This window comes from Sphingomonas sp. ATCC 31555, from assembly GCF_000282895.1.
In the GTDB taxonomy this organism is placed as follows: domain Bacteria; phylum Pseudomonadota; class Alphaproteobacteria; order Sphingomonadales; family Sphingomonadaceae; genus Sphingomonas.
In genome coordinates this window covers 283,763-394,432 of the sequence record NZ_ALBQ01000011.1, presented here as the reverse complement: position 1 = coordinate 394,432, position 110,670 = coordinate 283,763, and the positions used below count along the sequence as shown (strand labels likewise).

Annotated in this window: 122 protein-coding genes, 1 tRNA gene, 2 other RNA genes and 1 pseudogene (2 of these 126 only partly in view); 44 read left to right on the top strand and 82 right to left on the bottom strand. The window is 65.8% G+C overall.

Features of this window, described 5'->3' with window-relative positions:
* Window positions 1-404: the 3' portion of an alpha/beta hydrolase gene (locus tag B215_RS0106295; RefSeq protein ID WP_201785382.1), read on the top strand. The gene continues 571 nt to the left of window position 1, outside the view; only the last 404 of its 975 coding nucleotides appear in the window; its start codon lies beyond the left edge, outside the window; its stop codon occupies window positions 402-404.
* Window positions 405-640: 236 nt separating this feature from the next.
* Window positions 641-1,174 (top strand): annotated as a pseudogene (locus B215_RS22125) (TonB-dependent receptor plug domain-containing protein); the annotation flags it as partial.
* Window positions 1,175-1,302: 128 nt separating this feature from the next.
* Here the strand turns inward: B215_RS22125 and B215_RS0106285 are convergent.
* A tRNA-Ser gene (locus B215_RS0106285) sits at window positions 1,303-1,392 on the bottom strand.
* 133 nt (window positions 1,393-1,525) lie between these two features.
* Between B215_RS0106285 and hspQ the strand changes: the two genes are divergently transcribed.
* The 5 genes from hspQ (at window position 1,526) to B215_RS0106260 (ending at window position 4,072) form a co-directional block, all read left to right on the top strand.
* Window positions 1,526-1,906: a heat shock protein HspQ gene (gene hspQ / locus B215_RS0106280; RefSeq protein WP_026009014.1), complete on the top strand. Its 381-nt coding sequence runs from the start codon at window positions 1,526-1,528 to the stop codon at window positions 1,904-1,906.
* 135 nt (window positions 1,907-2,041) lie between these two features.
* Complete coding sequence (rplU, locus tag B215_RS0106275) at window positions 2,042-2,347, top strand: 50S ribosomal protein L21 (RefSeq protein ID WP_019368790.1); 306 nt, start codon at window positions 2,042-2,044, stop codon at window positions 2,345-2,347.
* A gap of 28 nt (window positions 2,348-2,375) precedes the next feature.
* Window positions 2,376-2,645: a 50S ribosomal protein L27 gene (gene rpmA, locus B215_RS0106270; protein ID WP_026009013.1), complete on the top strand. Its 270-nt coding sequence runs from the start codon at window positions 2,376-2,378 to the stop codon at window positions 2,643-2,645.
* Window positions 2,646-2,818: 173 nt separating this feature from the next.
* Window positions 2,819-3,370 (top strand): GNAT family N-acetyltransferase, encoded by a 552-nt coding sequence (locus tag B215_RS0106265; protein WP_037513195.1) that lies wholly within the window; start codon window positions 2,819-2,821, stop codon window positions 3,368-3,370.
* A 123-nt stretch (window positions 3,371-3,493) separates the two neighbouring features.
* Window positions 3,494-4,072, top strand: a complete 579-nt coding sequence (locus tag B215_RS0106260; protein WP_019368787.1) for a TetR/AcrR family transcriptional regulator — start codon at window positions 3,494-3,496, stop codon at window positions 4,070-4,072.
* 40 nt (window positions 4,073-4,112) lie between these two features.
* Here the strand turns inward: B215_RS0106260 and B215_RS0106255 are convergent, their stop codons facing one another.
* The 8 genes from B215_RS0106255 to obgE form a co-directional block, all read right to left on the bottom strand.
* The gene (locus B215_RS0106255; protein ID WP_019368786.1) at window positions 4,113-6,077 is read right to left on the bottom strand and encodes an ATP-binding protein; all 1,965 of its coding nucleotides are present in this window, start codon (window positions 6,075-6,077) and stop codon (window positions 4,113-4,115) included.
* Between the two features lie 43 nt (window positions 6,078-6,120).
* A complete protein-coding gene (spt, locus tag B215_RS0106250; RefSeq protein ID WP_019368785.1) occupies window positions 6,121-7,323 on the bottom strand; it encodes a serine palmitoyltransferase in 1,203 nt (400 codons plus the stop codon).
* Window positions 7,324-7,328: 5 nt separating this feature from the next.
* Window positions 7,329-7,571 carry an acyl carrier protein gene (locus B215_RS0106245; protein ID WP_019368784.1) on the bottom strand — a complete coding sequence of 81 codons (243 nt, stop codon included), beginning with the start codon at window positions 7,569-7,571 and terminating at the stop codon, window positions 7,329-7,331.
* A gap of 83 nt (window positions 7,572-7,654) precedes the next feature.
* Window positions 7,655-9,202, bottom strand: coding sequence for a hypothetical protein (locus B215_RS0106240; RefSeq protein WP_019368783.1), 1,548 nt, complete (start codon window positions 9,200-9,202; stop codon window positions 7,655-7,657).
* Window positions 9,203-9,240: 38 nt separating this feature from the next.
* On the bottom strand, window positions 9,241-10,146 hold the full coding sequence (locus B215_RS0106235; protein WP_019368782.1) for an NAD-dependent epimerase/dehydratase family protein: 906 nt from the start codon (window positions 10,144-10,146) through the stop codon (window positions 9,241-9,243).
* A complete protein-coding gene (gene proB / locus B215_RS0106230; RefSeq protein WP_037513118.1) occupies window positions 10,143-11,288 on the bottom strand; it encodes a glutamate 5-kinase in 1,146 nt (381 codons plus the stop codon). The genes B215_RS0106235 and proB overlap by 4 nt, the downstream gene beginning before the upstream one ends.
* A 42-nt stretch (window positions 11,289-11,330) precedes the next feature.
* Window positions 11,331-12,065, bottom strand: coding sequence for a suppressor of fused domain protein (locus B215_RS0106225; RefSeq protein ID WP_019368780.1), 735 nt, complete (start codon window positions 12,063-12,065; stop codon window positions 11,331-11,333).
* A gap of 50 nt (window positions 12,066-12,115) precedes the next feature.
* Window positions 12,116-13,171 (bottom strand): GTPase ObgE, encoded by a 1,056-nt coding sequence (gene obgE, locus B215_RS0106220; protein ID WP_026009010.1) that lies wholly within the window; start codon window positions 13,169-13,171, stop codon window positions 12,116-12,118.
* A 188-nt stretch (window positions 13,172-13,359) separates the two neighbouring features.
* Between obgE and lptF the strand changes: the two genes are divergently transcribed.
* From lptF to B215_RS0106205, 3 genes are all read left to right on the top strand, one after another.
* Window positions 13,360-14,571 (top strand): LPS export ABC transporter permease LptF, encoded by a 1,212-nt coding sequence (lptF, locus tag B215_RS0106215; RefSeq protein WP_019368778.1) that lies wholly within the window; start codon window positions 13,360-13,362, stop codon window positions 14,569-14,571.
* The gene (lptG, locus tag B215_RS0106210) at window positions 14,568-15,665 is read left to right on the top strand and encodes an LPS export ABC transporter permease LptG (RefSeq protein ID WP_026009009.1); all 1,098 of its coding nucleotides are present in this window, start codon (window positions 14,568-14,570) and stop codon (window positions 15,663-15,665) included. The genes lptF and lptG overlap by 4 nt, the downstream gene beginning before the upstream one ends.
* 111 nt (window positions 15,666-15,776) lie before the next feature.
* Window positions 15,777-16,355: a PEP-CTERM sorting domain-containing protein gene (locus tag B215_RS0106205; RefSeq protein ID WP_019368776.1), complete on the top strand. Its 579-nt coding sequence runs from the start codon at window positions 15,777-15,779 to the stop codon at window positions 16,353-16,355.
* A 36-nt stretch (window positions 16,356-16,391) separates the two neighbouring features.
* Here B215_RS0106205 and B215_RS0106200 read toward each other — a convergent pair whose 3' ends face one another.
* Together B215_RS0106200 and B215_RS0106195 are read right to left on the bottom strand one after the other, a co-directional pair.
* Window positions 16,392-17,186, bottom strand: coding sequence for a polysaccharide deacetylase family protein (locus tag B215_RS0106200; RefSeq protein WP_019368775.1), 795 nt, complete (start codon window positions 17,184-17,186; stop codon window positions 16,392-16,394).
* A gap of 119 nt (window positions 17,187-17,305) precedes the next feature.
* Window positions 17,306-18,403, bottom strand: coding sequence for a fatty acid desaturase family protein (locus B215_RS0106195; protein ID WP_019368774.1), 1,098 nt, complete (start codon window positions 18,401-18,403; stop codon window positions 17,306-17,308).
* Between the two features lie 152 nt (window positions 18,404-18,555).
* On the opposite strand from B215_RS0106195, the gene B215_RS0106190 reads away from it, so the two are divergent.
* Entirely contained in the window at window positions 18,556-19,713 is a 1,158-nt protein-coding gene (locus tag B215_RS0106190; RefSeq protein WP_019368773.1) for a hypothetical protein, read from the top strand.
* Window positions 19,714-19,779: 66 nt separating this feature from the next.
* Here the strand turns inward: B215_RS0106190 and B215_RS0106185 are convergent, their stop codons facing one another.
* The 7 genes from B215_RS0106185 to B215_RS0106155 all read right to left on the bottom strand — a co-directional run bounded on the left by B215_RS0106185 (window position 19,780) and on the right by B215_RS0106155 (window position 26,743).
* On the bottom strand, window positions 19,780-20,067 hold the full coding sequence (locus tag B215_RS0106185; RefSeq protein WP_152997752.1) for a hypothetical protein: 288 nt from the start codon (window positions 20,065-20,067) through the stop codon (window positions 19,780-19,782).
* 244 nt (window positions 20,068-20,311) lie between these two features.
* Window positions 20,312-21,082 carry an exodeoxyribonuclease III gene (xth, locus tag B215_RS0106180; protein WP_019368771.1) on the bottom strand — a complete coding sequence of 257 codons (771 nt, stop codon included), beginning with the start codon at window positions 21,080-21,082 and terminating at the stop codon, window positions 20,312-20,314.
* 10 nt (window positions 21,083-21,092) lie between these two features.
* Window positions 21,093-21,437 carry an iron-sulfur cluster insertion protein ErpA gene (gene erpA, locus B215_RS0106175; RefSeq protein WP_019368770.1) on the bottom strand — a complete coding sequence of 115 codons (345 nt, stop codon included), beginning with the start codon at window positions 21,435-21,437 and terminating at the stop codon, window positions 21,093-21,095.
* A 48-nt stretch (window positions 21,438-21,485) separates the two neighbouring features.
* Window positions 21,486-22,661, bottom strand: coding sequence for a M23 family metallopeptidase (locus tag B215_RS0106170; protein WP_019368769.1), 1,176 nt, complete (start codon window positions 22,659-22,661; stop codon window positions 21,486-21,488).
* Window positions 22,662-22,783: 122 nt separating this feature from the next.
* A complete protein-coding gene (locus tag B215_RS0106165) occupies window positions 22,784-23,587 on the bottom strand; it encodes a ferritin-like domain-containing protein (protein ID WP_019368768.1) in 804 nt (267 codons plus the stop codon).
* Window positions 23,584-24,057, bottom strand: coding sequence for a peroxiredoxin (locus tag B215_RS0106160; RefSeq protein WP_019368767.1), 474 nt, complete (start codon window positions 24,055-24,057; stop codon window positions 23,584-23,586). Before B215_RS0106160 ends, B215_RS0106165 begins: the two co-directional genes overlap by 4 nt.
* Window positions 24,058-24,067: 10 nt before the next feature.
* Window positions 24,068-26,743 carry a bifunctional [glutamine synthetase] adenylyltransferase/[glutamine synthetase]-adenylyl-L-tyrosine phosphorylase gene (locus B215_RS0106155; RefSeq protein ID WP_019368766.1) on the bottom strand — a complete coding sequence of 892 codons (2,676 nt, stop codon included), beginning with the start codon at window positions 26,741-26,743 and terminating at the stop codon, window positions 24,068-24,070.
* Window positions 26,744-26,871: 128 nt separating this feature from the next.
* On the opposite strand from B215_RS0106155, the gene B215_RS21265 reads away from it, so the two are divergent.
* Window positions 26,872-27,021, top strand: a complete 150-nt coding sequence (locus tag B215_RS21265; protein ID WP_156804358.1) for a hypothetical protein — start codon at window positions 26,872-26,874, stop codon at window positions 27,019-27,021.
* 19 nt (window positions 27,022-27,040) lie between these two features.
* Here the strand turns inward: B215_RS21265 and B215_RS0106145 are convergent, their stop codons facing one another.
* From B215_RS0106145 to B215_RS0106135, 3 genes are read right to left on the bottom strand one after another with little or no spacing between them, the layout of a single operon-like run.
* The gene (locus tag B215_RS0106145) at window positions 27,041-27,373 is read right to left on the bottom strand and encodes a 2Fe-2S iron-sulfur cluster-binding protein (RefSeq protein WP_019368764.1); all 333 of its coding nucleotides are present in this window, start codon (window positions 27,371-27,373) and stop codon (window positions 27,041-27,043) included.
* Entirely contained in the window at window positions 27,370-28,464 is a 1,095-nt protein-coding gene (locus tag B215_RS0106140) for a cysteine desulfurase family protein (protein WP_026009006.1), read from the bottom strand. The genes B215_RS0106145 and B215_RS0106140 overlap by 4 nt, the downstream gene beginning before the upstream one ends.
* Window positions 28,461-29,537: a cysteine desulfurase family protein gene (locus B215_RS0106135; protein WP_019368762.1), complete on the bottom strand. Its 1,077-nt coding sequence runs from the start codon at window positions 29,535-29,537 to the stop codon at window positions 28,461-28,463. Before B215_RS0106135 ends, B215_RS0106140 begins: the two co-directional genes overlap by 4 nt.
* Before the next feature lie 91 nt (window positions 29,538-29,628).
* Here B215_RS0106135 and B215_RS0106130 point away from each other — a divergent pair, with 91 nt between their 5' ends.
* Window positions 29,629-30,285, top strand: a complete 657-nt coding sequence (locus tag B215_RS0106130) for an alpha/beta hydrolase (RefSeq protein WP_019368761.1) — start codon at window positions 29,629-29,631, stop codon at window positions 30,283-30,285.
* A 12-nt stretch (window positions 30,286-30,297) separates the two neighbouring features.
* On the opposite strand, the gene B215_RS0106125 is transcribed toward B215_RS0106130, so the two are convergent.
* The 4 genes from B215_RS0106125 to B215_RS0106110 form a co-directional block, all read right to left on the bottom strand.
* Window positions 30,298-31,158 (bottom strand): alpha/beta hydrolase, encoded by an 861-nt coding sequence (locus tag B215_RS0106125; RefSeq protein ID WP_019368760.1) that lies wholly within the window; start codon window positions 31,156-31,158, stop codon window positions 30,298-30,300.
* Window positions 31,159-31,240: 82 nt separating this feature from the next.
* Window positions 31,241-31,429, bottom strand: a complete 189-nt coding sequence (locus tag B215_RS0106120; RefSeq protein ID WP_019368759.1) for a hypothetical protein — start codon at window positions 31,427-31,429, stop codon at window positions 31,241-31,243.
* Window positions 31,411-31,617 (bottom strand): hypothetical protein, encoded by a 207-nt coding sequence (locus B215_RS0106115; RefSeq protein WP_019368758.1) that lies wholly within the window; start codon window positions 31,615-31,617, stop codon window positions 31,411-31,413. The genes B215_RS0106120 and B215_RS0106115 overlap by 19 nt, the downstream gene beginning before the upstream one ends.
* A complete protein-coding gene (locus B215_RS0106110; RefSeq protein WP_019368757.1) occupies window positions 31,589-32,557 on the bottom strand; it encodes a threonine ammonia-lyase in 969 nt (322 codons plus the stop codon). The genes B215_RS0106115 and B215_RS0106110 overlap by 29 nt, the downstream gene beginning before the upstream one ends.
* A gap of 154 nt (window positions 32,558-32,711) precedes the next feature.
* Here B215_RS0106110 and B215_RS0106105 point away from each other — a divergent pair, with 154 nt between their 5' ends.
* Together B215_RS0106105 and B215_RS0106100 are read left to right on the top strand one after the other, a co-directional pair.
* Window positions 32,712-33,938 (top strand): type III PLP-dependent enzyme, encoded by a 1,227-nt coding sequence (locus B215_RS0106105; protein ID WP_019368756.1) that lies wholly within the window; start codon window positions 32,712-32,714, stop codon window positions 33,936-33,938.
* Between the two features lie 201 nt (window positions 33,939-34,139).
* Window positions 34,140-35,219, top strand: coding sequence for a 1,9-bis(guanidino)-5-aza-nonane synthase (locus B215_RS0106100; protein ID WP_019368755.1), 1,080 nt, complete (start codon window positions 34,140-34,142; stop codon window positions 35,217-35,219).
* A 122-nt stretch (window positions 35,220-35,341) separates the two neighbouring features.
* Here the strand turns inward: B215_RS0106100 and B215_RS0106095 are convergent, their stop codons facing one another.
* Window positions 35,342-36,103 (bottom strand): SDR family oxidoreductase, encoded by a 762-nt coding sequence (locus tag B215_RS0106095; RefSeq protein ID WP_026009005.1) that lies wholly within the window; start codon window positions 36,101-36,103, stop codon window positions 35,342-35,344.
* A gap of 102 nt (window positions 36,104-36,205) precedes the next feature.
* Here B215_RS0106095 and B215_RS0106090 point away from each other — a divergent pair, with 102 nt between their 5' ends.
* Window positions 36,206-36,628, top strand: a complete 423-nt coding sequence (locus B215_RS0106090; RefSeq protein WP_019368753.1) for a winged helix-turn-helix transcriptional regulator — start codon at window positions 36,206-36,208, stop codon at window positions 36,626-36,628.
* 3 nt (window positions 36,629-36,631) lie between these two features.
* Here B215_RS0106090 and B215_RS0106085 read toward each other — a convergent pair whose 3' ends face one another.
* The 3 genes from B215_RS0106085 to B215_RS21260 form a co-directional block, all read right to left on the bottom strand.
* Window positions 36,632-37,615 (bottom strand): extracellular catalytic domain type 2 short-chain-length polyhydroxyalkanoate depolymerase, encoded by a 984-nt coding sequence (locus tag B215_RS0106085; RefSeq protein ID WP_019368752.1) that lies wholly within the window; start codon window positions 37,613-37,615, stop codon window positions 36,632-36,634.
* A gap of 234 nt (window positions 37,616-37,849) precedes the next feature.
* Window positions 37,850-38,890: a phage shock protein operon transcriptional activator gene (gene pspF, locus B215_RS0106080; protein ID WP_019368751.1), complete on the bottom strand. Its 1,041-nt coding sequence runs from the start codon at window positions 38,888-38,890 to the stop codon at window positions 37,850-37,852.
* A gap of 6 nt (window positions 38,891-38,896) precedes the next feature.
* Window positions 38,897-39,067, bottom strand: a complete 171-nt coding sequence (locus tag B215_RS21260) for a hypothetical protein (protein WP_156804357.1) — start codon at window positions 39,065-39,067, stop codon at window positions 38,897-38,899.
* 222 nt (window positions 39,068-39,289) lie between these two features.
* Here B215_RS21260 and pspA point away from each other — a divergent pair, with 222 nt between their 5' ends.
* The 9 genes from pspA (at window position 39,290) to B215_RS0106030 (ending at window position 42,858) form a co-directional block, all read left to right on the top strand.
* Window positions 39,290-39,958, top strand: coding sequence for a phage shock protein PspA (gene pspA, locus B215_RS0106070; RefSeq protein WP_019368749.1), 669 nt, complete (start codon window positions 39,290-39,292; stop codon window positions 39,956-39,958).
* Between the two features lie 3 nt (window positions 39,959-39,961).
* A complete protein-coding gene (gene pspB / locus B215_RS0106065; RefSeq protein ID WP_019368748.1) occupies window positions 39,962-40,234 on the top strand; it encodes an envelope stress response membrane protein PspB in 273 nt (90 codons plus the stop codon).
* Window position 40,235: 1 nt separating this feature from the next.
* Entirely contained in the window at window positions 40,236-40,607 is a 372-nt protein-coding gene (gene pspC / locus B215_RS0106060; RefSeq protein ID WP_026009003.1) for an envelope stress response membrane protein PspC, read from the top strand.
* A 30-nt stretch (window positions 40,608-40,637) separates the two neighbouring features.
* A complete protein-coding gene (locus B215_RS0106055; RefSeq protein ID WP_019368746.1) occupies window positions 40,638-40,931 on the top strand; it encodes a hypothetical protein in 294 nt (97 codons plus the stop codon).
* A gap of 17 nt (window positions 40,932-40,948) precedes the next feature.
* Window positions 40,949-41,278 carry a hypothetical protein gene (locus tag B215_RS0106050; RefSeq protein WP_019368745.1) on the top strand — a complete coding sequence of 110 codons (330 nt, stop codon included), beginning with the start codon at window positions 40,949-40,951 and terminating at the stop codon, window positions 41,276-41,278.
* 14 nt (window positions 41,279-41,292) lie between these two features.
* Window positions 41,293-41,559: a hypothetical protein gene (locus B215_RS0106045; RefSeq protein ID WP_019368744.1), complete on the top strand. Its 267-nt coding sequence runs from the start codon at window positions 41,293-41,295 to the stop codon at window positions 41,557-41,559.
* Window positions 41,560-41,755: 196 nt separating this feature from the next.
* Window positions 41,756-42,031 (top strand): hypothetical protein, encoded by a 276-nt coding sequence (locus B215_RS0106040; RefSeq protein ID WP_019368743.1) that lies wholly within the window; start codon window positions 41,756-41,758, stop codon window positions 42,029-42,031.
* Between the two features lie 24 nt (window positions 42,032-42,055).
* Complete coding sequence (locus B215_RS0106035; RefSeq protein WP_019368742.1) at window positions 42,056-42,304, top strand: hypothetical protein; 249 nt, start codon at window positions 42,056-42,058, stop codon at window positions 42,302-42,304.
* A gap of 149 nt (window positions 42,305-42,453) precedes the next feature.
* Window positions 42,454-42,858: a SufE family protein gene (locus tag B215_RS0106030; protein ID WP_019368741.1), complete on the top strand. Its 405-nt coding sequence runs from the start codon at window positions 42,454-42,456 to the stop codon at window positions 42,856-42,858.
* Window positions 42,859-43,027: 169 nt separating this feature from the next.
* Here B215_RS0106030 and B215_RS0106025 read toward each other — a convergent pair whose 3' ends face one another.
* From B215_RS0106025 to B215_RS21250, 12 genes are all read right to left on the bottom strand, one after another.
* Window positions 43,028-43,339 (bottom strand): hypothetical protein, encoded by a 312-nt coding sequence (locus B215_RS0106025; protein WP_019368740.1) that lies wholly within the window; start codon window positions 43,337-43,339, stop codon window positions 43,028-43,030.
* A complete protein-coding gene (locus tag B215_RS0106020) occupies window positions 43,324-43,860 on the bottom strand; it encodes a J domain-containing protein (protein WP_019368739.1) in 537 nt (178 codons plus the stop codon). The genes B215_RS0106025 and B215_RS0106020 overlap by 16 nt, the downstream gene beginning before the upstream one ends.
* A gap of 67 nt (window positions 43,861-43,927) precedes the next feature.
* Window positions 43,928-44,310: RNase P RNA component class A (gene rnpB, locus B215_RS20555), an RNA gene on the bottom strand.
* 40 nt (window positions 44,311-44,350) lie between these two features.
* The gene (locus B215_RS21510) at window positions 44,351-44,896 is read right to left on the bottom strand and encodes a hypothetical protein (protein WP_192813033.1); all 546 of its coding nucleotides are present in this window, start codon (window positions 44,894-44,896) and stop codon (window positions 44,351-44,353) included.
* 79 nt (window positions 44,897-44,975) lie between these two features.
* A complete protein-coding gene (locus tag B215_RS0106010; RefSeq protein WP_019368737.1) occupies window positions 44,976-45,677 on the bottom strand; it encodes an N-acetylmuramoyl-L-alanine amidase in 702 nt (233 codons plus the stop codon).
* 25 nt (window positions 45,678-45,702) lie between these two features.
* On the bottom strand, window positions 45,703-46,521 hold the full coding sequence (locus B215_RS0106005; protein WP_026009001.1) for a CheR family methyltransferase: 819 nt from the start codon (window positions 46,519-46,521) through the stop codon (window positions 45,703-45,705).
* A gap of 29 nt (window positions 46,522-46,550) precedes the next feature.
* Window positions 46,551-47,648, bottom strand: coding sequence for a chemotaxis-specific protein-glutamate methyltransferase CheB (gene cheB / locus B215_RS0106000; RefSeq protein WP_082664504.1), 1,098 nt, complete (start codon window positions 47,646-47,648; stop codon window positions 46,551-46,553).
* Window positions 47,649-47,666: 18 nt separating this feature from the next.
* A complete protein-coding gene (locus B215_RS0105995; protein ID WP_019368734.1) occupies window positions 47,667-48,032 on the bottom strand; it encodes a response regulator in 366 nt (121 codons plus the stop codon).
* A gap of 67 nt (window positions 48,033-48,099) precedes the next feature.
* Window positions 48,100-48,534 carry a chemotaxis protein CheW gene (locus tag B215_RS0105990; protein WP_019368733.1) on the bottom strand — a complete coding sequence of 145 codons (435 nt, stop codon included), beginning with the start codon at window positions 48,532-48,534 and terminating at the stop codon, window positions 48,100-48,102.
* Window positions 48,534-50,846, bottom strand: a complete 2,313-nt coding sequence (locus tag B215_RS0105985; protein WP_019368732.1) for a chemotaxis protein CheA — start codon at window positions 50,844-50,846, stop codon at window positions 48,534-48,536. The genes B215_RS0105990 and B215_RS0105985 overlap by 1 nt, the downstream gene beginning before the upstream one ends.
* A gap of 87 nt (window positions 50,847-50,933) precedes the next feature.
* Window positions 50,934-51,578: a histidine phosphotransferase family protein gene (locus B215_RS0105980; protein WP_026008999.1), complete on the bottom strand. Its 645-nt coding sequence runs from the start codon at window positions 51,576-51,578 to the stop codon at window positions 50,934-50,936.
* 197 nt (window positions 51,579-51,775) lie between these two features.
* Window positions 51,776-51,919, bottom strand: coding sequence for a lmo0937 family membrane protein (locus B215_RS21250; RefSeq protein WP_019368730.1), 144 nt, complete (start codon window positions 51,917-51,919; stop codon window positions 51,776-51,778).
* Between the two features lie 369 nt (window positions 51,920-52,288).
* On the opposite strand from B215_RS21250, the gene B215_RS20550 reads away from it, so the two are divergent.
* Window positions 52,289-53,416 carry an acyltransferase family protein gene (locus tag B215_RS20550; protein WP_050990137.1) on the top strand — a complete coding sequence of 376 codons (1,128 nt, stop codon included), beginning with the start codon at window positions 52,289-52,291 and terminating at the stop codon, window positions 53,414-53,416.
* Between the two features lie 11 nt (window positions 53,417-53,427).
* Here B215_RS20550 and B215_RS0105965 read toward each other — a convergent pair whose 3' ends face one another.
* Window positions 53,428-53,829, bottom strand: coding sequence for a Mov34/MPN/PAD-1 family protein (locus B215_RS0105965; protein ID WP_026008998.1), 402 nt, complete (start codon window positions 53,827-53,829; stop codon window positions 53,428-53,430).
* 18 nt (window positions 53,830-53,847) lie between these two features.
* On the opposite strand from B215_RS0105965, the gene B215_RS0105960 reads away from it, so the two are divergent.
* From B215_RS0105960 to mtgA, 3 genes are read left to right on the top strand one after another with little or no spacing between them, the layout of a single operon-like run.
* Window positions 53,848-54,804 carry an RluA family pseudouridine synthase gene (locus tag B215_RS0105960; protein WP_019368727.1) on the top strand — a complete coding sequence of 319 codons (957 nt, stop codon included), beginning with the start codon at window positions 53,848-53,850 and terminating at the stop codon, window positions 54,802-54,804.
* Window positions 54,805-54,861: 57 nt separating this feature from the next.
* Entirely contained in the window at window positions 54,862-55,767 is a 906-nt protein-coding gene (gene rpoH / locus B215_RS0105955) for an RNA polymerase sigma factor RpoH (RefSeq protein WP_019368726.1), read from the top strand.
* 59 nt (window positions 55,768-55,826) lie between these two features.
* Window positions 55,827-56,570, top strand: a complete 744-nt coding sequence (gene mtgA, locus B215_RS0105950; protein ID WP_019368725.1) for a monofunctional biosynthetic peptidoglycan transglycosylase — start codon at window positions 55,827-55,829, stop codon at window positions 56,568-56,570.
* 57 nt (window positions 56,571-56,627) lie between these two features.
* Here mtgA and B215_RS0105945 read toward each other — a convergent pair whose 3' ends face one another.
* The 9 genes from B215_RS0105945 to B215_RS0105910 form a co-directional block, all read right to left on the bottom strand.
* Entirely contained in the window at window positions 56,628-56,888 is a 261-nt protein-coding gene (locus B215_RS0105945) for a hypothetical protein (RefSeq protein WP_019368724.1), read from the bottom strand.
* A 71-nt stretch (window positions 56,889-56,959) separates the two neighbouring features.
* Window positions 56,960-57,283 carry a YbaB/EbfC family nucleoid-associated protein gene (locus B215_RS0105940; protein WP_019368723.1) on the bottom strand — a complete coding sequence of 108 codons (324 nt, stop codon included), beginning with the start codon at window positions 57,281-57,283 and terminating at the stop codon, window positions 56,960-56,962.
* Window positions 57,280-58,938 carry a DNA polymerase III subunit gamma/tau gene (locus B215_RS0105935; RefSeq protein WP_019368722.1) on the bottom strand — a complete coding sequence of 553 codons (1,659 nt, stop codon included), beginning with the start codon at window positions 58,936-58,938 and terminating at the stop codon, window positions 57,280-57,282. The genes B215_RS0105940 and B215_RS0105935 overlap by 4 nt, the downstream gene beginning before the upstream one ends.
* Window positions 58,939-58,948: 10 nt before the next feature.
* A complete protein-coding gene (locus tag B215_RS0105930) occupies window positions 58,949-59,782 on the bottom strand; it encodes a CPBP family intramembrane glutamic endopeptidase (protein WP_019368721.1) in 834 nt (277 codons plus the stop codon).
* An 89-nt stretch (window positions 59,783-59,871) separates the two neighbouring features.
* An RNA gene (gene ffs / locus B215_RS20825) (signal recognition particle sRNA small type) lies at window positions 59,872-59,969 on the bottom strand.
* 50 nt (window positions 59,970-60,019) lie between these two features.
* A complete protein-coding gene (locus B215_RS21965) occupies window positions 60,020-60,148 on the bottom strand; it encodes a hypothetical protein (protein ID WP_019368720.1) in 129 nt (42 codons plus the stop codon).
* Window positions 60,149-60,235: 87 nt separating this feature from the next.
* Window positions 60,236-60,886, bottom strand: coding sequence for a sigma-70 family RNA polymerase sigma factor (locus B215_RS0105920; protein WP_019368719.1), 651 nt, complete (start codon window positions 60,884-60,886; stop codon window positions 60,236-60,238).
* A gap of 95 nt (window positions 60,887-60,981) precedes the next feature.
* Complete coding sequence (locus tag B215_RS21505) at window positions 60,982-61,119, bottom strand: hypothetical protein (RefSeq protein WP_019368718.1); 138 nt, start codon at window positions 61,117-61,119, stop codon at window positions 60,982-60,984.
* A gap of 67 nt (window positions 61,120-61,186) precedes the next feature.
* Window positions 61,187-61,984, bottom strand: a complete 798-nt coding sequence (locus B215_RS0105910) for a response regulator (RefSeq protein WP_019368717.1) — start codon at window positions 61,982-61,984, stop codon at window positions 61,187-61,189.
* On the opposite strand from B215_RS0105910, the gene B215_RS21760 reads away from it, so the two are divergent.
* From B215_RS21760 to B215_RS0105895, 3 genes are all read left to right on the top strand, one after another.
* Window positions 61,955-62,425: a NepR family anti-sigma factor gene (locus B215_RS21760; protein ID WP_152997931.1), complete on the top strand. Its 471-nt coding sequence runs from the start codon at window positions 61,955-61,957 to the stop codon at window positions 62,423-62,425. The genes B215_RS0105910 and B215_RS21760 overlap by 30 nt on opposite strands.
* A gap of 68 nt (window positions 62,426-62,493) precedes the next feature.
* Window positions 62,494-64,008 carry a sensor histidine kinase gene (locus B215_RS0105900; protein ID WP_019368715.1) on the top strand — a complete coding sequence of 505 codons (1,515 nt, stop codon included), beginning with the start codon at window positions 62,494-62,496 and terminating at the stop codon, window positions 64,006-64,008.
* A 270-nt stretch (window positions 64,009-64,278) separates the two neighbouring features.
* Window positions 64,279-64,413 (top strand): entericidin A/B family lipoprotein, encoded by a 135-nt coding sequence (locus tag B215_RS0105895; RefSeq protein ID WP_019368714.1) that lies wholly within the window; start codon window positions 64,279-64,281, stop codon window positions 64,411-64,413.
* A gap of 57 nt (window positions 64,414-64,470) precedes the next feature.
* On the opposite strand, the gene tatC is transcribed toward B215_RS0105895, so the two are convergent.
* From tatC to argS, 8 genes are all read right to left on the bottom strand, one after another.
* On the bottom strand, window positions 64,471-65,259 hold the full coding sequence (gene tatC, locus B215_RS0105890) for a twin-arginine translocase subunit TatC (protein ID WP_019368713.1): 789 nt from the start codon (window positions 65,257-65,259) through the stop codon (window positions 64,471-64,473).
* Window positions 65,256-65,684, bottom strand: coding sequence for a Sec-independent protein translocase protein TatB (gene tatB, locus B215_RS0105885; protein WP_019368712.1), 429 nt, complete (start codon window positions 65,682-65,684; stop codon window positions 65,256-65,258). Before tatB ends, tatC begins: the two co-directional genes overlap by 4 nt.
* 97 nt (window positions 65,685-65,781) lie before the next feature.
* Window positions 65,782-66,015, bottom strand: a complete 234-nt coding sequence (locus B215_RS0105880; RefSeq protein WP_019368711.1) for a twin-arginine translocase TatA/TatE family subunit — start codon at window positions 66,013-66,015, stop codon at window positions 65,782-65,784.
* Between the two features lie 105 nt (window positions 66,016-66,120).
* Entirely contained in the window at window positions 66,121-66,720 is a 600-nt protein-coding gene (gene scpB / locus B215_RS0105875; protein ID WP_019368710.1) for an SMC-Scp complex subunit ScpB, read from the bottom strand.
* Entirely contained in the window at window positions 66,717-67,451 is a 735-nt protein-coding gene (locus tag B215_RS0105870) for a segregation and condensation protein A (RefSeq protein ID WP_019368709.1), read from the bottom strand. The genes scpB and B215_RS0105870 overlap by 4 nt, the downstream gene beginning before the upstream one ends.
* 156 nt (window positions 67,452-67,607) lie before the next feature.
* Window positions 67,608-68,609: a beta-N-acetylhexosaminidase gene (gene nagZ, locus B215_RS0105865; RefSeq protein WP_019368708.1), complete on the bottom strand. Its 1,002-nt coding sequence runs from the start codon at window positions 68,607-68,609 to the stop codon at window positions 67,608-67,610.
* 40 nt (window positions 68,610-68,649) lie between these two features.
* A complete protein-coding gene (locus tag B215_RS0105860) occupies window positions 68,650-69,366 on the bottom strand; it encodes an SPOR domain-containing protein (protein ID WP_019368707.1) in 717 nt (238 codons plus the stop codon).
* Between the two features lie 5 nt (window positions 69,367-69,371).
* Window positions 69,372-71,096 carry an arginine--tRNA ligase gene (gene argS / locus B215_RS0105855; protein ID WP_019368706.1) on the bottom strand — a complete coding sequence of 575 codons (1,725 nt, stop codon included), beginning with the start codon at window positions 71,094-71,096 and terminating at the stop codon, window positions 69,372-69,374.
* A gap of 339 nt (window positions 71,097-71,435) precedes the next feature.
* Here argS and B215_RS0105850 point away from each other — a divergent pair, with 339 nt between their 5' ends.
* Window positions 71,436-72,302 (top strand): abortive infection family protein, encoded by an 867-nt coding sequence (locus B215_RS0105850; protein WP_026008997.1) that lies wholly within the window; start codon window positions 71,436-71,438, stop codon window positions 72,300-72,302.
* A 58-nt stretch (window positions 72,303-72,360) separates the two neighbouring features.
* On the opposite strand, the gene B215_RS0105845 is transcribed toward B215_RS0105850, so the two are convergent.
* A complete protein-coding gene (locus B215_RS0105845; RefSeq protein WP_019368704.1) occupies window positions 72,361-73,515 on the bottom strand; it encodes a DUF1501 domain-containing protein in 1,155 nt (384 codons plus the stop codon).
* 4 nt (window positions 73,516-73,519) lie between these two features.
* A complete protein-coding gene (locus B215_RS0105840) occupies window positions 73,520-75,004 on the bottom strand; it encodes a DUF1800 domain-containing protein (protein WP_019368703.1) in 1,485 nt (494 codons plus the stop codon).
* Between the two features lie 233 nt (window positions 75,005-75,237).
* Between B215_RS0105840 and B215_RS0105835 the strand changes: the two genes are divergently transcribed.
* Together B215_RS0105835 and B215_RS0105830 are read left to right on the top strand one after the other, a co-directional pair.
* Window positions 75,238-75,519 carry a hypothetical protein gene (locus B215_RS0105835; protein WP_019368702.1) on the top strand — a complete coding sequence of 94 codons (282 nt, stop codon included), beginning with the start codon at window positions 75,238-75,240 and terminating at the stop codon, window positions 75,517-75,519.
* A gap of 439 nt (window positions 75,520-75,958) precedes the next feature.
* Complete coding sequence (locus tag B215_RS0105830) at window positions 75,959-76,774, top strand: TorF family putative porin (protein ID WP_019368701.1); 816 nt, start codon at window positions 75,959-75,961, stop codon at window positions 76,772-76,774.
* A gap of 51 nt (window positions 76,775-76,825) precedes the next feature.
* Here the strand turns inward: B215_RS0105830 and B215_RS0105825 are convergent, their stop codons facing one another.
* The 21 genes from B215_RS0105825 to B215_RS0105725 form a co-directional block, all read right to left on the bottom strand.
* Complete coding sequence (locus tag B215_RS0105825; RefSeq protein WP_082664505.1) at window positions 76,826-77,992, bottom strand: deoxyguanosinetriphosphate triphosphohydrolase; 1,167 nt, start codon at window positions 77,990-77,992, stop codon at window positions 76,826-76,828.
* A 40-nt stretch (window positions 77,993-78,032) separates the two neighbouring features.
* Window positions 78,033-79,664 (bottom strand): SPOR domain-containing protein, encoded by a 1,632-nt coding sequence (locus B215_RS0105820; RefSeq protein ID WP_019368699.1) that lies wholly within the window; start codon window positions 79,662-79,664, stop codon window positions 78,033-78,035.
* Window positions 79,665-79,751: 87 nt separating this feature from the next.
* A complete protein-coding gene (gene ftsZ, locus B215_RS0105815; RefSeq protein WP_019368698.1) occupies window positions 79,752-81,218 on the bottom strand; it encodes a cell division protein FtsZ in 1,467 nt (488 codons plus the stop codon).
* 109 nt (window positions 81,219-81,327) lie between these two features.
* Window positions 81,328-82,590 (bottom strand): cell division protein FtsA, encoded by a 1,263-nt coding sequence (gene ftsA, locus B215_RS0105810; RefSeq protein ID WP_019368697.1) that lies wholly within the window; start codon window positions 82,588-82,590, stop codon window positions 81,328-81,330.
* Entirely contained in the window at window positions 82,590-83,552 is a 963-nt protein-coding gene (locus B215_RS0105805) for a cell division protein FtsQ/DivIB (protein WP_019368696.1), read from the bottom strand. The genes ftsA and B215_RS0105805 overlap by 1 nt, the downstream gene beginning before the upstream one ends.
* Window positions 83,549-84,469, bottom strand: coding sequence for a D-alanine--D-alanine ligase (locus B215_RS0105800; RefSeq protein WP_019368695.1), 921 nt, complete (start codon window positions 84,467-84,469; stop codon window positions 83,549-83,551). The genes B215_RS0105805 and B215_RS0105800 overlap by 4 nt, the downstream gene beginning before the upstream one ends.
* Complete coding sequence (gene murB, locus B215_RS0105795; protein ID WP_019368694.1) at window positions 84,466-85,359, bottom strand: UDP-N-acetylmuramate dehydrogenase; 894 nt, start codon at window positions 85,357-85,359, stop codon at window positions 84,466-84,468. The genes B215_RS0105800 and murB overlap by 4 nt, the downstream gene beginning before the upstream one ends.
* Before the next feature lie 196 nt (window positions 85,360-85,555).
* On the bottom strand, window positions 85,556-86,968 hold the full coding sequence (gene murC, locus B215_RS0105790; protein ID WP_019368693.1) for a UDP-N-acetylmuramate--L-alanine ligase: 1,413 nt from the start codon (window positions 86,966-86,968) through the stop codon (window positions 85,556-85,558).
* Window positions 86,965-88,119 (bottom strand): undecaprenyldiphospho-muramoylpentapeptide beta-N-acetylglucosaminyltransferase, encoded by a 1,155-nt coding sequence (gene murG / locus B215_RS0105785; protein WP_026008996.1) that lies wholly within the window; start codon window positions 88,117-88,119, stop codon window positions 86,965-86,967. The genes murC and murG overlap by 4 nt, the downstream gene beginning before the upstream one ends.
* Window positions 88,116-89,252, bottom strand: a complete 1,137-nt coding sequence (locus B215_RS0105780) for an FtsW/RodA/SpoVE family cell cycle protein (protein ID WP_019368691.1) — start codon at window positions 89,250-89,252, stop codon at window positions 88,116-88,118. The genes murG and B215_RS0105780 overlap by 4 nt, the downstream gene beginning before the upstream one ends.
* An 89-nt stretch (window positions 89,253-89,341) precedes the next feature.
* Window positions 89,342-90,670, bottom strand: a complete 1,329-nt coding sequence (murD, locus tag B215_RS0105775; protein ID WP_019368690.1) for a UDP-N-acetylmuramoyl-L-alanine--D-glutamate ligase — start codon at window positions 90,668-90,670, stop codon at window positions 89,342-89,344.
* Window positions 90,667-91,740: a phospho-N-acetylmuramoyl-pentapeptide-transferase gene (gene mraY / locus B215_RS0105770; RefSeq protein WP_019368689.1), complete on the bottom strand. Its 1,074-nt coding sequence runs from the start codon at window positions 91,738-91,740 to the stop codon at window positions 90,667-90,669. Before mraY ends, murD begins: the two co-directional genes overlap by 4 nt.
* Window positions 91,728-93,113, bottom strand: a complete 1,386-nt coding sequence (locus B215_RS0105765) for a UDP-N-acetylmuramoyl-tripeptide--D-alanyl-D-alanine ligase (protein WP_019368688.1) — start codon at window positions 93,111-93,113, stop codon at window positions 91,728-91,730. Before B215_RS0105765 ends, mraY begins: the two co-directional genes overlap by 13 nt.
* A 123-nt stretch (window positions 93,114-93,236) precedes the next feature.
* Window positions 93,237-94,652 (bottom strand): UDP-N-acetylmuramoyl-L-alanyl-D-glutamate--2,6-diaminopimelate ligase, encoded by a 1,416-nt coding sequence (locus B215_RS0105760; RefSeq protein WP_026008994.1) that lies wholly within the window; start codon window positions 94,650-94,652, stop codon window positions 93,237-93,239.
* Complete coding sequence (locus B215_RS0105755) at window positions 94,649-96,352, bottom strand: peptidoglycan D,D-transpeptidase FtsI family protein (RefSeq protein WP_019368686.1); 1,704 nt, start codon at window positions 96,350-96,352, stop codon at window positions 94,649-94,651. Before B215_RS0105755 ends, B215_RS0105760 begins: the two co-directional genes overlap by 4 nt.
* Window positions 96,349-96,960 carry a hypothetical protein gene (locus tag B215_RS0105750; protein ID WP_037513100.1) on the bottom strand — a complete coding sequence of 204 codons (612 nt, stop codon included), beginning with the start codon at window positions 96,958-96,960 and terminating at the stop codon, window positions 96,349-96,351. The genes B215_RS0105755 and B215_RS0105750 overlap by 4 nt, the downstream gene beginning before the upstream one ends.
* Complete coding sequence (rsmH, locus tag B215_RS0105745) at window positions 96,960-97,907, bottom strand: 16S rRNA (cytosine(1402)-N(4))-methyltransferase RsmH (protein ID WP_019368684.1); 948 nt, start codon at window positions 97,905-97,907, stop codon at window positions 96,960-96,962. The genes B215_RS0105750 and rsmH overlap by 1 nt, the downstream gene beginning before the upstream one ends.
* Window positions 97,904-98,383: a division/cell wall cluster transcriptional repressor MraZ gene (locus B215_RS0105740; RefSeq protein ID WP_236704537.1), complete on the bottom strand. Its 480-nt coding sequence runs from the start codon at window positions 98,381-98,383 to the stop codon at window positions 97,904-97,906. Before B215_RS0105740 ends, rsmH begins: the two co-directional genes overlap by 4 nt.
* A gap of 490 nt (window positions 98,384-98,873) precedes the next feature.
* Window positions 98,874-99,143, bottom strand: a complete 270-nt coding sequence (locus B215_RS0105735) for a hypothetical protein (protein ID WP_236704538.1) — start codon at window positions 99,141-99,143, stop codon at window positions 98,874-98,876.
* 106 nt (window positions 99,144-99,249) lie between these two features.
* Complete coding sequence (locus B215_RS0105730) at window positions 99,250-100,242, bottom strand: cysteine synthase A (RefSeq protein ID WP_019368681.1); 993 nt, start codon at window positions 100,240-100,242, stop codon at window positions 99,250-99,252.
* Window positions 100,243-100,326: 84 nt separating this feature from the next.
* Window positions 100,327-101,223 carry a LysR family transcriptional regulator gene (locus tag B215_RS0105725; RefSeq protein ID WP_019368680.1) on the bottom strand — a complete coding sequence of 299 codons (897 nt, stop codon included), beginning with the start codon at window positions 101,221-101,223 and terminating at the stop codon, window positions 100,327-100,329.
* 166 nt (window positions 101,224-101,389) lie between these two features.
* Between B215_RS0105725 and B215_RS0105720 the strand changes: the two genes are divergently transcribed.
* The 9 genes in view from B215_RS0105720 to B215_RS0105680 are tightly spaced (at most 28 nt apart) and all read left to right on the top strand, a layout consistent with a single transcriptional unit that may run on beyond the window.
* Complete coding sequence (locus B215_RS0105720; RefSeq protein ID WP_019368678.1) at window positions 101,390-103,771, top strand: TonB-dependent receptor; 2,382 nt, start codon at window positions 101,390-101,392, stop codon at window positions 103,769-103,771.
* Window positions 103,772-103,780: 9 nt separating this feature from the next.
* Window positions 103,781-104,755, top strand: a complete 975-nt coding sequence (locus B215_RS0105715) for an MBL fold metallo-hydrolase (protein WP_019368677.1) — start codon at window positions 103,781-103,783, stop codon at window positions 104,753-104,755.
* Between the two features lie 3 nt (window positions 104,756-104,758).
* On the top strand, window positions 104,759-105,874 hold the full coding sequence (locus B215_RS0105710; RefSeq protein WP_019368676.1) for an FAD-dependent oxidoreductase: 1,116 nt from the start codon (window positions 104,759-104,761) through the stop codon (window positions 105,872-105,874).
* Between the two features lie 19 nt (window positions 105,875-105,893).
* Entirely contained in the window at window positions 105,894-106,796 is a 903-nt protein-coding gene (locus B215_RS0105705; RefSeq protein WP_019368675.1) for a VOC family protein, read from the top strand.
* 4 nt (window positions 106,797-106,800) lie between these two features.
* Window positions 106,801-107,958: an alpha/beta hydrolase family protein gene (locus B215_RS0105700; RefSeq protein ID WP_019368674.1), complete on the top strand. Its 1,158-nt coding sequence runs from the start codon at window positions 106,801-106,803 to the stop codon at window positions 107,956-107,958.
* Entirely contained in the window at window positions 107,955-109,139 is a 1,185-nt protein-coding gene (locus B215_RS0105695) for an MFS transporter (RefSeq protein ID WP_019368673.1), read from the top strand. Before B215_RS0105700 ends, B215_RS0105695 begins: the two co-directional genes overlap by 4 nt.
* Window positions 109,140-109,151: 12 nt before the next feature.
* The gene (locus B215_RS0105690) at window positions 109,152-109,715 is read left to right on the top strand and encodes a cupin domain-containing protein (RefSeq protein WP_019368672.1); all 564 of its coding nucleotides are present in this window, start codon (window positions 109,152-109,154) and stop codon (window positions 109,713-109,715) included.
* A gap of 2 nt (window positions 109,716-109,717) precedes the next feature.
* The gene (locus B215_RS0105685; RefSeq protein WP_019368671.1) at window positions 109,718-110,608 is read left to right on the top strand and encodes an NAD-dependent epimerase/dehydratase family protein; all 891 of its coding nucleotides are present in this window, start codon (window positions 109,718-109,720) and stop codon (window positions 110,606-110,608) included.
* 28 nt (window positions 110,609-110,636) lie between these two features.
* On the top strand, window positions 110,637-110,670 hold the 5' end (the start) of the coding sequence (locus B215_RS0105680) for a fumarylacetoacetate hydrolase family protein (protein ID WP_019368670.1). The gene runs 929 nt beyond the window's last position; 34 of the gene's 963 nt are visible here — the first part of the coding sequence; its start codon is at window positions 110,637-110,639; its stop codon lies beyond the right edge, outside the window.

The window sequence follows — 110,670 nt, the reverse complement described above, 5'->3', positions numbered from 1 at the left end:
TCAGCTTCATCGGCAGCTACACGTCGATTGGCCTGAACTTCGCGCCCGATGGCAGCCCGCTGACCTATGGCGGCGACATCTATCCCGGCCTGATCCGAAAGAGCGCCATCCGGCCGCTGCGCGTCTTCCTCCAGGACGGGCGCGAAGATCTGGACAATGAACATGGCAACTGGTTCCTGGCGAACCAGCAGATGCTGAAAAGCCTGCAATGGGCCAACGCCCATGCCGACGCCGAAAAGAGGCCAGGCCCGCGCTACGATGTGCGCTATGCCTGGACGGGCGGAGGCCACTCCGATGCCGAAGGCGGCGCGATCCTGCCGGAGGTATTGCGCTGGATCTGGCGCGATCAGCCGGCAGGCCCTGCCTCAACGCGGCCAGACGGTGCCCCCCCAAACTCTCCGTAAGGCCGGGTTCTGATCGCCGACTCCGCTACCTTTGCGACGCGACAAAAGGTGACGTTTCTGTCCGCGTTTCAAGCGGCGCTTCGCACCTGCCGCGCCTTCATCTACATACCGTTCAGTACTGCACCTCTCGCAACTACATAAACCGTGTTTATGGAAGTGCATCAATCTGTTTGCAGTAGTCAGTCATACCACAAGGTGAGAGTGGTAAGGCCAATAAGCAGATACAGGAGAGGTTGATGCGCGCGATTGCGTTGCTGGCGGGCGCCAGCATGTTGGCATATGCAACACCCACTTGGGCTCAGCAGGGCACGGAGAGTGGCGCCATCATCACCCCGGGAGCAGCGACGGAGCCGCAGCGAACCGATTCCTCTCCAGCCGACGCTCAAGCCAGTGACATCATCGTCACGGCATCGCGAATTGATCGAAGCGGCTTCGTCGCGCCCAGCCCCACGCTCGTGATCGGCGCGGATACGCTGAAAACGCGTGCCGCGGTGAACGTCGCCGACGTGATCAACGAGCTTCCCGCCTTCCGGCGGACGCAATCGCCTGAAGGGGGCGGCATCGCTAATTCCGGCGCGAACAACATCGACCTTCGCGGCCTCAACCCCGTGCGGACCCTGGTGCTGTTGGATCGCTTGCGGCTCCCCGCAGTCAACCTCCCGGGCGCGACGGTGGCGGGCACTACTGACCTCAACCTCATCCCCGCGGCTTTGATCAGCCGTGTCGACGTCGTCACCGGCGGCGCGTCCGCGGCCTATGGCTCGGATGTCGTAGCGGGCGTGGTCAACCTGCAGCTGGATACGAAGCTCAAGGGCTTCAAGGCGAACATTCAATGGGGCCAGACCCGCTATCGCGACGCGACCCCGCCGCTATCAATTCACGCTGATCAGGAAGGAAGTGGCGGAGAGGGAGGGATTCGAACCCTCGGTACGGTTACCCGCACAACGGTTTTCGAGACCGCCCCGATCGACCACTCCGGCACCTCTCCGCTGAGGGGTGGTACGCAATCGGAAAGCTCCGAAAGCCGCGTACCGGTCGCTGTGAGGCGCGGCCATTAGCGCAACCTTTCGACCGGTGCAAGCAGTGCTTGTGCAAGAAATTACACGCACTACGTTAACCCCATGTCTCAACCCGCAACGACGCCGGCTCGCCTCGAATCCGGCACCCCCATGCCTGCCGTTGCCGTCGCCCGCTTCGCCATTGGCGATGTCGTGCGCCATCGGCTCCTCGATTTCCGCGGCGTGATCTTCGACGTCGATCCCGTCTTCGCCAATACCGACGAATGGTATGATTCGATTCCGGAGGCAGCGCGCCCGCGCAAGGACCAGCCCTTCTACCATCTGCTCGCCGAGAATGCCGAATCGAGCTATATCGCCTATGTCAGCCAGCAGAACCTGGTCGCCGACGACAGCGACGAGCCGATCGACCATCCCGGCATCAGCGGCCTGTTCGAAGGCTATGCCGCTGGGCGCTACCGCCTGCGGCCCCACCACCGCCACTAAGGCGCACGGCACGAAAATCACCCGGCGGCGCCGCGAAACGGTTGACATCGGCACCTCCATCGCATAGCTGCGCCCTTCCTCCTGCCGGGGTACACCCCTGGCGGGCACATGCATTTTGAAGCAGAGAAGAGACCGATGTTCGCTATCGTGCGCACGGGCGGCAAGCAGTATCGCGTTGCCGCAGGAGACAAGATCGTCGTCGAGAAGCTCGACGGCGAAGCCGGTTCGTCGGTGACGCTGGGCGACGTCCTGCTGGCCGGCGAAGGCGGCGAGCTGAAGGCGACCGACGGCCTGACCGTCTCTGCCGAAATCATCGCGCAGGCGAAGGGCGAGAAGGTCATCGTCTTCAAGAAGCGCCGTCGCCACAATTATCGCCGCAAGAACGGCCACCGCCAGCAGCACACGATCCTGAAGATCACTGCGATCGGCGCGGCCAAGTAAGCGACACGAGACTCGAGGAGTATAGACAATGGCACATAAGAAGGCAGGCGGCTCGTCCCGCAACGGTCGCGACTCTGCTGGCCGTCGTCTTGGCGTGAAGAAGTTCGGTGGTGAAGCCGTCATCGCCGGCAACATCCTCGTGCGTCAGCGCGGCACCAAATTTTACCCGGGCGTGAACGTGGGCATGGGCAAGGACCATACCCTCTTCGCGCTCACCGACGGCCGCGTGTCGTTCAAGGAAGGCAAGCTTGGTCGCAAGTTCTGCTCCGTAGACATGATTGCCGAGGCGGCCGAATAACATCGGGCGACCGCACGGGTTGCCCACCAGGGCGACCCGGGTTCGACGAACCAACGCGAAAAGGGAGACGGGTCGCCCCGGTCTCCCTTTTTTCATGCTCCCTGCAATCGCGGCGCAACACCCATGTCGTACAGACATGATGTGGGGTGCAGCAGGACCGAGGAGTGATGGTCATGTTCGTGCGGACCCAAAGATTGACGTTACGTCCCGGCTGGCCCGAGGATGCTCCCGCCCTGGCCCGGGCGATCGACCATGAAGCCGTCGTGCGCAACCTGTCGCGCGTGCCCTGGCCCTATGGGATCGAAGCGGCTGAAACATTTCTCGCGCATTGGACCGAGACGCGCTTCCTGGTGTTCGAACATCAGGCGGGCGCCGTGTCGCTGGTCGGCTGCGTCGGGATCGATGCAGTGGGCAGCGAGGCGCAGGAGTTGGGCTATTGGTTCACGCCCTCTGCCTGGGGCAAGGGCTATGCCACCGAAGCAGCTCGCGGCGTGCTCGCGGCCGCTCGCGCCGCCGGTGTCCGCCGCGTTACCTCCGGTCACTTTGTCGACAACCCGGCGTCCGGCCGCGTGCTGCACAAGCTGGGATTCCGTCCCACCGGCCGGATAGACCCTGTCTGGTCAAAGGGACGCGGCTGCGAAGTCGCGTGCGCCCGATTCGAGCGGACGCTCGATTCGGACGCGTGTTCGCCGCGACCCCAGCCGGAGTCGCGCCTTGCGGCGTGACTTCGTCTCTCGCAGATCCTCGCCGCGGACCGGCCCCTCTCCTACGCCATCCCTCCTGCTTCCCCCCGCGCCGAAGCTCGCCTAAGCCGGTGGGGAAACAGGAAGGTTGACCCATTGACGACGATGGCGGCGCGCCGGCGCCTCTCTCCCGAAGAATCCCGCGATGCTGCGCTGGAGGCGGCGCGCGCGCTGTTGATCGAAGACGGCCCGCAAGCGGTGACGCTGAAGGCGGTGGCCGCGCGCATCGGGCGCACGCACGCCAATCTGCTGCACCATTTCGGCTCGGCGGCAGGGCTGCAAAAGGCGCTTGCGGCGAGCATGGCCGATACGGTGACGGCCCAGATCGGCGAGGCAGTGCTCCGCGCGCGAAGCGGCGACCAAAATTTGCGCGAAGTCGTCGACATGGCGTTCGACGCCTTCGATCGCGGCGGTGCAGGCGCGCTGGCGAGCTGGATGATCCTCACCGGCAACGAAGACGCGCTCGATCCGATTCTGGAGGCGATTCACCGGCTGGTCGATCGGATCAGCGAAGGCGAGGATGCGCGTGCGCCCCTACGCGAGGAAACGCTGCAATTGACGCTGATGGCACTGGGGGACGCGCTGCTCGGCGCCCCGATGGCGCGTGCGCTCGGGCTGCCGCGGGACAAGGCGCGCGATCTGGCGGCGTTGATGCTTCGCGAGCGGATCGAAATCACCGACTAGCCTGCGCGGCGCCGCAACGCAGACGTCCGCTCGCGACGCGCTACTCCGCCGCGGCGGACACACGCTGCGCTTCGCCCGCCACCGCTTCGCGCACGGCGCGGGACAGCGCGGCGACGGTGAACGGCTTGCGCAGCACCGGTCGGTCGCGGAGCTGTTCGGCGCTTGCCTCGCCGGTGAAGCCGGTGACGAACAGCACCGCCGCCCCCCGCAGCCTCCCCTCTAGGCTCGACACCATTTCCGGCCCGGTCTGGCCGGGCATCAGCACGTCGGTCATCACCAGATCCAGCACCGGCATGCGTTCGATCGCCGCGGCAGCACGCAGCGGATCGGCGCAGCCGACGGCGCGATGGCCCAGCTCGCGCAGCGCTGCCAGCGTCGCGGCAAGGACGCGGGGATCGTCTTCGACCACGAGAATATCGTAGGCGGGCCCTGCACTGTCCTCCGTCGGCTCCGCTCGCACGGGCGCCCGCGCCGCTCCCAGGTCGGCGCCCTTGTGACGCGGCAGGTACAGCGTGACGGTCGTGCCCTCGCCCGGCCGAGTTTCGATCGCGATGCCGCCCCCCGACTGCCGGACGAAACCGAAGATCTGGCTGAGGCCAAGGCCCGTGCCCTTGCCCACCGGCTTGGTTGTGAAGAAGGGCTCAAACACCCGTTCGAGCACGTCTGGCGTCATTCCGCAGCCATCGTCCTGGACGGCGACGGACACATAATCGCCGGCCGCGCAGTGCCCGACTTCATTGACCGCCAGCCGCGATTCGCCGGTGGTGATCACCAGCGTGCCGCGCCCGTTCATCGCGTCGCGCGCGTTGACCGCGAGGTTGAGCACGGCGTTTTCCAACTGGTGCCGATCCACCCAAATGCGCCAGCCGGTGCCCTGGTTGCGGGCCTTGACCTGGATGGTATCGCCCAGCGTCCGATCGAGCAGATCGCGCATCCCGCGGATCAGCATGCCCGCATCCACGGCCTCCGGAGCCAGCGATTCGGATCGGGAAAAGGCGAGCAGCTGACGCGTAAGTGCGGCGGCGCGGTGCGCGCCTTCCATCGCATTGTCGAGATGGCGCGACGCTTCGCGCGGATCGCTTTCGATCTGCCGACGCGCCAGCTCCACTCCACCCAGCACCACCGCCAGCATGTTGTTGAAGTCGTGCGCGATGCCGCCGGTCAGCTGGCCCACCGCGTCCATCTTCTGCGCCTGGCGCAGCTTGGCTTCGGCTTGTTCGCGCTCGCGCGCTTCGGCGCGCAGCTGCGCGGTAGCGGCGGCCACTGCCTCCCGCAGCTGCCCGGTACGCTCGCGCTCCCAGGCCGCATCGGCGTCCGCCAGCGCCCGATCGCCCGTCGCTTCGACCGCCAGCCAGCCGAGCACGACCGCGCCCAATGCAATCAGCATCCCGAACCCGGTCAATACGCGCGAGGCATAGCTGGATTTCTCGATCTGCTGGTCCGCTGCCAGCGTGCGATCGCGCAGCACGCCGCGCTCGTGCGCAACGATCTGGTCGAGCATGACTTCCAGCTGCTTGCGCGCCGGACTTTCCCGCACCTGATAATAGGATCCCCAGGCGTCGCGATGGCGCTTGTAGGTGGAATAAAGCGCGGTGGCGTTCAGCTCTTCGCCGCGCTCGGTGAACACACGCTGGAGCTGTGCAATTTCCCGCTGCTGCGCCCGGTTGTCGCCGGTCAGCTGACGCAGCCGCTGGAGCTGCTCCCCCGCTTTGCTCCATTGATCGGTATATTGCTGCCCCAGATTGCGATCGGCGCTGACCACATAGCGCCCGAGCGCCGCCTCTGCGGCGGAAATCGCGCCGGAGAGCTGGTTGGCGCGAAGGATCACTTCGAAGCTGTGCTGCTGGAGCGCGATGGCGCGATCGCGCTCCGCATCGGTGCGCTGCTGAATCAGGATCAGCGCACCCAGAACGACAACGCCCAGGATCGCCAATGCGCCGAGCAGAAGCAAGCGCCAGTTCTTTGCGCGAACCGAACGCTCCAGGGACGGAAGTGCGTCGCTCATTCCGCCTGTGTCTAGGCGCTCCCGGCGGGCGTGAAAAGCGGGTTTAGCCGATTACCCCGACAGCTTGGCCCGCCGCGCGGAACATGCCGAGCACGCGCTCGATCTGGTCGGGCCGATGCTCGGCGCACAGCGAACAGCGCAGCAGGAAGGTGCCGGCCGGAGTCGCCGGCGGGCGCGCCATGTTGACGTACAGGCCGTTCTCCAGCAGCGCCTGCCACATCACCACCGCCTGTTCCTGGTCCTCCAGGATCACCGCGACGATCGCGCTCTCGGGCTTCGCCGTGCCGAGCTTGAAGCCCATTTCGGTGAGGCCGCCGTGCAGCGCGCGGGCATTCTCCCACAGCCGCGCGCGCTTCTCGTGCGCGGTCATCAGCTTGCGGATCGAGGTCGCGGCGGTCGCCACCACGCTCGGCGGCAGCGAGGCGGTGAAGATGTACGGGCGGCAGGCCAGCCGGATTGCCTCGAACTTGGGATGGTTCGAGATGCAGAAGCCGCCGACGGTCCCGACCGACTTGGAGAAGGTGCCGACGACGAAGTCGACGTCCGCTTCCAGCCCCTGGTCCTCGTACACGCCGCGGCCGTTGGGGCCGAAAAAGCCCATCGAATGCGCCTCGTCGACCAGCACCATCGCGCCGTGCTTCTTGGCGACGGCGACCATTTCCTTGAGCGGCGCGATGTCGCCGAGCATCGAATAGACGCCTTCCAGCACCACCAGCTTGCCGGCTTCGGCGGGCAGGCGGCCGAGGCGCTTGTCCAGGTCCGTCACGTCGTTGTGGCGGAAGCGGACGATCTCGGCATTGCCCTGCTTGCAGCCATCATAGATCGAGGCGTGGCTGTCGGCGTCGAGGATGATGTACTCACCCTTGCCCGCCAGCGTCGAGATCATGCCCAGATTGGCCATGTAGCCGGTGGAGAAGACGATCGCGCCCGACACGCCGTAGAAGTCGCGCAGCGCCTGCTCGACTTCCATGTGATCGCGGAAGGTGCCGTTGAGCATGCGGCTGCCGTTGGTGCCCGAACCGAACTGGTCGAGCGCGTCCTTGCCGGCCCGGATCACGTCCGGATCGAACGTCATGCCCATATAGTTGTAGGTGCCGAGCAGGATCGTGTCCTTGCCCTTGATCACCGCCTCGGTCGGCGACTTGACCTGCTCCATCACGATCGCGAACGGATCGATCACGCCGCTGTCGAGCAGCTTCTGGCGCTCGGCGATCAGGCCGTCGAACTTGCTCATCAGGTCGGTCATGCGGTTCAGCCCTTGAGCTTCTGCACAGCGTCGACCAGCTGGCCGACATTCTCGATCTCGGCCTGCATGTTCATGGTGATGACGATGTCGAACTCGTCCTCGATCGCGGCGACGAAATCCATCACCGTCAGGCTGTCCCATTCGAGATCGCCGGCGAAGGTGGTGGTTTCGGTGAGCGCGACGCCCTTCTTGTTGAAGGGTTCGATCTGCGCGGCGACGATGTCGAAGATTTCTGCACGGTCAGTCATGCGGCCGGTCCTTAGTGGTATCGGCTGCAGGTGCCAAGCGAATGCGGCGAAAGCGGGCCCGTGGCGGGGCAGTGCCCCAAAGGTCAGGCCGCGGCTTGCTCGGCACCGGCGGCGAGCAGCTGATGGACCCACAGGTCCATCTGTCCGCCGATCTTCTGCAGCAGCGCTGGATGATAATGCGTCACGTCCGCCATCTCGTCCGGGCTATCGATCACGTGCGCGACTTCCAGGAGGAACAGATGCTCCGGATTCTCCCGCGCCATCCGGCGCCACACCGCGTTGAAAATCCGGCAGCGTTCCGGCGAGTGGTTGAGGCCGAGGCGATACTTCTCGATCGGTGCGTCTTCGGGCGGCAGCACCACCAGCATCCGCAGGCCGTTCTCGATCAGGTGGATGCACAGGCGCAGCACGCATTTCTCGTACAGGCCAATTTCCAGCAGATGCCATTTCTTCGGCCAACGATTGTCGAGATAGTCGACGGTCGCCCCATAGACGAGGAAGGGCGGGAACGCCTGTTCCTTGTAGCTGCCATCGTCCATCATCCGGAGCGCGAACAGCCGCGGATTGTTGTCGAATTCGACCGCGGCGCGGAAGCGACTATAATGCGCGATGCCGCCGGACTGGCAATCGAACATAATGCGGATCGCCGGCTCGATAGCCGGTTCGGCGCGCAATTCGGCGCGGATGGCGGCGCGGACCTCGGGTTCGTCGAAGCCATGGTCCTGGATCCAGTCGGGCCGCACCCGGCTGAACCGACCGTCCAGCGCGCTGAAATCCGCATCCGGCCAGTTCACCCGGATCTTGCCCAGCGCAAATTCCTCCAACCCCATATGCATCGCGCGGCACGAGAAGGTGAAGTGCACCAGCCGCTGATCGACATGGTCGTACATCACGAAGCCGACCAAGCCGTAGCGACCATATTTGTCCCAGGCAAAGATCGACCAGCTGTGGTTTCGGGTGACGTTGATGATATCGCGTTCGAGTGCGGCGGGGTCGACGCGCGACTGGGTATAGTTGAGCTGGTTGGCGCGGTTGATCAGCTCGGCGATACGCGGCACGAACTCCAGATTGTCCATGAGGAAGGGCGCGCAGGCGCACAGGCCGGACGCGCGCAGGAAATCGTCGTTCGACTGGCCGGGCACCACGGCGCGATCGCGCTTCTTCGCTTCGAGCAGCCGATAGTCTTGCACGCGACTGCGCTTCCCGGTCTGCATCGCGAGCAGCCCGGTGAGTTGGTCGTCGGCATCGGGCGCGGTGGGGTCGAGCGTCTGGATGTCCGGCAGCGCGTGGCGCACCTCGCCCAGATTATGGGGATTGTCGTCGATGAACAGCACGTTGGCGGGGCGCAGCTGCATGTCGGCGATGATCCCGCGGATCGCCTCCGGCTTGGGCGTGAAGGCGATATGCGGGAAAACGAATTCGTCCCACAGGCCGAACGCCTCCAGTTGCGCCCGCCCCGCCGCCTCATCATTCTTCGAGCAGATCGAGGACACCACGCCGCGCGCGTTGAACGCCCGGATCAGGTCCGCCCGGCGCTCGAACAGCGTTACCGCATCGCCCTCGGCGAGGGTGCCCCGCCACAGCGTGTCGTCGAGATCCCAGAGGATCAGCTTGATCGGGGCAGTCCACATCACCTGCCCATTATAGGTTGGTTAAGGGCGAATCGGGCTCACAACAGCCCCTTGTCGCGATACCAGCGCGCCGTCTCCGCCAAGCCCGATTCGGTTGGCACCTGCGGCGTCCACAGATTGGCCGGCGCTCGGTGCGCGGGATCGGCCACCCAATCGGGATGGCAGAAATAGGAGACGCGATCCGGCGTCAGCTTCGCCCGCCTGCCGCGCACCAGCCGATCGACGCGCGCGCCGGCCATCAGCACGGCTTTGGGGAGCGACAGGGCGAGCACGCGCCGGCCCACCGCCGCGCCGATCGCGTGGGCGAAGGCGGGATGACTCCAGCCTCCTTCCCGCCCGTCATCGGGATCGATCTCTCCGGGAAAGCGCTCCGTCGCGGCGAGCGCGAGCAGCAGCCGGCCCAGGTCGCTCACCTCGATCACCGAGATGCGTCCGCCCGGCGGCAGCAGCGCAAGCCCGAAGCGGGCAACGCGGAACAGCTCCAGCATTTCGAGATCGCCGGGGCCATAGATCGCCGGTGGTCGCACGATCGTCCAGTCGAGCCCGGAAGCGCGCACCAGCCTGTCCGCTTCGCCCTTCGACCAGCCATAGGCCGACAGCTGCGGCTCGCGGCTGGCGAGCGAGGAGACATGGACGAAGCGCCGCACGCCAGCGCTGGTCGCCGCGGCAAGCATGTTCGCAGTGCCGGTGATGTTGCCGCGCGCGAAGCCGTCCTGATCGGGTGCATTCACCACGCCCGCGACATGGATCACCGCGTCGGCACCCTGGCAAAGCTGCGCCAGCGCCTCGAGCGCGTCGAGATCGCCGCGGATCCAGGTCAGGCCTGCTTGCGCGGGCTGTTCGCGGCGCGTGAGCGCCCGCACCTCGTGCCCCGCAGCCAGCGCCAGCGCGATCAGCCGCGAACCGACAAAGCCGGTGCCGCCGGTGATGGCAAGGACGCTCACAGCAGCGCCATATGGCTGCGATGGACGAGCGCGCTGCGCGGGGCATAGCCCAAGATCGCGCCGACTTCCTCGCTGCGCCGCCCCACGATGCGGGAAGCATCGACATGGCCATATTCGGCGAGCCCGCGGGCGAGATGCTTGCCGTCTGGGCCCACCACCACGATCAGGTCGCCGCGCGCGAACCGCCCTTCGACGCGCGTCGCCCCGGCCGAAAGCAGGCTGCGCCCGTCGCGCAGCGCCTGCGCGGCGCCGGCGTCGATATGGATCGCGCCCTTCGCCGTCAGGCCGCCGCGCAGCCACGCCTTGCGTGCGGCCGCGCCCTTCTGCGCGAGGAACAGCGTGCCCCTGCCCTCTTCCGCCAGCCGCGCCAACGGGTGCGCCACGCGCCCGTCGGTGATCGCGAGATGGGCGCCGGCGCTGGTGGCGATCCGCGCCGCCTCGATCTTCGACACCATCCCGCCCGAACCCATGCCCGAGGCCGAGCCGCGATCCGCCATCGATTCGATCCGCTCGTCGATCACCGTCACCACCGGGATCAGCGTCGCATCGGGGTTGGTGTTGGGATTGGCGGTGTAGAGACCGTCGACATCGGAAAGCAGCACCACGCCGTCCGCATTGGCGGCGCTGGCGACCCGTGCGGCCAGGCGGTCATTGTCGCCGAAGCGGATCTCCTCGGTCGCCACCGAATCATTCTCGTTGATGACCGGCACCACGCCGAGCCGCAGCAGCCGATCCAGCGTCGCGGAGACGTTGAGATAGCGCCGGCGATCCTCGAGGTCGTCGAGCGTAACGAGCATCTGCGCGGCGGTAAGCCCCTGATCGTGCAGCAATTCTGCCCAGATGCTCGACAGGGCGATCTGCCCGGTTGCGGCCGCCGCCTGCGCGTCTTCCAAGCTGGCGCGACCGCCCTTGGGCAGCTTCAGCCGCCGCGCGCCCAGCGCGATCGCGCCGGAGGAAACCACCACCAGCTGCTGCCCCAGCCGCGCCCGCGCACCCAGATCGGCGACCAAGCCGGCCAGCCAATCGCGGCGTACCTGCCCTTCGGCATCCACCAGCAGCGACGAACCCACCTTCACGACCAGCCGGCCACAAGTGGAGGGCGTGAAGCCGATCGCATCGGCGGAGGCAGCGGGCGCGGACATTGCGGGGCTCTTAGCGGTGCCGCTCGCCATCTGCCAAGCCGATCAAACGATCGATTCGCGCTGCAGGTCGCAGCAATGGCCGCTTCCCGCCGCCGCCAGCGCCGCCGTCACCGCGTCGCGCGTCTCGCTGTCGCCGGCGCGGATCTCGCCCAGCTCGGCTGCGGTCAGCAGCACCACCGGCACCACGCGCACGGTCGACAGCGGCATATCTTCAATCCACGTGGCGAAATCGGGCTCCGGACCGCCGATCAGCACGCCCAGCACATCGTCCGCCGTCAGGAAATACGACGGCATCCGCGCGGCGATCGCAGCGGAGGCGGAGACATTGGTCAATTCCAGCGGGATTGGGCCGTGGCGTTCCAGCGGCGCCAGAATGCCCCGCTCCTCGGCCACGATCGCCGCCACCCGCCGCAGGACTTCGAGCATCCAGCCATCGCCCGCCACCTGGGACGCGGCGCCTTCGCCCGCGCCTTCGATGAACAGCTCGACCTCAAATCCGTTGGTGGCGCTTGCGTCGTCCAGTGGATCGGAAAGCCCATCGGTGGCGAGCAGGATCGCACTGCCGCGATGGATCAGCCGATAGGCCTCGTGCCCGCCCGGCCAGCGCGATCCTGCCGGCGCGCTGGACAGGATTCGATCGCTGGTGGGCCCGAGTGCTTCCCAGAACCGCGCCCGCGCCGCTGCCGAACGATCGGCGAGGCTGGCGGGTGCGGCATGGGCCGTCTTCGCCTGCGGCCGCGCGCGAAACAGCCCACGCAGCCAGCCCAAAGCACCCATCAGCACCCTCCCCAAACGAGTCAGGGGGCTGGCAATGCCCTAGAAATGCGTCAGACCGGCGACCATTCGACGGGTTCCTCGTCGTCATCCGCGGCGATGTCGCGCGCGATGCCGGGGCCCGGCCCGATCGCTTCCAGCAGCTGATCGAGCACCCAGTCCACGCCGGTACCGGCCGCGCCGGAGATCGGAATCACCTGCGCACCGCTCGCCTCTTCAAGCTCGGCCGACAGCGCGGCGATCAGTTCGTCGTCCAGCGTATCGATCTTGTTGAGCGCGACCACCACCGGCTTGTCGATAAGGCCCGCGCCATAGGCTTCCAGCTCGTCGCGTACGATGCGGTAGCTGGTGGCGACATCCTCGTCATTCGCGTCGATCAGGTGCAGCAGCACCTGACAGCGTTCGATATGGCCCAGGAAGCGATCGCCAATGCCCGCGCCTTCCGCCGCGCCTTCGATCAGGCCGGGGATGTCCGCGATCACGAACTCCTGCCCCTTGTGGCGCACCACGCCCAACTGCGGCCGAGTGGTGGTGAAGGCATATTCGCCCACCTTCGCCTGCGCGTTGGTCACCGCGTTGATGAAGGTGGACTTGCCGGCGTTCGGCAGACCGACCAGCCCGGCATCGGCGAGCAGCTTCAGGCGCAGCCAGACCCAGGCCTCGTCGCCCGGCCAGCCGGTGCCGTGCTGGCGCGGGGCCCGGTTGGTCGACGTCTTGTAGCTCGCGTTGCCGCGACCGCCATCGCCGCCGCGCAGGAACACGACGCGCTCGCCTTCCTTGGTCAGGTCGAGCAGCAGCGTACGTTCGTCGTCGTCCGCCAGCACCTGCGTGCCGATCGGCACCTTGATCACTAGATCGTCACCGCCCCCGCCGGTGCGGTTCGATCCCGATCCGCCGGAGCCGCGCGGCGCCCGGAAATGCTGGGTGTAGCGGAAATCGATGAGCGTATTGAGGCCCGCGACGGCTTCGAAAATGATGTCGCCGCCCTTGCCGCCGTTGCCGCCATCCGGGCCGCCATATTCGATGAACTTTTCGCGCCGGAAGCTCACGGCACCGGGACCGCCCGTACCGGAGCGGACGAAAATCTTTGCTTGATCGAGGAAATGCATCGCAAGCCCATAGACGTTCGGCGCGATTCCGTCACCCCCGGCAGCGTCGGCGCGCCGCGCACGTCGCACAAACGACACTTTCCGGGTGGCATCGGCGTTCAGCACGGCTATACGCGAGCGGATCATTTCCGCTCATACGCCGTTTCGTGGGCGCAAGGATCAAGCTCGAAGGACGTTCAGCCACCCGCATGAATTCGATCGATCGCTACATGGCGCGGCTGATCGCGGTGCCGCTGATCTCCACCCTGATCATCTCCGCCATGCTGCTCGTGCTGGATCGGATGCTGCGGCTTTTCGAATTCGTCGCGACCGAAGGAGGGCCGGTGAGCGTGGTATGGCGGATGCTCGCCAATCTGCTGCCGGAATATCTGGGCCTCGGCATCCCGATCGGGTTGCTGCTGGGCGTGCTGCTCGCCTTCCGCCGATTGGCGACCAGCTCGGAGCTAGACGTGCTGCGCGCCGTGGGCGTCAGCTACACCCGGCTGCTGCGCGTGCCCTACATGTATGCGATCGTGCTGGCGGCGGTAAACTTCGCGATCGTCGGCTTCGTTCAGCCCACCTCGCGCTACAATTATGAGCAGCTTCGCTTTGAGCTGCGCTCCGGCGCGCTGGGTGCATCGATCAAGGTGGGCGAGTTTACCAATTTCGGTTCGAAGATGACGCTGCGGATCGAATCGAGCCAGAATGAAGGGCGCGACCTGCGCGGCATCTTCGTGCAGATGACGACCAACGACGGCACGCCGCTGGCGGTGACCGCGCAGACCGGCCAGTTTCTGCGCTCGGACGATCCGGACACGATCATCTTCCGCCTCACCAACGGTCGCCTGGTCCATCAGGACAAGAGCTCGCCGGTGCCGCGCGTGCTCACCTTCAGCACCCATAATCTGCCGATCCCGCTCCCCAAATATGAGCAGTTTCGCAAGCGCGGCGACAGCAATCTGGAACGCACGCTACCCGAACTGGCGGTGATCGGGCGCAACCGCACCGCCGATCAGGTGGAGCGCGAGACGAGCCGTTCGGCGTTCCACTATCGCATGGCCGAAGTGACGACGATGTTCCTGCTGCCCATGCTGGCGGTAGCGCTGGGCATTCCGCCGAAGCGCTCCACGTCGATGCTCGGCGTGTTCCTGTCGATCCTGATGATCGTCACCTATCACAAGGTGAATGAATATGCGCAGGGCGTGGGCAGCCTGGGCCTGATCGATCCGCTGATCGCGCTATGGGTGCCGTTCGCCATCTTCGCGGGGCTGACGATCTGGATGTACTACACCGTGGCCTATGTACCCGGTGGGCAGCCGATCGGCGCGCTGGAGCGCGTGTTCGCCAAGACGGGCAAGCTGATCGGCCGCTTCCTGCCGGGCGGCCGCCGTCGCCGCCGTCTGGCGGAGGCCGCGAAATGAGCCTGCGCGCGCTGTTCCCATCCCAAATCGTCTCGCTTTACATGGCGCGGCTTTTCGTTGTGCGGACTTTCGCGCTGCTCGGCGCGCTCGTCCTGGTGCTGACGTCGCTCGATCTGCTGACGGAATCGGCGGGAATCCTTGCCTATCCCGGTAACGGCAATGCGGAGATCCTGCGCTACGTGACGCTACGCGTGCCGCAGATCGTCGCGACCTTCCTGCCCTATTCGGTACTGGGCGGGGCGATCTTCACGCTCGCGCAGCTCAACCAGAACAGCGAAGTCATCTCGCTCAAGTCGGGCGGGCTTTCGGCGCACCAGGTGCTGGCGCCACTGATGCTTTCCGGGCTTGTTGTCGCAGGGCTTTCGTTCGCGTTCAACGACCGTATCGTCAGCCGCGCCACGTCCACGCTCGAACAGTGGAAGAAGGTTGATTATGCCCCCCTTCCCGTCGATCGCGGCGATCGCGCCAATGTGTGGGTGCAGTCGGCCGGCAACCTGATCCAGGTGAACCAGATCAAGGGCAAGGGCACGGCCGCCCAGCTGTACGACATCAAGGTCTATGAGCGGGAGAACGGCTCGCTTACCTCGATCCTGACGGCGAAGCACGGCGTCCTTGCCGGCAATGGCTGGCGCGTGGACGGCGCCCAGCGTTTCGATGTCGCGAGCGGTACGCTGACGACGATCGGCACCACCGTCATCGCACAGGGCGTGCGCCCGGATCAGTTCACCCTGGCCCATGTTGATCCCGATTCGCATTCGTTCAGTGAACTGCGCAGCGCAATCGGCGAATTGCGCCAGGCCGGCCGCCCGACCAAGGCGCTGGAGGGATCGCTGTGGCACAAGCTCTCCGGCCCACTGTCGGCGCTACTGATGCCGCTGCTGGGCGGCGTCTCCGCCTTCGGCCTGGCGCGTTCGGGCAAGCTGTTCGTGCGCGTGGTGATCGGGATGGCGCTGGGCTTCCTCTATTTCGTCGCGGATAATTTCGCGCTGGCGATGGGCAATCTCGGCGCCTACCCGCCCTTCCTCGCGGCCTGGGCGCCCTTCCTGCTGTTCCTGATGATCGGCGAGGCGGTGCTGCTGCGGACCGAGGAGTAGCGGGGCCGCACCTCGCGCAACGCTGTCGTGCACCTGGGTAAAGTGCAGCGCGCGGATGTTGCTATCGTCGCCCGCGGAGCGTATCCCTGAAACCTCTAAAAGGGCAAAGATATGAAGGGCTTGATCTACGCCGCGGTGCTCGCGGTATCGGCAACGGGATCCGCGGAGGCGGCGCTCCTCACGCGCAGCTTCAATGTCACTGCCAATCAGTTCATGAATTTCGCGGGCCAGCCAGCCCCCTTCCAGACGTTCAGCGCCGATATCACGGTTACATGCGACAATACCAAGAACGGCTTTTTCGGCGCACCGGATTACTTCCGCGTCATCACCGATGGGCAAGTCAACGCGGCACCCTTCTCGACGGCCCCGATCGCCGGCTATTTCGGGCCAAACGATTTCGTAAGAACCGGTCGCATCGGTGTCGGTGGCGCGATCAACGGCGGGAACGTGTCGCTGCCGGGGACGGACGACTTCTACATCGTGTTCGACGTCGACACTATCGGCAGCGGTTCGGTGTCCTTCGTCACGGCGTCGCAGACCGGCGCCTTCCTCTCAGCCGGTGCTGTCGTGCGCGAGACGACCGCGTCGGCACCCGTTCCTGAACCCGGCACCTGGATGCTGCTGTTGGCAGGGATTGGCGTCGTCGGCGTCGCGATCCGCCGTGCTCGGCCGGCGCTTGCCCCCGCCTGATCTTCGCGCCTGAAGAGGGTAGGAAATCGACGCAGTCTACTTGCCAGGATGCGCCTTCGCCCAGTCGAGCGCCTCCTGCAGCGTCGTCACCCACACCTCGCCGCGATGCTGCGCCAGCCATGCGACGAACTTGCGATGCTCGCCGTCCGACAGCACCGTATAGTCGCCGCCGACGCCGTGGAACAGGAACACCGCCCAGCCACCACCCTGTTCGGCCTCGCGAACATAGGCGATCATCTTTTCCGCCGTGGCGCCCACGTCGAACGGGCGTGAGGGCACGCGCATGGGATCCGTCTTCGAAACGTCCGCGCGCGCGCTGGAGGGCGCGTCCGCCACGCCGCGGACATAGGTGACGGTGCCCGCCTTGCGAAGCTCTTCCAGATAATCGACGCCACCCGCCAGGCTCTGCCCGCAAGGTGTTGCCATGCCGTGGCGGTCCTTGCCGTCCAGCGCGTGCAGAAGCACGTTCATCTGCGCGATCTCGCGGAGCATACTCGCCGGCGTATAGGCTTCGCTCACATAGCGCGGATCCGCCGGGTACACATCGTGCGTGCACGGATGGAACATGGTGTGGTTGGCCAGCTCGTGGCCTGACATCGCGGCGCGGCGCCAGCGATCGACATCGGCCTCCTTTACATTGGCGAGGAAGAAGGTGCCCTTCAGCCCCGCGGCGTCCAGCGCAGGGATGGCATTGGCAAGGTGCGATTCGAGCGCGTCGTCATAGGTGAGCACCACCGCCGCCTTTGCGCCGTTCGGCCAGCGCGTCTGTGCGCTTGCCGGCAATGCCGCCAGGATCAGTCCGCCAATTGCCAGTGCGAGTCTCACGCCCATGCCCCTCTCCTGCATCGATCGGGCGATGCTAGCCGGCACCGTGCCGCGCGCAAGGCCGCGGCAAAAGAAAGGGCCGGTGCACCCTGGTGCCCGGCCCCGATCCCCCCGACGGTCGGCGTTCAGCGCTGCCGCATCGTGCCCTGCGCCAGTTTGACGACCAGGCCCGACAGGGTCGGATAATTGGCCTTGTGATACGCAGAATTCGGATCTAGCGCGGCAACCAGCCGGCGATGCGCCTCGCCCAGCGAATGATACGGCACTGCCGGCAGCAGATGGTGCAACGCGTGGTAGCGCAGGCCCACCGGCGCCCACAGATAGGGCAGCAAGCCCGGCTCCGGCACGTTGACACTATCGAGATACTGGGCCGTCACCGTCAGCGGTTCGCCTTCATTCTCCCACAGATGCGCGACCAGCGTGCGAACCTGGTTGAGCACGGCCGAAGCGGCGACGATCACGATATAGGCAAGGAACGCGCGCAGCGGCAGGATGCCCGCCACGGTGATCCCGATCAGCACCATCGCGAACAGGCTCGCGCCAAGCTCCTGCCAGAACCACTGGCGGCGGAACTCGCCTTCCGGCGCGCGGCGCTCGAAGGCCGGGTTGATCTGCAGCCCCGAATAGCGCGCGACAACCAGGCGGCGCAGCCTGGGAAACAGCAGCGAGAGCGGCCCCAGCACGGCAAAGCGGATCAGCAGCCCGATCGGCATCAGCACCGAGACGAGCAGGAACAGCGGCAGCGTCCACGGCTTCATCCGCGCGAGCGGCAGATACTCGGGATCCTGATCGGTGCCATAGCGAGTCCGCGCGTGGTGCAGGCTGTGAATGCCTTCATACATGAACGACGGCAGCAGCAGCGGAATCCCGACGATCAGGTTCCATCCCAGCCGGAAGCCGGGCAGCAGCGAATGCTTCAGGTGCGTGATCTCGTGGATGAACAGCTCGGCACGGTAAAGCGCCAGCACCGCAATCACCCCGCCGATCACCGCGACCAGCGGCGAAGCCGCAAACATCGCCGTCGCCATGCCGGCATATCCGATCGCTGCGGAAAGCAGGCAGTCGGTCCAATACAGCCACTGCTTGGGCGTGTGGAGATCGCGGGTCAGCTCCGCGGCGGCGCGCAACATTGCGCGATCGTCCGGAACGCCCGAAAGCCGGATGCGCGCGATCGTCGCCGAGACTTCGGCGTCCGGAAGATCGAAGGCAAGCGATTGGGTCATAGGAGATGCCATTGGCCTTAGATAGTGGCTATATGGTGGCAGTACAGGGCACCCTAAGGGCAGGTTGCCGCGCTGCGCGCCTGGAGCTTGACAGGCGCCTTCGGACGCAAGACTGCATTGCGCCGCATCAAGAATTTCTGGGGAACACTCACTTGGCTAGTGCCGATCTTCAGGTCCGGCCCGTTTCGGGCAAGGCTGATACCAAGGCGTTCATCGAACTGGCCTATCGCCTGAACGGCGACGATCCGCATTGGGTGGCCCCCTTGCGCGAGGAAGTGGCGGCGACGATCAGCCCGAAGAAGAACGGCTGGTTCAGTCATGCCGAAGCGCAGCTGTTCCTGGCGGAGCGCGCGGGCAAGGTGGTCGGCCGCATCTCCGCACACATCGATGCACTGGCCTTGCAGATGCCGGCCGAGCAGGGCTTCGGCCCCGGCACCGGCTTCTGGGGGCTGTTCGAGGCGGAGGACCAGGCGGTCGCCGCGGCGCTGATCGCCCAAGCCGAAAGCTGGCTGCGCGCCAAGGGCATGACCAAGGCGCTCGGCCCGGTCAGCCTGTCGATCTGGGAAGAACCCGGCCTGCTGGTGAAGGGCCACGATCACTCGCCAACGGTGCTGATGGGCCACCATCCGGCGCACTATCAGGGCTGGATTGAGGCGCTGGGTTATGGCCCGGCCAAAAAGCTGGTCACCTATGAAGTGGATATTAGCGGCGAGTTCCCGCCCATCGTGCAGCGCATCGTCGCCGCCGGCGAGAAGAACCCGCGCATCCGCATCCGCGAGGTGGACAAGAGCAAGTTCGCCGAGGAAGCGGCGATCATCCTCGCCATCCTCAACGATGCTTGGTCGGATAATTGGGGGTTCGTGCCGCTCACTCAGCCCGAAGTGGATGATGTCGGCAAGAAGCTGAAGCCGCTGGTGTTCAACGATCTGATCCGCATCGCCGAATATGATGGCGAGCCGGTGGCATTCATGGTCACCCTGCCCGATTTGAACGAACCGCTGAAGCCGCTGAAGGGCTCGCTGTTGCCGTTCGGCTGGGCGAAGCTGCTGCTGTGGCTGCGTCGCCCCAAGGCGCGGACGATGCGCGTGCCGCTGATGGGCGTGGTGAAGCGGCTGCAAAGCTCGCGCATGGCGAGCCAGCTGGCCTTCATGATGATCGAATATATCCGTCGCGCGGCGGTGACCCGTTATGGCGGGAGCCGCGGCGAGATCGGCTGGATTCTGGAGGACAATCAGGGGATGGTGGCGATCGCCGATGCGATCGAAAGCAGGATCAACCGCGAGTATCTGATCTACCAGAAGGCGATCTGAAGCGGCGGAGGCGGCCGGCTGCGGGATGGGAGGCCTCTGCCATCCCGCATGCGGCGAGCAAATGAATTATTCTTTGGTCGGGTCGATACCCGTGCGATCGATCCACTCTTGGCGAGTCCGGCAGGTCTTCCGCGTGATGTGCGAGCCGGTAACCGGGCCCTTCACGCAATAGAGCACCGAAGGATCAGCGGCGGCTTCGGCCATCGTCAGCGGCTTGGAAACTTTCTTGGCGGCGACGGCGCGCGGCAGGTCGCGGTCGGAGGCAGCGGCGGGCGAAACCAGGGCGAGCGTGCCGGCGGCAGCTCCCACCAGTGCGACGCCACGAACGAACATCGAAAGACGGGCGGGGTTCATGTTGGGCTCCTGTTTGACTAGCGTTTGGTCCGACTTGGCGTTGTGCTCGTCGGTACCTCATACTCTGCAGGTGCCGTGCCAGTTTTCCTTATCGCCTCTTTTCAATAGCTTACGAAATTTAACAGAACTGTCTTATTGCCATAAGGCGGTGCAATCCGCCGAAACGTGGCAAAGCGCGCTAACAAGCACGCCATCAGATTTGTTTCCTTCTATAAAACTTCACGCGGATCACCGCGCGGCCGCGTTACCGTAGCGTCACCCAGGTCGGCGCATGGTCGCTCGCCTTCTCGCGGCCGCGATATTCCTTGTCGACACCCGCACCGGTGAAACGATCGGCCGCCTGGGGGCTGAGCAGCAAGTGGTCGATGCGGAAACCCGCATCGCGTTGCCAAGCACCGGCCTGATAGTCCCAGAAGGTCCACACGCCGCCCTTGGGAAAGCGGGTGCGCAGCGCATCCGTCCAGCCCTGCGCCAGCAACATACGATAGCGCTCGCGGCTTTCGGGCTGCATCAGCGCGTCCTCGGCCATCGCCCGCACCGAAAAGCTGTCGTCGTCGTTGGGGATGACGTTGAAGTCCCCCGCCAGGATCGCCGGCCGCTCCTCGGCCAGCAACTCGGCTGCGCGTGCGTTCAGCCGCTCCATCCAGCGCAGCTTATAGTCGAACTTCGGTCCCGGCTGCGGATTGCCGTTGGGCAGATACAAGCCGCCGATGATCAGATCGCCGACCTCGGCTTCGATATAGCGGCTGTGCGCATCCTCGGGATCGCCCGCCAGCCCACGCTGGCGCTCGACCGGCTGTTGGCCGCGCGCCAGGATGGCAACGCCGTTGAAGCCTTTTTGCCCGTGCCACACCGCGCCATAGCCGGCCGCTTCGATTGCGGGGACGGGCAGCGTTTCGTCCGAACTCTTCAATTCCTGCAGGCAGACGATGTCGGGCTGCTGCTCGGTGAGATACTCGATCAGGCGATCCAGGCGCGCCTTGATGCCGTTCACATTGTAGCTGACGATTTTCAACGGGGCGCGCTCAGATCGAGAAGCTGGTGCCGCACCCGCAACCGGATGCCGCGTTGGGATTGGTCACCGCGAAATGCGCGCCTCCCAGATTGTCGATAAAGTCGACCTGCGCTCCGCGCACCAGATCGAGACTGATCGGATCCACCACCAGTCGCACACCATCGACTTCCACCACGCTATCGTCGGCCTCGGCCGATTCGGCCAAGCCGAAGCGATATTGGAAGCCGGAACAGCCGCCGCCTTCTACCGAAAGCCGCAGGATCGCCGGCTTGGCCTGCTTCGTGGCGATCGCGGCGACCCGCGCCGCGGCAGCGGGGGTCAACGCGATGTCGGGCTGTTCGAGCATGGTCGTCATGCGGACGAGATAATGTGTCGGTCCCCGTCCGGCAATGCGCTCAACGGCTCAGCGCGGACCACCCACCGCGCCACCGCTCACCGGCGCCTGGGCGATATACTCGCCCGACTGGATGAAGGGGATCGGATTGATCGCGCGCCCGTCGAGACGGACCTCGTAATGGAGGTGCGTGCCGGTCGAACGGCCGGTCGAGCCCATCAGCCCGATAATCTGGCCGCGGCGCACTCGGGTGTTGTCCGCCACCAGGATCTTGGAGAGATGGCCATAGCGCGTCTCGATGCCGTGGCCGTGATTGACCTGCACCAGATTGCCATAGCCGCCCTGGCGACCGGCATGCGAGACGATGCCGTCGGCGGTCGCATAGATCGGCGTGCCGGTCTGGCCCGGAATGTCGACACCGGCATGCATCGCCGCGGTGCCGCGGAACGGATCGGAGCGCACCCCGAAGTGCGAGGTAAAGCTCACATGCTGCACCGGCTGCATCGACGGAATGGAGATCGACGTCGATTCGATCGAATCCAGCTTCTTCCAGGTGAGGAACAGCGAGCGGAACTGCGCATCCGCATCGGCCATGCTGGCGGTTGCGGCTTCCTCATCGCTGACGGGTTCATAGGGCCCGCCCATCGCCACCTCGGCCTTGACGAAGCGGCTGGGCGAAAGGCCCAGCTTGCGGATCCGGGCGGTCGCTTCGCGTACGCGGGCCTTGCCGACCTGCTGCGCCTTGACGGCCAGCGCCACCTGACGCGCCTCCAGCCGGCGCAGCGGTGCGGTGATCTCTCGGGCGAGCGCGCTAGTCTTCTGCGGCACCGCGGGAAGCTCCTGCGCCAGCACCGTGCGGTCGGCCTTGCCGGAAACGACGGCGTTCAGCATCGCCTGCCGCTGTTCGATCTTCTCGGCATGCAGTCGCGCTTCTTGCTTGGCAGCGGCGACCTCGGCGCGCATCCGGGCGACTTCGGCGCGCATCGCCGCCACCTGTGCCTCGGGCGAGCCTGGATTGGCGGCGGCGCCGGTGAAGGTGATCGCGCCGGCCATCGCCTGCGACACCCCATAGCCCGAGAACAGCACGGTCAGCGCGGCGGCACTAGCGAACAGCGCCTGCGAGCGGCCGCAGATGCTGAACCGGCGCAGGCCCCGGCCATCATGCAGGATGACATCGCGTGTGGTGAACAAATCCCGGAACTTGCGTGCGAAATCGTCGTTCTTGCGTTCGGACGGTGAAGCCATGAGTCCCCGGCAAATCATGGAAGCCCACACCGTGCGACCCGGCGCATCGCTTCAGGATGGTGCGAACGGATTGGGCAGCCCCTGTCCTCTCCGTCCCGCTTAAGGACTCTTTTGGAGGATAATCAGCCGTCGACAAGCGCTTGGTAGTAATCGCGCGTCAGACCGGCTGAGTCGCGCGCCGAGTCGTTGAACGGCGGCTTAACCGCACCTCGGAAGTGGGTACGAACCAATGCCTGCCACGTCGTTTCCGGCACGCAACGAGCGGCCTTGCAGGCCGACTCGAACCACTCCGTACCAGCCCTTACATGGCGGATTTCGTCAGTAACGATACGGGTCAGGATCCTCGCCGTTACCCGGTCTCCGGCGGATTCGAACCGCTCGATCGTCGCGGGCGTGACATCCAGGCCACGGGCTTCCAGCACCATCGGCACGATCGCCAGCCGCGCCTTGGCATCATGGGCGGTTTCGGTCGCGGCATCCCACAGCCCGTCATGCGCCGGCAGCGCGCCATAGCAGCTGCCCAGGCTGCGCAGCCGGCGGTCGAGCAGCGCGAAGTGCATCGCCTCGTCGGCGCCGACGCGCATCCAGTCGTCGATAAAGCCGGTCGGGAACTGCGCGCCGAAGCGGCCGACCAGGTCGAACGCCAGATCGATCGCGACGAATTCGATATGCGCCAGTGCATGAATCAGCGCGATCCGGCCGCGTTCGGAGCCGCCGCGGCCGCGCTTGGGCATGCGGTTGGGCGGCAGCAATTCAGGCGCGGCGGGGCGCGCCGGGCGATCGGGCATGGCGACCTCGAAGCGGAAGTCGAGACGGCCCAGCCGCCAGTCGCGCGCGGCGGCGCGGGCCCGCATCACCTTGTCGGTCGGGTCGGCGGCGTCGAGCACCGCCCGCACCGCCTCGCCCACGCTTTGCTTTTCGGTCACCCGAGCGCCTTTGCGGCTTCCAGCACCTCGGCGGCATGACCAGGCACCTTCACCTTGCGCCAGGCGCGCACCAGCATGCCCGCAGCGTCGAACAGGAAGGTCGAGCGCTCGATGCCCATGTACTTCTTCCCGTACATCGATTTCTCGACCCACACGCCCAGCGCCTCCATCAGCGTGCCGTCCTCGTCGGTGGCGAGCGGCACGGTGAGGTCGTACTTGGCGGTGAATTTCTGATGCTTGGCGGGCGAATCCTTCGAGATGCCGAGCAGCTTCACGCCGAGCTCGGTGAACTCGGGCATCAGCGCGGTGAAATCTTGCGCCTCGCGGGTGCAGCCCGAGGTATCGTCCTTTGGGTAGAAATAGAGAACGAGCGGCGCGCCTGCGCCCCAGTCCGGAAGCGCCAGCGCGCTGCCGTCCGCCGCTGCCAGCGCGTTCTTGGGGAGCGCGTCGCCCTGCTCGATGCTCATCATATGGTCTCCGTCAGTTGCCTGCCTGGATCGCGGCCCAGCAGTCGCGCACCTCCTGCCGTGTCGCGTAGAGCGCCGCAACCACTGCTTCCCAATCGGGCAGGCCGAGCGCGCGGGCGATCAGCGCCCGGGTGTTCTCGCCCGGCGGCTGCGCATCGGGCGCAACGAGCCGCAGGGTCACCAGCAACCGTGTAAGGAAATCATGCGCAGTCCGGGCCGAAGCCGGCATCAAACCCTGCCCGACCAGTGCATCGATCGCCTGCTCCAGCCGCGGATTGAAGCCGGTGCGGTGACATAGCTGCTGTACGTGCACGGCGAACTCCAGATCTACCAGTCCGCCATCCAGCAGCTTGGCATCCAGCGGACCGATCGGCGGCTTGTGCGCCGCCATATCCGCCCGCATCTTACGCGCGTCGGCAAGAATGTCCCGCTCGGGTCGCGCGCCGTGCAAAACGCGGGCGATAATCGCCTCCACCTGCGCACGCGCCGCTTCGGAACCGTACACGGGCCGCGCCCTCGTCAGCGCCATATGTTCCCAGGTCCAGGCATCCTTTTCCTGATAGGCCGCGAAGCCTTCGAGCGACACCGAAAGCGGCCCTTGCGTGCCCGAAGGCCGCAGCCTCGTGTCCACTTCATAGAGCGGCCCCGCCGCCGTCGGCACTGACAGCGCCGCCGTCACGCGCTGGGCCAGCCGGTTGTAATAGGTAACCGCGCCCAGCGGGCGTCGGCCATCGGATTCTGCCGCATAGTCGCCGGTGAACAAATAAATGAGGTCGAGATCCGAAGCGTGGGTCAGGGCCGCGCCCCCCATGCGTCCGAGCGCAAGGATTACCAGTTCGCTGTCCGCCACGCGCCCGTGCTGGCCGGCGAATTCCTCGACCGTAGCCGCGGCGAGCACCTGGATTGCCGCCTCTGCCACCCGCGCATAGCCAGCGGAGACGTCGAGCGGGTCGCTAGTGCCTGCGACGATCTGCGCACCGAGGGCGAAGCGCTTCTCGTTGACGAGGCGCCGGACATGTTCGAGCTGCCACTGATAATCTGCGCCCCGCTCCGCTGCTGTCATCGCCTTGGCCAGTGCGGCGCCGTCCTCCATCGGCGCAAATGCGCTCGCATCGATCAGCCCGTCGAGCAGTTCGGCTCTGCGGCCGAGCTGCTCGGCCAGCGTCGGCGCATGGCTGAGGATCGTGCTGAGCAGTCGGGTGAGTGCCGGCTGCGCCTCCAGCAGGCGGAAGATGTTGATTGCGCTGGGCAGCCGCTTCAGCATCGCGTCGAAGCGGGTGATTGCATGTTGCGGATCCGGCGCCGTGCCGAACGCGTCGATCAGCACGGGCAGCACCGCTTCCAGCGCCCCTTGCGACGCCGGGCTGCGCAGCGCCGGATAGGTCGCCCCCCGCCACCCATCAATGATGCGGCGAGGCGTTTCGGCATCGGCGAACCCCGCCTTCGCCAGCCGTTCGCCGAGCAGATCCGGATCGCTCGAAACGCCGCCGCCGCCCGCCTCCGCGAGCGCATCATAGATGCGCCCCACCCGCTCCACCTGCGGCTGGAGCAGCGCAATCAGCGCGGCGCCATCGGCTACGCCGTGCAGCCGCGCGACGTGATCCAGCGCGGCCGGATCGCTCGGTAGCGTGTGAGTCTGGCGGTCGTCGATCATCTGCAGCCGATGCTCGATCGTGCGGAGCAGCACATAGGCCGCGTCGAGCGCGGCAGTCTCGTCGGGGTCGATCCGGCCGGCTCCCGCGAGCGCGGCGAGCGCATCGCGCGTCGCTGGTGCGCGCAGCGCAGGATCGCGACCACCATGGATCAGCTGGTGGATCTGCGCGAAGAATTCCACTTCGCGAATGCCGCCGCGCCCGCGCTTGAGATCATAGCCGGGGCCGAAGCGTTGCCCTTGCTGGTAATGATCGCGAATGCGGCGGGAGATTTCCTGGATCTCGCGGATCGTGCCGTAATCCAGCGCGCGCCGCCACACGAACGGGCGGATCGCGTCGAGGAAATGCTGCCCCAGCGCCAGATCCCCGGCCGCCGCGCGGGCGCGGATAAAGGCGGCCCGTTCCCAGGGTAGCGCCTGGCTCTCATAATAGCTGATCGCCGCGTCTACCGGCAGCGCGATCGGCGTTACTTCGGGCGAGGGCCGCAGCCGCAGGTCCACTCGCAGCACATAGCCGTCGCCATCGCGGGACTGGAGCAGTTCCAGCACGCGCCGGGCGATTCGGACGGCAGCTTCCTCGGGCGCTTCGCGCGGGCGGCACGGCAGCGTTTCGGGGTCAAAGATCAGGATCGGGTCGATGTCGGACGAATAATTGAGTTCGCGGCTGCCCTGCTTGCCCAGCGCGAGCGCCGCAAAGCCTCGCACCGGCGCATCCGGCGTGCGTTCGCGGATTGCCGCTACGATCGCGCGATCCAACGCCAAGTCGGCAAAGTCGCTCAGTAGCCGCGACACCCGGTCGAAATCATAGGCACCGGAAAGATCACCGATCGCAGCGATCAGCGCAAGCCGGCGGCGTTCGATGCGCAACTGCCGGGCGATCGGCTGGTCGCTCGCCGACGCGCGCGCTGCAGCCAGTGGATCGTCGAGGGCTGCGGCGGGGTCTTCCGCAAGGTCCTTTTCTCGGTTGAGTGCCTGGTTCAGGAATGGGGAGTGGGCACGAATGCGATCGAGTGTCTCGGAAAGGGAAAAGTCCGTCACGCCGTCCGCCTATCGTCCAGAAACCGCACAACTGCGATAAACCGCAGAAATGCAAAGCAACGAATGCGTTGCATAGTCGTTTTGAGCGCGTGGTACAGACGGCATCCTCGAACGCCCGAGAGGCAAACGTGGCAACACTTCAACGCGTGAAGGCGCCGCGCCCGTGCGACGGCGTCGCTGCCGCGCTTCGCAACGCCTATATCGACGATACCAGCCTGCCCACGGAAATGGCGACACTGCTCGCCAAGCTCAGCGAGGGCGAACCACGCAAGGGCTGATCATCGAGGCGGACTCGCCTCAGCGACCTTGCATGTCGCGGTGCGCGGAGGGAATTTGTACGGTAAGCCCGTCGAGCGTGTCGTTCAGTACGATCTGGCAGGCGAGGCGGCTGGTGCGCACCGCCCCAATTGCGAGGTCCAGCATATCTTCTTCCTCCTCGCTCGCTTCGGGAAGCCGGCTGAAATCGACGGCGGGCAGGATAACATGGCAGGTCGAACAGGCCATCTGCCCCTCGCACGTACCTTCTAGCGGCTGACCGGCATTCTGCGCCACTTCCAGCAGCCGCGCACCGGGGGGGGCCTCCACATCCTGCACTTGGCCGCCGGGCCCTTCGAAGCGAACGCGGATCATAGCGGCACCCGCTGTGCATCGGCTGCGGCCAACAGTCGGTCGAGCGCGGTCATTAATTCCCCCTCGCTGGTCATGCGGCCGAAGCCGATGCGGATACTGGAACGCGCGGCGGCATCGGAAAGCCCAATGCCTCGCAAGACATGGCTGGAGCGTCCCGATCCGCTGGCACAGGCCGAGCCTGCAGAAAAGGCGATGCCGCGTAGATCGGCCATCAGGCGGGCAACGTCCAGGCCCTCGCGCCGAACGTTTATATTGCCGCGATAGCGCTGTCGCTCGCACCCGTTAAGTTGCCAGCCAGCGCCGGCAAATGCGGCGCGTGCCAGCGCGAATAGCCGGTCGACATGTGCGACATCGGCCTGTTCCCGCGTTACCGCCAACTTAGCCGCCGCCCCGAAGCCGGCGCAGAGTGCAGGGGAGAGCGTGCCCGATCGGCCGGGCACCTCCTGCCCCCCGCCGTGCAGCAGCGGCGCTAGCGCCACGCCGTCGCGCAACCACAACGCGCCGATCCCCTTGGGACCGTGTATCTTATGGGCGGAGATGGCGATCAGGTCACATGTATTGGGGATCGGCACGCGGCCAAAGCCCTGCACCGCATCGCAAAGGAACAGCGCGCCGGCGGCATGGGCGATCTCCGCCAGCGCCGCAATCGGCTGAATCACACCGATTTCGTTGTTAACCAGCATCGCGGCAACCAGCCCCGTGCCAGGCGCAATCGCTTGGCGTGCGACCTCCAGATCGACCAGCCCGTCGCCACCGACTGGCAACACCGTTACCGGCCGGCCCGACGCCGCTTCGGCCGCAGCCGTGTCCAGCACCGCGGCATGTTCGGTCGCCAGCGTCACAATGCCGCCCTTCGTGCCCTGAATCGCCCAGTTCAGCGCCTCGGTCGCGCCGCTGGTGAACGCCGTCACCCCATGCTTCGGCAGCAGCGCCGCTATGCGCGCGCGCGCCACATCCACTGCTGCCTTGGCTGCGCGACCGGGGGCGTGGGGGGAATGCGGATTGGCGTGCTGATGCTCCAGCCAGGGTAACATCGCTGCCAGCGCCTCGGGCGCGAGGGGTGTCGTCGCCTGATAATCGAGGTAGATCATGCCGCGCGAGTCCGTGCGTCTGCTGCGGTCTGCCGCCACAGCGCGGCGAAACGATCTACATCGTCTTCGGTCGTGCCGCGGCCGAAGCTGACGCGGACGACTTCGCGCAGCGCAGGCTCGCTCCATCCCATAGCCGTCAGCACATGGCTAGGCCGCATGCTGCCGGAGGAACAGGCGCTCCCCGCCGAGACCGCCACGCCGGCCAGGTCGAAGCGGATAAGCTGCGCGGCTGAAGAGACCCCCGGCATGCGATAGGCACCGATCAGCGGACTACGCGGGCTCGCGGCGCCCACCACTTCGCCGCCCTCGCCGAGGATTGCCGCCTCGAGCCGTGCGCGCAGCGCCGCCATGTGTGCGAGATCCTCCGGCACCTCCACAGCCGCGGCAAAGCCGAGCGCGCCGGGCAGATTCTCCGTGCCTGCCCGGTACCCCTTCTCCTGGCCGCCCGTCGGAAGCAGCACGCCAAAATCGCGGACCAGCAGCGCGCCGATCCCCGGCGGCCCGCCTCGCTTGTGGGCAGAGACTGCGACCAGATCGGCGTGGCGCAGCACCTCGGCATCGGCATGCGCCGGCATCTGCGCCGCATCGACGAGAAGGATCCCGCCCGCGTCGTGCACCGCGCCTGCGATCGCCGCGATCGACTGGCGGATGCCCGTTTCACTGTTTGCCCATTGCACGCAGACCAGCGCACGCCCTGCGCCGTCCAGCGCGCGCGCTAGCGCGTCCATCTCCACGTGGCCGTTCGCGTTGACCGGCAGCACCGTGGCACCTTCGGAAAGGCGTAGCACAGCGTCATGCTCCACTGCGGTGACGATCCGCCTGGCGGCAACGCTGCGCCCGAGCGCGATGCCCAGCGATTCGCTTGCCCCGCTGGTCAGCACACACTCGTGCGCCCAGCCATAGGCTGCGGCGATGCGGCGGCGCGCATCCTCCAGCGCCGCCTTGGCTGCGCGCCCATCGCCGTGCGGCGAGGATGGATTCGCCCAGCGCGCCATCCCCTCCGCCGCCGCAGCGATCGCGACGGGCAGGATCGGCGTGGTCGCCGCATGATCCAGATAGATACGCGTTGCCAATTCCGTTCCAATTGCGTCCATTGCAGGCCTGCTTATATAGCGACGACGTTCGAGCGCTCCACAGCGCTATTCCCTTTCGACAGGAACTGCCTTGCCCGAAGTCATCTTTCCCGGACCCGAAGGCCGCCTTGAAGGGCGGTTCGCCCCCGCGCCGCGCCCCCGCGCCCCGGTCGCCATGATCCTCCACCCGCACCCGAATGCGGGCGGCACGATGAACAATCGCATCGTCCAGGATCTCTACAAGACCTTCCAGCGCCGCGGTTTCGCTACGCTGCGCTTCAACTTCCGCGGCGTCGGCAAGAGCCAAGGCACTTTCGACAACGGCATAGGCGAGCTTTCCGATGCGGCCAGCGCGCTCGATTGGGTGCAGAGCTTCCACCCGGAAGCATCGACCACCTGGGTTGCCGGCTTCGGCTTCGGCGCTTGGATCGGCATGCAGCTGCTGATGCGCCGCCCGGAAATTCGCGGCTTCATTTCAATCGCTCCGCCGGCCAACATGTTCGACTTCACCTTCCTCGCCCCCTGCCCCAGCTCGGGCATCATTGTACAGGGTGAGCAGGACGAAGTGGTGACCCCGGGTGCCGTACAAAAGCTGGTCGACAAGCTTCGCACCCAGAAGCACATCACCATCCACCACGATACCATCCCGGGCGCGAACCATTTCTTCGAACATGAGATGGATCAGCTCATGGGATCGGTCGATCGATATCTCGATATGCGGCTCGATCCGAACTGCCCGATCCGCTGAGGATCCGTGGGCTCAGCGTGACGCGAGCGTCGCGCTGAGCCAGCGGTCCACCACCACGGTGGCCGGATAGTCCGCCTCGCCCAACCGGCGGTTTATCGCGACATGGCCGCGCAAGCCGCGGCCTTCGAACGCCTGCAACGTGACTTTGACGCCCGAGGCTTTCAGCGCGCTCGCCAGCGCCGCCGACTGGCGTTGTCCTTCGTCCCGATCGACGTGCAGGATCAGGAAGGAAGGTGCATTGGGCGCAGCCACATGTGCGATCGGGGAGAGCGCCCGTTGCCGCGCCGGATCGCTGCCGAACGCTTGGACGTAAATCGGCCGCATGACTCGCCCCGCCCCTGCCAACTGCGCTGGCACGTCGTAGCTGGCGCCATCGAGCAGGATGATGCCGCGCAACCGATCGGGCGCAAAGCCCACCTTCTGCAGATACTGCGGATCGGTGCCGACCAGCGCGGAAAGGTGCGCGCCCGCGCTGTGCCCCATCAGGATCACGCGGGTCGGATCGAAGCCGAGATCTCCCGCATGGTCGATGAGCCAATCGATCGCAGCCGCCACGTCTTCGGCCTGCTGCTCTATCAACGCCTGCGGGATCAGACGATAGTCGATTGTTGCGAAGGCGTAGCCGGCGTCGCGCAGATGGACGATCTTCGACGCGCCAGTGGCATTCTGCTTGCTGCCGCGCCGCCAGCCGCCGCCGTGCACGAATATTACCAGCGGCGGCGCTGCCGCTCCCAGACGACTGGGCGGATAGAAGTCCAGCTTCTGTGCCGGCGCTGCGCCATAGGCGTGCTCGGATGGAACCGCGCCTTGTTGTGCTGGTGCCGGCCTGGCCGCAAACAGAACGCACACCAATATCGCGAGAAGAATGCGCATCGCATAACCCCATCAACTCGGGGCGAACCTAACCGAGTATGTCGATTCAAGTCGAAGCCGAAACGGTAACAAATTGTATCCGCTATACCGTCCAGATCAACGCATTCCCTAGGATCACCGCGGCGCAGATCAGCATCAGCACACCGCGTCTTCGGTCGCCGCGCCGCAGCACTGTCATGCCACCCCAGGCGAGCGCCAGCACACCTAGCACCGCGATGCTCATCATCAGCGGGTAGAGTGCGGAGAGGCTGTTCAGGTCACCACCGCCCACAGCGTTACCCCCGTCGCCACACAGACAAAGGCGGCGGCCGCTGCCAGGCGCGGTTCGCCGCGATATGCGAGGCGCAGCGCAAACCACAGGAAATGGCCAAGCGCGAGCGTACCGACGCTGGCGGCCTGTGCGATCGCTCCGCCGATAACATTGCCCTCATCATTCCGTTTCCGCGAGCGTTCGCGCATAATCCTCCCTGTCGACATTGCCGCCGGAAACGATCACCAGCAGGCCGGGTTCAATTTGTACCTTGCCGCGCAGTAGCGCCGCCAACCCCGCCGCGCCACCAGGCTCGACGACCAGCCGCAGCTTGGCCGCAGCCCAGCGTTGCGCCGCGCGAATATCGGCCTCGCTCACCGCGACGCCGATCGCCCCACGCCGCGAGAGCACGTCGAATGTAAGCGAAGAAACTCGCTGCGTCTGCAAGGAATCGCATGCCGTTGCCGGCGGATTGTCGGCCACCGGTTCGATCCAGCCCGCTTCCAGGCTTCGGCGCATGTCGTCCCAACCTTCCGGCTCAACCGGCACTATCTCCGCCTCGGGCAGCGCAAGCGAAATGCCGGCTGACAACCCGCCGCCGCCGCAAGGCACCAGCACCCTGGCGGGAGCTTCTAGTCCTGCGTCGGCCATCTGCCGGGCGGCCTCGATTCCGGCACTGCCCTGGCCCTCAATGATCCAGGGGTCGTCGAAGCTGGGAACCAGCGTCGCGCCCCGGGCATGAGCGAGTTGCTCGGCGATCTTCTCGCGGCTCTCCGTTGAGCGGTCGTAGCGCACCACTTCCGCGCCCAGCGCCAGTGTCGCCTCCAGCTTCACGCGGGGCGCATCCGCCGGCATTACGATCACTGCGGGGATGCCCAGCCGCTTCGCCGCCCAGGCGACGCCCTGCGCATGGTTGCCTGAGGAGAAGGCGACAACCCCCTTGTCGCGCACCCGCTCGTCCAGCGCGGTCAGCCGGTGCCACGCACCGCGGATCTTGAAGGCGCCGATCGGCTGCAGGCTTTCCGCCTTGAACGCGACGGGCACGCCGCGCACGTCGTGCACCAGCAAAGGCGTTGGCGGGAGGATCGCTGCCATCTTCGCGGCGGCGTCGCGGACCCCGGCGCGGGTGGGCTGTCGCAGAATCGTCACAGGGCATCCCTCGCCGTAGAAAAACGGACCCCAGAATCACTTTACACGGGGGACCGACGCGCATATGTGCGCTCCTCCGCTGCCCCATGGGACTTCCAACCGCAAGGCAGCTTTTCGTCAATGTTTGCCTCACGGCATTTGGAGGTCCCTTGAGTTGCACAAGCATCATCGCGCGCTGGGGTTAGCGACCACCCTCGTCGGCACCACCCGCGTGGCCGATATCGCTAAGCTTCGTCCGGTCCAGCCGGTAACGCTCGTCCGCCCGCACGCAGCATCGCGTGCGGCCCGGTTCTTCGCAGAGAAGTTCCCGGGTCGTTCGATGTATGCCGTGAAGGCCAATCCCTCGCCGGATCTGATCCGGATCCTGTGGGAGAGCGGAATCACGCATTTCGACGTCGCATCGATCGCCGAGGTTCGCCTCGTCGCCGGTGTCGCGCCCGAAGCCACGCTTTGCTTCATGCACCCGGTAAAAGCCGAGGAAGCCATCGCCGAGGCGTATTTCGAGCACGGCGTTCGCGTATTCAGCCTGGACAGCATGGAAGAGCTGGACAAGATCGTCCGCGCCACCAAGGGCGCCACCGATCTCACGCTGTGCGTACGCCTCCGCGTCTCGTCGGATCACTCGAAGCTGAGCCTCGCGTCGAAGTTCGGCGTCGGCCCGGGCGAGAGCAAGGACCTGCTGATCGCGGTTCGCCAGGTCGCGGATGCCCTGGGCATCTGCTTCCATGTCGGCAGCCAGGCGATGTCGCCGGAAGCCTATGCCAATGCGATGGAGCGCGCCCGCGCCGCCATCGTCGAGGCGGGCGTCACGGTCGATGTCGTCGATGTCGGCGGCGGGTTCCCGTCCAGCTATCCCGGCATGGAGCCGCCGCCGCTCGAGCGTTATTTCGCGACGATCCACCGCGCCTTCGAAAGCCTGCCGATTTCCTATTCGGCAGAGCTGTGGGCCGAGCCGGGCCGTGCGCTGTGCGCCGAGTACAGCTCGCTGATCGTGCGCGTCGAGCGTCGTCGCGGCGACGAGCTGTACATCAACGACGGTGCCTATGGCGCGCTGTTCGATGCGGCGCATATCGGCTGGCGCTTCCCGGTCCGTCTCCTCCGCGAGCCGGATTCGAACGCCAAGGACATGGGCTTCAGCTTCTACGGCCCCACCTGCGACGACATGGATCGCATGGCGGGCCCGTTCGAGCTGCCGGCCGACATCCAGGCGGGCGACTATATCGAGATCGGCATGCTCGGCGCCTATGGTGCCGCGATGCGCACCGGCTTCAACGGCTTCCCCGCCGGCGACACGGTGATCGTCGACGACGAGCCGATGGTTTCGCTCTACACCGGCGAAGACGAAGCGGTCGAGGTTTCCTCGAACGTCGTCAAGCTGTAACGCTGCACTCGTAGCGAACGAAGATGCTCCCCTCCCGCTTGCGGGAGGGGCTGGGGGTGGGCCCCCGACATTCTCGCACCGGATCGCCGGTGGCGAGCGGGCTCCCACCCCCCGGCCCCCTCCCGCACGTGGGAGGGGGAGCAGAGATGGGTTTCCGCGTCCCCTTTGAATGACGGCGGCCATGTGAAAATGGGAGTTCCCATGACCGACAGCCTCACCAAGACCGCGGCGGCCAACGCCCCGATCAACGATACCCGCAAGTCCGAACTGCTTTCGAAGCAGGTCAAGCACATCGACATCAAGAGCTTCGACGCGCGTCCGATCGTCGATGCGATGAGCGACATGAGCTTCACCAGCCGCGACCTCGGCCGCGCGACCAAGATCTACAACGACATGCTGGCCGACAAGGACTGCACGGTCTGCCTCGTGATCGCGGGCTCGACCTCGGCGGGCGGCTGCATGGACCTTTATGCCGAGCTGGTGCGCAACAACATGGTCGACGTGATCGTCGCCACCGGCGCGACCATCGTCGACATGGATTTCTTCGAGGGCCTGGGCCACAAGCACTATCAGGCGCTCGAAATCCCCGACGACGACACGCTGCGCTCGCTCTATATCGACCGCATCTACGACACGTACATCGACGAGGAGCAGCTCCAGGACTGCGACTTCACGATCAACAAGATCGCGAACGAGCTGGAGCCGCGCGCCTATTCGAGCCGCGCCTTCATTCGCGAGATGGGCAAGTACCTCTCGGAGCACGGCAAGAAGGAAAACAGCCTGGTCAAGCTCGCCTATGAGCATGACGTGCCGATCTTCTGCCCAGCATTCGTCGACAGCTCGGCGGGCTTCGGCCTCGTCAAGCACCAGGTCGACCAGATGAAGGCGGGCAAGCCGTACCTGATGATCGACGCGGTCGCGGACTTCCGCGAGCTGACCGAGATCAAGATCCAGGCGGGCACCACCGGCCTGCTGATGATCGGCGGCGGCGTGCCGAAGAACTTCATCCAGGACACCGTCGTCTGCGCCGAAATCCTCGGCCATGAGGATGTGGAAGTGCACAAGTACGCGGTGCAGATCACCGTCGCCGACGTGCGCGACGGCGCCTGCTCGTCCTCGACGCTGCAGGAAGCCGCCAGCTGGGGCAAGGTGAACACCGGCATCGAGCAGATGGTGTTCGCGGAAGCCGGTTCGGTGATGCCGCTGCTGGCGTCCGACGCCTATCACCGCGGCCACTGGAAGGACCGCGCCAAGCGCGGCTGGGCGAAGCTGTTCGCCTGAGCCGCACGGAGCGAGCCCCGCTCGCCCTGAGACGGCCCATCCGGAAAAACGAAACGGCCGGGGAGCGATCCCCGGCCGTTTTGCTGTCAGATCCTCCCCGGCACGGGGAGGATCAAGGGGACTCACCCCGAGTGGGCCGTCGCTATCGCGGTCAGGTGGGCCAGCACCGCATCGAACTGCCCCTCGCGCTCTGCGAAACGCAGCGGCCGCACCCGCTCGACCAGGATTTCCGTCGGCGTCGGCACCTGCCCGAACAGCGCCATCACCTCATCGGCGAAGTCGTCGAGCGGCTGGTAGCCCGGCCGCTGGCTCTGCCCCGGGGTGAGTTCGGTCTGCACTGCCGGCGGCGCCAGTTCGATCACTTCCACCCGCCCGTCCAGCACCGCGCGCAGCGACACGGTGTAGCTGTGCATCGCCGCCTTGGTGGCGTTGTAGGTCGGCGTCGTCACGAGCGGCACGAAGGCCAGCCCCGAGGTGACGTTGACGATCGCCGCGTCGGGCCTCGTCGCGAGATGCTCGACCAGCGCGTCGATCAACCGGATGGGCCCGAGCAGGTTGGTCGCGATGGTCGCCTCGGCATCGGCGAGATCCCGCTTCGCGTCGAGCGCCTCGAACCGCATGATCCCGGCATTGTTGATCAGGACGTTCACGGCGGGATGCGCCGCCAGCAGCCGCTCGGCGAAATCCGCCACGCCTGCGGCGGTTTCCACGTCGAGCGTCAGCGCGTGCATGTTCGCCCGCCCCTCGCACGCCGCCTCCAGCGCCTCGCGCCGCCGCCCGGCGACGATCACGGTATTCCCCGCATCATGGAACCGGTGCGCGAGCGCCGCGCCGATGCCCGAGCCGCCGCCGGTGATCAGGATGGTGTTGCCTTGGGTCTTCATCATCGCCTCCAGTGCTGATTGCTGGCGGCGATGTACGCCGCTAGGCTCCCGACGAAAGAAGGCACCCGAAAGATTTATACGCACCCAAAAGAGAGTGACCCGATGCCCGCTGCCGCAACCACCCATGCCAACTATCCGGAGATGGACCCGCGCGTGGAAGCGCTGGTTACCGAGGTGATCGGCCGCGTCGCCGACAAATGGACGATGCTGATCCTCGAAACGCTGATCGAGCAGGGCGAGTTGCGCTTCACCCAGATCGGCAAGGCGGTGCCGGGCATCAGCCAGAAGATGCTCACCCAGACGCTGCGCCAGATGGAGCGCGACGGGCTGGTGATCCGCACCATCCATGCCATTATCCCGCCGCGGGTCGATTACAAGCTCACCGATCTGGGCGGGACGCTGGCGGAAGCATTTTGCGGCGTGTGGATCTGGGCTGCGGCCAACCTGGAGCGGATCGACGCCGCGCGCGCTGCGTTCGACAACCGGCGGGCGGACAGCGACGCCGCTCGTAGCGGCCCCGCATAGCTGTCAGGATGCTTGCTGCAGCCGAGTTACCATCCGGCGTACCGTGTCGATCTGCGGCGCGTGCCGCAGCTGGAAACCGAACCATTGGCTATAGCCCCACCAGTCCCAGCAGCCATAGGGATTTGGCAACGGCAGCGTCCGGTTCACTTGGGGATAGAGCAGGATGATGCCATTGCGATCAGCCCAGCGGTTATACCCCAGCCTGCGATAGATGATGTCGCTGCCAAGCGTGTCGGCGCTCTGCATGCAGCCATGGAACACGACGTGCACGGCGCAGTCCGCTCCCGCCTTGCGGCACGATGCGGGAATGAAGACATAGCCGGTATTCGCCATCAGCGCCTGCGCGCTGCCGTAGGGCCGCTGGTCAAAGGCCATCGGCGCGGCGGACAGCCTTACTGCGGCACGCACTTTTAGTCCGTAGATGTGGTTCAATATTTCATACGGCTGGTCGTAGGGCTTCCCCGCGATGAAACATCGAACGACATAGCTCGAACTCGTCTTTCCGCACCTTCCGCCCACACTTGCAGAGACGAAGGCGTGAGTGGCAGGCACGTCGTCGCGATAGCGCAGCGCTTGGCCTGGTACGCCGGCCATGACGTAGAAATTGAGCAGCGTTCGCACCACCGCCGGCGCCACCACGGCATCCTCGCTGCCGCTGAACAAATAGACGCGCTGGCGCGCTATATTCTCAGCCGGGTCGATCGATCCGGCACGGGAGAAAGTGGTTACGGCGGACCAGCTCGCGGGCGCGGTCCAAGCGCGCTGCATGCAGGAAGAGATCACCGAAATGGGAAAAGCGGCGCCGCAATTATATAGCCCGCCTGCGACGACGCCCACGCCCATCACTTCGCTCGACAAGGCCACAGCATATTGCACCGCCATGAAGCCGCCCGAGGACAGGCCGGAGACGGACAGCTTGGCCCGATCTGCACCCAATGTAGGTAGTTCCTGGGCGGTGACATCAGGCGCTCGGAGCAGCGCAAGCATTGGTAAACAAAGAAAAAGGGCTCGCATCTTCACCCCCCGGATTGGGACGATCCGCCAAGCGCCTTCTATGGACGGGTGCTGGACGGCCTTGCGACCAGATGAGAGCATAGCAGGTTTGCTGCGCCAGCGAAAGACGAACGAGCGCATGCTGGCGTCGCTCCAGATAGAGTACTGCCCGCGATCAACGGTTATTGCTAAGCATTCGCACATCTAGTTGCGAACGTTTCGCAAAACCTATCCTCCGGCGCCCAGCAAATCGTGCCGTCGCAGTGCGTGCCGCAGCTGATCATAGGTAAGCCCCAGCGCCTCGGCTGTCGCGCGCTGGTTGAAGCGATGCTCGGCCAGCGCTTGGGACAATAACTGCTTCTCAAACCGCGCCACGCGCGTCTTGAAATCGCCGCTCAACTCCGCCGGCTCCGACATTGTCGGTGCAGGTGCGGCAGGCACTGCCGCCTCGGCCGGTTTTTCCACCGGGCTCATCGACGACGCCATGGGCCGCGGCCGATAGGGCGAGGCGAATGGGTCGATTTCGATCCGATCGATCGGCCCACCCTGCTCCCAGCGATACACTGCGCGCTCTACGACATTGCGCAGTTCCCGGACATTGCCTGGCCAGTCATAGGAAAGCAGCGCATCGAGCGCGTTCGGTCCCCATCCGGGCCAATCCTGCCACCCCAGCTCGGAAGCCATGCGCCGCCCGTAGAATTCAGCGAGCACCTCCACATCGCCGCCACGATGCCGCAGCGGCGGCAGAGTGACGACCTCGAAACTGAGGCGATCGAGAAGATCGGCGCGGAAAGTCCCCTTTTCCACCCGGTGCGGCAGGTTCTCATTGGTAGCGCCAACGATCCGCACGTCGACGCGGATCGGGCGCGAGGATCCGATCCGTGTCACCTCGCCATATTCCACTGCGCGCAGGAGTCGCTCTTGCGCCCCCATGGAAAGAGTGCCGAGTTCGTCGAGGAACAGCGTGCCGCCGTCGGCTTCTTCGAACCGCCCGGTCCGTGCCTTCGTAGCGCCGGTGAACGCACCGGCCTCATGGCCGAACAGTTCGGCTTCGATCAGCGTTTCGGGGAGCGCTGCGCAGTTCATTGTTACTAGCGGCTGATCCCAGCGCGGGCTGAGGCGGTGGAGACGTTCTGCGACGAGTTCCTTGCCGGTCCCGCGCTCGCCGATCACCAGCACAGGGCGGTCAAGCTGCGCCGCGCGGCTTGCGCGTTCCAGCGCATCCAAAAACGCGGAAGATTCTCCGATAACTTGGGTCGTGCGGTCCATGCCCTATCATTGGTGAATTTTCCCAACTTTTGGCAAGGGGTTTTTGCCAACCGGCATATTGTATCGGTAGGAAAATGGCGCATTTTCGCGTTTTTCAGAAGTTGGCACGCCTCCTGCATTGATGGAAGCAAGCCCGATGACGGGCAGCAACTTCAACCTACCAAGGTTCAGGAACACCGATCATGACCAACCAGATCAACACCCTCCGCAACGCCTTCCTGGCGGTTTCCCTCGCCTTCCTTGCCAGCGCCGTTCTGATGGCAGGCGCGGTGGCCCCGGCGATCGCCTGAGGCGGCACACGAGGTCTCCCCGGCATCCCATCCCTCGGGATGCCGGGGCCGCCGGAAGGGCCCCCATCCCTTCCGGCGGCACCCACAAAAACACGAAGGAGCGCACATCATGGGTATCTTTTCGCGAACCCGCGACATCATCGCCGCCAACGTTACCGACCTGCTCGACAAGGCCGAGGATCCGGCGAAGATGGTCCGCATGATCATCCTCGAGATGGAAGAAACGCTGGTAGAGGTTCGCGCCAGTGCCGCCCGCACCATTGCGGACCAGAAGGAAATGCGTCGCCACATCGCCAAGTTGGAAAAGCTTCAGGAAAGCTGGACCGAAAAGGCCGAACTGGCGCTTTCCAAAGATCGCGAGGATCTCGCCAAGGCCGCTCTGGTTGAAAAACAGAAGGCCGCTGACATGTGCGACCAGCTGCAGCAGGAAATCGCTGTGCTCGACGACGCGCTGCGCGCTTCGGAAGAGGACATCAACAAGCTGCAGAACAAGCTACGCGAGGCGCGGGTGCGCCAGAACTCGATCGTCGCTCGACTGGAAAGCGCCAACAATCGCGCCAAGTTGCGCGAAATGACGAACGGCGCGAAGATGCAGGACGCCTTTTCGCGGTTCGACATCCTGGAACGCCGCGTCGACCTGGCCGAAGGTCGTGCCGATGCGATGGGTCTGGGCGGCAACCCGAAGACGCTTGAAGAGGAAATCGCCGAGCTCCGTTCGTCGGAGAAGGTCGACGCCGAACTCGAAGCGCTCAAGGCGCGGCTGAGTAAGGGAGTATAATCGGTGGAAGAGGTTCTCATTCCGGTCCTCGTCTGCGCCATCCTCTTTATCGGACTGCCCTGGCTGGTCTTCCACTATGTCACCAAGTGGAAGCAGGCCGGGACGATAACCCGGGAAGATGAGAACCTGCTCGATGACCTGTATCGTACGGCGCGTATGCTGGAAGACCGGCTAAACACGGTCGAACGGATCATCGCCGCCGACAATCCCGACTATCGCCCGCTCTCGGCGCAACGCCCCGAACAGGCTCCTTACGATCCTTCACGGAGGAACTGAGATGTCCGCTCGTACGAAATTCTACCTCGACAGACAAAACCGCAAGTTCATGGGCGTCTGCGCTGGCTTGGCCGATTATACCGGGATCGATGTCACCTGGATCCGGGTGGCCACCGTGCTGCTCACCATCGCCACCGGCTGGGTCGCCCTCGGCTACTTCGTGATCGCCTGGATCGCGAACCCCAAGCCCGTAGGCCTCTACGACACGCCGGAAGACGAACGCTTCTGGCAGGGCGTGCGGTCGAGCCCGAAGCGCTCGACTGCGGAGGTCCGCTCGAAGTTTCGCGACATCGATCGTCGGCTGGCTGACATCGAGATGTTCTACACGAGCCGCAACACCCGGCTCGCTGACGAAATAGACAGCCTGCGCTAACCGCGCCGGCAGTCAACTGGGAGGCAGACAATGAACTGGTTGAGTGGCCCCGGCTTCGTGATCGCCATCGTCGCGATCTCGACCATTGGCTGGGTCGTGAACAACTGGATCCGTGCCAAGCACGGCTATTCGATCAGCGACGATTTCGGGGCGAACATCGACAAGGCCGATCCGGATGCCGCCCGCAAGATCGCCCTGCTGGTAGCCGAGAACGAACGGCTCGCGGGCCAGATCAGCCGGCTGGAAGACCGGATCGCCGTGCTCGAGCGGATCGCCACCGAACCCGCCGAGCGCACCGCCCGCGCTATCGACGCGCTGCGCTGAGTTCAGGGAGACACACCATGATCGAACTGCAACTCGCCCCCTTCCTTCCTTGGATCATCCTGGCGGGAATTGGCCTGGGTTTTCTGGGCACGATAGGCTGGCTGTTCACCACTTGGCTGCGGATCAAGAACGGCTACCCGCTGGAAAATAGCTGGGGCAAAGCCGTCTATCCCAAGCGAGATGACGAGGCGATCGAGCGGATCAAGCTGCTCAGCCAGGAAAACGCCCAGCTGCGCGCCGAGCTCGGCTCGGTCAAGGATCGGCTGGCCAATGTCGAACGCATCGTGACCGGCGGCGCGCACCTGCTCGATCGCGAGATCGAAGCGCTCCGCACCCGCTCGAACTGAAAGGAACGCAAACCATGCTTTCCCCGATCCTGATCCCCATTCTCGGCATCAGCTGCGGCCTGGTAGCGATCATCGGCGGTGTCTTCTTCCGCCCGCTGTTCAAGCTGTGGGAGCGCCGCATGGAAATCGAAGCCCAGATGACCGCGGAAAAGGCTGCCCAATACGCCGCCCAGACGGCGCGGCTGGAACAGCGGGTCCAGGTGCTCGAGCGGATCCTCACCGACCGTGGCATGGGCCTCGCCGAAGAGATCGAGAAGCTGCGCGACGCGCCGCTGAACTGAAGAAACGTTCCCACCTTCTTCTAAGCAAGGAAATTTCGATGATTGTCATGCTCGCAGTGCTTGCCGCACTGTGCGGGGGAGCTATTGCCCTCGCTGAAAGCCGCGATCGCCCCCGCCGCCGCGCCCTGCGCGCCGCCCAGGCATCGCAAGCAGGGAATTGAGGCGCCACGTGCGCCGACTAGGGGAGTAAGGTGCAATGAACCCGTTCGAAATGGTCGTGGCCATCATCGTCGTGATCACGATCGGCAAGGTTCTCCAGGCGCGCTACGGCATGGTCAAGGGCCGGGATGGCAGGCTTGAAGGGCTTGCGAGCCGAGACCCGGCCGAGAAGTTCGAGGCCGACCGCCTACGCGACGAGATCCGCGCCCTCAAGGAGCGCGTCCAGGTGCTCGAGCGCGTCATCACCGACAATGAAAACAGCCTGCGGCTCGACCACGAGATCGAGAAGCTGCGCGACAAGAACCGGATCTAAGCCATGTTTTCGGGAGCAGGAACCATGACCAGCGACCCTCAACTCTATATCACGCTCGCCTTGTCCGGCCTGGCTGGCCTTGGGATGCTTACCGGCGCGGCGCTGTCGGGCTGGCGCAGTTGGCTGGCGCTGAAGCATCGCGAACTGGCCGAGTTGCACCGGCCGGAAGTCGCGGCGACGGCGATACCCAACGCCGCCTCGCGCATCGAACTGGCGGATCTGAAGGAACGCATCCGCAAGCTCGAAGCGATAGCCGCGGGGGTGGACCTGTGAGCGCTACCACCCAACCGATGGCCGAGCCCCGCCCCACTCCGACCCCGGAGCGGACGCCCCGTCCCCGGCTCGGCCTGCGCTTCGGCGCGACGCCCGCGAAATAGCGGCGAGGCTGGCGAATCCCGCGCGAGCCCGCTAGCGCAGTGGCCATGACCAGCCTCGCCGATCTCCAAGAAGAATACGGGTTTTTAGACGCCGACGATCGCTATCGCTTGCTGATCGAGCTCGGCAAAGGGCTCGAGGACATGCCCGTACCCCTTAAGACCGACGCGACGCTGGTGCGGGGCTGTTCGGCCTCAGTATGGGTCTATCCCACCCGGCTAGAGGATGGCCGGCTCCACTTCCTGGCGGACTCCAACGCGGCGATCACCAAGGGCATCATTGCGCTGGTGCTGCTGACGGTGCAGGACCACACCCCGGCCGAGATACAGGCGACCGACATTGAAGCCGCGCTCGCTCCATTCGACCTCAAAAATCAGCTGAGCTCAAACCGAACCCAGGGCATCCCCAACATGATCGCCCTAATTCGCGAAACCGCGGCGCGGTACGCGTAGCCGCTTTCGGGTGAGCTAAGCCATCAACGCCAGCGAATTACCTCGTCCTCCCCGCGAAGGCGGGAATCCATTGGCGCTGAAGCACGGTTCTTTTCTCCACGCAAAGGCGGATGGACTCCCGCCTTTGCAGGAATAGTGGTGGGATGTGGCGAGCGCAGTAGCTCCGACCTTAGGAAAGCCCCAATTCGCGCCCGACTTCCTCCAGATCGGCGCCCTTCTTCACGATCAGCCATTCGCGCGCCTTTGCGCCGTTCACCACTGTCACCGCGCCGCCCGGGCACAGGCCTAGGCATTTGGTCTCGACGACCCCGACCTCCGCCTTGCGGCCCTTTCCCAAACCAAACTGCTTGCGTAGCGCCTTGGTGAGCGAAGTCTTGCCCTTCAACCCGAACCCGCCGCCCAGCTTCTTTGAACACTTGCCGCACACCAGCACGGCATTGCCCCAGTTGGACGTGACCAGCTGTGTCACTGCGGTTTCCATTGGCGCCGGTCCTCAACACTTTTCAGCACGTCATAGGCCGCCTGGATCGCCTGGAAGCGCTTGGCGGCATCCGCATCGTTCGGACGTACATCGGGGTGGAATTCCTTGGCGAGCCGCCGCCAGGCGCCACGCACGGCCTCGAAAGTCGCATCGACGTCCAGTTCCAGCACTTCCAGTGCCTTCATCTCGTCGCGCGAGCGGCTGCCGTCGCCCGGGCCTGCCCAGCTGTTTGTAGCCGATTGCGCATAGCCGTTCGCCGTACGGCGCTCGTTCGCCTCGCGTTGGGCCGCCTCTTCTGCAGTCAAACCCGCGAAATAGTCCCAGTTGCGGTTGTATTCCGCGGCATGTTCCTCGCAGAAATACCATCGCTCGGGGTTATTCGGAGACTTAGGCGCCGGCCGATCTCCGGGCTTGTCGCAGCCGTCGCGATCGCACAGCCGCACGCGCGCAGCCTCGCGCTCCGAACCGTACTCGCGCCAGCGGGGAAAGCCCCAGTCCATCGATCGCGTGTGTCGCGCCATAGCCGTCCAGATAGGCGCGAGGCAGGCTAAAGGCCAGACCTTGCCGCGCCGCAGCATCGTCCAGATAAATGCCAGAGGGTCTGTAAGCCGGGTTCTGTCCACCCTCTTGCGAAGGATAGGCGACCATTCCTCTAGGCGACGGATCGCTCCGCCGCTCCAGCAACCAACCCGGACGACGCGCCGAAACGAGGCGCATGTGCCGTCCCTATTCGGTCTTGCTCCCGGTGGGGTTTACCAAGCCGCTTCCGTTACCGGTCGCGCGGTGCGCTCTTGCCGCACCCTTTCACCCTTGCCCTTACCCCGGCGAACCGGGACAGTGGGCGGTCTGCTCTCTGTGGCACTTTCCCTGGGGTCACCCCCGGCGGGCATTACCCGCCACCGTCGTTCCGTGGAGCCCGGACTTTCCTCCCCCCGCTTTCGCAAGCAGGCGGCGGCCGCCCGACCCTCTGACGTCTCCGCTCTAGCGGTTCGGCGCCAGCGCGCAAGCTGTTCAGAGGTCCTGGATTGGCGGCGTGGAAACAGCATCGTCGACCGGTGCCGCGGAACTGGTGTCGGAAGCCACCGGAGCGGCGGCCAGTTCGGACGCGGATACGGTAGGGGTCTCCCTTGCGGTGTCGTCGACGATCGCTCTGTCCGGCGTGATCGAGTCGGTCGGCCGGGGCGTTCCATCTTTCGCAGTCTTCTCGGCATCTCCGCGGGTCCGACCCGCCTTTTCCGCCTTCTCGCGCTCTGCGGCTTCGGCAGGATCCACCTTAGCGGGCGCCATGGCGGTCCCCCACGCCTGCACTTCAATGCGCCACTGAGTGCTGGTGGTGCCGCCCGCAAGCGCAGCGCGGCGATAGTCGGATGCCACGCTCACCACCTTATCGGCACCGGAAACGCGCGCTACGCGTTGCAGTTCGGCGGTCGCCTCCGCTGCGGTGGGGGCGTTGACGATCCCGACGCCAGGCCCCTTCTCGTCCCCACGTACCGTTCCCGTCATCCGCACATGGATCGGGCCGATTGCCGTCATAGGCGGGCGAATCGAAAAGCTCACCGACTGTTCCTCCGAGCAACAGTTCAGCAAACTTCGCTTGCGAGTTCGTAAGGATTTGAAGTTAATCCTCCCGAGTTTCTCAATCTTCACCCTGCGGCTTGGGCAGCAACAGCGCCAGCAGGATACATCGGCATTCCATATCGATCTCGCCGTCAATCATCTCCGGGCGAAAGCGGCGCTGGAACGCGGTCACGGCCGCCACCGGATCGGTGACATCATAGCCGAACCGTTCCAATGCCAGCATGAAGCCGCCATCCGGCCAGCCGGGATCGACGAGATTTCGCGTCGGCCGCGGCAGCGCCAGCCGCAGTCGGGCCAGTGCATGCCAGTTGAACAACTCGCCCGGATCCTGCTTGCGGGCCGGCGCGACGTCTGAATGACCCACCACATTGCCGCGAGTGACGCCGTGGCGCTCCTTGATATCGGCGACAAGCGGGATCAGCGCCCCCATCTGCTCGGGTGTGAACGGTCGATAGCCATGTTCATGGCCGGGGTTGACCATCTCGATCCCGATTGAGGCAGAATTAACGTCGGTGATCCCGCGCCATTGCCCCCGCCCGGCGTGCCAGGCGCGGCGATCCTCGGACACCAGCCGAAAGACGCGGCCATCCTCTTCGACCAAATAATGAGCGGAGACCTGCGCCCCCGGGTCGCGCAGTCGCGCCAGCGCCGCCTCCCCACTCTCCATACCGGTGTAATGGAGCACGATCATCGAAATCGGCAGCAAGCGGTCGCCATGGTTTGGCGAAGGCGCGTCCAGTATCTCAAGCCCATCGATCATGCGCTCTTCTACTGCAGTCCGGGTTTCAGGCAATGGCGGCGAGCGGCGGCGGCGCTTCGACGGTAGTGTACATACCGCGGAATACTTGGCTGGGTGTGAAGCGGTCAGTCAGGCCGATCACCGTCTCTCCCGCCCCCAGCACCAGCAGGCCGCCGGGACGAATGGCGCCGGCGAGCTGATCAAACACCAGGCGCCGCAGCGTTGGCGAGAAATAGAGCATCACGTTCCTGCACAGGATGATGTCGAACCGGCCCGGCGGGGGCGCGTCCGCCGTTAGATTGTGCCGCCGGAACTGAATGCAGCGGACCAGATCGGGATTTGCGACCCATTCACCCGCGCCGGTGGCGTCGAACCATCGCACCATCCGGCGGATCGAAAGGCCGCGCTGAATTTCGAACTGCGAGTAGCGGCCGGCGCGCGCGCGCGCGATCGCGGCGGGTGACACGTCGCTGGCAACGATTTCCGGCGGCGTCGCAAAGGTATCCGCCCGCTCGGCGAGCAGTATCGCCAGCGATAGCGGCTCCTGCCCTGTCGAGCAGCCGGCGGACCATATTCGCAGACGCCGCCCCGCCAATTCGGCCTGCATCGCCTCTGCTGCGTCGACAAGATGCTCCAGCACCGCGCCGTCGCGGAAAAAGCTGGTCTCTTGGTTCAGCAACACATCAACCACCTTGTCGGCTAATTCGCCGGTGCGCGAGGCGATCAGTCGGCCGACCAGCGCGTCCACCGTGGCCAGTCCGTGTTCGCGCAGCAGCGGCTTCAGTGCGGTTTCGATGCGCCATGCGCGATTGGCGGCGATCTGCTGGCCGGTACGCTGTTCGAGCAGCGATCCTATCAACTGCATCGCGCCCGCCGAGGGAGTTTCACCGCCGATCACCGGGCCGCCCCCCGTACAATAAGGCGGCCGATTTCATCGGGCGGCAGCACGGCGGTCGCCCGTCCCGCGCTGGCCACAGCTCCCGGCATTCCCCAGACAACGGAGGTGGCCTGATCCTGGGCAAGGACGGTGGCGCCTACATCGATCAGGCGCCCGGCACCTTCGCAGCCGTCCCGCCCCATACCGCTCAGCACCACGCCCACCGCGCGGCTAGCGTAGACTTCCGCCACACTCTCGAACATCGGATCCACTGAAGGCATGCAGCCGCTTTTCGCCCAGTCGGTGCTCAGCCGGATCGCTGCTCCTTCAGAGGTGCGCACGACGCGGAGATGCGCCTCGCCGGGCGCAATGATGATCCGGCCCGGCCGAATGCGCAAACGATCGGTCGCGACTTCGCACGGTCGCCCGCCCAGCACCGCCAGTTGTGTCGCGAAGTACTGCATGAAGCTGGGCGGCAGATGCTGCGTCACCAGGATGGCCTGTTGGAAGCTTGACGGAATCTCTCGCAGCAATTGGCTAAGCGCGTGAATGCCGCCCGTGGAAGCGCCGATCGCGACGATCTGAAAAGGATCGAGCGCGATGCTCGCTCCCGAAGCGCCTGGAAGGGTCGGGCGGCCCTGGCTCTGCGGCAAAAGCGGCGCCTCGGCTGCGGATTCGAACAATTTGGCGAGGCGCTCCTCCAGCACCTCGGCAAAGCGCCCCCCAAAAGCGCCGACGCCCGGTTTTACCAGCGTGTCCGCCGCGCCGAGAGCAAGCGCCTGCAGGGTTGTCGCAGCGCCCTCATCGGCGGAGGAAGAGACGATCAGCACCTTCGCCCCCCGCCCAGCAATGACGATATCCGGAAGGGCGGTGAGTCCGTCGATACCAGGCATCGCGATGTCGAGCAGGATGATGTCCACTCGATGCGTACGCAGATACTCCAGGGCACTGCGCGCCTCGCTCAGCGCAGCGACGACATGGAAGCGGCGCGTTCCTTCCACCATGCGGCTCAGCACCGATCGCGCGACGACCGAGTCGTCGACGATCAGCACACGGCCTTGGCCAGAAGGCACAGTCGGCCGCTCCGGCGGAAGCGATGCTAGCGGGGTGGTCATGCGGTCTGCCGCTGCCGTTCAGGCGACGCCGACGATCTGCAGCTTGCTCTCCAGCGTCTCGCGATCGAACGGCTTCATTACATATTCGTCGGCGCCAGCTTCGATCGCGGCGCGGATATACGCCATGCCGTTCTCGGTGGTGCAGAACACCACCTTGGGCCGTTGCGGCAGCCCGGCTTCCTTCAATGCACGAAGAAAATCCATGCCGCTCATTACCGGCATGTTCCAGTCGAGCAGGATCACGTCTGGAACGTCGGCGAGGCACGAATCGAGCGCCTCCCGTCCATCGGCAGCTTCCCGGACGTCGAACTCCAACGTCTCAAGAATGTGCCGGGCGACCTTTCGGATCACCTTCGAATCGTCCACGACGAGGCACGTTTTCATCTTCCCCGGATCCCGCTGGCAGGTGTTTTTGGCCCTCACTTTTGCCAGACAAGGTGTAATGGTATCGTTAATCTTGGCAGGCAAGCAGGTCGGTATTCGGTACCAGGACGCTCAGGTCGATCGCCAGCACGGGTTCTCCGTCACGCTCCACCATGCCGCGCGCCGCGTTTCGCCATGCCCCTTCCAAAACGACGCCACTTGCAAGTGGCCGCAGTTCGAACGGCGCGACATCTTCTAGCACGTCGACGAGCATTGCATAGAAATGCCCGTCGACCCGTGTGATCACCGCTCGGCGGGCAAGGCTGCAGCCGTTCAGCCCCAACGCGGCTTCGGTGTCCACCACCGTGACGACGCGACTGCGCAGCGCGGCCAGCCCACGGATCGACTTGGCGGCGCGGGGAACGGCAGTTACTTCGCCGATATCGACCACCGATTCGACCTGGTCGGAATCGATGGCGACAGTGCGACCGGCGAGTTCGGCGAGTAGAAACAGACGTTCCATCATCGCGCTCCCACGCGGGCTTCGAGCGCAAACAGCAGTCCGGCGCGATCATAGCGGTACACGCTTTCGTCCCCCGCTTCCGCCTGACGCTTGCGCCGCAGCCGCACGACCGGCGCGCTGCCGGCCGGAAGATCGGCAGCATCTTCGGACAGGATCACTGCAGGCGTGTCGTCCGCTTCGAGGGTGGTGGCCACTCGATATCCCGCGGTTTCCAGCAACGGCCGGACGAACGTCGCCATCCAGCCATCCTTGTCGCCGGCGATAAGGCACAAAGGCGCGTCCTTCGCCGCCACCCGGTCGGCGTGGGTGTCGAATATCCAGAGGACGTCTAAAATTTCGACAAGTTCGCCGTCAACCAGCGCGACCCCGGCCGCGCGCCCGGGCACGCGCGCCGGCACGAAATCGGCCGCCACGGTAATGATGTCGAGCGCCTCGTCGATGGCGTAGGTGACTTCGACGTCCTCGTCCTTCAACCGCAGCACGCCGAAATGCGCGCGACCCTGGATCGAGCCCTGCATCGCCAACGGCAGGATCCGGTCGTCCACCGTCAGCCGATAGGCGCCCGCAGCGTGACACACCTGGCTTGCCGCCACCTGCTCCACGCGGTCGACGGCGGAGAGCGGCACCGCCCGGCGCGCGCCATCGAGATCGCGGAAGAGCAAGGCCGCCAGCCCGGGCGCCTCCGGCTCAGCCGGCTCCGCGCCGAACGCCTCGTCCAGATCGCGCGTGAAATCCAGGCCCGCAACCCGCGCCATGCCACCACTATCGAGCAGCAGCATCGGCAGCCCGGAATCCGGCAGAGTCTGCCCGGCATAGATGCCCGTCGCCATCACCGCGGGCGAGGCTGGCTTGATCACCAGTTCCTCATTGTCGATCACATGATCGACGACGAGCGCGTAGCTGCCCGCGCCGGCGGCGACGATCACCAGCATCTTCGCGGCATCGGACGCCGCCCGCTGCGGCAGGTCGAGCAGTTCGGCCAGGTCGAGCAGCGGCATCCGACGCTCGCGCACCGTGACGATCGGCGTGTCGCCCAGCACGTCGATGCGGATCGCGTGGCCGCGTGCCGCGACGATTTCCTCGATCGACTGGCGCGGGATGGCGAACCGCTGATTCCCGACCCCCACGATAATCGCTGACATGATCGAGAGCGTCAGCGGCACCCGGATGGCGATGCGCAGCCCCTGACCGGGGCGATTGTCCAGTTCGATGCGTCCGCCAATCTGGTCGACGCTGGACTTGACGACATCCATCCCGACACCGCGACCGCTCACTTCGGACACGCTGTCCCGGCTGGACAGACCCGGATGAAACATCAGTTCAAGTTGCGCGTGCAACGGCAGGGCGCGCAGCTCGCGCTCGGGGCGGACGCCGATCGCGGCCAGCTTGGCAATTAGCCGATCGACATCCACCCCGCGCCCGTCATCGGCAATTTCGACGATAATCTGGTTGCCCGACTGGCGTGCAGCGACGGTCAGTCGGCCCGCCTCCCGCTTGCCGGCAGCGCGCCGATCGCCCGGCGCCTCGATGCCGTGATCGATCGCGTTGCGGATGATGTGCACCAGAGGATCGCGCAGCACCTCGATCATCTCGCGGTCGAGTTCGACGTCCGATCCTTCGATCTGAAGCGTCACCGATCGGCCGAGCGTCGCAGCGATGTCGCGCACCATGCGCGGCAGCGGCGAGAACAGCGCATCGATCTTCTGCATGCGGGTGCGCATCACCGTGTCGCGCATCTCTCCTACAGTGAGCGACAGCCGCTCCAGCGCCGCTTCCACCGCAGGATCGATCGGCGCCATCCGCAGCCGCCGCGCCAGTTCGTTGCGCGCCAGCACCATTTCGGACATGCCGCCCATCATGCGATCGAGCAGATCGACATTGAGGCGAACGCTGCGAGACGGCGCGCGCGGGCCGGCCATGGTGGCAACGGCGGCGACCTGCTGCGATCCCTCAGCAAGCGCCGCGATCAGAAGATCCTCGCCCCCATGATCGAGCGCATGGCCGGCATCGATCGCCTCCACGATTTCGCCGATCCTGTCGACCACCGCGAGCACCGCGTTGACCAGCGCACGATCCGGCGTACGAATCCCGTCGCGCACCTGCGCCAGCGCGTCTTCCGCCGCGTGCGCCAGCCGCTCCAGCCGCGGCAAGTCCAGAAAGCCGCAGCTTCCCTTCACCGTGTGAACGAAGCGAAAAATCGCATCGAGGCGCGCGCGATCGTCGGGATGGGCCTCCCACGCGACGATTTCACCCGAGAGCGCTTCCAGCGTCTCGCGCGTCTCTGCGATGAAGTCCTGCAACAGGTCGTCCATGGGGCCCCGGTGGAAATTTCCGGATGCACCATGGGGGAGCGTGGGTTAATTCCCGGTTAGAACCGCGCGGCCGCGGCGAACCACCGATCAGCCGATCGGGAAGGAAGCGCCGAACAGCAGCACGTCGGATTCAGGCGGGCTCACCTGCAGCTCGCCGCCATGCTGAAGCACCAATTCGTGCGCGAGATAGGCAGCCGCCGCGCGCGGGGTGATCGCCATTTCCTCGCGGCCACCGGCTAGCGCGCTACGCAGTTCCGGATCGAGCACGATGCGGGGGCCATCCGCACGGATGACGATTTCGATCATGCCCTCATGGGTCTCGGCGCCGATATCCAGCTGGCCGCCGCGGATCAGAGCGTCGCCACCGATCAGTGCCAGGTTGAGCAGCACCTTGATCGCCTGCTTCGCCATCACGGGTTCCTCGACCATCCAGCCGATCTTCACGCGGTGGTTGTCGCCGAACAGTCCTTCCAGCGCCGCCTGCGCCTCGCGCGTGTCCACCGTCTCGCCGAAGCCACCGGCCGCGCCGAATGCAAGACGGAAGAATTTCAGCTTGTTGGCGCTAGCGCGCGCGCTTTCGCTGAGCAGTTCCAAGCACCGGGCGCGCATTTCGGGATCATGCTCATCGGCCAGCAGCTCCAGACCATTGTTCAGCGCGCCGACCGGACTGAGCAGGTCGTGGCACAAACGAGAACAAAGCAGACTCGCGAATTCGGTAGGGCTGATGTTCAAGGCAATACGGCTCCCGGTTGGCACCCCTTTGGCGCAGCGGATGAAAAGCTGCAAGCATCCCGGCAGGCAGCACGCACCATTGGAAGCTTCCGCGGGACAAATGGTTTCGGGAACAAGGGCGATAAAGCTAGGCGATCACGACATTTGTTCAGATGCCGTCGCCCGGCCGGCAATCGATCGCCGGCCGGGCGCCTGGACTATACTCTGCGGCCGGTGAACAGCTGGATCAGACCGATCACCAGCGCGATCACAAGCAGGATGTGGATGATTCCGCCAGCGATGTGGAACGAGAACCCGAGCAACCACAGCACGATAAGAATGATAACCAGCGTCCAAAGCATCGTCGGCACTCCCTGAAACCAGCTACCCAACGACAGACCCTATCCGATCGTTCCGGCCGCGCCTGAAATGAGCAATGGTTTGAAACATTCCAACCCTCTATGGCGGCACTTGTCGACACGCGCAGGTGCGTGCGGAGCGAATGTGCTGGCCGGAAGGAAAGGGCTGCGCGCCCAAACCGCTATGGCCGCCGGGCCGGATCAGGGGTGAGAAAACCAGCGCAGGGTGCACTGCAGCAAAATATTTTTCTCAGTCACGCCATATACATTGACATGTTCTCTCCATTCATCGCAAGTCATCCATACTATCGTTGCAATGCAACGGTTAAATTCATTTAACCCACAACCTTCAAGCGAAATCGATATCATATCATGAGCCGGCTTGATCAGCGATTTGATACGTTGGATGGCATGCGTGGTGTCGCAGCTATATTTGTCGTCGCCTATCATCTTATGCAGCGCCATGGCAGCACAACCTTTGCTGGCTATCTCGCCGTCGATTTCTTCTTCCTGCTCAGTGGTTTCGTCATTGCCTTCAGCTATCACCGCCAGCTCGCCGAAGGCTTGTCGCCCGCCCGCTTCATGGCAATGCGCATGGTCCGGCTGTTCCCGCTCTACGCCGCCGCCTGCGTGCTGGGGATCGGCAAGCAAGCGATCGCATCCGCGCTGCACGACGACCGGGCGATGAGCGCGGGGGTTCTTATGTGCAGTTCGCTATTCGGTGCGCTGATGCTGCCCTCGCCGTGCACCGCCACCATGTTCCCACTCAACATGCCGACCTGGTCGCTGTTCTTCGAACTGGCGATCAACGTAGCCTTTGCGGTGATCCTCTGGCGCTTGCGCCTGCCGGTGCTGGCGATCGTGATGGCGGTGGCCGCCGTCTATCTTGCCAGCAGAATCGCGCCTCCCCTCTACATGGATTCGGGGTGGCTCTGGACCAGCGCGCCGTTCGGCGCGGCCCGCACCGCCTTTTCCTTCATCGGCGGCATGCTGATCTATCGCGTGCTGCCGCTGCACCACCGGCGTGCTTCCTGGCTGGCACCGCTCCCGCTGCTTGGCTTGATCGCACTCCTGCTGATGCCGACGCCCGTGTCCTTGCGCCCGATGGTGCAGTTGCTGATCGTGTTCATTGCCTTTCCGGCATTGCTGCTGGCGGGGATCTGCCTCGAAGCGCGACCGGGCGTCGCCGGCTGCTTCAGGCTGTTGGGAAACCTTTCGTACCCCCTTTACGCCCTGCACGCGCCGTTGATCGCCTTGATATTACCGATCCTGACGCAGGCCGGGCTGTCGCCGCTTGCTTCCATGGCGATGTTCGTGGTCGTTATGCTCCCCATCGCCCATGGCGCGGCTGTGGCAGACGGGCGCATCCGCGCCTGGATCGGCGTGCGTCTCAAGCTTCGAAGAGGCGCGACACGCCAACCAAGCGCTGCGGAAGAAGCGGCGCTGCCGCCGATTGCGCTTTTGCGGCCTGCCACCATCGGTGAAGAAAGTTCGGCCTGAACGGCACTCTTTCAAATGGCCATAAGCTGCACGGGCGCAAATCGGTCATGCAGCCCCGCAATGCCGGCGCGCCAGCAGCGGACCTCGTCGCCGCCAAGGATGACCCAGAGCTTGCCGTCGGGCGCTGCCATCGTGGCGTCGGTTATGGACGGCGCCGCACTGCCGCTCGGATGCGAGTGCCAGTAGCCGATCACCCTTGGACCGCCCTCGCGCTGCGCCCGCAGGGCGGCAAATAGCGCTGCCGGGTCCAGCTCGAAATGGGTTTCGGGGCGCTCGGCTACGTTGCGAACCTCGCGAAAGGCGTTGATAGCGCCGCTTTCGCCAAACAGGAGGCCGCATGCCTCCCGCGGCCAAGCGACAGCCGAAGCTTTTTTCATACCGTCCAGTATAGATCTTGAAATCGTAACGCCCATGCCCATTTCCGGTAAAACATGAATCAGGGGGTTTCCATCTTAGAAGCGCGGATCGCGGAAGGCGCACATGGCTGGCGGCTGGACCGCGCGCTCGCCGATGCCCTGCCCACCTTTTCCCGCGAGCGGCTGAAGGCGCTGATCTCCTCCGGCGCCGTCACCGGCCCCGATGGCGCGCTTGCCCGCGATCCCGCGCGCAAGGCCAGCGGCGGCGCACTGTTTCAGGTGGCCGTGCCGGATCCCAAGCCCGCGCACAATGAAGCGCAGGACATTCCGCTGAACGTGGTGTTCGAAGACGAGCATCTGATCGTGATCGACAAGCCGGCGGGCCTGGTCGTCCATCCCGCGGCAGGCAATCTCGACGGAACGCTGGTCAACGCGTTGCTCCACCATTGTACCGGCCAGCTTTCGGGTATCGGCGGCGTGGCTCGACCGGGCATTGTCCACCGGATCGACAAGGACACTTCGGGCCTGATGATCGCCGCCAAGACGGATCCCGCGCATGTCGGGCTGGCGGCGCAGTTCAAGACGCACAGCATCGACCGGCGCTATCTGGCGATCGCCAGCGGCGTGGTGCGCACGGCAAGCCGCACGGTGGATGCACCGCTGGCCCGATCGCCAGCCAACCGCAAGAAAATCGCGATCTGCCCGCCCGGTCACGGGAAGCACGCGATCACCCATATGCGCAGACTTCGTGAACTTCGCGATGCGACGCTGATAGAATGTCGGCTTGAGACGGGGCGGACGCATCAGGTGCGCGTGCATATGGCTTCGATCGGCCATCCCCTGGTAGGGGATCCTCTATATGGAAGCATGCGTTCCGGCCATCGCGGACTTTTGGCAACCTTGGGTTTCCAGCGCCAGGCCTTGCATGCGGCGCGTCTCGGGTTCATCCACCCGATAAATGGTAACGCTTTAGCGTTCGAAAGCGAAATGCCTGCTGACATGCAGGAACTGTTCAACCAGCTTGTCGTATGAGTTTTCGGTGCTCGCGTCCCAGCCGGACCGGCACCCGAAGGAAAGGGAGAAACGATCATGGCTAGCGGCAGCAACGTCCCCGCGACGATCCCCGCGCTCGGCGGCGAGGCGAGCCTCAATCGCTATCTGGCCGAGATCAAGAAATTTCCGATCCTGAGCCCCGAGCAGGAATATATGCTTGCCAAGCGGTTCCAGGAGCATGGCGATACCGATGCGGCGGCGCAGCTGGTCACCTCGCACCTTCGCCTCGTGGCGAAGATCGCGATGGGCTATCGCGGCTATGGCCTGCCCGTGTCGGAGCTGATCTCCGAGGGTAATATCGGCCTGATGCAGGGCGTGAAGAAGTTCGAGCCCGATCGCGGCTTCCGCCTCGCCACCTATGCCATGTGGTGGATCCGCGCCTCGATCCAGGAATTCATCCTGCGTTCGTGGAGCCTGGTGAAGATGGGCACCACCGCCGCGCAGAAGAAGCTGTTCTTCAACCTGCGCAGGATGAAGGCCAAGCTCGACGCGTTCGAGGATGGCGACCTTTCGCCCGAACATCTCGCCAAGATCGCCACCGATCTGGGCGTGACGGAGGAAGAGGTCACCTCGATGAACCGCCGCATGGCGATGGGCGGGGATACCTCGCTCAACGTGCCGATGCGCGAGGACGGCGAAAGCCAGTGGCAGGATTGGCTGGCCGACGAGGGTCCGCTGCAGGACGAAGCCGTCGCCGACGCACAGGAAGCCGATGTCCGCCACGAAATGCTCGTGTCGGCGATGGAGGACCTGAACGAACGTGAGAAGCATATCCTCACCGAGCGTCGCCTGACCGACGATCCCAAGACGCTCGAGGAACTGAGCCAGGTCTATGGCGTATCGCGCGAGCGCGTCCGCCAGATTGAGGTGCGGGCGTTCGAGAAGCTGCAAAAGGCGATGATGCGTCTGGCGGGCGACCGCCGCCTGATCGCCGCCCACTGATCGCTCAACGGTTCCCGCACCGGTTGCGGGAACCGCCCCGGCTGGGGCATGGCGGTGCGGTGACGAAGAATCGCGCCCGCGCCTCCTCCCCTCGCCGCTCCCCCGCTAAGGCGCGCAAGCCCTGGTGGCGCCGCCTGTTCGTGCTGGGGGTTCAGCTTGTGCTCGGCTTCGTGCTGCTGTCGCTGCTGATGGTCACGCTCTACCGCTTCGTGCCGCCACCGATCACCTGGACGATGATCGGCGACGTGCTTGCAGGCCACGGCGCGACCAAGGACTGGATGTCGCTCAAGCGCATCGACCCGAGCATGGCGCGCGCGGTGATCGCCGCCGAGGACGCCCGCTTCTGCCAGCATCGTGGCTTCGACTTCGAGGCGATCGAAAAGGCGTATCAGCGCAATGCCCAGGGCGGCCACCGCATCCGAGGCGGATCGACGATCAGCCAGCAGACCGCGAAGAACGTCTTCCTGTGGCAGAATGGCGGTTACTTCCGCAAAGGCCTGGAAGCCTGGTTCACCGTGCTGATCGAGAACATCTGGGGCAAAAGGCGGATCATGGAGGTGTACCTCAATGTCGCCGAGACCGGCATCGGCACCTATGGTGTGAACGCCGGTGCGATGCGCTATTTTCATCACGACGCGTCGCGGCTCTCGGACCGTGAGGCGGCGCTGATCGCCGCCGTCCTGCCACTACCCAAAAAGCGCGCGGCGATCGACCCGAGAGGGTTCACCCGTCGCTATGGGAACAAGATCAACGCGCGGATCCATGTGGTCGCGGGAAGCGGGTTGGATCGCTGCTTGAAGTGATCCGCTTTCAGGCTGTCATCCTGGCTTCCGCTGGGATGACAGCCATTCGATCAAACCTTACTTCGCCGCGTCCTTTGCCGCGTCGCCGACATCCTTCGCGGCATCGCCGACGCTGCTCGCAGCGCTGGTGACCGCATCGGTTTTGGCATTCTCGCGGGCATTCTGGTTGAACAGGTAGAACGCCCCGACCACCACCGCGATCAGCAGTGCCAGCCCGATCAGCGCCATGCCGGCACCCCCACCGCTGCGCCGCTCGACCACCGTGGTGTGCGTGCCGCGATCCGCAGCCACGCCGTCTTCCACGATACGATCCGCCATAGTTTCTCTCCTTGATTGTGCCTGGCGACAGCAACCGAGGGGGCTAAACTATGGTTCCCTGCAGCCTTGTCTCAAAACGGGAGCTTAAACCCCGGCGGCAGCGGCAGGCCGCTTGTCATCTTGCTCATCGCCTCCTGCGAAGCGGTGTCGGCCTTTACCCGCGCATCGTTGAACGCGGCGACCAGCAGATCCTCGAGCATCGTCTTCTCGCCGACGTTCACCAGCGAATCATCGATGTCGATGGCAATGATGCGCCCCTTCGCGCTGGCTTTCACCTTGACGAGCCCACCGCCCGAAACGCCCTCCACCTCGACGGTGTCGAGGCTTGCCTGCGCCTTGGTGAGTTCGGCCTGGACGTTCTGCGCCATGGCCATGATTTCTTCGAGACTCTTCATCCGTCACTCCCGGTCTTGGTCCAGCCGATCAACTCGGCGTCTGGAAAAGCTTGCATCGCAGCGGCAACGATTGGCGAGGCGAGCACCGCATTGCGCTCCGCAGCCTGCCGGGCGGCCTGCTCCTCACGCAGCGTCATCGCGGTGGCACCCTCGACGAGCGTCACCTTCCAATGTACGCCGGTGCTGTCCTTGAGCGCGCCACCTAGCTCGCGCACGAAATCCTGCGGCAGCGGCCGCGCCGCGCCAAAATCGATCTCGCTGCCCTCGAACCGCACCGGCCGCATGTAATCACGGACGAACATCGCAAGCTGGAGACGGCGATGTGCCTCCAGATGCTCGGCAAGCTCGGTGAGGTTGGTCGGCAGTACCGGCCCAGCTTCCTGCACCGTGGCAGGCGCTGGCGCGGTTGGTTCCGCAGAGACCGCGGCGGGCGCACCAGCGGGCACCGCGATGCTGCCGCTCAGGATCTGCTTCGCCAGCTCGCCCGGATCGGGAAGCTGCGCCGCATGGATCACCCGCAACAGCGCCATTTCGGTCGCCTCGATCGGCAGGGCGGCCTTGGCGACTTCGTCATGCCCGCGCAGCAGCAACTGCCACAGCCGGTGCAGCGCCGGGAAGGACAGCCGGCTCGCCCAGCCCTCCATCGCCTCGCGCTCTTCGGTCGACTGGCCCGAAAGCCGGTGCGTGCCAAGCTTGACCAGCGTCACGCCGTGCACCGTCTCCAGCAGCGCGCGCAGCACCGCCAGCGGATCGACACCGAGATCATATTGCGCCCGCAGGCCCTCCAGCGCTTTCTGCGCCTGGCCTTCAATAAGCTTGCCGAACAGGTCGCGATTCGCGCCGCGATCGGACAGGCCGAGCATCTGGCGCACCGCCTGGGCCTTGACCCCCTCGCCTTCCAGTCCCGCATGCGCGATCGCCTGGTCGAGGATCGAGAGCCCGTCGCGCGCCGAGCCTTCCGCCGCACGCGCGACCAGCGCCAGCGCCTCGGGCTCGGCCTCGACCTGCTCGGCCTCGCAAACCTTCGCGAAATGCTCGGCGAGCAGTTCGGCCGGAATGCGGCGCAGGTCGAAGCGCTGGCAGCGCGACAGCACCGTTACCGGCACCTTGTTCACTTCCGTCGTGGCGAACAGGAACTTCACATGCCCCGGCGGCTCCTCCAGCGTCTTCAGCAGCGCGTTGAACGCGTTTTTCGACAGCATGTGGACTTCGTCGATGATGTAGATCTTGTAGCGCGCCGAAACCGCCGCATAGCGCGACGCCTCAATGATCTCGCGCACGTCGTCGACGCCGGTATGGCTAGCGGCGTCCATCTCGATCACGTCGATATGGCGCCCCTCGGCGATCGCGCGGCACGGCTCGCAGACTCCGCACGGGTCGATCGTGGGACCGCCCTGCCCGTCCGGGCCGATGCAGTTAAGCGCCTTGGCAATCAGCCGGGCGGTGGAGGTCTTGCCCACCCCGCGCACGCCGGTCAGCAGGAAGGCATGCGCCAGCCGGTCGCGGCGGATCGCGTTGCCCAGCGTGGTGACCATCGCATCCTGACCGATCAGCGCGCTGAACGTCTGCGGCCGGTATTTGCGGGCGAGCACGCGATAGGCTTCGCCCTTTGCGGGCTGCGGCGGTTCGTCGAGGCCAAGCAGGGAATCGGACATCACCGCTTATCTAGGGGGCTGCGCGGCGTTTGTCGAAGTCCGGCACGGTGATCGCGCGACGACCGGCAGGCGAGAGCAGTGCCCAGAGCAGCAGCAGCGCACCCCAGGCCATGACGATCGCCGACACGCCTGCCTGAAGCAGCACGCCGCCGTCCGTCGCGGTGGCAAAATTATAGCCGCTATGCCAGAGCGCAGCCGCCAGCACGCTTCCCCGTGATGCGGCAGAGACCTGGGCGAGCACGAAGCCGCCAAGCACGAGCCCCAATCCGAAGCCAAACACCAGCATGGCCGGGCTCATGGCGCGATAGGTTGCAACGATCCAGATCAGTGGCGCGTGCCAGGCAATCCAGATCGCCGCCTGAATCAATACGCCGCTCACCGCGCCGAACCGGGCCTGTAGACGTGGGAGCAGATAGCCGCGCCACCCGGCCTCCTCGCCATAGCCGTTCGCGAGGAGCACGACGGCGAAGAGCGCCAGCGGTGGGAGGACCGGCAAACCGCTGAACCTGCGCAGCCTGTCCGCGGCGATCGTCTGCCCAAGACCCGCAGCGGCGGCAGCGAAGCCGGCGAGCAGCAGAAACGGCGTCAGCGCCAGCAGCCAGCCGCGCAAACCTTGAGGCAAGCGAAGGAGCCGTTGCAGCCACGCGGCGTGTCCGCCCCTGGGAGCGCAGACCAGCGTGCTTGCCGCGCCTGCGATACACGGCCCCAGCAGCCCGCCGAAATGCGTGGGTAGCGTTCCCGGCCGAACGATCGCGCCGTGCAGCGCCATCGGCACCCACACGGCCCAGGAAATCCCGAACGCCAGCAGCAGAAACAGCCCGATCTCTCGTGTATCTCCGCGCATGCCCGCTTCCCCGCATCCAGCACGCGCGGCTTTTCGCCTGCAAGGCGTAGTCGCGCCATAGGGAGCTTCACGGATCCAGCGATGTGCGCGATGGTGGGAGCCGGAACGACCCGGGACGAAATCGTTGCGGCTGCTTCCTTCCGGACCTGACCGGGTTGGCGACGGTACCGTCCGCCCGACTCCCGCGGCGCATATGGGGGATGTGCCGCCATCAGGCAAGAGCCGTTTTCGCCGCGATCAACCCGCCAGTTCGGCCAAGCGCCACAAGAGGAACAGCAGCGCGGTGCCGAGCACGATCACCGCAATGGCAGCAGCCACCAGCGGGCCGAAGCCCGACTGGCGGTGCGGAAAAGGATCGAGGCGCATATTCCTATCTCCACCTGAACACCGATGGAGAATCGCGCTAACGACAGATGCAAACCATTGGGAAAACGCACAAGGCGCGACGGGCTGTCAGCGGTCGCGGCTAAGGTCGTCGACTTCGCCCATGATGGTATCGAGAGCGCTGCGCCCGTCGGCGTTGAGCGACGTGGAACGTCGCGACGGCAGTTGCCCCTCGCTCAACAGCGATTCGAGCGCGACGCGGCCGCGTGCGACGCGGCTCTTGATCGTGCCGACCGCCACCTGGCAGATTTCGGCAGCCTCCTCATAGGCGAAGCCACCGGCACCCACTAGAATCAGCGCTTCGCGCTGCGGCTGGGGAAGGTGCAGCAAAGCGCGCTGCATATCCGACAGTTCGACATGCCGATCCTGGCTGGCCGGCGCGGCAAGCAGCCGGTCAGCCACTAGATCGTCCCATTCGCCCTTGAAGCGGGCACGCCGCATCTGGCTGAGATACAGATTGCGCAGAATGATGAAGGTCCACGCGCGCATATTCGTGCCGGCCTGGAAGCGCTTGCGTGCCGCCCACGCCTTCAACAAGGTTTCCTGCACCAGATCATCCGCCAGATCTCGGCTGCCGGACAGCGATCGTCCGAACGCACGAAGGTGGGGGATAACCTGGGCCAGCTGGGTTTTGAATTCGGGATCGGAGAGCGACACATGCTCCACCGGCGGCGCGATCGCAGCCTCTTCCCCCTGGTCCGACTGGGTAGCTTCCGTCATGCAATCCCGTTCAGTTGCGCGCATCACGTCGCGGTTGCCAGCTAAGCTGGGGTCCGTTGGTGCCAAAACAAGCGTCGTTGCGTTAAACATCGCCGTCAAACCATCAGAATGACGGCGAAAATCGCGATAACCAGCACTGTTCCGATCAACAGAACATAGCGGGTGACGCCGGGCGTCGTGCCGGCGCGCGCGCGGTCCGTGGTGATACGGGCGGGTTCGTCTTGCTCAGCCATGCTGCGTAAACACACAAGAAACGTTTAGGGTCCGTACCAGGTGGAACCCGCCCAAAATTTCACGTCGTCAGGCCGGAACTGTGGCCTCGTCGAAGAACAGCGCCTGGCTGATCGTCGCCTTGACCGTTTCACGCTGGAACGGCTTGGTGATGAGGAAGGTCGGCTCGGGCCTTTCGCCCGTCAGCAGGCGTTCCGGGAAGGCAGTGATGAAGATCACCGGCACACTAAACTCGGCGAGAATATCCTTCACCGCATCGATGCCCGAACTGTCGTCCGCCAACTGGATGTCGGCGAGCACCAGGCCCGGCCGATCTTCCATCGCGAGCGCCACCGCTTCGTCGCGCGTCACCGCAACGCCGGTCACGTCATGCCCCAGATCGCGAACGATCTGTTCCAGGTCCATCGCGATCAGCGGCTCGTCTTCGATGATCATCACGCGCGTGCGAGTCTGGCGTTCGATTTCCTGCACGGCTTCGGCAACCAGTTCGGTGACCCGTTCGGTATCCTCTCCGATCAAATAGGCCGCATCTTCCGGCGGGAAACCTTCCACCGTCGTCAGTAGCAGCGCCTGGCGTGACAGGGGAGTAAGCTGGGATAACCGGCGGCGCGCGATTGATTCCTGATCGCTACCCGAATCATCGGCTTCGTCCGCCTCGTTCCACTGGGTCGACTGCCAGATCGCCTGAAACGTCCGATACAGACCAAGCCGGGCGTCGACATCGCGCGGGAACTGATCGGGCGCCGCGACGATCGCCTCCAGCGCGGCACGGACGTAGCGGTCGCCTTCCGCCTGATTGCCGGTGAGCGCACGGGCATAGCGACGCAGGAGCGGAAGATGCGGCGCGAGTTGCTGTCCAAGCGACATGAGCTGTTTTTTCTCCATCGAGTGCGGGTGGCGTCGTCGCCGCCGGCAAGCCTGATTTGTACTGATTCCGTTACCCGAAGGAACCCCTCCCCGGATTTCGCATCGGCCATGGAACAATCGAGTAGCTCTTTGGTTTCATCCGCCAACTGCGCCATGGGGCGCTGTGACGTCGGGTGCTTGCACTCGGCGGCATTGTTAGTATTCGCGGCAAACGGCTGTATGGCGTTTATTGGTCCGGCAGCCCGGACGATCCGGGCCCTCAGGGGGGAATTGGTGTCTTCTGCTAAAGACGATCAAAGCAAGCGAACGGCGAACGGCGAACCCGCACCTGCGGCTCGGCCGGACGTCGACTTGGCCGACGCCCTTAAGAAGGCGTATGATGAAACCGTGAATGAAAGCGTACCAGACGATCTGCTCGACCTGCTGAAGAAGCTCGGTTAACCATCTTTGGCATGAATGGTATGCAACCCCCGCCCCGCGGCCGAGGTTTGTCGGCTGCGTTGGCGCGCATGCCGACCGGTGCCAAAGTATTCTTCATCCTGGTCGGGGCGCTGCTGCCGCTGGCGCTGATTGCGCTCTTCACCACCATGCAGACGACCCGCAGCGCCGACGATGAAGCGCGCGAACGCCTGGCGGTTACCGCGCGCGGCAGTTCCGGCGCGCTCGAAACGCTGCTTGCCAACCATGTCGCGCAATTGAGCGGCGCGCTGAGCGATCTGGAAGCCGATCCGCAGGACGCACCCAGTTGCATGCGCCTGGCCGGCACCTATGCCGCGCAGCGTCCGGCACGATATCTGATCCGCGATGCCCGCCGCCGCGTCCTGTGCGGCAGCGCCTTTCCTGAAGCCGATGCCCAAGTTCCCGACGTGGCGGGTACGCAGGCGCATATCGTTCCCGGCGGGCTGCTGTTGCGAATCGGCAGCGACAGCGGCGCCGCGGCCTATGCCTTCTATCCGCGGGACCTGCTCGTCAGCCTGACGCGCCCCAGCGGATTTGTACCCGAATATGGCGCTGCACTGGTGGTGCATGGCGATCGGCTGACGCTGCGCGCGCTGCGGGAAAGCAGCCCGCTGGATCGCGGCAAGAGCGTCCGCATCGATCTCGGCGTGGAAGATCTCGCGCTGGAAACCACGTTGCCCGGTGCGCCACTCAATTCGCCGCTGGTCATCGCCACGGTACTACTGGTGCTGATGTGGATCGCCGCGGCGGCGATCGGCTGGTTCGTCGTCGACATTCTGCTGATCCGGCCGCTCCGACGCCTGCGCGGCAATGTCTCGCATTACCAGCCTGGCGAAGTGATCGACAGCTCGGGCTTCGGGCCGGTGCCCGCGCAGGAGATTCGCGAACTGGCGGAAACCTTCACCGAGATCAGCCGCACGGTGCAAGCGCATGAGGCCGATCTCGCAAAGGGGCTGGTCCGCCAGACGCGGCTCACCCGCGAAGTACACCATCGGGTGAAAAACAATCTCCAGGTGATCTCCAGCCTCATCAACTTCCATGCGCGCGCCGCGAAGGGGCAGGAGGCGGCCGACGCCTATGCCTCGATCCAGCGGCGTGTCGACGCGCTCGCCGTCGTCCACCGCCATCACTATGCAGAGATGGAGGAGAATCGAGGGCTTGAACTGCGATCGGTGGTCGGTGAATTGGCAGCCAACCTGCGCGCCACTGCCGCGACGCAGGCGCCCCGGCTGGGTATCACCTTGGAAATCGAGGCGCTGCTGGTCACCCAGGATGTCGCCACGGCAATTGCCTTCCTGCTGACCGAAATCATCGAGCTCGCCATCGCCTGCAGCCCGGACGCGCAGCTCCGCATCTCGGTGAAAGGCAGCGCCGAGGATCAGGCACGCGCCGTTCTACGGATCTCGTCGCCTACGCTCGTCAGCAATACGGAGTTCGAAGCGCTGGTAGACCAGCGCTATGGGCGAGTGATGCAGGGTCTGGCTCGGCAGCTGCGCGGCCAGCTGCACCATGATCCGCTGGTGGGGGCATACGAGATTGCCATCGCCATCAATGGCAGGCCCTGAAAAAAATCTCAAATAGCCGGGAACCGTGTTGCGCGGACCGTGTTCTTACCAGCGGATAGTGACCTTTTGCCCCCCCGCTCTCGCTATCCACGACATGGGCCCGGAAGCGTCTACCCTCCCCCCCCCGGTGACGCTTCCGGGCCTACATCCTTCCAACAGCACCGAAATCTTCATCGCAGCGCTGGCTTCGCCCGGTGCGCCTGGTGGAACGTTTCCACCAGCACGGCATTGAAGCTGCGTCCCGCAAACGGGGAAGTTGGAGAATAATCGATGCGTAAACTGATCGCATGTGCCGCACTGGCCGGCACGCTCATGATCGCGGCTTGCAACACGGTTGAAGGCGTCGGCCGGGATGTTTCGTCGGCCGGCGACACCGTTGCCGGCGCTGCCGAAAAATCGAAGTAAGCGCTCGCGCGCAAGCCATTCAACGCCCCTTCTGCCCGGCAGAGGGGGCGTTTTCCGTCAGGCAGCGTCCGCTTCGCCCTCACCCTCACCCGGCTCGGCAACTTTCACGCGCTCGCGACGCCGCCGAGTGAAGTAAATGGCGACCAGCGACAGAAAATACAGGCCCACCAACGGGCCCGCGAGCAGCAGCTGGGAGCCCACATCGGGCGGCGTCAGCACCGCTGCAATCGCCACTGACGCGACGATCGCGTAGCGCCACGCGCCCTTCAGCTGCTCATAGGTGACGATGCCGGCATGCTCGAGCAACATCAGCAGCACCGGCAACAGGAAGGAAATCCCGAAGCCGAAGATGAATTGCATCACGAACTTCAGATAGCTGTTCACATCCGGCAGCGCCTGCTGCTCGACCCCGCCCAGATTGCCCTGGAAACCGAGCAGGAACTTCAGCGCGACGGGGATCGCGATGTAATAGGCCATGGCCGCGCCGGCGGTAAAAAGCACCGGCGTCGCTAGCAGAAACGGCAGCAGCGCCTGTTTCTCGCGCTTGTACAGGCCCGGCGCGACGAACTTCCACAACTGATTGGCGATCACCGGAAACGCGATCATCAAGCCAGCGAAGAACGCGACCTTCACTTCCACCAGGAAGCCGCCGAAAATTTCGGTGTTGATGATCTTCGCCTGGCCCGCAGCCTTCAATGGCGCCACCAGGAATGACAGGATGGCGCGGGCGAAGTAGAGGCTCGCGCCAAACGCGGCCAGCAACGACAGGATCGACCAGATCAGCCGTCGACGCAGCTCGATCAGATGGTCGAGAAGGGGAGCCTGGGTATCGTCGATCTCGGTCACGGCTGCACTTCGCTGACGGGGGGCACCGGCTTTGTCTCCGATGCGGACGAGCTGGTCGTGGAACTCTCGGCCGGTGCAGGATCCGGATGAATTCGCGGCTGCGGAGTCATCACCGGCGCTTCGTCGTCGTGGGGAACATGGGCAACCGCCCCCCCGGCGCCATCCGGTTCCGGCGCGGGAAGCGGGTGCGGCGGATATTGCCGCATAATCCGCTCATTCTCGGCCGCCCACTGCTTCTCCAGCTCCGCAAGTTCGGCCTCGCGGACCATCGAATCGATCCCCGAACGGAACTGGCGCGCTACGCCGCGCGCCCTGCCCACCCATTTGCCGACGAAATGCATCGCCCGCGGCAGATCCTTGGGACCAATGAAGATCACGGCGACGATGGCCACGAGCAACAGCTCTTGGGGCGCGATATCGAACATTCTGTCGGTGTTTCCACTCGCACGGCATGCGCCGGAACGCCCGGCGCGCTGCGATCAAAAGCCGGGCCGCCGACGCCGCCGACGCCCCGGACCGGGCTTAGCGCTGCTCCTCGCGGGCGCGCTCGGCTTCCGGGGTATAGCCGGGCTCCGGCGCGGCCTTGCCTTCGATGCGGGTCGGCTGGGCCGGCTGATCGTCTTCGGCCATACCCTTCTTGAAGTTCTTGATGCCCTTCGCGACGTCGCCCATCATGTGGGAGAACCGGCCACCGCCCAGCAGCAGAATGGCGATGATGCCGACAACCAGCCAGTGCATCAGGCTGAAGCTACCCATTAGAATTCTCCTTGATATCGCGCCCTATCTAAGGCTCGACGCCCCTTACGGCAACGGTTGATCACCGTCCGGCACGCGGGAGCGGCTGAATCGAAGATGCCGCCTCTATTCGTCGTCCGTTACAGTTTCGCTTTCGGCCGCAGCTTCCGCCGCGTCGAGCTGTTCCAAAGCGAGATCGACCGGGTCGAGCAGGCCTGCGGCCTTCAGGTCTTCGATGCCAGGCAAATCACGGCGGCTTGCCAGGCCGAAATGGCTGAGAAAACCGGGTGTGGTGGCATACATCAGCGGCCGGCCCGGCACTTCGCGGCGGCCGGCGGGACGCACCCAGCCTGCCTCCATCAACACATCGATCGTGCCTTTGGAAATCTGCACGCCGCGGATCGCTTCGATCTCCGCCCTGGTCACCGGCTCGTGATAGGCGATAATGGCGAGCGTCTCGATGCCCGCGCGGCTCAGCCTACGGCTGTCTTCCCGATCGCGGCGGAGCAGATGGGCGAGATCGGCCGCGGTCTGGAAGTGCCAGCGATCCCCCCGACGCACCAGCTCGATCCCACGCCCCTGGTAAAAGTCGCCGAGCGCCGCAAGCGCTGCGCGGACGTCAATCTCTGCACCGACATAGGCGCGGATTTCGTCCACCCCCAACGGGCTCTCGGAGGCGAACAGCACTGCCTCCACTGCCCGCGCGGGCTCATCCGGGGCGATCATTGTGGAATCGCCTTCAGGTAGAGCGGTGCAAACGGCGCCTCCTGACGAATTTCCAGCCGCCCCTGCCGCGCCATTTCCAGCGCTGCGACGAACGACGACGCAAGCGCTGACCGGCGATACAGCTCGTTCGTACCTTCGGGCAGGAAGCTCTCGATCGCGCTCCAGTCGACGCGGGTACCGAGCTGCGAGGAAAGCCGTTCCAGCGCCGCTTCCAGCGTCATCACGTCGCGATGCGCGACGACATGCATCACCGGCCGCGTCCGCGCGCTGATCCTGCCATAGGCGGCAATCAGATCGTAGATGGAGGCCCCCCACCGCGCCTGCCGCATCACCCGCAGCCCTTCCGGGGCGCCGCGGGGGAACACGTCGCGCCCCATCCGATCACGCGCAACCAGCCGCGCCCCCGCCTCGCGCATCGCACTCAGCCGTTCGAGGCGAAGCTGCAGGCGCAGGGCGAGTTCCTCCGGACTGGGTGTCTCCGCCGGATTGCGCGGCAGCAGCAGCGCCGATTTCAGGTAGGCGAGCCAGGCCGCCATCACGAGATAGTCGGCGGCAAGCTCCAGCCGCAGCTCTCGCGCAGCATGGACATAGGTAAGATACTGCTCGACCAATTCGAGGATCGAGATCTGGCGCAGATCGACCTTCTGCGTCCGGGCCAGCGCCAGCAGCAGGTCGAGCGGGCCTTCCCAGCCCTCCACCTCGATCTTCAGGATTTCGTCGGCCCCGTCCACCTTGTGGTCATAGGAGGGGGGAGCGGGCCGGGCAAGAATAAGCCCCTCCCCTTCAGGGGAGGGGTTGGGGTGGGACAGTGTCTCGCAGAGACCAACCTAGGTTCTGGAATCCCTCCACCCCCAACCCCTCCTCCGAGGAGGAGGGGCTAGAAAGGGTCACACCCCCAGCAGCGCGTCCCTCTTCGCCAGCAACTCGGCCAGCGGCACGTCCTCGGCTTCCCCCACCGATCCCATCGCCCGCGCCAGCCGATCGAGACAAGCCGCCGGCGCATCGGGAATCCGCCCGGCGATGTCGACCATCTCCGGCATCCGCGCCCAGCAGTCGAGCACCACGTCGCAGCCGGCCGCTAGTGCGCGCTCGGCCTTCTCGCCGGCCGTGCCGGTCAGTGCCTTCATGTCGATATCGTCGGTGAACAATAGTCCGTCGAAGCCGATCTTGCCCCGGATCACCTCCGAAATCACCGTCGGTGACAACGTCGCCGGCAGATCCGGATCCCAGGCTTCGAACACGATATGCGCGGTCATGCCGATCGGCGCATCCTTCAGCCGCTGGAACGGCAGCAGGTCCGCCTCCAGTTCCTCTGCGGTAGCGCGCACGCGGGGCAGTTCCAGATGGCTGTCGACCAGCGCGCGGCCATGGCCCGGCATATGTTTGATGACCCCGGCCACGCCGCCGCGATTGAGCCCGTCGAGCAGCGCGCGGGCAAGTGCCGCCACGCGCACAGGGTCGCCGCCGAACGCTCGGTCGCCGATCGCCGGGGTGCCCCCCGGGATCGCCACGTCGAGCATCGGCGCGAGGTTCACGTTCACCCCAGCCTCGCGCAGGATATGCGCCAGCGCCTGGCCGTTGGCCCGTGCCGCCTCGATCGCGGAGATCGGTGCGCGATCGTACAAGGTGTCGAACGCCGCGCCCGTCGGGAAGGCAGGCCACACCGGCGGCTGCATCCGTGCGACGCGGCCGCCTTCCTGGTCGATCGTGATCGGCAAGTCGTCTCGCCCGTGCAACGCCCGCAGCGAATCCGTCAGCGCGCGCATCTGTTCGGGGTCCACGCAGTTGCGCTTGAACAGGACATAGCCGAGCGGCGCGGCATCACGAAAGAAATCGCGCTCGTCTGCGGTAAGCGCGGGGCCGGACAGGCCGAAGATCACGGGCTTCATGGGCGTGGCCTAGCCGATCCGGCCGGCCCCGCAAACCACTTCAGCTCGCGACGAAGCAGTTCTCGCCGGCAACCTTCAGCTTGCCGCAGAGGTCGCGTGCCTGACCATTGCCGCCGGCGTTCACGCGAAGCCGATAGACGGTCTTGCCATCCTCCGTCACGAACGGGACCACCAGTTTGCCGAGCGGCGCCAGATAGGCGAAGCGCTTGGACATCCGCGTCCAGGCGGCATTCGCCGCGCCTTCGCTCGGAAAGGCGCCAAGCTGCACCAATGCGCCCGCGCCTTCGTTCGCTCGTGCCGATGCCGTCGGCGTTGCGCGCTGGGCAGTCGGCCGCACCGGCGATGGCGGCGGCAGCGCGATCGTCGCGCTCTTGCTTGCTCTGGCTGAAGCGGCGGCATCCCCGCTGTGCTTCTTGCCCTCCACCGGGGCCTCAGGAAGCGCGGCGACGTTGATGCCGGCCTCAGGCGTGGTGCCTTGGCTGGTGCGAAACACGATGTCGCCTTCGCCAGCGATGCGCACGCCGCCCGGATCGTTAGGACGGATCTTGTAAGGCCCCGGCGGCGCAGCGATCAGCGCGCCATTGCCATCCCGCGCGGATTGATGGCGCTGCCAGTAGAGCAGCGCGCCCGCCGCCCCCGCGACGAGCAGCGCCAACATTACGAACAGCACCACCCGTCCGCGCCGCGGCTCCTCATACGCCTCTTCCACGGTCTCCAACCAGGGAAGCCGCTCGCTGTCCTCGTACCGGCCGCTCATCGCCGTTACATCTCCTCGACCGCCTCCACGCCCATCAGCGCGAGGCCGTTGCGGATGACCTGCTGGATCGAGCGGCCGAGGAACAGCCGCGCGCGGGTGAGCGCGGGCTGCTCGACCATCAGGAAACGGCGATCGGCAGAGTCGTTGCCCATATTGTAGAGCGCGTGGAATTCCGCCGCCAGATCATAGAGATAGAAGGCGATGCGATGGGGTTCGCGCGCGCTCGCCGCCGCTTCCACCACGCGCGGGAACTGCGCGGCGAGCTTCGCTACGGCCAGCTCGCGGCCGTCGAGCAGCGACAGGTCCGCCGCCTCGTCCAGGCTGATCCCCGCCTCGGCCGCACGGCGATGCACCGATGCGACGCGCGCATGGGCGTATTGCACGTAGAAGACGGGGTTTTCCTTGGACGTCTCGAGCACCTTGGCGAAGTCGAAGTCCATCTGGGCATCGGCCTTGCGGGTGAGCATGGTGAAGCGCACCACGTCCTTGCCCACTTCGCGCACCACGTCCGCCAGCGTGACGAAATTGCCCGCGCGCTTGGACATCTTCACCGGCTCGCCGGCGCGCAGCAGGCGCACCATCTGGACGAGCTTGACGTCGAAGCGGGTCTTGCCGCCGGTCAGCGCCTGCACGGCGGCGACGATCCGCTTCACCGTTCCGGCATGGTCGGCGCCCCAGATGTCGATCAGCTGATCGGCCGACTGCGCCTTCTGGAAGTGATAGGCGAGATCGGCGCCGAAATAGGTCCATTGCCCGTTCGACTTCTTGATCGGGCGATCCTGATCATCCCCGAATTGCGTCGAGCGGAACAGCGGCAGCTCCACCGGCTCCCAATCCTCGGGCGTCTCGCCCTTGGGGGCCTCGAGCACGCCGTCATAGACGAGCCCGCGCTCGCGCAGCCATGCCTCGGCCTGTTCGGGCTTGCCGGCGGCCTGCAGCTCGGCCTCGGACGAGAAGAGGTCGTGATGGATGCCGAGCAGCGCCAGATCGTCCTTGATCATGACGAGCATCGCCGCGACCGCGGTCTTGCGGAACAGCGCCAGCCATTCGATCTCGGGCGCGGAGACGTACTTGTCGCCGAACTCGGCGGCGAGCTGCTGGCCGACCGGCTTCAGATAGTCACCCGGATAGAGCCCCTCGGGGATCTCGATCGTTTCGCCCAGCGCCTCGCGGTAGCGCAGGTGCGCCGAGCGGGCGAGCACGTCGACCTGGCCGCCCGCGTCGTTGACATAATATTCGCGGATGACCTTGTGGCCGACATATTCGAGCAGGCTCGCCAGCGCATCGCCCACCACCGCGCCGCGGCAATGGCCCATGTGCATCGGGCCCGTCGGGTTGGCGGAGACATATTCGACGTTGACGGTCACGCCCGCGCCCAGCGTCGAGCGGCCATAATCGGCCCCCGCGCGCAGGATCTCGGCGACCTCGCCGCGCCAGCTGTCCTCGTGGAGCGTCATGTTGATGAAGCCGGGGCCGGCGACCGACACGGCGGCGACCTCGTCCAGCTTCTCCAGCTCGGCGACCAGTTTTTCGGCAAGCGCGCGCGGATTGGTCCCGGCGGGCTTGGCGAGCACCATCGCGGCATTGGTGGCAAGATCGCCATGGCTCGGATCGCGCGGCGGCTCGACCGTGATCGCGCGTCGCTCCAGCCCCGCAGGCAGATCGCCGGCGAGGACGAGCGCATCCAGGGCCAGGTTCAGATGCGCGGCGAAACGAGCATAAAGCGTCATTGAGCAATCCAATGGGGAATGGGAGCGGCGGCTGTAGCGCAGTGGCGCGGCGCCGTCATCCCTATTGCAGAACGGCGCTCCCCTGTAAGGGGAAATGAAAGCTCCAGGACATGACGAGCAACCCCTTGCTCACGACGACGGCTACTGGGCAACCATCCAATCTGCGGAACGCAGCCCTCATGCAATCAGATGTGGGCTGGATTGGACCCAAACGGATGAAGATGGCCTACTGAGTTTGACGGATGGATCGAGGGAAAGACACTAACGGGCGATTGCGTGCGGGTTAGCAAACTCCGTATATCAAACCGATCACAAAACTTACCGGCGAGCCGCCTAGGCATGAATTTGTCATTCAACACGCTAGAACGCCTTAACGACATCATCACGGGCGATTCAAAAAAAAGCCCATATCGCTCCGGCTATCAACTGGTAAATTTCTTCAATCAGTTTGGAGAAGAGGACCTCTATGGACAAGGATTCCCCGCTAGGCCTGTATATGTTCGAGAGAAGCTAAATAGATTCAACGGAACGCTGGCCATGAAGGAGGTTATACATTCCGCGTTCGATTTCATTGGAGAAGATGGATTCAATGCCGAAGATGTCGCATATCAATTCAATAAATATCTCACGCGGGACGGATTTCGGCTTATTCTAACAGATGACTACGGGTGGATGGACGGAAATCAAGAGGTCAGAATCAACCCGCGCTTGGAGATCCGCCCTCTGGGTCAGGTCACGTTAGCGCCAACCAGCCTGATTTCCATTAGCCACGAAGCGATCACAGAACAGATAAACAAGGCCAACCAAAAAATACAATCAGGCGATTACGCTGGAGCCATAACTAACGCCTACACTCTTGTAGAACATCTTCTAAAGCTTCTCCTAACTGAAACAAAAACAAATTTCAAGGAAACTGAAGGAGACATAAGGTCGCTATACAAGGCCTTACAGCCAGCTTTAAACCTAGACCCCACAAAACTTGCCGATCCTCTGAAGCCCGTTGTAGGCGGCTTCCAGTCCCTGATCAGCGGCGTCTTCGAAATGGCCAACAAAAGAAGCGACCGCCACGCACGTCAGTTCAACCCCGCCCGTCACCATGCCAAGCTTACAGTTAACGCCGCGTTTGCTCTGTGCGAGTTTCTTGTTGAGAGCCGCGATTACCAGAGAGCTAAAAGTGCTCGAAGCGATGATCAGGAATTCACTTAATTTTGCGATAGCGACTATATGATAAGAGCATTACCTGCCTAAAGGCAGCCCTAAACCCTTACCCCCGCACCAGCCCCTCCATCCCCGCCGCCGTCGCCATCGCCGGGAACAGCGCCTTCGCCGTTCGCGCCGGCGCCAGCCCGAAGTGCCGCGACACCGCGCTCGCGATCAGCACGTCGAGCGACGTGGTCGGCTTGAGGTCGCGCCCCTCGTACAGCGCCGCGTCGCCCAGCCCGGGCCAGTCGGCCTGCACCCGGCCGCCCTGCACCGCGCCGCCGAGCAGCATCGCGACCGAGCCGGTGCCGTGATCGGTGCCGCCAGTGCCGTTGGCCTTCACCGTCCGGCCGAACTCGGTCGCCACCACCACCAGCGTATCGTCCCAATGCGGCCCCAGCCCGGTCTTGAGCGCCGCGACCATCGCGTCGAGGCCCTTGAGCTGCCCGCCCAGCCGTCCACGCTGGCCGGAATGGGTGTCCCAGCCGCCGGTCTCAATCATCGCGATGCGCGCGCCGCCTGGGGCGGAGAGGAGCTTGGCGGCCAGCGTGCCGGTGTCCGCGGCCTTCTTGCCGCCATCGCTGCCGAGGTCGCCGGTCAGCATCCGCGTCGCCATCGCTTCCTGCCAGAGCGGGTGGAGCTGGCGGTCCCCCTCGTACATCGCGCTCACCCGAGCGAGCAGGTCGTCCGAGGCGTCGGGCAGCGACGACGGGGCATAGCTTGCAACGTCCACCGGTCCACGCAGCGCCATAGGTACGGTCGACGCCAGCGCGATGGCCTTGTCCTCCGTCGGCAGAAGCCGGAGCAGCCGGTTCATCCAGCCGTCCTTCAACTGATAGGCCGCAGTACCCCCGGTCTCGAGCACGTTCTGGCCATCGAAATGCGAGCGGTCGCGGTAGGGCGAGGCCACCGCATGGACGAACAGCGCCTGCTTGGCCTCGTACATGCCCAGCATGTTCGCCATCGCCGGGTGCAGCGCGAACATGCCGTCTAGCTTGGGCGCATCGCTGAAGTCGGCGGCAAGTTCGCCCCGCGCGCCGACATAGACAGGATCCCCAACCGGCGCGACGATCCCCAGCCCATCGGCGGCGCCGCGCTGGATGATGAAGACGAAGCGGCGTTCCGTACGGGCGGCGGCGAAGGCCATGCGCGCGCCCAGCGGGGAGACCAGCAGCGCGGTGGCGCCGGCGGACAACAGGGTGCGGCGGTTCAGGTTCATGGCGCTATCTCCGCAGGAACTCGGGCGCGACCAGCATCAGCGCGACCCCCTGGCTATTGCTCTCCGCCCGCGCGATGGCCTGGGCGGTGGCCGGGCTCAGCGCCTGCGGAAACAGTTCGGCGGCGCGCTGACGCGGATCGATCAGATCGCGCGTGCGCTGCGCCAATCGCTCGGACGCCTCGACGCGCCGCAGCACCGCATCGGGCGCCGCCCAGGCGCCCGCCACATCGTCCCAGCCCGCAGGGGAGCCTGGCTTCCACACCGGTTGTCCAAGCTGGTTCATCAGCCCTGGCACGGCGTTGGGCTGCAATTGCTGCATTCCCAATGCGCGCATTGCGGAGATCGACCATTCCCAGGGGGACTTGAACTTGACAGGTGCGGGCGCCCAGCATTCAGGCGCGGCGATCAGCGCACGGTACAGGCTGGGCAGGTCGCCGCCCGTCTGCACGAAAACACTCTGCAACCGATCGACCAGCTTTGGCGGCGGCGTGTCGCCGGCAAAGTGGCGGGCGAGCTTGGTCGCGATGTGGGTAGCCGTCGCAGGATGCGTGGCCAAATGGTCCAGCACCGCCGCCGCCTGCGCCTCGCCGGCTTGCGGCCAGGATCGGCCGAGGATGGTGCGGGTGCCCGGCTCGTGCATGGGCGCGAAGAACAGGAAATTGCCGGGTCTCCCGGTAGGCCCGCCATAGTTCGATGCCGCCCCACGGCCGAAGCCGGCGATCGTCCATCCGGTCAGCGCCCGGGCGAACTCGGTCACGTCGCTCTGGCTATAGCCAGTGCGCACCCCCAGCGTGTGTAGTTCGAGAATCTCTCGCGCCAGATTCTCGTTGAGCCCGAAGGCACGCCGAGCGTTGGGCCGGTTCCCGGCGCGCACCGCGATCGGACTGTTCGCCCCCACCGAGCGTGTCTGATCGAGGAACGACAGCATCGCCGGATGCCGCTCCACCGCGAACAGCATGTCGCGGAAGCTGCCCATCAGGTGCGGGCGGATCGCTTCGAACTCGAACGCGCCGGCCAGGCTGGTCACCTCCGCCTTGTCGCCTGATATGGCGAAATGGTTGGCCCAGAAATGCACGAGCCGCTCGGCAAAAGGCGCGGGCGACGTGATCGCCGCCAGCGCGCGCGCCGTCACCGCACCGTTATAAATCTGGCGAGTTTGCTGCGAGAACTGCTTGCGCAGGATGGCTGCGGGATCATCCTCGGCCGCTGCCGCCGGTGCCTCGACCATACCTGGCTCCGCTCCCGATTTCAGGTTCGACCGCCGGGACTCAGCGGGCGGTAACGCCTTGCGCGCGCGCTGCAGTTGCTCGCGATACGCCACAAAGCGTGCGGCAAGATCGGCGCCGGCGGGCTGCCCCGCCAACGCGGCCGGCGCAACCGTATAGTACTGTAATTGCCGATCCAGCCAGTCGCGCGGATCGGCGCCGGGGTCTTCCCCAGGACGTCCACCCAGCCCGAAACGATTCAACGCGATACTCTTGTGCGCCATCGGCGTACCCTCCGACGATGGCGGCAATCCTGGCGCTGAACTGTCGCAGAAGTTTGCCAGCGCCAACGGTTCGCCGCATCCGCAACCGTTTGCCGCAATTTACAGTTGCACGGATTGCAACCATGACCCCCGGCATTTGCGATTGCCGAATCTGCTGCACCGCAACAATCTGTCGGTCAAGAACACAAGAAGGATGCTGATCTGGCTCTTTTCGAACTCGAAGGAGAAAGATCTTGACCCGTTTCACTCTCGCCCTCGTCGCAAGTCTGTTCGCCGCCGCTCCGGCTTTCGCCGGCGACAACGCTGACAGCCGCAGCTTCACCCGCGATGGCGTCACCTATGTCTACACGTCGACCGCCAAGGGCGACATGCAGATCCTGGAAGGCGTCGCCAAGCCCGCGAACCAGCGCTTCCGCCTTGTCGTGCGCAACGGCTGGGTCGATGGCAATGCCGCTGGCAATCACGTATCCTTCCGCGTCCCGAAGGCGGAAAAGGTGCAGGTCGCGCAGCGCTGATCGCCGCATCAAACCTACGGAAAAATGCCCCCGTGATCGCCATGCGATCACGGGGGTTTCCGTTCTGGGGGGACGGAACAGAATAGCTAAAGGTGAGCCCGGCAGGCGCGGCCGATCGGCTTGCTACCGGGAGGTTGCACAAGGCGGGCTGTATGAACGGTCAGCTGCGCCGTTCCTAACCCCTTGAGCAACCAAGCATCTCTCCTGCCGATTGTTCTATCAGCCTGCCGTTGCAAAACGCTTTCGAGGCAGTGACAAAACAGGTCCAGTGCCGCCTTTTATCGCCGTGGACATATTTTAACACATTCCAGACATAAAGAGGACATGCTGCATTGCAAATGTAGCCGGAGGACGAAAGGGAGGCCCCATCTGGAGAGCCAACCATCGCCCTACGCAGGCGGGAACCTTCACCTCACTCGCATTCGAGAGGGAATGTTCCATGAAGACCCGTCTCGCCGCCGTAGCCCTGCTCGGCCTGGCCACTCCCGCTTTCGCTCAGGAAAGCGATCCGCCTAAGCCGGTTACCGTATCTGGCAGCGTCGCCCTCGTATCCGATTATCGCTTCCGCGGCGTGTCGCAGTCCAATGAGGAAATGGCAATTCAGGGCGGCCTCACCGTTTCGCACCAAAGCGGCGCCTATGCAGCGGTCTGGGCCTCGAATCTTGCCGGCTGGGGAACGTTTGGCGGCTCCAACACGGAACTCGATCTCGTCGGCGGGTACAAGCTACCGCTCGGCAGCGGCGCGACGCTCGACGTCGGCCTCACCTGGTACATGTATCCGGGCGGTGCTTCCAAAACCGATTTCGCCGAGCCTTATGTGAAGCTCAGCGGCTCGATCGGCCCGGTCTCTGCGCTTGCGGGCGTTGCCTATGCCCCGGCGCAGGAAGCGCTCGGCAACTGGAGCAACACGCCGGAAAGCCGCGCGGGCGACAAGGAAGACAATCTCTATCTCTGGGGCGACATCAGCACCGCCGTTCCGCAGACCCCCGTCACGCTGAAAGCCCATCTCGGCTATTCGGACGGTAACCCGGGCCTCGGGCCGAACGGCACCAGCGTCGCACCTACCGGCAGCTATGCCGATTGGTTGATCGGTGCGGACCTCGCGCTGGGCCCGGTCGTCCTCGGCGTCGCATATGTCGACACCAGCATCAGCAAGGCCGAGAGCCAATATCTCCAGCCCAACTTCTCGAACACCAAGGATGGCTCGACGATCGCGGGCAGCCAGGTGGTGTTCTCGCTGAGCGCGGCCTTCTGATCATCGCACCGGGACTTCCCTCGCATGAACGGGGGAAGTTTCGGTGCATCCTCAAAAGCCCTCGGGCAGATCGATCGTCCCACAAAGCTCGCGATACCGCGCGATGGCGTAGCGATCGGTCATCCCGGCAATGAAGTCGGCGATGTGCCGGCTCCGCCAGGGCTCCTCCTCCGGCAGCGCATCCCGCCATTCCGCCGGCATCGTCGCAGGATCGGCCGCATAGGCGGCGAACAGCCCGGCCACCACCTGCCGCGCCGCGTCGGCCGCAGCCAGTTGGCTTGGGTGGTGGTAGAGATTCGCGTACATGAAGCGCTTCAGCCCGCGCTCGGCATCACGCATCTCGGGCGAGAAGCCGGCCAGGCACTGTCCGGCGTCGCGAACATCGTCCACGGTCTCCACCCCCGCGTTAGCAACGCGGCGCTGTGTTTCGGCCATCAAATCGTTGACCATGGCGCCGATCTGCGAACGGATGAGTTCGCCGGTCAGCCGCTTCGGGCGTACGCCGGGGAACCGCGCCTCCACTTCACCCCAGGCGCGCGCGATCATCGGTACTTCCATGATCTGATCGAGGGTCAGCAGCCCGGCGCGCAGGCCATCGTCGATATCGTGATTGTCATAGGCGATATCGTCGGCGATCGCCGCCACCTGCGCTTCCAGCGAGGGCCATTGGTTCAGGTGCAACGGGAAGGCGGTGTCCGTGCCCGCCAGCGCCCATTGCGGTTCGTGGATCGGGCCGTTGTGCTTGGCCAGGCCCTCCAGCGTATCCCAGGTGAGGTTCAGGCCATCCCACGCAGGATACGGCTTCTCGAGCACCGTCAGCGTGCGCAGCGTATGTCCGTTGTGATCAAACCCGCCCTTGCCCGCCAGCGCCGCTTCCAGCGCATCCTCACCGGCATGGCCAAAGGGCGGATGGCCGATATCGTGCGCCAGGCAGAGCGCCTCGGTCAGATCCTCGTTCAGCCCCAGCGCACGCGCAATTGCGCGGCCGATCTGCGCCACTTCCAGGCTGTGCGTGAGGCGCACGCGGAAATGGTCGCCATCGGGCGCCATGAACACCTGGGTCTTATGCCGCAGCCGACGAAAGCTGATCGAATGGATGATGCGGTCGCGGTCGCGCTGGAACGCGTCGCGAGGGCCGCGCGCGCCGCCGCCCGGTTCGGGATGGAGGCGACCGCGAGTCTGGCCGGGCATACAGGCCCAGGGGGAAATGGGTTTCACCTGGTGCGCCCTAGCGGAGCGAACCGCGCTTGTCGAAGTCTCAAGGCGCGATCTTGCTTACCTTCTGGCCTGCCTCGCTCGCTACGACAAAGGCCGAAACGCCGTCGCCCGCCAGCTTGTTGACGAAGCCCTGCGCCTCGGCATTGGTCTTGAACGGCCCCGTCATGATCCGATTGGTCGCGCGCACCGGCGTCCACCAGCCGCCGCGCCCCTTGAACAACGCAGGCGCCTTGGCGACCACGCCCTTCCACGCGCGATTCAAAGTATCCTCATTTGCGCCGCTGGCCACCTGCACCCAGATCCGCGCGGGATCGGTCTTCGCCGGATCGGGTTTTTTCGGCTCGGGCTTCTTGCCCTTTCGCGCATCGCCCCTGCCGGGCTTGGTTGCTTCGGCATCGGTCATCCGCGGATCGGAGCGCTTGGCACCACGCGCAGGCTTGCTTTCCGGCGCATCCTCGTCGGCCATTGCCGCCGGCTTGGGCGTCGGCTTGGGCTTCGCCGCCACGGGCACGGCTGGCGGTGCGGTGCGCGCAACCGCGGGCGGCGTTACCGTCACCGGCCGGCGGACCAGCGCCCGCTCGCTATCGGGAACGGAAATGCCGGCGATGATCGACGCAAGCGTCGAACTCTCCGCGCCAACCCTCGCTGTTTGCGGCGGCGCGGCCGGCCGTGGCTGCACCGGGGCCGGTGCCGGCGCCGGTGCCGGTGCCGGCGTGGGCGTAGGGGTTGGCGTCGGCGTCAAGGCGCGCGCCGGCGGCGCCACTTGCGCCTGCGCAATACGCGGTGCGGTCGATCGAATCGTCCGCGCCGCCGGCGTGGCTGCGGGCACGGGCGCCGGCTGCGCCCGCGTCACCTGCCCGGCCGCAGCGCCTGGCACATAGGCCGGCAACGATGGCGCAAGCCGCGCATCGGCAAGCCGCGCCGGCGTGGGCGAAAGCGCGCCGAAATGCACCGCGAAGGCGCGATCGGCAGCAGGCAATGCCTGCAACCGGCGGAAGAAGGGCAGCAGATCCTTGCCCATCGAGCCCGGCATCATCGTTGCCGCGATTTTCTCGGCACCCTGCACGTCGCCGTTCATCGCCAGGATGAAGGCGCGGGCGCGCCAGGCGGGGCGATCCTGCGCCCGCAACAGGGCATCCAGTTCCCGCTGCGCCTGGTCCGGATTGCCGCTGATGCCCATCGAGAGCGCGTAGCGGCGCACCACTTCGTCCTCGCGCCGGGTGGCGAGCGCCAGCTTGTAATCGCGCTGGGCAAGCAGCGGTTGGCCGAGCAGATCATAGGCGAAGCCGCGATCGGCAGCATATTCGCGCGGATCCACGCCGCGCGATTCGGCCTGCTGGAACAGCCGCAAAGCCTCGCCGGGGCGCTCCATCCGCACCAGCACCGCTGCGCGCGTGCTGGCGATGCGCGGGTTGCTCGATTCCACCGCCTCGGCGCGCTGCAGCAGCGCCAGGCTTCCCGAAAGATCGCCCAAACGGGTGCTCAGCCGGGCGGCGGCGAGCAGCGCGTCCACGTCCTGCGGATTTTCCGCAAGTACCCGCATCTGCGTCGCCAGCGCGTCCGCGTCCGGATTGTGCTGCTGCACAACCTCGTTCTGCGCGCGCACCGGGGACGCACCTAGGATGAGCGCCGACGCGATAGCGCCGATGCCAAGATGTCTTTTGCTGATCATGCCAACCAACCTGCTAGCGCCGCGGCGCTGAACGGCCGCTGACAAGCGGGACGGGTGGCCGGCGAACCGTGCCACCCGTGCGCCCTGTTACTGGTTGTTCTGGCTGCGCAGGAACCGCGGGATATCGAGCGGGTCCTTGTCCTCGTCCTCGCCCGCCTTGCCGGTGCCGCCGCGCGAAGCCGAGGCCATGCGCTCGAACAGCGTGCCGCCGGTCTTCGCGCGCGGACGCGTGTCGGCATCCTCGTCGCCGCCGGTCAGCCAGCGACGGCGGCCGGCCGGAGCTTCGGGAGCAGGTGCGGGCGCCGGGCGCGGTTCGGCCGCGGGTGCCGGCACCATTGCGTCCGCACCCAGCAGCAGTTCGTCGGCGGGGGGCACCGGGGCAGCAGGCTCCGGCGCCGGTACAGGCGCGGCCGCGACGGGTTCCGGCGTCACCGGCGCCGGTGCTTCCTCGACGACCGGCGCGGGTGCCGGCTCCGGAGCTGCAACGGGAGCAGTTGCCGCCGCTGCAGGTTCGGCCGTCGTGCGACGCGGCGTGGAGAAGGAAAAGACGCGCGGCTGCTCGGCCGGTGCCGCCGGGCGGTTCTCGACATTCGCGTCGATACCGGTGGCGACCACCGACACGCGGATGCGGCCTTCCAGCTCCGGGTTGAACGCCGAACCCCAGATGATGTTCGCGTCGGGATCGACCAGCTCGCGGATGTGGTTGGCGGCCTCGTCCACCTCGAGCAGGCGCATGTCCTCGCCGCCGGTGATCGATACGATCACGCCCTTGGCGCCGTTCATCGAGACGCCGTCCAGCAGCGGGTTGGCGATCGCCTTCTGGGCGGCAATCAGCGCGCGGTCGTCGCCGTCCGCCTCGCCGGTGCCCATCATCGCCTTGCCCATCTCCTGCATCACCGAACGGACGTCGGCGAAGTCGAGGTTGATCAAGCCGGGCATCACCATCAGGTCGGTAATGCCGCGCACACCCTGCTGCAGCACCTCGTCGGCCATCTCGAACGCTTCCTTGAAGGTCGTGTTCGCGTTGGCGATCAGGAACAGGTTCTGGTTCGGGATGACGATCAGCGTATCGACATATTTCTGCAGCTCTTCGATGCCCGCCTCGGCCGACTGCGCGCGGCGCTTGCCTTCGAAGGCGAACGGCTTGGTCACCACACCCACGGTGAGAATGCCCATGTCACGCGCCGCCTTCGCGATCACCGGCGCCGCACCGGTGCCGGTGCCGCCGCCCATGCCGGCGGCGATGAAGCACATGTGTGCGCCCTCGAGCGACGCCTGCACCTGCTCGATCGTCTCCTCGGCCGCGGCACGGCCGATCTCGGGCCGCGAACCCGCGCCCAGGCCTTGTGTGATCTTCGCGCCCAGTTGGATGCGCTGGGGCGCCACCGACTGCTTCAGCGCCTGCGCATCGGTGTTGGCGACCAGAAATTCGACGCCCTGCACCTCGGCGCGGATCATGTTGGCGATGGCGTTACCGCCGGCGCCACCAACCCCGATCACCGCGATCTTCGGCGTCAGTTCGTCCACGTCGGGCGGAAGGAAATCGATACTCATTCTATGGTCTCCCGTGGCAGCGCATCGCGCGCGCTGCGCAACCTGAAATTCTTGTCTGCACGAACCGAGGCGACGACTCTAGCCCTAACACCCTGCCGGACGCATTTCCCTAATAATTCGCCCGGAACGCTGCGATCAACCGCTGGAACAGAGCGCCCGGGCTTGCCCGGGTGACGAGCTGGTGCCGCCCCGGCTCCAGCGCGCGCAAATCGATCGGATCCGCGGCGGCGAATTGCGCCAGTCCCGCCAGCGTCGAAAAGGCCGGGCCGCTATGCGCGCTGGGCATCGCCAGCAATCCGCGCGGCTTGCCCACGCGCACCGCATTGCCCAGCGCCTGCTGCGCGTAATCGGCCACGCCCGCCAATTCCGCGCCACCGCCGGTCAGCACGATCTGCCGCCCAACGGGATCCTGGAAGTTGAGCCGCTTCAGTTCCTTCTGAATATCGGTAATCAGCCGCTCCAGCCGCTGGCGGATCACCGTGTTCAGCGCCGCCTTGGTGATGCGCTGGCCCTCGCTGCCTTCCTCGGCAGTGGCCGGCGTCACTTCGATCATCTCGCGATTGTCGCGCGGGCTGAGATTGGCCGAGCCGTGGAAACACTTCGTCCGCTCGGCCCAGGCACGGGCGGTGCCGAACGCGGCGGCGATATCGTCGGTGATGTCGGCCGATCCCATCGGGATCGAGGCAAGCCCGGCGAGCACGCCCTGCGCGAACACCGATACATTGGTGACCCCCGCGCCGATCTCAACCAGCGCGACGCCCAGTTCGCGCTCCTCCTCGGTAAGGCAGGCCAGCCCGGTCGCCACCGGCGCGGCGATGATCGAGCGCACTTCGAGATGCGCGGACCGCACGCACAGATCCAGGTTGCGCACCGGCGACCCGTCGGTCGTCACCACATGCACGTCGACGCCCAGCCGATCGGCGTGCAGGCCCAGCGGCCGCTTCACACCCCCCAGCCCGTCCACCGTGTAGCGGGTCGGTTGCGCATGCAGCACCATCCTGCCCTGCGGGTCGATCGCATCCTGCCCGGCGCGGAGCAGATCGTCGATATCGGATTGCTCGACCCGGTGGCCGCCCAGGTCGGCCTCCAGCTTGACGATGCTGGAAACCAGCCCGCCGGCCGAAAAGCTGACCCACACATCCTCGATGTTGAAGCCGGCGATCCGTTCCGCCTGCTCCACCGCCTCGCGGATCGCGATTTCGGTGGTGCGCATGTCGGCAACATAGCCGCGCTTCACGCCCCGGCTTTCCCGCTGCCCGGTGCCTAGCACGACCAGATTGCCGTCCTCGCTCCGCTGCGCGATCAGCGCCGAAACCTTCGATGACCCCACATCGAGCGCGGTGATCAGCCCTTCGGGTGCAACTTTCGCCATCAGCCTTCCCCCTGCACCGCGCCCGCCGCTACGGGTGCCGTCGCCGGCGGCGGCGATGCCGGCGCGGCCGGTGCCGGCTGCGGCGGTTCGACCACCCCCTGGCGCCGGACAACCAACTTGCTGTCGTCGCGCATGTCAAATCCCAGATAGCCGCGGCCGAGCAGCCGCTGCTGCGCATCGATCGCCACGAACTTCTTCAGCGCAGCCGCTGCGGCCGCATCGCCTTCGGGAAGCTGCAGCTTCTCACCGGAGGTGAAGAACAGGTCCCACCTGCGATTGCCGACCCAACTCGTCGCCTTGACCAGCGGCTTCAAGCCGGGTTGCCCATCGAGCAGACGCTTGCGCGCCGCTTCCTGCACATTGGCGCCGTCACCGATCAGCAGCGGCAGATCGGGCATCGCTTCGGCGGACACCGGCTCCAGCGGCACGCCTTCCGGATCGACCAGCATCAGCCGCCCGTGATTCTGCCAGATCGCGGCAGGCACACGCTCCTCGATATAGATGTGAAGCGTGTGGGGCAGCCGCCGCGACACACGGGCATCCTTGACCCAAGGGAATTGCAGCAGCCGCTGCCGCACATCCTCCAGATTCACCAGCGGCATTGCCCGCGAATCCTGATCGAGCACCTGCTCGTACACGGTCGCGCGATCCATCCGCTTCAGCCCGTCGATCTGGATCTCGTCGACACGCAAACCGGCATCACCCACCGCCTGGGCGATGCCGACGCCGATCATCTGCGGCACGCCCGCCAGGATGCCGACCGTCAGCACCACCGCGCCGACCGCGCTTACGATGCTCCAGGTAACGATCTTGTGGAGCGTATCGGGGCTGATCGGCAGGCCGGAAATCGCCTGATCGACAATGCTCGCCCGCTGCGGCCGTCGCGCGGCGGTGCCGCGCGGCTTCGGCTTGTCGCCGCGCCGCGTCGTCGCGCGCTGTTGCTGGGCGGGCCTGCGGCTCACAATGCCTCCTCGACGATCCGTTGCACGAGCGTAGCATAGTCGATGCCCAGATGGCGCGCCTGTTCGGGCACCAGGCTGAGCGGAGTCATGCCGGGCTGGGTGTTGACCTCGAGCAGGAACAGCCCGTCGACGCCCTGCGTATCGTCCCAGCGGAAATCGGCGCGCGAGGCGCCCTTGCAGCCGAGCAGCCGGTGCGCGTCGAGCGCGATCCGCTTGCACGCTTCCGCCACATCGTCCGGGATCTGCGCCGGGAAGACGTGTTCGGTGAGGCCGTCGGTGTATTTGGATTCATAGTCGTAGAAACCGCTCTTAGGCTTCAGTTCGGTCACGCCCAGCGCCTGGTCGCCCAGCACCGCGGTGGTCAGCTCGCGCCCGCGGATGAACGGCTCGGCGAGCAGTGCGTCGAACTCCTGCCAGGGGCCGCGCGCTTGCGGGCTGATCGGATTGCCGACATTGCTCTCGGCGGTGACGATCGCCACGCCCACCGACGAACCTTCGTTGACCGGCTTGAGCACATAGGGGCGCGGCAGCGGATCCTGCCGGTACAGCTCCTCGCGCGACACCATCCGCCCGCCGGGCATCGGGATGCCGTGCGGCACCAGCGCCTGCTTGGTCAGCTGCTTGTCGATCGCGATCACCGAGGTGACCATGCCCGAATGGGTATAGCGGATGCCCATCAGGTCGAGCATCCCCTGCACGCTGCCGTCCTCGCCCGGGGTGCCGTGGAGCGCGTTGAACACCACGTCCGGCTTCGCCTCGGCGAGCTTGGCGGCGACGTCGCGGTCCAGGTCGATCCGGGTGACGCGGTGGCCGAGGCCCTCCAGCGCATCGGCGACGCCGCCCCCCGACATCAGCGACACCTCCCGCTCGGCCGACCAGCCGCCCATCAATACGGCGATGTGGAGATTCTTCGTCATTTACCCGCAACACCCACGCGCTGAATCTCCCACTCCAGTTCCACGCCCGACTGCGCCTTCACGCGCGCACGAACGTCCTCGCCCAGCGCCTCGATATCGGCGCTGGTCGCTTCCCCCAGGTTGAGGAGGAAGTTGCAATGTTTCTCGCTGACCTGCGCGTCGCCGCGCCGCAGCCCCCGGCAGCCGGCCGCGTCGACCAGCGCCCAGGCCTTGTGCCCTTCCGGGTTCTTGAAGGTCGAGCCGCCGGTTTTCGAGCGCAGCGGCTGCGATTCCTCGCGCGCGGCGGCGATGCGGTCCATCTCGGCCTGGATCTCCTCCGAGGGCTTGGGGAAGCCGCGGAAGGTGGCGCTGACCACGATCGCACCCTCGGGCAGGCTGCTGTGGCGATAGGTGTAGCCAAGATCGGCGTTGGCCAGCACGCGCCGCTCGCCCGAGCGGAGCACGATCTCGCACTCGACCAGGATGTCGCAGGTCTCGCGGCCATAGGCGCCGCCGTTCATCCGCACGAAGCCGCCGACCGTACCGGGAATCGAGCGCAGGAACTCGACCCCGCCGATGCCCCAGTCGCGCGCCTTGGACGAGACGAGGATGCCCGAAGCACCGCCACCGCAGCGCAGGGTGGTCTCATCGAGCTGCTCGACCGTCGCGAAGGCCTTGCCCAGACGGATCACCACGCCCGGCACGCCGCCGTCGCGCACGATCATGTTCGAGCCGAGGCCGAGGCCCATCACCGGGGTGGCGGGATCAAGCGCGGCCAGAAACGCGGCAAGGTCGTCGGCATCGGCGGGCTCGAACAGCCATTCCGCCGCACCGCCGCTCTTGAACCACACGAGCGGGGCAAGCGGCGCGTTGGGCGTGAGCTTGCCGCGCGGCTGGGGCAAGTTCGACATCAAAGCCCCTCCCCTTCAGGCGCATCAGGTCGGCGCTGCCCCCGGCAGCGCCTGAACAGCGCGGGGCGCTGCTCACCTGATGCGGGGTTGGGGGTGGGGCAGGACAGAGAGGCGAGTCCTCCGCGCGTGGCGGAGTCCCCCACCCCAACCCCTCCCCTGGAAGGGAGGGGCTTAAGAAGAAGATCCGCCGCCTTGCTCACGTATCCCCCCGCGCAGCCGCGATCGCAGGTGCGAGACCGGCCGCCCATTTGGTGATGTCGCCCGCCCCAAGGCACACCACCATGTCGCCCTCACGCAGCACGCCCGCGAGCGAGCCTGCCAGCGCCGCCGCATCGGTAGTCGCCGCCACCGCCCGGTGACCTCGCCGGGAGACGTTCTCGACCAGCGCATCCGCATGGACGCCCTCGATCGGCGCCTCGCCCGCCGGATAGACCGGCGCGACATAGACCATGTCGGCATCGTTGAACGACTGGGCGAAGTCGTCCATCAGATTGCCCAACCGCGAGTAACGGTGCGGTTGCACCACGGCGATCACCCGGCCGCGCACGCTTTCGCGCGCCGCGGCCAACACCGCGCGGATTTCCACCGGGTGGTGACCATAGTCGTCGATGATCGTCGCCCCCGCGACTTCGCCCACCTTGGTGAAGCGCCGCTTGACCCCGCCGAACTTGGCGAAGCCCTGCTGGATCGTCGCGTCCGGAATGCCGAGTTCCAGCGCCACGCCGATCGCGGCCAGCGCGTTCTGGACGTTGTGGCGGCCCGGCATGGGCAGCTCGATATTCTCGATCGAGCGGGTCGTACCGTCGCGGTTGCGGATGATCGCCTCGAAGCGGTTGCCACCGCCATGCGGCGTCACATTCACCCCGCGCACATCGGCGCTCGCGGCAAAGCCATAGGTGACGATCCGCCGGTCGCGCACCCGCGGGATCAGCGCCTGCACTTCCGGATGATCGAGGCAGAGCAATGCCGCACCATAGAAGGGTACGTTCTCGACGAACTCCACAAACGCGGCCTTCACCTTCTCGAACGAGCCATAATGATCGAGATGCTCGGGATCGATATTAGTGACGACGGCGATCGTGCCGTCCAGCCGAAGGAAGCTGCCGTCGCTTTCGTCGGCCTCCACCACCATCCATTCGCTGTCGCCGAGCCGGGCGTTCGAGCCGTACTGGTTGATGATGCCGCCGTTGATCACCGTCGGATCGACACCACCGGCATCGAGCAGCGCGGCGACCATCGAGGTCGTCGTGGTCTTGCCGTGAGTGCCCGCCACCGCCACGGTGGACTTCAGCCGCATCAGCTCGGCAAGCATCTCGGCGCGGCGCACCACGGGAATGCGGCGCTGGTAGGCGGCTTCCACTTCCGGATTGGTGCGGACGATCGCGGTGGAGACCACCACCACCGCCGCATCGCCGAGATTTTCGGCGGCATGGCCGATCGTAACGCCGATGCCGCGATCCCGCAGCCCCTGCACGACATAGCTGTCAGCGACGTCGGATCCCTGCACCTTATAGCCAAGGTTGTGCATCACTTCGGCGATACCGGACATGCCGATGCCGCCGATGCCGACGAAGTGAATGGTACCGATATCGGTCGCGACGCCCTTCATGCGTAAGCTGGCCTTCCGTTCTTATTGGCTTTCTGCACCTTCCCCACCGGGGCTCGCGGTGCGTGGATCGACTCCACAAGGTCCGCCAGGTCGCGCACCGCATCCGGCCGGCCGCAGCCGCGCGCCCGCGCCGCCGCATTCTCCAGCGCCTTGGTGTCCAGCCCCAGCTTCTGCATCTGCTTGGCCAGTTCCTGCGCGGTGAAGCTGCGTTGGGCAATCGTCCGTGCGCCGCCGGCTTCGGTGATCTCTCGGGCATTCACCGTCTGGTGATCGTCGGTCGCGCTGGGCAGCGGCACCAGGATCGCCGGCCGCCCGGCGGCAGTCAGTTCGGCGATCGTCGAGGCTCCTGCCCGCGCGATCACAAGATGCGCCCAGGCGAGCCGCTCGGGCATGTCGGGCAGATAGGTCGCCACTTCGGCCGGAATCTCGTGGTCCTGATACTTGGCGCGGACCATCTCGATGTCCTCGATGCGCGCCTGGTGCGTCACCTGCAGCCGCCGGCGGAAATGCACCGGCAACAGCGCCAGCCCATCGGGCACCACCTGGCTGAGGATCGACGCGCCTTGGCTGCCGCCAGTCACCAGCACCCGGAACAGGCCCTCTTCCTCCAGCATCGGATAGGGGCGACTGCGCAGGTCCAGCACCGCCTCGCGCACCGGGTTGCCGGTCAGGAAGGTCTTGGCCAGCCATCCCGGCTTCATCCGCTCGACGGTTTCGTACGAGGTGGCGATCGCCTTGACGCGGCCCGCCACCAGCCGGTTCACCCGGCCCAGCACGGCATTTTGCTCGTGAATCACCGTCGGGATGCCGGCACCAAAGGCGGCCATCAGCGCCGGAAACGCGGGGTAGCCGCCAAAGCCGATTACGGCCGCCGGCCGGATCTGCCTGTACAAGCGCCTTGCCATCGCCCGGCCCGCCCACATCTGCCGCGCCGCCTTGAGCGCGCCGATTGGGCCGCCGCCCAGCCGTCCTGCGGGCAGTACGTGCGTTTCCACCCCTTCGAACAGGCCGGGGAAGCGCACGCCGCGCTCGTCGCTTACCAGCGCGACGTGGTGGCCGCGCCGCGCCAGCTCCACGCCCAGCGCGGCGGCCGGCACCATGTGCCCCCCGGTGCCCCCGGCGGCAAGAACGTAACTGCGGCGATCGGTCATGGCTTGCTCCAGCGCGCGGTGTAGGGCGAGCGCTTCAGATACGGGTTTCGTCGGGTGAAAGCGAGCAGCAGGCCGTAGCCGATCGAAAGCGCGATCATCGACGATCCGCCATAGCTGATGAACGGCAGCGTCATGCCCTTGGACGGCGCAAGCCCGGTGTTCACCGCCATGTTGATCAGCGCCTGCAGACCGAATTGCGTCGCCAGGCCGGCCGCCGCCAGCATCCGGAACGGATCCTCCTCGTCCAGCAGCTTGGTCAGCACGCGGATCACGATCGAAAGATACAGCACAGCGATCACCGCGCACGCGATCAGCCCGAATTCCTCGCCGATCACCGCGAAGATATAGTCGGTGTGCGCCTCGGGCAGGCGAAACTTGATCTGGCCGCTGCCCGGTCCAGCGCCGAACAGGCCGCCGGCGCTCAGCGTATCATGCGCCATTTCCACCTGGTAGCGATCGGCCAATGCCGCTTCCTTGGTCGGAAACAGGAAATTGTCGATCCGGGTGCGTGCGGTGCCGTAGAACAGATAGGCGGCGACCACGCCCGCAAGCGCCACCCCGCCCAGCCCTGCGATCGCGGCGGGCGAAATGCCCGCGATCATCAGCAGGATCACCCAGACCAGCCCGAACACGATCGTCTGCCCGAAATCCGGCTGGAGCATCAGCAGGCCGCCGATCAGCGCGGTCAGCGCGCCGGTGACGATCATCACCGGCAGTTCAGGATCCTTGGCCCGGAAGGACAGGATCCAGGCGATGGTGACAATGAACATCGGCTTCAGGAATTCGGACGGCTGCAGATCGGAAATGCCCAGGCTTATCCAGCGCTTGGCGCCGTTCACCTCATGCCCGATTACCGGCAGCAGCGCCATCATGCCCAAAAACACCACCGCGCCCGCAACGGACAGCCGGCGCGCCACCGTGGTGGGCAGCATCGATACGACGATCAGCACGGGCAGCGATACGCACACCCACATCAGCTGCCGCCAGAAATAATACATTGGCGGCACGATGTGCGAGGCATCCGAATAGCGCCGGGCCGTTGCCGGCGAGGCGGCGGCGACGGCGACCAGTCCGATCGCGATCAGCAGCACCGCCAGCAACATCAGCACATGGTCCACTTCCCAGAACCACATGCCCGCGCGCGATCGGCTCGCGCGGCTCAACTGATCGGAAAGTCGCGGAAGGCCGCCCCTCGTCTCGCCCGCGCCCTCGGCCCGGCGGCTCACCCGAGCGCCTCCACCGCGGCACGGAAGGCATCCCCCCGCGCCTCGAAGTCGCGGAACTGATCGAACGAGGCGCAGGCCGGCGACAGCAGCACCGCCTCGCCCGGCTGGGCCTTGGCGGCGGCGGCGCGAACGGCGGCTTCCAGCGTGCCGGACTGCTCGACGGGCATCTCGCCTTCAAGCAGCCGGGCGAACAGGGGCCCGGCCTCGCCGATGGTATAGGCATGCACGACATGGCCGAAGCCGGGGCGGCACGCCTCCAGGCTGTCGGTCTTGGCGACACCGCCCAGGATCCAGTGGATGCGCGGGTATGCCGCGAGCGCGGGCGCGGTCGATTCCGGGTTGGTCGCCTTGCTATCGTTGACGAACAGCACGCCGCCCCGGGTCACGATCCGCTCCATGCGGTGCGGCAGGCCGGGGAAGCTCTCCAGTCCCTTGTCGATCGCGGCGCGGTCGATGCCGAGCGCCTCGCAGGCGGCGATGGCGGCGAGCGCGTTCTGGGCGTTGTGCGGGCCCTGCAGCGCCGGCCAGCGCGACTGGTCCATGCACACGCCGGGGGCGATCTTCGTCACATCCTCGCTGCGACCGGAGAGCGCCACCTGCCGGGCAATGGCCGCCGAGGCCGCATCGCCGATGCCGATGATTGCGGCGTGGCCCTTGCTCTGCATGCCGAACAGCCGGCCCTTGGACGCGGCATAGCCCTCGAAGCCATCATAGCGGTCGAGATGGTCGGGTGTGATGTTGAGCAGCACCGCGACGTCACAGTCGAGGCTGTGGGTCAGGTCGATCTGGTAGCTCGACAGTTCGAGTACGTAGACGCCACCCTGCGGCAGCGCCTCCTGCCCCAGGATCGGCAGGCCGATATTGCCGCCCAGCCGCGTCGGAATACCGGAGGCCTCGATGATGTGGTGGATCAGCGCCGTGGTGGTCGACTTGCCGTTGGTGCCGGTGATGCCGACCACGCGGTGCGCCGGCAGGTCCGCGCGTGCCTGCGCGAACAGCTCGATGTCACCGATCAGCGGAACGCCGGCGGCGCGGGCGTGGGCCGCGATCGGATGCCGGTTGAGCGGCACGCCCGGGGAGACGACCATGCCCGCATAGCCGGTGAGATCAGCGTCCAGCGGATCGGCGAATTCAAGCGAGACAGCGTCCAATTCGATGGACATCTCTTGAACTGCGTCGGCGAGAGCCTCCCGCGCCGCTGCATTCGAATCCCACGCCAGCACCCCCGCCCCGCTGGCCACCAGCGCGCGCACGGTCGCCGCGCCCGAGCGCGCAAGCCCGAGCACCGCGAAGCGTTTGCCGCGCCAGGCGGGGCTGGCGATCACCGCAGCTTGAGCGTCGCGAGGCCGGCCAGCGCGAGTACGAAGGCAATGATCCAGAAGCGGATCACCACCGTCGGCTCCGACCAGCCGAGCTGCTCGAAATGGTGGTGGATCGGCGCCATGCGGAACACGCGCTTGCCGGTGCGCTTGAAGAAGAACACCTGGATGATGACGCTCAGCGCCTCCATCACGAACAGGCCACCGATGATGCCGAGCACCAGCTCATGGTGCGTCGTGACGGCAATCGTGCCGATCGCCCCGCCCAGCGCCAGGCTGCCGGTATCGCCCATGAACACGGCGGCCGGGGGCGCATTGAACCAAAGAAACGCAAGCCCCGCCCCGATCATCGCGCCACAGAAGATGGCGAGATCACCCGCGCCCGGCACGTGCGGAATACCGAGGTAGGTCGCGTAGATCTTGTTGCCCGCGAGATAAGCGATCAGCATGAACGCCATCGCAGCGATCACCACCGGCATCGTCGCGAGGCCGTCGAGACCGTCGGTGAGGTTCACCGCATTGCCGAACGCAACGATCGTGAACGCCGCGAAGGCGATGTAGAAATAGCCGAGATCCGGGTGCACCCAGCTGAGGAAGGGCACGTAGAGCTGCGTATTACCCTCGGCGAAAATGATGATCGCGCTGGCGACGCCGGCGATAAGGAACTCGCCGATCAGCCGCACCTTGCCGGAGACGCCCGCGGTCTTCTGCTTCCGAACCTTGTCGTAATCGTCGAGGAAGCCGATCATGCCGAAGCCGAGCGTCACGAACATGCACGCCCAGACATAGGCGTTGCGCAGGTCCATCCAGATCAGCAGCGCGAGTGTCAGGCTGGTCAGGATCATCAGCCCGCCCATCGTCGGCGTGCCGCGCTTGGCGAGGTGGCTCTGCGGCCCGTCGGTGCGGATCGGCTGGCCTTTGCCCTGGCGCAGCCGCAGCCAGCCGATGAACTTCGGGCCGATCAGCAGGCCGATCAGCAGCGCAGTCGCCACCGCCCCGCCGGTGCGGAACGAGAGATAGCGGAAGAGATTGAGCACGCCGGGGAAGCCCAGCTGCTCCGCGATCAGATAGAGCATGATTGCCTTTCCGCCAGCGCCGCGACCAGGCTCGCGAGCCGCACGCCGTTCGACCCTTTGATGAGAACCGCATCGCCCGCGCGGAGCGTGGATTCGAGCTGCACCTTCGCAGCCGCAGCATCGGCCACATGAACGAAATCGATGCGGCCCTCAAGCGCAGCGGCCAGCGGCGCCATCGCTTCGCCCACCAAAATGGCACGGCTCACCCCAGCCGCCACGATCGGATCGGCCAGTTCAGCGTGCAGCGCATCGGAATAGACGCCCAGTTCACGCATTTCGCCGAGCACCGCCAGCTTGCGCCCGGGCTCCTGCGCCAGAACGGCGAGCGTGGCGCGCATCGAGCCGGGATTGGCGTTGTAGCTTTCGTCGATGACCAGCGCGCTGCCCTCGCCCATGGGCACCGCCAGCCGCGCACCGCGTCCGGCCAATCCGCCCAGCTCGGCCATCGCCAGCCCGGCGACTTCGAGATCGCCGCCCACGGCGTCCACCGCCGCCAGGATCGCCATGGCATTGGAAACCCAATGGTCGCCCGGCTGCGACAGGGTGAAGCTGAGCTCCCGATCGCCGAGCCGCGCCATCACGAAGGTGCCGCCGCCGCGCGTCCGCATCGTCTCCACGGCGCGCACGTCCGCGCCTTCGCCAAGCCCGAACGTGACGATGCGCGTGGCATAGGGCTCCGCCGCAGCGCGCAGCCGATGGCGGTGCGGGCTATCGAACGGCACGATCGCAGTGCCGCCCCGTTCCAGCCCCTGGAAGATTTCGCCCTTGGCATCGGCAATGCCCTCGACGCTATCGAAAAAGCCGAGATGCGCGGGCGCGATCGCGGTGACGATCGCGACATGCGGCCGCACCAGCCGAGTGAGCTGTGCGAGTTCGCCGGCATGGTTCATGCCCATTTCGAACACACCGTAGCGGGCATCGCGCGGCATCCGCGCCAGGCTGAGCGGCACGCCGGTATGGTTGTTGTAGCTTTTCACCGATCGGTGCGCGCAGCCGGGATCGATCCGGTCCAGCGCGGCGAACAGCGCTTCCTTGGTACCCGTCTTGCCGACCGATCCGGTCACCCCGATGATCTTGGCAGTCGACCGCGCGCGCGACGCCGCGCCGAGTGCGTTCAGCGCATGGGTCGTATCGGCGACGCGAACGCTGGGGTGATCGGTCGGGTCGCAGACCACCGCACCGGCCGCTCCCTGCGCAAAAGCCTGGTTAAGGAAGCGATGCCCGTCGGTGCTCTCGCCCTTGAGCGCGAGGAACAGGTCGCCCGGGCCAACCTCACGGGAGTCGAACGCGACGCCGGAAACCGTAAAGTCCGCCGACGCAGAGCCCTGCGTGGCGGCGGCGATTTCCTCGGAGGTCCAGAGCGCACGGTTCATCGCTCCCCTCCCGCTTGCAGCAGGGGTCGGAGGAGGGGCTCGAATTGAGAGTGCAGGACACACGCCACGGTCATCCCTCCCCTAGCCCCGGCAAGCGGGAGCGGAACTTGGCCGGAAGCTTCTTCACGCCGCGCACTCCCGCGCAACCGCGACATCGTCGAACGGCAGCACCAGCTCGCCCACGATCTGCCCCTGTTCATGTCCCTTGCCGGTGACCAATACGATATCGTTTGCTTCCGCCATCCGGATCGCCGCCGCAATCGCTTCGCGCCGGTCGCCGATCTCGGCGGCATCCGGCGCGCCCTTCAGGATCGCACGGCGGATCTCGTCCGGGTTCTCGGTGCGCGGATTGTCGTCGGTCACGATCGCCACATCAGCACCTGCCGCGGCTACCTGCCCCATCAGCTCGCGCTTCCCGGGATCGCGATCGCCGCCCGCGCCGAACACCAGGATCAGCCGGCCGTCGGTATGCGGCTTCAGGGCCTCCATCGCCGCTTCTAGCGCATCGGGCGTATGCGCGTAATCGACATATACCGGCGCGCCCACGGCGGTGATCGCCGCTCGCTCCAGCCTACCACGCACCGGCTGCAGCCGCGCGCAATTGGCCAGCGTCTCTGTCACGTCGCCGCCGGTGGCGATCACCAGCCCGGCCGCGGTCAATGCGTTGGCCGCCTGATAGGCGCCGATCAGCGGCAGGCGCACGCTATGCGTCCGGCCCTCCGCCTCGACCTCCAGCGTCTGCCCGAGCAGCGACGGCGCCCGCGAGAGCAGCCGCAGCGTCTTGCCGTGCTCGCCGACGGTAATCAGGCGATTGCCGCGCATCCGAGCCAGGTCTTCCACCTGCGGCGCGTGCGGATCGTCGGCCCACACCACGGCGGTTCCATCGGGCGCCAGCACCTCGGCGAACAGGCGCATCTTGGCGGTAAAATAGGTCGCCATGTCGCCGTGATAGTCCAGGTGATCGCGGCTGAGGTTGGTGAACGCCGCCGCGCGCACCGGCAGGCCTTCGATACGATATTGCGAAAGGCCGTGCGACGATGCCTCGAATGCGACGTGCGTCACGCCCTCACGTGCAAGCCCCGCAACATTCGACAGAAAGGTAACGATGTCCGGCGTGGTCAGCCCGGTCGATACGCGCTCGTCGGCCGTCGTGACCCCAAGCGTGCCGATCGAAGCGGCGTGGAAGCCCGCCATGCGCCACAACTGGCGCGTCATCTCGACCGTGGAGGTCTTGCCGTTGGTGCCGGTCACCGCCGCCGCCGTTGTGGGGAAGGGCGCGAAGAACGGCGCCGCCAGACTGGCGAAGCGGGCCCGCGGATTGGCGTCCGCGATGTGGATCGCCCCCTCCACCACCGCCTCGGGCCGCGCGACGACGGCGATTGCCCCCGCCTGCACTGCTGCGGGGATAAAGTCTTCGCCGTTCACCCGCGCGCCTTCGAACGCGCCGAAGATCGTGCCTGGCGCCACCTTGCGATGATCGATGGCGAAACCCGTTACGATTGCGGGTTCGTCGCCGCCTGTCAGCATACCCAGTTTCATTCGGTTCCCGCTCCCGGCTCGGGGGACTTTTCTACCAGCGGCAGCAAGTCGCTCTCGTCGATATCGCGGCCGCCATCGGGGGCGATGCCCAGAATCCCGCCGGTCCGCGCAATCAGGCGCGAGACGACCGGCGCCACCGTCCAGGCGGCCGTCGTTCGCGGCGTGGTGGCATTAGCTTTGGGCGAGTCCAGCATCGCCACCACCACATAGCGCGGCGCGTCGATCGGGAAAGCCGCCGCGAAGGTGGAGACGTTGCGATGCTTGTCATAGCCACCCTCGCTGGCGGCCTCCGCCGTCCCGGTCTTGCCGGCGACGCGATAGCCCGGCGCCTCGCCCTTGCGGCCCGTGCCCTTTAACACGATCAGCCGCAGCAGCTGACGCATCCGTGCGCTGGTAGCTTCCTGCAGCACCCGCCGGCTCTCGGGCGGATGCGCGGCATCCACCTTCATCAGCGTCGCCGGGCGCCAGATACCGCCGTTCACCAGCGTCGCATAGGCGGTGGCGAGGTGCAGCGGCGTCACCGCGATGCCATGGCCATAAGCGGTCGTCATCACGGTGATCCGTCCCCAGTTCGCCGGCCAGAGCGGCCGGGTTGCGCCGATCTCGATGCTCGGCCGCTGGTCGAAGCCCAGGCGGCGAAACATGTCCTGCATCTTCTCCGCGCCCAGTTCGTCGGCAATGCGCGCGGTGGCGATGTTCGAAGAATAGATCAGCGTCTCCGGGATGTTGAGCCAGCGGAATTGCTCGTCGCCCGGATCGTCATGAATGGTGAAGCGGCCGACCTTCATCGGCGCCGTCGCATCGAAGCGCCGCGCCATCGAGGTGATCGTACCCGAATCGATCGCAGCCGCGACCGCGATCGGCTTGAAGGTCGAGCCGAGCTCGTACACGCTCTGCGTCACGTTGTTGCGCGGCGGCGGCCCACCCAGCGCGTTGGGATTGAAGCTGGGCAGCGACGTCATGGCCACCACTTCGCCGGTATGCACGTCCAGCACCACGCCAGCCGCGCCGCGCGCCTGCAGGTCCGTCATCGCGCGGCCCAATTCGCTTTCCAGCGCGGCCTGCACCCGTGCGTCGAGCGACAGCATCACCGGCTGCCCACGCTGCGCCGGATCGCGCAGCCGCGCGTCCAGCACCTTTTCCATGCCGGTGACGCCATGCCCCTCGTCGTCGAGGTACCCGAGCACATGCGCGGCCATTTCGGACTGCGGGTACAACCGATCCTTTTCCGGCGTGAACTCGATCGCCGGCTCGCCTAGCGCATTGAGCGCGTTCACCAGTTCCGGCAGCGCGCGCCGCTTCAGAAAGGCGAAGCTGCTGCCGGTGTTGAGCACCGCCAGATAGTCGCTCGCCGAACGCTCGGGCATCAACTCGGCCAGCTTCTGCGCCAGCACCACCTTGTCGCTGATCACCCGGTTGGGGTGGATCGCGATCATCCAGGCTTCGATGCTGCGCGCCAGCGGCGTGCCGTTGCGATCGACGATGTCGGCACGCGCCGGCACCAGCGCGCTCGCCAGGTCGCGCGCCGTTGCGGGTTCGGACGAGATCGCCAGCAGGCTCAGCTTGCCGACGATCGCCAGAATGCCTGCGCAGAACAGGATCGACAGGATCATCAGGCGCAGTTGCGCCACCGCGACGAGCGCCGGTCGCTCGCCGCCTGGGGTGCGCGCGCGCGCCGGAGGAGCCACGACGACGATCAATGCAACGCCAATTGCTCGCGCTGGGCAACTCGCCGCAGATCGTTCATCGTCGAAGCGCTGAGCAGCGGGCGATCCGCCATCGCCAGCTTAGAACGATCAACCTTTTGCATCAGGCGGTTGAGTTCGCCATCGGGGCGCGCAGCTTCCTGCCGGGCGACGCGTACCACTCCGTTCGGCTGGCCGGATGCCGCTGCCGGTGCGGACGCCGGCACGGCTTTCGCCGCGACCGGCTGGATCGGGCGCATGCCGGTCGGGATGATCAGCGCCGCCGTTTCAACGCGCGGCGTTTCCGCCGGCACCGTCGCAGGCTGCACGCTGGGCTGATCGAGGGCGGCAAGGCCGGTCGCGCTCGCCAGATATTGCTGCGGCGCCGGCGCGTTCATCGCCAGCACGTCGCCGTTCCAGCGTTCGATCTGCGCCAGGTTCGCCCGCGTTTCAAACTCCGTCTCCAGCCCGCGAATCTCCTTGTGCGCGGCGACGATCGCCGCCTCCACGCCGCGCAGGCGCGCACGCTCGGCCGCGCCGTGCGACGTCACCATATAGCAGGTCGGCGCAACGATAACGCTACACAGCAACCAGCCAAGCCCCCGAAAGCCATGCATTGCCATCACGCTGCTCCTTCACTCGACCACGGCGCCGCCCCGGTCCGCCGCGCGACGCGCAACGTGGCCGATCGGGCGCGTGGATTACGCTCCACTTCCTGCTCGCTCGGGCGCACGGCCTTCGCGGGCGGTTCAAAGGTTGGTTGCGACCGCGGGCCGATCGCCGGGCGGTGGCGCGAACCGGCAGGCTCGCTGCCGCTGCGCTCCCGCAGGAAGCGCTTGACCAGCCGGTCTTCCAGGCTGTGGAACGTCACCACCGCCAGCCGCCCGCCGGGCTTCAGAACGCGCTCCGCCGCGGCCAGCGCCTCGGCCAGTTCGTCCAGCTCGCGATTGACGTGGATCCGCACGGCCTGAAAGGTCCTCGTCGCCGGATCCTTCTTGTCGTGCGGCCGATAGCCGAGCGCCTTGCGCACCACTGCGGCAAGTTCGCTGGTCCGGGTCAGCGGCCGCGCCGCGACGATCGCTTTGGCAACGCGGCGGGCGCGCGGCTCCTCGCCGTAATGGAACAAAATGTCGGCGATCTCCGCCTCGTCGGCCGCGTTCAACCAGTCCGCCGCGGACATGCCGTCCGCCGCCATCCGCATGTCGAGCGGGCCGTCCTGCTGGAATGAAAAGCCACGATCGGCCTGGTCGATCTGCATCGACGAAACGCCGATATCCATCGTCACGCCGTCCACCGGCAGCAGCTCGCGCGCGGCCAGTTCCTGCTCCATCCGGCTGAACGGGGCGTGGATCAGCTCCAGCCGCCCCTCCGCCTCCGTCACCAGCGCAGCGCCGCCGGCGATCGCGGTGGGATCGCGATCGAACGCCGCCACGGCTGCGCCCTTGCCAAGCATCGAACGCGTATAGCCGCCCGCACCAAAGGTTGCGTCGACATGGCGCTCGCCGGACACGATGGCGAGCCCGTCGATCACTTCCTCCAGCAGCACGGGAATATGGGGCGCCGCGCTCATTTCGAGCCCCGCGCCTGAACGAGGAACGCGCAGATCTCCTTCAGCGCGGGATCGGCATTGGGATCGTTCGCCAGCACCTCGGGCGACCAGATATCGAACGTCTCGCCGCTGCCCGTGAAAAAGGCCAGCTTCTCGATCTTCGCCTTGGCACGGAAGAAGGGCGGCAGCACGAAGCGCCCGCTATCGTCGAACGGCACGCGTTCGACCTGGCCGAAGGCCCGACGCTTGGCCGCAGGATCGGGCTGCTCGCCTCGATCGATCGCCTGCTGTTCGAGCCTGTCGATGCGCTGGTACTTTTCCTTGGACCAGCCGGTGTCATGCGCGGAAAGGCACAAATCCTTCGCATGCAGGCCGATGACGATCTGGCGAACTTCGGAATTGCGCTCGACTGCAGCGCGCAGGTCGGCGGGCACGGCGACACGACCTTTCTGATCGACCGCCTGGAGCGCAAATCCTTCGAAAAGCTCCCTGTCCACCACGCCAATCCCAAGCCAGGCACAACTCCCCCGCCTCCGGAACCACGGATGTTTCCGCAGCTTCGGCAGAGAATTTCGACAGGAGAAAAAAGGGTCGTGCCCCCCTTTTAGCCCGCTCTTTTAATCATAGAACATCGCGGGAGGCAACGGGCACAGCGGGGATGAAAAGGGATTTCCCCCCACTCTACGCCTCCAATCGTCTCATTTCACATTATGTACGCGATACGTTCATTTTTTGATCCAGGAAAGCACTGTGTCGGCCCTCCGGGCGCGCAAAAGTCCGCCCGCGCCTCTCCCGCCGGCACTAGCCGCACGCACCGTCAGCCGCCCAAGGCGCATATCCTTGATTTTGTGCAGAAGTTTCCGCGCCGCAGGCGCCGCGACTCACGCAGGGCGCAAAACGGGAGACGGACGCGGCTCAATTTGGGGGGAAATCCCGTGCCGTCCCCGATCAGCGATTTCGATGGGGCGAAATCCCGCCCGCGCCCGATCAGCGGCCGGCGCTGTCCTGGCGATGGGCCTGTTCGCGCGCCAGATCCTCTGCAGTGGGATCGGTTGAGTCGGTGCCGGGCGCCACGCCCAGCTCGGCCAGCGGCTCGTCGCGCCCCTTCTCGGCGGCGACATTGTCGCTGCCGGTCAGGTTGGCGACGACCGCCGCGTTCGATGCCCCGGCAGCGCTCACCGGCGCCTCGCGATTGGCCGAGGAATAGATCGCACTCACCGCCGCGATCAGCAGGATCACGGCAGCAAGACCCGTCATGCCAACGCGCACGCGCTGCATGGCCTGGCTAGGGTCTTGTTGGGGTCCGATTTTCATGACTGTGGCATAAAAGTAACGCACAAGCGCGCGCTTGTCGAGCAGCGCCTCAGTCTCGGGTCAGCTCCGAAGGCACCGCCAGTCCCTTTGCCGCCAGCCACTCCGGATTGTAGAGGGTCGAAAGATAACGGAAGCCGGTGTCGCACAGAATGGTGGCGATCCGCTTGCCTGGCCCCAGCGCCTGCGCCAGGCGCACCGCGCCCGCCACGTTGATGCCGGAAGACAGGCCCAGGCAAAGCCCCTCTTCCGCCAGCAGCCGACGTACCCAGTGCATCCCCTCCGCGTCGGAAATCCGGAACTGCGTGTCGATCGGCGCGCCTTCCAGGTTGCCGGTGATCCGACCTTGCCCGATCCCCTCGGCGACCGACGACCCCTCGGCGCGCAGTTCGCCACAGGCATAATAATGGTAAAGCGCGGCGCCGTGCGGATCGCTGAGCGCGATGGTTACCTTCTCGTCTTTGGCCTTCAGCCCCAGCCCAACGCCGGCGATCGTCCCGCCCGTGCCCGCCGCGCAGGTGAAGCCATCGATGCGGCCGTCCATCTGCGTCCAGATCTCCTCGGCCGTGCCATGGATATGTGCCTTGCGGTTGGCGGTATTGTCGAACTGGTTCGCCCAGATCGCATTGGGCGTTTCCTCCGCGATCCTTCGGCTGGTGTGCACGAAATGACCGGGGTTCGAATAGGGCGCCGCCGGCACCAGCACCAGTTCGGCACCCAGCGCGCGCAGCGTATCCATTTTCTCGCGCGACTGCGTCTCCGGCATCACGATAATCGTGCGATAACCCTTGGCATTGGCGACGAGCGCCAGCCCGATTCCGGTGTTGCCCGCGGTGCCCTCCACGATCGTTCCACCCGGCGCCAGCAGCCCGCGCGCTTCGGCGTCCTCGACGATGAACAGCGCCGCCCGGTCCTTCACCGAAGCGCCGGGATTGGCGAACTCGCATTTGGCGAAAATGTCGCAGCCGGTTTCGGCGCTGGGGCCCTTCAGGCGCACGAGCGGGGTGTTGCCGATCAGCGCCAGGCTATTCTGGGGAACATGCATGGCCCCTAAATAGGGGTGGCTCCCCCTCTGCGGCAAGCAAGGCAATCTATCGGGGGCCGCCGGCCTGCTTCAGGCCCGCTTCCGCTAGCTTCCGGCATGCCGTCGCAACCCCTCCCGCAGCCACAGCAGCCCGCGGTCGGCGGCGCGGGCACGGCTGAACTGGATCATCTCGCGCATCTTGGGCAGCGGGAATGGCGGGGGCGCCATCGCAAGCGGCAGCTTGTCCATGAACAATCGCGCCAGCCGCGCATGCACCAGCGCGATGCGCTGCGTGCCCGGCAGCAGCCACGGCACCAGGGTGAACGACGTCACGGTCACTTCGATCCTGCGCGTATCCCCCCGCGCCCGCACGAACTGCTCGACGAAAGCGGGGGTATTCGAAAGCTCCACCACGACGTGGCCGGCCGCCTGATATTCAGCTTCGGTGATCGGCTTGCGGAACAGCGGATTTTCGGACCAGCCGAGCACGACATGCTCCTCCTCGAACAGCAGCTCGGCGGGATGTCCCTGAGCCTGGAACTGTTCGGGCGAGATGATGCAGTCGACCTCGCCGCGCTCCATCTGCTCGGATACTGCAGCATGCGGCGCCACCACCGAACAGCGGATGCCCGGCGCGCGTACCGCCATTTCGGCCAGCAGCGGTTGGACCGCGATCGACGTGACATAATCCGACGCGGCGATGCGGAAGCTGCGGCGCGACGTCTCGGGGTCGAACAGGGTCGAGCTGGAGATCAGCGCCTGCGCGTTAGCGACGATCTCCGCCACCCGTGGCGCGAGTTCCTGTGCATGCGGGCTCGGCACCATCCGCTTGCCGTTGGCGACGAGCAACGGATCGTTGAACGATTCGCGCAACCGCCGCAGCGCCGCGCTCATCGCCGGCTGGGTAAGGTGCAGCCGCTCCGCGGCGCGGGTCACGCTGCGCTCCTCCATCAGCGTGTGGAAGGCAACCAGCAGGTTCAGATCGAACCGATCCAGGCGCATGCATCAACCTCGTGATTGCTTCCTCATAAAATATAAGAATTTTGATTGATGTCAAAACCCGCCCATCTTGCCGGCATCGGACAACGAAAGATCCGAATCAAGGAGAGCGGTTGTGAGAAAGGGATGGAGGCGGACCAGTTCGATATTGGCCCTCGGGATCGCAAGCATGACGGCGCAGGCGCAGGCGCAGGCGCAAAGCGTCGCGGGGGCGGGAGACGACAGCGCAGCCGCACCGGCGGCGCAGGATACTGGCAGCACCGATCAGCAGGGCCTGCAGGAAATCATCGTGACGGCGCAACGCAAGGCAGAGAATCTGCAGCGCGCGGGTATTCCTGTCGCCGTGGTGACCGGCGATCAGCTGGTGAGCCGCGGGCTGAGCAGTTCGACCGAATTGGGCGCCGCCGTGCCCTCGCTCAGTGCTCAGCCACAGGGCGGCGCGAATACCGTCTTCTTCCTTCGGGGCGTCGGCAACTTCACCGTCAACGGCTATAGCGATCCGGCGGTCGCCTTCAATTATGACGGCGTCTATCTCGGCCGCGCTACCTCCACCTCGGGCATCTTCTACGATCTCGAACGGGTCGAGGTGCTGAAGGGCCCACAGGGCACCCTCTACGGTCGCAACGCCACCGCGGGCGCGATCAACGTGCTGCCCACCCGCCCGCGTATTGGCGAAAACAGCGGCTTCGTCACTGCCAGCTACGGCAATTACGACGCGGTAAACGTGCAGGGGGCGGTGAACGTCGCGATGGGCGAGCACGGCGCGATGCGCATCGCCGGCAGCATCGTTCGACGCGACGGCTATCAGACCGACGGCACCAGCGACGAAAAGACCCAGGCGCTCCGCGTGCAGTTCCTGAGCGAGCTGACGCCGGACCTGACCGTGCGGATCGGCGGCGATTTTTCGCACAGCGGAGGCAAGGGTCCGGGTTCCACCTATGTCGGCCGGATCGCCTATGTTCCCGGCACCGGCAACCAGTTCGTGCCGTCGGGCCTCAGCGAGGATAGCGGCCTGTTCTCGCCCGAGGCGCAGGCCTATCGCCGCACGCTGTTCAGTGGGCTCGCCGGACGCACGCTGGCGCCGCTCGACGTGCAGCCCTATCTCGACAACAACTATTACGGCGCCAATGCCGAGATCAGCCTGAACACCGGCGCCGGCACCCTCACGGTCATCCCCGCCTGGCGCTATTCAAAGCTGGACAATCGCTTTGCCGTACCCGCCTTCTACGGCAATGTCGCAGAGACCGACGAGCAGAAGAGCCTGGAAGTGCGCTTCGCCGGCAACCGTGTCGGCATCTTCGACTATATGCTCGGCGCCTATTATTTCGACGAGACCGTCGCTGCGACCTATCTGTTCGCGCAGCAGGCGCTGAACGCCTATCAGCAGTTCACCTCGGGTACCAAATCCTATGCCGGGTTTGGCCGGATCACCGCCAATTTCAACGATCGGCTGCGGCTGATCGGCGGCCTACGCTACACCAAGGATGACAAGGACTTTAGCGGCCGCGCCGACGTGTTTCTCGTCCGCTGCTCCGTCGTGGTGCAGGGCCGGCCGAGTTGCCCGAACGCGCCGCTCTTGCCGTCGACAGGGCGCTACCAGGATCTGCCGTCCTCGGTCTTCCCGACCGTGCCGGACAATCAGGCGCGACCGATCGGCACCACGGGCGCGCTGCTGATCCATGCGGTCACGCCGGTGAACACCACGCTGTCCAACGATCGCTTCACCTATCATCTTGGCGCCGAATTCGATGTCGGTCCGCATTCGCTGCTCTACGCCAATCTGGAGACCGGCTATCGCTCCGGCGGCTTCGCGCTGTCGGCAGGCTACGAGACGTTCCAGCCCGAGTTCATCGATGCCTACACGATCGGCATGAAGAACCGGTTCTTCGACAACCGGCTGCAGCTCAATCTCGAAGCATTCCTTTGGAAGTATCGCAACCAGCAGGTGAACCACACGGGCATCGATCGGAACGGCAATCAGGGCCAGTTCACCGAGAATGTCGGCAAGTCCACGAACAAGGGCGTCGAGGTGGAAGCCCAGTTCCTCGCCACCCGGAACACGCTGCTCAGCGTCAACGTCCAGTATCTCGATGCGAAATATGATGACTTCATCTATCGCGAGCCGATCGGCGCGACGCCGCCGAACACCGGCTGTCCATATCGCGCCAGCGCCACGGCGGGGATGTACGACATCAACTGCTCCGGCCGCAGCGCTTATCAGTCGCCGAAATGGACGATGAACCTGGGTGGGCAGCAGACGGTGCCGCTGGGCGACCACAAGCTGCTGTTCTCGGCCGATACGCAATATCGCACCAGCCGTGTGGTCGGCTTCGAATATCTGCCCAACCAGCTGGTCGGGGCAACCTGGGTCAGCAACGCCCAGATCGCGTTCGGTGCGGCCGACGATCGCTGGTCGATTGCCGCCTTCGTCCGCAACATCGAAGACGAACGCTTTCAGGCCAGCGCCCAGATCTACGGTGCCGGATCGGCCGCGCTCGCCGTCTATTCGCCGCCGCGCACCTATGGCGTGCGCGCGACGTCGAAGTTCTGAGGCGCCGGAATGCGTCCGCTCCGCCCAACGCTGATCGCCGGCTTGCTGCTGATGGCAGCAGGTGCGGCGCCGGCGCGGACAGAACAGGCCAACGCCCCGGCGTGGATCACGCTGGGAACGATGGGCGGCCCGGTGCCTGATCCGACCCGCGCACAACCGGCCAACGCGCTGGTCCTCGGGCGGGACGTGTATCTGGTCGATGTCGGCGACGGCGCGGTAGAGCAGCTCGCCAAGGCACACCTTCAGGCCATGCAGGTTAAGGCGGTATTCCTCAGCCACCTGCACTTCGATCACACCGGCGGCCTCGCCGCGTTGCTGGGGCTGCGCTACCAGACCAATGCGCCGGGGCCGCTCGCCATCTATGGCCCACCGGGCACCCGGGCGCTGGTCGACGGGCTGGTCGCATCGATGCGACCAGCGGCGGCCGCCGGCTATGGCCTGCCCGGCGCGCCGGTGATCGATCCGGCATCGACGGTGACGGTGACCGAGCTTGTCGATGGCGGAACAGCAACGCTCGGCGGCTTTACCGTTCGCGCCGCCCGCAACACCCATTACAGCTTTGCGCCCGGCTCCGCCGAGGACAGCCGCTATCAATCGTTGTCGCTGCGCTTCGACCTGCCGGGCCGCTCGATCGTCTATACGGGCGACACCGGGCCCAGCCCGGCCGTGGAGAAACTGGGTCGCGGCGCGGATCTGCTGGTCAGCGAAATGATCGACGTGCCCGCCACCATGGCGCGGATCGCCCGGCTTCAGCCGGACATGCCCGCCGGGCAGCGTGCGGCGATGGCCGAGCATCTGACCCGCCATCACCTCACGCCGCTGCAGGTTGGCGAAATGGCCCAGGCGATGAACGTGAAGCGGGTGGTTCTCACCCATCTGGTGGTCGCCGACGCCGATCCCGCGGCGGTCGATCGCTACCTTGCCGACATTCATCAATCCTTCGCCGGGCCGGTCACCCCCGCCCATGATCTGGAACGGTTCTAAGCTATGCAATCCCTCAACATTCTCGTCATCGGCGGCGGCATCGGCGGCCTCACCGCTGCCATTGCGCTGCGCCAGCAGGGCTTCGCCGTCGACGTCATCGAACGCGATCCCACTTGGTCGGTGTATGGCGTCGGCATCATCCAGCAGGCGAATGTGCTGCGCGCGATGAAGGCGCTGGGGCTGCTCGACGATTATCTTGGCGCCGGCGTCGGCTTCGATGCGGTGGAGATCTTCACGCCCGCCGGCCAGAAAGTCGCGCGCGTGCCCGCGCCGCGGCTGCTCGAAGGCTATCCCGCCAATGTCGGCATCGGCCGCCCCGCGCTCCACAAGGTGCTGGGCGATCGCACCATCGCGCTGGGCGCGGAGGTGCGGCTGGGCATCACCGCCGAGACGATCGTCGCCGATAGCGATCAGGTGGCGGTCACCTTCTCGGACGGCAGCAGCGGCATCTACGATCTGGTGATCGGCGCCGACGGCGTCTATTCGCAAACGCGCGAGACGCTGTTCCCCGATGCGGAGCGCCCGCAATTCACCGGCCAGGCGGTATGGCGCTACAACTTCCCGCGCTTTGCCGATCTCGATGCGCTGCAGGTCTATAACGGACCCACCGGCGTCGGCTTCGTCCCGATCAGCGCGGACCTGATGTACATGTACGTCACCACGCCGGAACCGGATAATCCCCGCTATCCTCGCGAGGGGCTGGCAGCGGCGATGCGCGCCAAGCTGGCACGCTGCGCCCCCGCGATCCAGGCGCTCGCCGACCAGATCACCGATGACGACGGCGTCGTCTATCGTCCGCTCGAAGGAATGCTGGTCGAGGGCGCCTGGCATCGCGGCCGCGTCGTACTGCTCGGCGATGCCGTCCACGCCACCACGCCGCACCTGGGGCAAGGCGCCGGCATGGCAATCGAGGACAGCCTCGTCCTCGCCGAGGAGCTTGCCCGCGCCGAAACCACAGAAGACGCCTTCACTGCCTATCGCGCCCGGCGCTTTGATCGCTGCGCCTACATCGTCCGCCAGAGCCTGGCGATCTGCCACGGGCAGCTCGGCAAGGGTCCGCCGGTCGATAACGCCAAGGCAACCGCGGAAATGTTCGCCGTCACCGCCCAACCCATCTGAACCCCAGGGAAGCATTGTTATGACCCGCGTTACCGAAATCCGCTATGTCGGCTATGCCGTCACCGACTTCCAAGCCGAGAAGAAATTCTACGAGGAGATCTGGGGGCTCGAGGCCGTGCCGAGCAACGACGGCATGGCCTGGTTCAAGGCCCAGGGTCATGACGAACACCAGGTCGTCCGCCTCCGCCCGGCCGACGAAAACCGCATCGACGTGATCGCGCTCGCCGCCGACAGCCGCGCCGATGTCGATGCGCTGCACGTCAAGGCCGAAGCCGCCGGCTGCAAGATCGTCCGCACTCCCGCCCCGCTTACCACCCCCGGCGGCGGCTATGGCTTCCGCTTCTTCTCGCCGGACGGGATGCTGTTCGAAATCTCAAGCGACGTCGCGCGCGGCCAACGCCGGGACATCGCTCGCTGGGACGGCGTGCCGGTGAAGATCAGCCATATCGTGCTGCATTCTCCCAACCATCAGGCGGCGGTGCAGTTCTTCACCGACGTGCTGGGCTTCAAGGTCAGCGACTGGCTGGGCGACTTCATGTGCTTCCTGCGCTGCAACTCGGCGCATCATCGCATTGCGCTGCTGCCGGGGCCGGCCTGTCTCAACCATGTCGCCTATGACATGGAAGGCATCGACGGCATGATGCGCGGCGCGCACCGGCTGAAGCTGCACGGCATTGATATCGGTTGGGGCCCCGGCCGTCATACCGCCGGCAACAATACGTTCAGCTATTTCGTGACGCCCAGCGGCTTCGTCGCCGAATATACGTCGGAGCTGGAAGAGGTCGATTTCGACGCGCATCAATATCAGGTTTACACCCCTGCGCCGCTGATCATGGATCAGTGGGGCATCGGCACCGGCGGTCCGCAGACGCTGCCGCACCCGGCGCCCAATCCGGGCCTGTTCGTGGCGGTGGAGGCCTGATACCATGGCATTGTTCGAATATTTCCCCAACTATATCTGGAACCTCTCGGTCGCGATCGCGATGGAGAGCGGCGGTCAGATCGGCGAGCTGGTCGACATGTGCCAGCCGATCAAGGACGCGGCTGCGGCCGGTGCCGACGCCGGCACCCCGCAGTTCATGGCGCAGTGGGTTGCGATGGCCGACAAGCTGATCGGCCTCGCCGCCGAGGACGAGGCCAGGGGCCGCGCCTTTTCCGCTTCGAACAAGCTGGAGCGTGCTGCGCTCTATCTGTTCACCGGCGAGCGGATGCAGGGCCATGGCCACCCCGGCCGCAAGGAAACCTATGCCAAGGCGCGCGCCACGTTCGACAAGTCGACGATGCTGGGCCAGATCAATCGCGAGCGAGTGGAAATCCCCCTTGCCACTGGCACCATGCCCGCGCTCTACACCCGCGCGCCCGGTGAGGGACGCAAGCCCGTGGTCGTCTATTGCAACGGCCTCGATAGCTGCAAGGAACTGCTCTACTGGTCACGCCTGCCCGAGGCGCTGGCCCGGCGCGGCATTTCCACCCTGTGCGTGGACCAGCCCGGCTCCGGCGAAGCGCTTCGGCTGCAGAACCTCCCCGTCGATCCGCATGCGGAGAACTGGGCTTCCAGGGCGGTCGACTGGCTGGAGCGCCAGCCGGACGCCGATCCCAAGCGGATCGGCATGACCGGCATCTCGCTCGGCGGCCATTTCGCCCCCCGCGCGGTCGCCTACGAACCCCGCTTCGCCTCGGGCGCCTGCTGGGGCGCGAACCATAATTGGGCCGAGGTGCAGCAGAAGCGCTTGAACCGCGAAGGCGAGAACCCGGTGCCACATTACTGGGCGCATGTGATGTGGGCGTTTGGCGCCAAGGACATGGACGATTTCTTCGCCAAGGCAGCCGACATGAACCTCAACGGCCATATGGGCGGGGTGATGGTGCCGTTCCTCGTCACCCACGGCGCCGAGGATCGCCAGATCAGCGTCCAATATGCGCACGACTGCTACGAACAGCTGGTCAACAGCCCCAAGCGCGAACTGAAGCTATTCACCGCGCGCGAAGGCGGCGTTGAGCATGTCGGCGCGGACAACATGTCCTATGGTCGCGACTATATCGCCGACTGGTTCGGCGAAACGCTGGGCGGCAAGGTCGCATGAGCGGGGCGGCAGGAACGCAGGTCGCGTCCACCCGGCACGCGGTCCTGCTGATCCTCACCGCGATCATGCCCACCATGGGCATCGTCGCACTGGTCCCGGTGCTGCCGATGCTGCTCCGCGAATTCGCGGCGGTGCCGGGCTCAGCGGTGCTGGTGCCGGTGGCGCTCACCATACCGGCTTTGTGCATCGCGCTGTTTTCGCCGGTGGCCGGCGCGCTCTCCGATCGCTTCGGCCGCAAGCCGGTGCTGCTGCTGTCGCTGCTGGTGTACGGCGTGGTCGGTACCTTGCCGTTCCTGCTGAAGGATCTGCCCGCGATCATCGCCGCGCGGGCGGTGCTGGGGCTGGCCGAGGCGGCGATCATGACCGTATCGACCGCGATGCTCGGCGACTATTTTGAAGGGGCGCGTCGCGAACGCTGGATTTCCATTCAGATGGCGGCGGTCAGCCTGAGCGCGATCGCGCTGGTGGCGATCGGCGGCGCGCTGGGCGAAGCGCTGGGATCGCGCGGACCGTTTCTGCTCTATCTTATTGCCCTGCCGATCGCGGTCGCCGTGGCGGCCATGCTGTTCGAACCGGTCCAGCGCGCCGCCCGCGCCGTCGCCAGGGTGCGGCTGCCGCTCGGCACGATGCTGCCGATCCTGCTGATCACGATCGCAGTCGGCATCCTGTTCTACACCATCATCGTGCAGGTAGGCCCGATCATCGAGCGCAGCGGCGTCCGTTCCCCCGCGTTGATCGGCCTCGCCGCGGCCGGCACCAACCTCGGCGTAGCGATCGGCAGCATCGTCTTCGGCCGGCTCAAGGCCCATGCCGGGCCGCGCCTGCTGGCAATGGGGCTGGCGCTGGTGGCGATCGGCTATGCCGGTACCGCCTTGTCCCCCGGCTTCGCCGCGATCACCGGCTTCGCCATCCTCGCCTGTATCGGCAGTGGCGTAATGCTCCCGAACATGCTCGCCTGGGTGATGCGCCGTCTGCCAGCCGCCGCGCGCGGATCGGGGACCGGCGCCTGGACCGGCGCCTTCTTCCTCGGCCAATTCGCCGCGCCGCTCATCACCACCTTGCTGGAACCGGCCACCGGCGGGCTTGCACAGACTCTGCTGCTCTACACCGGCCTGGCGCTGGCCGGGGCCGTCGCCGCCCTGCTCGCCGGCGCTCGCGCGCCCGCTCCCATCTCCGCTTGAAGGACCAAGACCATGGAAAAACCCGTTCGCCGCGTCGTCACCGGCCATGATGCCCAGGGCCGCGCGATCATCCAGGAAGACGGCACCGTGCCGCGCGTCCAGCGTGTCGGCGGCGATATCGGCCCGATGTTTCATGAGGTGTGGAACACCCAGGCGACACCCGCCCCGATCGACGCCGCCTCGGGCGAGCCGCCCGAACAGGGCATCGTCCTCGCGCCGCCGAAGAACGGCACCCGGATCCGCGTGCTCGACATCCCGCCCGAAGGCGACGGCATTCGCAACATGACGCCGGAAGAGGCGAAGGCGCATTTCGCCGAGGTTGGCGCCGGCAGTGCCTCGGCGCATGGCGAAGGCTCGCGCCACGCGCTGATGCACCGCACCGAGACGATCGACTATGGCATCGTCCTCGAAGGCGAGCTCGTCCTGATCATGGATGAGGGCGAGACGACGGTGCGTGCCGGCGACATCGTCATCCAGCGCGGCACCAACCATGGCTGGTCGAACCGCTCCGACAGGAATTGCCGCATCGCCTTCATCCTCATCGACGGCGAATTCGATGCGAGCCTGAAGCGCTGACGATGCGGCTGACGATCACCGGCGCCGACGGCTTTGTCGGCCGGGCGGTCGTCCGGCGGCTGCGCGAGACGAGCGTCGCCGCCGATCTGCTGCTGGTCGACCGGGCGTTTTCGGAAGAAGGCTCCGGTACGCGCCTGACAGGCGATCTCACCGATCCGGCTGTGCTGGCGCAAGCCGTGCGGAATTGCGACGCGCTTCTTCACCTGGCCGCGCTGCCCGGCGGCGCTGCCGAGCGCGATCCTGCCGCATCCCGCGCGATCAACCTCGATGTGCCGCTGCGCCTGATCGAAGCGATGCAGGGCCGGCGGCTGATCCTCGCCGGATCGATCGCCGTGTTCGGAGCGGCACCCGCCGGTCCGGTGGACGATGGTACGGTTGCCGTCCCCGACAGCGTGTACGGCACGCACAAGCGGATGGTCGAACTCGGTTTTGGCGATGCGGTGCGGCGCGGTGCTCTGCGTGGCGCCGTTCTGCGATTGCCGGGCATCGTCGCCCGTCCGGCGTCGGCCGGCGGGTTCGGATCCGCATTTCTGAGCGATCTTTTCCACGCCGCGCGCGCCGGCCAAGCCTATGCCGTGCCGGTAGCGCCCGATGCAACGAGCTGGGTCTGCTCGGTATCGGCCTGTGCCGCCAATCTCGTCGCCGCCCTGCTGGCGGACATCGCCGAGCAGCACCCCGTCACCCTGCCCGCGCTGCGCTTCGCGATGGGCGATCTGGTCGCCGAACTCGTCCGCCGCTTCCCGATGGCGACGATCACCCATGCGGAGGATGCGGCCTTGCGCCGCAGCTTCGGCAGCTATCCGCCGCTGCACACGCCCCGCGCCGCCGCGCTCGGCTTCACCGCCGAACGCGACGTACGGCAATTGGTCGAGGCGGTGCTCCCGACCTGCTGACACCCCGATCCCAAGGAAAGAACTCTCCATGCGACTTGCCACCCGTGACAACGGTACCGCCG

Bases quoted from the DNA above. Each gene is read 5' to 3' on its own strand.
- hspQ (WP_026009014.1), top strand. From the start codon at position 1,526: ATGTCTCAACCCGCAACGACGCCGGCTCGCCTCGAATCCGGCACCCCC.
- rplU (WP_019368790.1), top strand. From the start codon at position 2,042: ATGTTCGCTATCGTGCGCACGGGCGGCAAGCAGTATCGCGTTGCCGCA.
- rpmA (WP_026009013.1), top strand. From the start codon at position 2,376: ATGGCACATAAGAAGGCAGGCGGCTCGTCCCGCAACGGTCGCGACTCT.
- B215_RS0106265 (WP_037513195.1), top strand. From the start codon at position 2,819: ATGTTCGTGCGGACCCAAAGATTGACGTTACGTCCCGGCTGGCCCGAG.
- B215_RS0106260 (WP_019368787.1), top strand. From the start codon at position 3,494: ATGGCGGCGCGCCGGCGCCTCTCTCCCGAAGAATCCCGCGATGCTGCG.
- B215_RS0106255 (WP_019368786.1), bottom strand. From the start codon at position 6,077: ATGAGCGACGCACTTCCGTCCCTGGAGCGTTCGGTTCGCGCAAAGAAC.
- spt (WP_019368785.1), bottom strand. From the start codon at position 7,323: ATGACCGACCTGATGAGCAAGTTCGACGGCCTGATCGCCGAGCGCCAG.
- B215_RS0106245 (WP_019368784.1), bottom strand. From the start codon at position 7,571: ATGACTGACCGTGCAGAAATCTTCGACATCGTCGCCGCGCAGATCGAA.
- B215_RS0106240 (WP_019368783.1), bottom strand. From the start codon at position 9,202: ATGTGGACTGCCCCGATCAAGCTGATCCTCTGGGATCTCGACGACACG.
- proB (WP_037513118.1), bottom strand. From the start codon at position 11,288: ATGTCCGCGCCCGCTGCCTCCGCCGATGCGATCGGCTTCACGCCCTCC.
- B215_RS0106225 (WP_019368780.1), bottom strand. From the start codon at position 12,065: ATGGGTGCTTTGGGCTGGCTGCGTGGGCTGTTTCGCGCGCGGCCGCAG.
- obgE (WP_026009010.1), bottom strand. From the start codon at position 13,171: ATGCATTTCCTCGATCAAGCAAAGATTTTCGTCCGCTCCGGTACGGGC.
- lptF (WP_019368778.1), top strand. From the start codon at position 13,360: ATGAATTCGATCGATCGCTACATGGCGCGGCTGATCGCGGTGCCGCTG.
- lptG (WP_026009009.1), top strand. From the start codon at position 14,568: ATGAGCCTGCGCGCGCTGTTCCCATCCCAAATCGTCTCGCTTTACATG.
- B215_RS0106205 (WP_019368776.1), top strand. From the start codon at position 15,777: ATGAAGGGCTTGATCTACGCCGCGGTGCTCGCGGTATCGGCAACGGGA.
- B215_RS0106200 (WP_019368775.1), bottom strand. From the start codon at position 17,186: ATGGGCGTGAGACTCGCACTGGCAATTGGCGGACTGATCCTGGCGGCA.
- B215_RS0106195 (WP_019368774.1), bottom strand. From the start codon at position 18,403: ATGACCCAATCGCTTGCCTTCGATCTTCCGGACGCCGAAGTCTCGGCG.
- B215_RS0106185 (WP_152997752.1), bottom strand. From the start codon at position 20,067: ATGAACCCCGCCCGTCTTTCGATGTTCGTTCGTGGCGTCGCACTGGTG.
- erpA (WP_019368770.1), bottom strand. From the start codon at position 21,437: ATGACGACCATGCTCGAACAGCCCGACATCGCGTTGACCCCCGCTGCC.
- B215_RS0106170 (WP_019368769.1), bottom strand. From the start codon at position 22,661: ATGGCTTCACCGTCCGAACGCAAGAACGACGATTTCGCACGCAAGTTC.
- B215_RS0106160 (WP_019368767.1), bottom strand. From the start codon at position 24,057: ATGATGAGCATCGAGCAGGGCGACGCGCTCCCCAAGAACGCGCTGGCA.
- B215_RS0106145 (WP_019368764.1), bottom strand. From the start codon at position 27,373: ATGATCCGCGTTCGCTTCGAAGGGCCCGGCGGCCAAGTGCAGGATGTG.
- B215_RS0106140 (WP_026009006.1), bottom strand. From the start codon at position 28,464: ATGATCTACCTCGATTATCAGGCGACGACACCCCTCGCGCCCGAGGCG.
- B215_RS0106125 (WP_019368760.1), bottom strand. From the start codon at position 31,158: ATGCGCATTCTTCTCGCGATATTGGTGTGCGTTCTGTTTGCGGCCAGG.
- B215_RS0106115 (WP_019368758.1), bottom strand. From the start codon at position 31,617: ATGCGCGAACGCTCGCGGAAACGGAATGATGAGGGCAATGTTATCGGC.
- B215_RS0106100 (WP_019368755.1), top strand. From the start codon at position 34,140: ATGACCGACAGCCTCACCAAGACCGCGGCGGCCAACGCCCCGATCAAC.
- B215_RS0106095 (WP_026009005.1), bottom strand. From the start codon at position 36,103: ATGAAGACCCAAGGCAACACCATCCTGATCACCGGCGGCGGCTCGGGC.
- B215_RS0106090 (WP_019368753.1), top strand. From the start codon at position 36,206: ATGCCCGCTGCCGCAACCACCCATGCCAACTATCCGGAGATGGACCCG.
- B215_RS0106085 (WP_019368752.1), bottom strand. From the start codon at position 37,615: ATGCTTGCGCTGCTCCGAGCGCCTGATGTCACCGCCCAGGAACTACCT.
- pspF (WP_019368751.1), bottom strand. From the start codon at position 38,890: ATGGACCGCACGACCCAAGTTATCGGAGAATCTTCCGCGTTTTTGGAT.
- pspA (WP_019368749.1), top strand. From the start codon at position 39,290: ATGGGTATCTTTTCGCGAACCCGCGACATCATCGCCGCCAACGTTACC.
- pspC (WP_026009003.1), top strand. From the start codon at position 40,236: ATGTCCGCTCGTACGAAATTCTACCTCGACAGACAAAACCGCAAGTTC.
- B215_RS0106055 (WP_019368746.1), top strand. From the start codon at position 40,638: ATGAACTGGTTGAGTGGCCCCGGCTTCGTGATCGCCATCGTCGCGATC.
- B215_RS0106050 (WP_019368745.1), top strand. From the start codon at position 40,949: ATGATCGAACTGCAACTCGCCCCCTTCCTTCCTTGGATCATCCTGGCG.
- B215_RS0106045 (WP_019368744.1), top strand. From the start codon at position 41,293: ATGCTTTCCCCGATCCTGATCCCCATTCTCGGCATCAGCTGCGGCCTG.
- B215_RS0106040 (WP_019368743.1), top strand. From the start codon at position 41,756: ATGAACCCGTTCGAAATGGTCGTGGCCATCATCGTCGTGATCACGATC.
- B215_RS0106035 (WP_019368742.1), top strand. From the start codon at position 42,056: ATGACCAGCGACCCTCAACTCTATATCACGCTCGCCTTGTCCGGCCTG.
- B215_RS0106030 (WP_019368741.1), top strand. From the start codon at position 42,454: ATGACCAGCCTCGCCGATCTCCAAGAAGAATACGGGTTTTTAGACGCC.
- B215_RS0106025 (WP_019368740.1), bottom strand. From the start codon at position 43,339: ATGGAAACCGCAGTGACACAGCTGGTCACGTCCAACTGGGGCAATGCC.
- B215_RS0106020 (WP_019368739.1), bottom strand. From the start codon at position 43,860: ATGGCGCGACACACGCGATCGATGGACTGGGGCTTTCCCCGCTGGCGC.
- B215_RS0106010 (WP_019368737.1), bottom strand. From the start codon at position 45,677: ATGATCGATGGGCTTGAGATACTGGACGCGCCTTCGCCAAACCATGGC.
- B215_RS0106005 (WP_026009001.1), bottom strand. From the start codon at position 46,521: ATGCAGTTGATAGGATCGCTGCTCGAACAGCGTACCGGCCAGCAGATC.
- cheB (WP_082664504.1), bottom strand. From the start codon at position 47,648: ATGACCACCCCGCTAGCATCGCTTCCGCCGGAGCGGCCGACTGTGCCT.
- B215_RS0105995 (WP_019368734.1), bottom strand. From the start codon at position 48,032: ATGAAAACGTGCCTCGTCGTGGACGATTCGAAGGTGATCCGAAAGGTC.
- B215_RS0105990 (WP_019368733.1), bottom strand. From the start codon at position 48,534: ATGGAACGTCTGTTTCTACTCGCCGAACTCGCCGGTCGCACTGTCGCC.
- B215_RS0105985 (WP_019368732.1), bottom strand. From the start codon at position 50,846: ATGGACGACCTGTTGCAGGACTTCATCGCAGAGACGCGCGAGACGCTG.
- B215_RS21250 (WP_019368730.1), bottom strand. From the start codon at position 51,919: ATGCTTTGGACGCTGGTTATCATTCTTATCGTGCTGTGGTTGCTCGGG.
- B215_RS20550 (WP_050990137.1), top strand. From the start codon at position 52,289: ATGAGCCGGCTTGATCAGCGATTTGATACGTTGGATGGCATGCGTGGT.
- B215_RS0105965 (WP_026008998.1), bottom strand. From the start codon at position 53,829: ATGGGCGTTACGATTTCAAGATCTATACTGGACGGTATGAAAAAAGCT.
- B215_RS0105960 (WP_019368727.1), top strand. From the start codon at position 53,848: ATGAATCAGGGGGTTTCCATCTTAGAAGCGCGGATCGCGGAAGGCGCA.
- rpoH (WP_019368726.1), top strand. From the start codon at position 54,862: ATGGCTAGCGGCAGCAACGTCCCCGCGACGATCCCCGCGCTCGGCGGC.
- B215_RS0105945 (WP_019368724.1), bottom strand. From the start codon at position 56,888: ATGGCGGATCGTATCGTGGAAGACGGCGTGGCTGCGGATCGCGGCACG.
- B215_RS0105940 (WP_019368723.1), bottom strand. From the start codon at position 57,283: ATGAAGAGTCTCGAAGAAATCATGGCCATGGCGCAGAACGTCCAGGCC.
- B215_RS0105935 (WP_019368722.1), bottom strand. From the start codon at position 58,938: ATGTCCGATTCCCTGCTTGGCCTCGACGAACCGCCGCAGCCCGCAAAG.
- B215_RS0105930 (WP_019368721.1), bottom strand. From the start codon at position 59,782: ATGCGCGGAGATACACGAGAGATCGGGCTGTTTCTGCTGCTGGCGTTC.
- B215_RS21965 (WP_019368720.1), bottom strand. From the start codon at position 60,148: ATGCGCCTCGATCCTTTTCCGCACCGCCAGTCGGGCTTCGGCCCGCTG.
- B215_RS0105920 (WP_019368719.1), bottom strand. From the start codon at position 60,886: ATGACGGAAGCTACCCAGTCGGACCAGGGGGAAGAGGCTGCGATCGCG.
- B215_RS21505 (WP_019368718.1), bottom strand. From the start codon at position 61,119: ATGGCTGAGCAAGACGAACCCGCCCGTATCACCACGGACCGCGCGCGC.
- B215_RS21760 (WP_152997931.1), top strand. From the start codon at position 61,955: ATGCGGCGCGAGTTGCTGTCCAAGCGACATGAGCTGTTTTTTCTCCAT.
- B215_RS0105910 (WP_019368717.1), bottom strand. From the start codon at position 61,984: ATGTCGCTTGGACAGCAACTCGCGCCGCATCTTCCGCTCCTGCGTCGC.
- B215_RS0105900 (WP_019368715.1), top strand. From the start codon at position 62,494: ATGCCGACCGGTGCCAAAGTATTCTTCATCCTGGTCGGGGCGCTGCTG.
- B215_RS0105895 (WP_019368714.1), top strand. From the start codon at position 64,279: ATGCGTAAACTGATCGCATGTGCCGCACTGGCCGGCACGCTCATGATC.
- tatB (WP_019368712.1), bottom strand. From the start codon at position 65,684: ATGTTCGATATCGCGCCCCAAGAGCTGTTGCTCGTGGCCATCGTCGCC.
- B215_RS0105880 (WP_019368711.1), bottom strand. From the start codon at position 66,015: ATGGGTAGCTTCAGCCTGATGCACTGGCTGGTTGTCGGCATCATCGCC.
- scpB (WP_019368710.1), bottom strand. From the start codon at position 66,720: ATGATCGCCCCGGATGAGCCCGCGCGGGCAGTGGAGGCAGTGCTGTTC.
- nagZ (WP_019368708.1), bottom strand. From the start codon at position 68,609: ATGAAGCCCGTGATCTTCGGCCTGTCCGGCCCCGCGCTTACCGCAGAC.
- B215_RS0105860 (WP_019368707.1), bottom strand. From the start codon at position 69,366: ATGAGCGGCCGGTACGAGGACAGCGAGCGGCTTCCCTGGTTGGAGACC.
- argS (WP_019368706.1), bottom strand. From the start codon at position 71,096: ATGACGCTTTATGCTCGTTTCGCCGCGCATCTGAACCTGGCCCTGGAT.
- B215_RS0105850 (WP_026008997.1), top strand. From the start codon at position 71,436: ATGAATTTGTCATTCAACACGCTAGAACGCCTTAACGACATCATCACG.
- B215_RS0105845 (WP_019368704.1), bottom strand. From the start codon at position 73,515: ATGAACCTGAACCGCCGCACCCTGTTGTCCGCCGGCGCCACCGCGCTG.
- B215_RS0105840 (WP_019368703.1), bottom strand. From the start codon at position 75,004: ATGGCGCACAAGAGTATCGCGTTGAATCGTTTCGGGCTGGGTGGACGT.
- B215_RS0105830 (WP_019368701.1), top strand. From the start codon at position 75,959: ATGAAGACCCGTCTCGCCGCCGTAGCCCTGCTCGGCCTGGCCACTCCC.
- B215_RS0105820 (WP_019368699.1), bottom strand. From the start codon at position 79,664: ATGATCAGCAAAAGACATCTTGGCATCGGCGCTATCGCGTCGGCGCTC.
- ftsZ (WP_019368698.1), bottom strand. From the start codon at position 81,218: ATGAGTATCGATTTCCTTCCGCCCGACGTGGACGAACTGACGCCGAAG.
- ftsA (WP_019368697.1), bottom strand. From the start codon at position 82,590: ATGGCGAAAGTTGCACCCGAAGGGCTGATCACCGCGCTCGATGTGGGG.
- B215_RS0105800 (WP_019368695.1), bottom strand. From the start codon at position 84,469: ATGACGAAGAATCTCCACATCGCCGTATTGATGGGCGGCTGGTCGGCC.
- murB (WP_019368694.1), bottom strand. From the start codon at position 85,359: ATGTCGAACTTGCCCCAGCCGCGCGGCAAGCTCACGCCCAACGCGCCG.
- murC (WP_019368693.1), bottom strand. From the start codon at position 86,968: ATGAAGGGCGTCGCGACCGATATCGGTACCATTCACTTCGTCGGCATC.
- murG (WP_026008996.1), bottom strand. From the start codon at position 88,119: ATGACCGATCGCCGCAGTTACGTTCTTGCCGCCGGGGGCACCGGGGGG.
- B215_RS0105780 (WP_019368691.1), bottom strand. From the start codon at position 89,252: ATGTGGTTCTGGGAAGTGGACCATGTGCTGATGTTGCTGGCGGTGCTG.
- mraY (WP_019368689.1), bottom strand. From the start codon at position 91,740: ATGCTCTATCTGATCGCGGAGCAGCTGGGCTTCCCCGGCGTGCTCAAT.
- B215_RS0105765 (WP_019368688.1), bottom strand. From the start codon at position 93,113: ATGAACCGTGCGCTCTGGACCTCCGAGGAAATCGCCGCCGCCACGCAG.
- B215_RS0105760 (WP_026008994.1), bottom strand. From the start codon at position 94,652: ATGAAACTGGGTATGCTGACAGGCGGCGACGAACCCGCAATCGTAACG.
- B215_RS0105750 (WP_037513100.1), bottom strand. From the start codon at position 96,960: ATGGCAATGCATGGCTTTCGGGGGCTTGGCTGGTTGCTGTGTAGCGTT.
- rsmH (WP_019368684.1), bottom strand. From the start codon at position 97,907: ATGAGCGCGGCGCCCCATATTCCCGTGCTGCTGGAGGAAGTGATCGAC.
- B215_RS0105735 (WP_236704538.1), bottom strand. From the start codon at position 99,143: ATGACGGGTCTTGCTGCCGTGATCCTGCTGATCGCGGCGGTGAGTGCG.
- B215_RS0105730 (WP_019368681.1), bottom strand. From the start codon at position 100,242: ATGCATGTTCCCCAGAATAGCCTGGCGCTGATCGGCAACACCCCGCTC.
- B215_RS0105725 (WP_019368680.1), bottom strand. From the start codon at position 101,223: ATGCGCCTGGATCGGTTCGATCTGAACCTGCTGGTTGCCTTCCACACG.
- B215_RS0105720 (WP_019368678.1), top strand. From the start codon at position 101,390: ATGACGGCGCAGGCGCAGGCGCAGGCGCAAAGCGTCGCGGGGGCGGGA.
- B215_RS0105715 (WP_019368677.1), top strand. From the start codon at position 103,781: ATGCGTCCGCTCCGCCCAACGCTGATCGCCGGCTTGCTGCTGATGGCA.
- B215_RS0105710 (WP_019368676.1), top strand. From the start codon at position 104,759: ATGCAATCCCTCAACATTCTCGTCATCGGCGGCGGCATCGGCGGCCTC.
- B215_RS0105705 (WP_019368675.1), top strand. From the start codon at position 105,894: ATGACCCGCGTTACCGAAATCCGCTATGTCGGCTATGCCGTCACCGAC.
- B215_RS0105700 (WP_019368674.1), top strand. From the start codon at position 106,801: ATGGCATTGTTCGAATATTTCCCCAACTATATCTGGAACCTCTCGGTC.
- B215_RS0105695 (WP_019368673.1), top strand. From the start codon at position 107,955: ATGAGCGGGGCGGCAGGAACGCAGGTCGCGTCCACCCGGCACGCGGTC.
- B215_RS0105690 (WP_019368672.1), top strand. From the start codon at position 109,152: ATGGAAAAACCCGTTCGCCGCGTCGTCACCGGCCATGATGCCCAGGGC.
- B215_RS0105685 (WP_019368671.1), top strand. From the start codon at position 109,718: ATGCGGCTGACGATCACCGGCGCCGACGGCTTTGTCGGCCGGGCGGTC.